93 protein-coding genes (2 of these 93 only partly in view) are annotated in these 115,343 nt (G+C 70.9%); 41 read left to right on the forward strand and 52 right to left on the reverse strand.

All coding sequences use genetic code 11. The features are described 5' to 3' along the window. The 6 genes from ACH34R_RS10675 to ACH34R_RS10700 all read left to right on the forward strand — a co-directional run. On the forward strand, window positions 1–4,217 hold the 3' portion of the coding sequence (locus ACH34R_RS10675) for an amino acid adenylation domain-containing protein (protein ID WP_397561184.1). The gene continues 67 nt to the left of window position 1, outside the view; 4,217 of the gene's 4,284 nt are visible here — the last part of the coding sequence; its start codon lies beyond the left edge, outside the window; its stop codon occupies window positions 4,215–4,217. 130 nt (window positions 4,218–4,347) lie between these two features. Continuing rightward, window positions 4,348–6,084: a non-ribosomal peptide synthetase gene (locus tag ACH34R_RS10680; protein WP_397561185.1), complete on the forward strand. Its 1,737-nt coding sequence runs from the start codon at window positions 4,348–4,350 to the stop codon at window positions 6,082–6,084. Further along, window positions 6,081–6,800, forward strand: a complete 720-nt coding sequence (locus ACH34R_RS10685) for a thioesterase II family protein (protein ID WP_397561186.1) — start codon at window positions 6,081–6,083, stop codon at window positions 6,798–6,800. The genes ACH34R_RS10680 and ACH34R_RS10685 overlap by 4 nt, the downstream gene beginning before the upstream one ends. After that, window positions 6,797–7,606: a class I SAM-dependent methyltransferase gene (locus tag ACH34R_RS10690; RefSeq protein WP_397561187.1), complete on the forward strand. Its 810-nt coding sequence runs from the start codon at window positions 6,797–6,799 to the stop codon at window positions 7,604–7,606. The genes ACH34R_RS10685 and ACH34R_RS10690 overlap by 4 nt, the downstream gene beginning before the upstream one ends. A 25-nt stretch (window positions 7,607–7,631) precedes the next feature. After that, on the forward strand, window positions 7,632–8,963 hold the full coding sequence (locus ACH34R_RS10695; protein ID WP_397561188.1) for a condensation domain-containing protein: 1,332 nt from the start codon (window positions 7,632–7,634) through the stop codon (window positions 8,961–8,963). A 33-nt stretch (window positions 8,964–8,996) separates the two neighbouring features. After that, window positions 8,997–9,917 (forward strand): TIGR03621 family F420-dependent LLM class oxidoreductase, encoded by a 921-nt coding sequence (locus ACH34R_RS10700; protein ID WP_397561189.1) that lies wholly within the window; start codon window positions 8,997–8,999, stop codon window positions 9,915–9,917. A gap of 15 nt (window positions 9,918–9,932) precedes the next feature. Here ACH34R_RS10700 and ACH34R_RS10705 read toward each other — a convergent pair whose 3' ends face one another. Genes ACH34R_RS10705 through ACH34R_RS10725 form a run of 5 tightly spaced genes read right to left on the reverse strand, consistent with a single transcriptional unit; the run spans window position 9,933 to window position 21,129 of the window. Continuing rightward, window positions 9,933–10,670 carry a hypothetical protein gene (locus ACH34R_RS10705; RefSeq protein WP_397561190.1) on the reverse strand — a complete coding sequence of 246 codons (738 nt, stop codon included), beginning with the start codon at window positions 10,668–10,670 and terminating at the stop codon, window positions 9,933–9,935. Between the two features lie 13 nt (window positions 10,671–10,683). Further along, entirely contained in the window at window positions 10,684–11,613 is a 930-nt protein-coding gene (locus tag ACH34R_RS10710; protein ID WP_397561191.1) for an aminotransferase class IV, read from the reverse strand. Continuing rightward, on the reverse strand, window positions 11,613–12,761 hold the full coding sequence (locus ACH34R_RS10715) for a MupA/Atu3671 family FMN-dependent luciferase-like monooxygenase (protein WP_397561192.1): 1,149 nt from the start codon (window positions 12,759–12,761) through the stop codon (window positions 11,613–11,615). Before ACH34R_RS10715 ends, ACH34R_RS10710 begins: the two co-directional genes overlap by 1 nt. Continuing rightward, window positions 12,758–16,012, reverse strand: coding sequence for a type I polyketide synthase (locus ACH34R_RS10720; protein ID WP_397561193.1), 3,255 nt, complete (start codon window positions 16,010–16,012; stop codon window positions 12,758–12,760). The genes ACH34R_RS10715 and ACH34R_RS10720 overlap by 4 nt, the downstream gene beginning before the upstream one ends. Continuing rightward, window positions 16,009–21,129, reverse strand: a complete 5,121-nt coding sequence (locus ACH34R_RS10725; protein ID WP_397561194.1) for an amino acid adenylation domain-containing protein — start codon at window positions 21,127–21,129, stop codon at window positions 16,009–16,011. The genes ACH34R_RS10720 and ACH34R_RS10725 overlap by 4 nt, the downstream gene beginning before the upstream one ends. Before the next feature lie 270 nt (window positions 21,130–21,399). Between ACH34R_RS10725 and ACH34R_RS10730 the strand changes: the two genes are divergently transcribed. The 4 genes from ACH34R_RS10730 (at window position 21,400) to ACH34R_RS10745 (ending at window position 26,020) form a co-directional block, all read left to right on the forward strand. Further along, a complete protein-coding gene (locus tag ACH34R_RS10730; protein WP_397561195.1) occupies window positions 21,400–22,365 on the forward strand; it encodes a phytanoyl-CoA dioxygenase family protein in 966 nt (321 codons plus the stop codon). Between the two features lie 115 nt (window positions 22,366–22,480). Next, complete coding sequence (locus ACH34R_RS10735) at window positions 22,481–23,734, forward strand: hypothetical protein (protein ID WP_397561196.1); 1,254 nt, start codon at window positions 22,481–22,483, stop codon at window positions 23,732–23,734. A gap of 3 nt (window positions 23,735–23,737) precedes the next feature. Next, complete coding sequence (locus ACH34R_RS10740) at window positions 23,738–24,961, forward strand: aminotransferase class V-fold PLP-dependent enzyme (protein ID WP_397561197.1); 1,224 nt, start codon at window positions 23,738–23,740, stop codon at window positions 24,959–24,961. A 39-nt stretch (window positions 24,962–25,000) separates the two neighbouring features. Further along, entirely contained in the window at window positions 25,001–26,020 is a 1,020-nt protein-coding gene (locus ACH34R_RS10745; protein ID WP_397561198.1) for a TauD/TfdA family dioxygenase, read from the forward strand. Between the two features lie 40 nt (window positions 26,021–26,060). Here ACH34R_RS10745 and ACH34R_RS10750 read toward each other — a convergent pair whose 3' ends face one another. From ACH34R_RS10750 to ACH34R_RS10765, 4 genes are all read right to left on the reverse strand, one after another. Further along, window positions 26,061–27,014: a PDR/VanB family oxidoreductase gene (locus ACH34R_RS10750; RefSeq protein WP_397561199.1), complete on the reverse strand. Its 954-nt coding sequence runs from the start codon at window positions 27,012–27,014 to the stop codon at window positions 26,061–26,063. Window positions 27,015–27,102: 88 nt separating this feature from the next. Beyond that, complete coding sequence (locus tag ACH34R_RS10755) at window positions 27,103–29,709, reverse strand: LuxR C-terminal-related transcriptional regulator (RefSeq protein ID WP_397561200.1); 2,607 nt, start codon at window positions 29,707–29,709, stop codon at window positions 27,103–27,105. 40 nt (window positions 29,710–29,749) lie between these two features. Beyond that, window positions 29,750–30,925 carry a cytochrome P450 gene (locus ACH34R_RS10760; RefSeq protein WP_397561201.1) on the reverse strand — a complete coding sequence of 392 codons (1,176 nt, stop codon included), beginning with the start codon at window positions 30,923–30,925 and terminating at the stop codon, window positions 29,750–29,752. 280 nt (window positions 30,926–31,205) lie between these two features. After that, window positions 31,206–32,084, reverse strand: a complete 879-nt coding sequence (locus ACH34R_RS10765; protein ID WP_397561202.1) for a MerR family transcriptional regulator — start codon at window positions 32,082–32,084, stop codon at window positions 31,206–31,208. A 130-nt stretch (window positions 32,085–32,214) separates the two neighbouring features. On the opposite strand from ACH34R_RS10765, the gene ACH34R_RS10770 reads away from it, so the two are divergent. The 6 genes from ACH34R_RS10770 (at window position 32,215) to ACH34R_RS10795 (ending at window position 38,341) form a co-directional block, all read left to right on the forward strand. Continuing rightward, window positions 32,215–33,696 carry a purine-cytosine permease family protein gene (locus ACH34R_RS10770; RefSeq protein ID WP_397561203.1) on the forward strand — a complete coding sequence of 494 codons (1,482 nt, stop codon included), beginning with the start codon at window positions 32,215–32,217 and terminating at the stop codon, window positions 33,694–33,696. A 121-nt stretch (window positions 33,697–33,817) separates the two neighbouring features. Then, window positions 33,818–34,609, forward strand: coding sequence for an alpha/beta fold hydrolase (locus ACH34R_RS10775; RefSeq protein ID WP_397561204.1), 792 nt, complete (start codon window positions 33,818–33,820; stop codon window positions 34,607–34,609). After that, a complete protein-coding gene (locus ACH34R_RS10780) occupies window positions 34,610–35,191 on the forward strand; it encodes a YybH family protein (protein ID WP_397561205.1) in 582 nt (193 codons plus the stop codon). Then, window positions 35,188–36,195: an LLM class flavin-dependent oxidoreductase gene (locus tag ACH34R_RS10785; protein WP_397561206.1), complete on the forward strand. Its 1,008-nt coding sequence runs from the start codon at window positions 35,188–35,190 to the stop codon at window positions 36,193–36,195. Before ACH34R_RS10780 ends, ACH34R_RS10785 begins: the two co-directional genes overlap by 4 nt. Next, window positions 36,192–37,160 (forward strand): DUF1028 domain-containing protein, encoded by a 969-nt coding sequence (locus tag ACH34R_RS10790; protein ID WP_397561207.1) that lies wholly within the window; start codon window positions 36,192–36,194, stop codon window positions 37,158–37,160. The genes ACH34R_RS10785 and ACH34R_RS10790 overlap by 4 nt, the downstream gene beginning before the upstream one ends. Beyond that, window positions 37,157–38,341: a M20 family metallopeptidase gene (locus ACH34R_RS10795; RefSeq protein WP_397561208.1), complete on the forward strand. Its 1,185-nt coding sequence runs from the start codon at window positions 37,157–37,159 to the stop codon at window positions 38,339–38,341. Before ACH34R_RS10790 ends, ACH34R_RS10795 begins: the two co-directional genes overlap by 4 nt. Before the next feature lie 80 nt (window positions 38,342–38,421). Here ACH34R_RS10795 and ACH34R_RS10800 read toward each other — a convergent pair whose 3' ends face one another. Next, window positions 38,422–39,744, reverse strand: coding sequence for a S41 family peptidase (locus ACH34R_RS10800; RefSeq protein ID WP_397561209.1), 1,323 nt, complete (start codon window positions 39,742–39,744; stop codon window positions 38,422–38,424). 88 nt (window positions 39,745–39,832) lie between these two features. On the opposite strand from ACH34R_RS10800, the gene ACH34R_RS10805 reads away from it, so the two are divergent. Beyond that, on the forward strand, window positions 39,833–40,486 hold the full coding sequence (locus ACH34R_RS10805; protein ID WP_397561210.1) for a response regulator transcription factor: 654 nt from the start codon (window positions 39,833–39,835) through the stop codon (window positions 40,484–40,486). Then, a complete protein-coding gene (locus ACH34R_RS10810) occupies window positions 40,483–41,559 on the forward strand; it encodes an ATP-binding protein (protein ID WP_397561211.1) in 1,077 nt (358 codons plus the stop codon). Before ACH34R_RS10805 ends, ACH34R_RS10810 begins: the two co-directional genes overlap by 4 nt. Before the next feature lie 200 nt (window positions 41,560–41,759). Here ACH34R_RS10810 and ACH34R_RS10815 read toward each other — a convergent pair whose 3' ends face one another. The 8 genes from ACH34R_RS10815 to ACH34R_RS10850 form a co-directional block, all read right to left on the reverse strand. Then, window positions 41,760–42,380 (reverse strand): DUF6518 family protein, encoded by a 621-nt coding sequence (locus ACH34R_RS10815; RefSeq protein WP_397561212.1) that lies wholly within the window; start codon window positions 42,378–42,380, stop codon window positions 41,760–41,762. Then, the gene (locus ACH34R_RS10820; RefSeq protein WP_397561213.1) at window positions 42,377–42,811 is read right to left on the reverse strand and encodes a hypothetical protein; all 435 of its coding nucleotides are present in this window, start codon (window positions 42,809–42,811) and stop codon (window positions 42,377–42,379) included. The genes ACH34R_RS10815 and ACH34R_RS10820 overlap by 4 nt, the downstream gene beginning before the upstream one ends. Before the next feature lie 74 nt (window positions 42,812–42,885). Beyond that, the gene (locus ACH34R_RS10825; RefSeq protein ID WP_397561214.1) at window positions 42,886–43,458 is read right to left on the reverse strand and encodes a DUF6461 domain-containing protein; all 573 of its coding nucleotides are present in this window, start codon (window positions 43,456–43,458) and stop codon (window positions 42,886–42,888) included. A gap of 157 nt (window positions 43,459–43,615) precedes the next feature. Beyond that, a complete protein-coding gene (locus ACH34R_RS10830; RefSeq protein WP_397561215.1) occupies window positions 43,616–44,524 on the reverse strand; it encodes an AraC family transcriptional regulator in 909 nt (302 codons plus the stop codon). A 71-nt stretch (window positions 44,525–44,595) separates the two neighbouring features. After that, window positions 44,596–45,522 carry a hypothetical protein gene (locus tag ACH34R_RS10835; RefSeq protein ID WP_397561216.1) on the reverse strand — a complete coding sequence of 309 codons (927 nt, stop codon included), beginning with the start codon at window positions 45,520–45,522 and terminating at the stop codon, window positions 44,596–44,598. Between the two features lie 19 nt (window positions 45,523–45,541). Beyond that, a complete protein-coding gene (locus tag ACH34R_RS10840; RefSeq protein ID WP_397561217.1) occupies window positions 45,542–45,883 on the reverse strand; it encodes a hypothetical protein in 342 nt (113 codons plus the stop codon). A gap of 26 nt (window positions 45,884–45,909) precedes the next feature. Then, a complete protein-coding gene (locus ACH34R_RS10845; protein WP_397561218.1) occupies window positions 45,910–47,103 on the reverse strand; it encodes an NAD(P)/FAD-dependent oxidoreductase in 1,194 nt (397 codons plus the stop codon). 6 nt (window positions 47,104–47,109) lie between these two features. Then, window positions 47,110–47,301: a ferredoxin gene (locus ACH34R_RS10850; RefSeq protein ID WP_397561219.1), complete on the reverse strand. Its 192-nt coding sequence runs from the start codon at window positions 47,299–47,301 to the stop codon at window positions 47,110–47,112. A 407-nt stretch (window positions 47,302–47,708) separates the two neighbouring features. On the opposite strand from ACH34R_RS10850, the gene ACH34R_RS10855 reads away from it, so the two are divergent. After that, on the forward strand, window positions 47,709–49,001 hold the full coding sequence (locus ACH34R_RS10855; protein ID WP_397561220.1) for an MFS transporter: 1,293 nt from the start codon (window positions 47,709–47,711) through the stop codon (window positions 48,999–49,001). A gap of 31 nt (window positions 49,002–49,032) precedes the next feature. Here ACH34R_RS10855 and ACH34R_RS10860 read toward each other — a convergent pair whose 3' ends face one another. The 3 genes from ACH34R_RS10860 to ACH34R_RS10870 form a co-directional block, all read right to left on the reverse strand. Continuing rightward, window positions 49,033–49,452, reverse strand: a complete 420-nt coding sequence (locus tag ACH34R_RS10860) for a helix-turn-helix transcriptional regulator (RefSeq protein WP_199537255.1) — start codon at window positions 49,450–49,452, stop codon at window positions 49,033–49,035. A gap of 88 nt (window positions 49,453–49,540) precedes the next feature. After that, a complete protein-coding gene (locus ACH34R_RS10865; RefSeq protein WP_397561221.1) occupies window positions 49,541–50,500 on the reverse strand; it encodes a serine hydrolase in 960 nt (319 codons plus the stop codon). A 90-nt stretch (window positions 50,501–50,590) separates the two neighbouring features. Continuing rightward, entirely contained in the window at window positions 50,591–51,571 is a 981-nt protein-coding gene (locus ACH34R_RS10870) for a threonine/serine dehydratase (RefSeq protein WP_397561222.1), read from the reverse strand. A gap of 20 nt (window positions 51,572–51,591) precedes the next feature. Between ACH34R_RS10870 and ACH34R_RS10875 the strand changes: the two genes are divergently transcribed. The 5 genes from ACH34R_RS10875 (at window position 51,592) to ACH34R_RS10895 (ending at window position 56,477) form a co-directional block, all read left to right on the forward strand. Beyond that, complete coding sequence (locus tag ACH34R_RS10875) at window positions 51,592–52,389, forward strand: ABC transporter ATP-binding protein (RefSeq protein ID WP_397561223.1); 798 nt, start codon at window positions 51,592–51,594, stop codon at window positions 52,387–52,389. A gap of 68 nt (window positions 52,390–52,457) precedes the next feature. Then, window positions 52,458–53,309 (forward strand): prolipoprotein diacylglyceryl transferase, encoded by an 852-nt coding sequence (gene lgt / locus ACH34R_RS10880; protein ID WP_397561224.1) that lies wholly within the window; start codon window positions 52,458–52,460, stop codon window positions 53,307–53,309. A 75-nt stretch (window positions 53,310–53,384) separates the two neighbouring features. Continuing rightward, window positions 53,385–54,593 carry an MFS transporter gene (locus ACH34R_RS10885; RefSeq protein WP_397561225.1) on the forward strand — a complete coding sequence of 403 codons (1,209 nt, stop codon included), beginning with the start codon at window positions 53,385–53,387 and terminating at the stop codon, window positions 54,591–54,593. 28 nt (window positions 54,594–54,621) lie between these two features. Continuing rightward, entirely contained in the window at window positions 54,622–55,248 is a 627-nt protein-coding gene (locus ACH34R_RS10890; RefSeq protein ID WP_397561226.1) for a TetR/AcrR family transcriptional regulator, read from the forward strand. A 68-nt stretch (window positions 55,249–55,316) separates the two neighbouring features. Beyond that, window positions 55,317–56,477: a cytochrome P450 gene (locus ACH34R_RS10895; RefSeq protein ID WP_397561227.1), complete on the forward strand. Its 1,161-nt coding sequence runs from the start codon at window positions 55,317–55,319 to the stop codon at window positions 56,475–56,477. Between the two features lie 12 nt (window positions 56,478–56,489). On the opposite strand, the gene ACH34R_RS10900 is transcribed toward ACH34R_RS10895, so the two are convergent. From ACH34R_RS10900 to ACH34R_RS10910, 3 genes are read right to left on the reverse strand one after another with little or no spacing between them, the layout of a single operon-like run. Continuing rightward, window positions 56,490–57,668, reverse strand: coding sequence for an MFS transporter (locus ACH34R_RS10900; RefSeq protein ID WP_397561228.1), 1,179 nt, complete (start codon window positions 57,666–57,668; stop codon window positions 56,490–56,492). Further along, window positions 57,668–58,066, reverse strand: a complete 399-nt coding sequence (locus ACH34R_RS10905) for a MerR family transcriptional regulator (RefSeq protein WP_397561229.1) — start codon at window positions 58,064–58,066, stop codon at window positions 57,668–57,670. Before ACH34R_RS10905 ends, ACH34R_RS10900 begins: the two co-directional genes overlap by 1 nt. 59 nt (window positions 58,067–58,125) lie before the next feature. Then, window positions 58,126–58,782 (reverse strand): class I SAM-dependent methyltransferase, encoded by a 657-nt coding sequence (locus tag ACH34R_RS10910; RefSeq protein WP_397561230.1) that lies wholly within the window; start codon window positions 58,780–58,782, stop codon window positions 58,126–58,128. 79 nt (window positions 58,783–58,861) lie between these two features. Here ACH34R_RS10910 and ACH34R_RS10915 point away from each other — a divergent pair, with 79 nt between their 5' ends. The 7 genes from ACH34R_RS10915 (at window position 58,862) to ACH34R_RS10945 (ending at window position 66,728) form a co-directional block, all read left to right on the forward strand. After that, a complete protein-coding gene (locus tag ACH34R_RS10915) occupies window positions 58,862–59,296 on the forward strand; it encodes an SAM-dependent methyltransferase (RefSeq protein WP_397561231.1) in 435 nt (144 codons plus the stop codon). Between the two features lie 91 nt (window positions 59,297–59,387). Then, window positions 59,388–60,119 carry a hypothetical protein gene (locus ACH34R_RS10920; RefSeq protein WP_397561232.1) on the forward strand — a complete coding sequence of 244 codons (732 nt, stop codon included), beginning with the start codon at window positions 59,388–59,390 and terminating at the stop codon, window positions 60,117–60,119. A gap of 415 nt (window positions 60,120–60,534) precedes the next feature. Then, window positions 60,535–61,722, forward strand: coding sequence for an MFS transporter (locus ACH34R_RS10925; protein WP_397561233.1), 1,188 nt, complete (start codon window positions 60,535–60,537; stop codon window positions 61,720–61,722). Next, window positions 61,706–62,068 carry a BlaI/MecI/CopY family transcriptional regulator gene (locus tag ACH34R_RS10930; protein ID WP_397561234.1) on the forward strand — a complete coding sequence of 121 codons (363 nt, stop codon included), beginning with the start codon at window positions 61,706–61,708 and terminating at the stop codon, window positions 62,066–62,068. The genes ACH34R_RS10925 and ACH34R_RS10930 overlap by 17 nt, the downstream gene beginning before the upstream one ends. Further along, complete coding sequence (locus ACH34R_RS10935; protein ID WP_397561235.1) at window positions 62,065–62,988, forward strand: M56 family metallopeptidase; 924 nt, start codon at window positions 62,065–62,067, stop codon at window positions 62,986–62,988. The genes ACH34R_RS10930 and ACH34R_RS10935 overlap by 4 nt, the downstream gene beginning before the upstream one ends. 468 nt (window positions 62,989–63,456) lie before the next feature. Beyond that, on the forward strand, window positions 63,457–65,709 hold the full coding sequence (locus tag ACH34R_RS10940) for a helix-turn-helix domain-containing protein (protein ID WP_397561236.1): 2,253 nt from the start codon (window positions 63,457–63,459) through the stop codon (window positions 65,707–65,709). Then, the gene (locus tag ACH34R_RS10945; protein ID WP_397561237.1) at window positions 65,706–66,728 is read left to right on the forward strand and encodes a hypothetical protein; all 1,023 of its coding nucleotides are present in this window, start codon (window positions 65,706–65,708) and stop codon (window positions 66,726–66,728) included. Before ACH34R_RS10940 ends, ACH34R_RS10945 begins: the two co-directional genes overlap by 4 nt. Here the strand turns inward: ACH34R_RS10945 and ACH34R_RS10950 are convergent. Further along, on the reverse strand, window positions 66,691–69,825 hold the full coding sequence (locus tag ACH34R_RS10950; RefSeq protein ID WP_397561238.1) for a DEAD/DEAH box helicase: 3,135 nt from the start codon (window positions 69,823–69,825) through the stop codon (window positions 66,691–66,693). The genes ACH34R_RS10945 and ACH34R_RS10950 overlap by 38 nt on opposite strands. Before the next feature lie 57 nt (window positions 69,826–69,882). Here ACH34R_RS10950 and ACH34R_RS10955 point away from each other — a divergent pair, with 57 nt between their 5' ends. The 4 genes from ACH34R_RS10955 to ACH34R_RS10970 are packed head-to-tail and all read left to right on the forward strand — an operon-like array spanning window position 69,883 to window position 78,588. Then, the gene (locus tag ACH34R_RS10955; protein WP_397561239.1) at window positions 69,883–71,577 is read left to right on the forward strand and encodes a PD-(D/E)XK nuclease family protein; all 1,695 of its coding nucleotides are present in this window, start codon (window positions 69,883–69,885) and stop codon (window positions 71,575–71,577) included. After that, window positions 71,574–72,776, forward strand: coding sequence for a hypothetical protein (locus ACH34R_RS10960; protein WP_397561240.1), 1,203 nt, complete (start codon window positions 71,574–71,576; stop codon window positions 72,774–72,776). The genes ACH34R_RS10955 and ACH34R_RS10960 overlap by 4 nt, the downstream gene beginning before the upstream one ends. Beyond that, entirely contained in the window at window positions 72,773–76,024 is a 3,252-nt protein-coding gene (locus ACH34R_RS10965) for a hypothetical protein (RefSeq protein WP_397561241.1), read from the forward strand. The genes ACH34R_RS10960 and ACH34R_RS10965 overlap by 4 nt, the downstream gene beginning before the upstream one ends. After that, window positions 76,018–78,588 (forward strand): RNaseH domain-containing protein, encoded by a 2,571-nt coding sequence (locus tag ACH34R_RS10970; protein ID WP_397561242.1) that lies wholly within the window; start codon window positions 76,018–76,020, stop codon window positions 78,586–78,588. The genes ACH34R_RS10965 and ACH34R_RS10970 overlap by 7 nt, the downstream gene beginning before the upstream one ends. A 27-nt stretch (window positions 78,589–78,615) precedes the next feature. Here ACH34R_RS10970 and ACH34R_RS10975 read toward each other — a convergent pair whose 3' ends face one another. From ACH34R_RS10975 to ACH34R_RS10990, 4 genes are all read right to left on the reverse strand, one after another. Continuing rightward, window positions 78,616–79,809, reverse strand: a complete 1,194-nt coding sequence (locus ACH34R_RS10975) for an SEFIR domain-containing protein (RefSeq protein ID WP_397561243.1) — start codon at window positions 79,807–79,809, stop codon at window positions 78,616–78,618. 292 nt (window positions 79,810–80,101) lie between these two features. Beyond that, window positions 80,102–80,518 (reverse strand): hypothetical protein, encoded by a 417-nt coding sequence (locus ACH34R_RS10980; protein WP_397561244.1) that lies wholly within the window; start codon window positions 80,516–80,518, stop codon window positions 80,102–80,104. 42 nt (window positions 80,519–80,560) lie between these two features. Further along, entirely contained in the window at window positions 80,561–80,701 is a 141-nt protein-coding gene (locus tag ACH34R_RS10985; RefSeq protein WP_397561245.1) for a hypothetical protein, read from the reverse strand. A 215-nt stretch (window positions 80,702–80,916) separates the two neighbouring features. After that, window positions 80,917–82,200 carry an esterase-like activity of phytase family protein gene (locus ACH34R_RS10990; protein ID WP_397561246.1) on the reverse strand — a complete coding sequence of 428 codons (1,284 nt, stop codon included), beginning with the start codon at window positions 82,198–82,200 and terminating at the stop codon, window positions 80,917–80,919. Between the two features lie 249 nt (window positions 82,201–82,449). Between ACH34R_RS10990 and ACH34R_RS10995 the strand changes: the two genes are divergently transcribed. Further along, a complete protein-coding gene (locus ACH34R_RS10995) occupies window positions 82,450–86,256 on the forward strand; it encodes a hypothetical protein (RefSeq protein ID WP_397561247.1) in 3,807 nt (1,268 codons plus the stop codon). Continuing rightward, on the forward strand, window positions 86,253–87,002 hold the full coding sequence (locus tag ACH34R_RS11000; protein ID WP_397561248.1) for a hypothetical protein: 750 nt from the start codon (window positions 86,253–86,255) through the stop codon (window positions 87,000–87,002). Before ACH34R_RS10995 ends, ACH34R_RS11000 begins: the two co-directional genes overlap by 4 nt. 351 nt (window positions 87,003–87,353) lie before the next feature. On the opposite strand, the gene ACH34R_RS11005 is transcribed toward ACH34R_RS11000, so the two are convergent. Further along, window positions 87,354–87,662 carry a hypothetical protein gene (locus tag ACH34R_RS11005; protein ID WP_397561249.1) on the reverse strand — a complete coding sequence of 103 codons (309 nt, stop codon included), beginning with the start codon at window positions 87,660–87,662 and terminating at the stop codon, window positions 87,354–87,356. A 6-nt stretch (window positions 87,663–87,668) separates the two neighbouring features. On the opposite strand from ACH34R_RS11005, the gene ACH34R_RS11010 reads away from it, so the two are divergent. Continuing rightward, entirely contained in the window at window positions 87,669–88,250 is a 582-nt protein-coding gene (locus ACH34R_RS11010; RefSeq protein WP_397561250.1) for a hypothetical protein, read from the forward strand. A gap of 3 nt (window positions 88,251–88,253) precedes the next feature. Here ACH34R_RS11010 and ACH34R_RS11015 read toward each other — a convergent pair whose 3' ends face one another. The 21 genes from ACH34R_RS11015 to ACH34R_RS11115 are packed head-to-tail and all read right to left on the reverse strand — an operon-like array spanning window position 88,254 to window position 112,311. After that, the gene (locus ACH34R_RS11015; RefSeq protein ID WP_397561251.1) at window positions 88,254–88,550 is read right to left on the reverse strand and encodes a hypothetical protein; all 297 of its coding nucleotides are present in this window, start codon (window positions 88,548–88,550) and stop codon (window positions 88,254–88,256) included. Window positions 88,551–88,556: 6 nt separating this feature from the next. Then, window positions 88,557–90,635: an ATP-binding protein gene (locus ACH34R_RS11020; RefSeq protein WP_397561252.1), complete on the reverse strand. Its 2,079-nt coding sequence runs from the start codon at window positions 90,633–90,635 to the stop codon at window positions 88,557–88,559. A gap of 1 nt (window position 90,636) precedes the next feature. Beyond that, window positions 90,637–92,361: a hypothetical protein gene (locus ACH34R_RS11025; RefSeq protein WP_397561253.1), complete on the reverse strand. Its 1,725-nt coding sequence runs from the start codon at window positions 92,359–92,361 to the stop codon at window positions 90,637–90,639. After that, complete coding sequence (locus tag ACH34R_RS11030; RefSeq protein WP_397561254.1) at window positions 92,358–92,897, reverse strand: hypothetical protein; 540 nt, start codon at window positions 92,895–92,897, stop codon at window positions 92,358–92,360. The genes ACH34R_RS11025 and ACH34R_RS11030 overlap by 4 nt, the downstream gene beginning before the upstream one ends. Then, window positions 92,894–94,027, reverse strand: a complete 1,134-nt coding sequence (locus tag ACH34R_RS11035; protein ID WP_397561255.1) for a hypothetical protein — start codon at window positions 94,025–94,027, stop codon at window positions 92,894–92,896. The genes ACH34R_RS11030 and ACH34R_RS11035 overlap by 4 nt, the downstream gene beginning before the upstream one ends. After that, window positions 94,024–95,985, reverse strand: a complete 1,962-nt coding sequence (locus tag ACH34R_RS11040; protein WP_397561256.1) for a hypothetical protein — start codon at window positions 95,983–95,985, stop codon at window positions 94,024–94,026. Before ACH34R_RS11040 ends, ACH34R_RS11035 begins: the two co-directional genes overlap by 4 nt. Next, on the reverse strand, window positions 95,982–97,238 hold the full coding sequence (locus tag ACH34R_RS11045; protein WP_397561257.1) for a hypothetical protein: 1,257 nt from the start codon (window positions 97,236–97,238) through the stop codon (window positions 95,982–95,984). The genes ACH34R_RS11040 and ACH34R_RS11045 overlap by 4 nt, the downstream gene beginning before the upstream one ends. Window positions 97,239–97,251: 13 nt before the next feature. Further along, window positions 97,252–99,177, reverse strand: a complete 1,926-nt coding sequence (locus tag ACH34R_RS11050; protein WP_397561258.1) for a phage tail protein — start codon at window positions 99,175–99,177, stop codon at window positions 97,252–97,254. After that, on the reverse strand, window positions 99,174–101,252 hold the full coding sequence (locus ACH34R_RS11055) for a putative baseplate assembly protein (RefSeq protein ID WP_397561259.1): 2,079 nt from the start codon (window positions 101,250–101,252) through the stop codon (window positions 99,174–99,176). The genes ACH34R_RS11050 and ACH34R_RS11055 overlap by 4 nt, the downstream gene beginning before the upstream one ends. Further along, window positions 101,249–103,147, reverse strand: a complete 1,899-nt coding sequence (locus tag ACH34R_RS11060; protein ID WP_397561260.1) for a baseplate J/gp47 family protein — start codon at window positions 103,145–103,147, stop codon at window positions 101,249–101,251. Before ACH34R_RS11060 ends, ACH34R_RS11055 begins: the two co-directional genes overlap by 4 nt. After that, the gene (locus ACH34R_RS11065; protein WP_397561261.1) at window positions 103,144–103,548 is read right to left on the reverse strand and encodes a GPW/gp25 family protein; all 405 of its coding nucleotides are present in this window, start codon (window positions 103,546–103,548) and stop codon (window positions 103,144–103,146) included. The genes ACH34R_RS11060 and ACH34R_RS11065 overlap by 4 nt, the downstream gene beginning before the upstream one ends. Beyond that, window positions 103,545–104,189, reverse strand: coding sequence for a phage baseplate assembly protein V (locus tag ACH34R_RS11070; protein ID WP_397561262.1), 645 nt, complete (start codon window positions 104,187–104,189; stop codon window positions 103,545–103,547). Before ACH34R_RS11070 ends, ACH34R_RS11065 begins: the two co-directional genes overlap by 4 nt. Then, a complete protein-coding gene (locus ACH34R_RS11075) occupies window positions 104,189–105,376 on the reverse strand; it encodes a phage late control D family protein (RefSeq protein WP_397561263.1) in 1,188 nt (395 codons plus the stop codon). Before ACH34R_RS11075 ends, ACH34R_RS11070 begins: the two co-directional genes overlap by 1 nt. A 13-nt stretch (window positions 105,377–105,389) precedes the next feature. Further along, complete coding sequence (locus tag ACH34R_RS11080) at window positions 105,390–106,058, reverse strand: LysM peptidoglycan-binding domain-containing protein (protein ID WP_397561264.1); 669 nt, start codon at window positions 106,056–106,058, stop codon at window positions 105,390–105,392. Then, window positions 106,055–106,243 (reverse strand): putative phage tail protein, encoded by a 189-nt coding sequence (locus ACH34R_RS11085; protein ID WP_397561265.1) that lies wholly within the window; start codon window positions 106,241–106,243, stop codon window positions 106,055–106,057. Before ACH34R_RS11085 ends, ACH34R_RS11080 begins: the two co-directional genes overlap by 4 nt. An 8-nt stretch (window positions 106,244–106,251) precedes the next feature. Further along, window positions 106,252–106,752: a phage tail protein gene (locus tag ACH34R_RS11090; RefSeq protein WP_397561266.1), complete on the reverse strand. Its 501-nt coding sequence runs from the start codon at window positions 106,750–106,752 to the stop codon at window positions 106,252–106,254. Continuing rightward, complete coding sequence (locus ACH34R_RS11095; protein WP_397561267.1) at window positions 106,749–108,233, reverse strand: phage tail sheath subtilisin-like domain-containing protein; 1,485 nt, start codon at window positions 108,231–108,233, stop codon at window positions 106,749–106,751. The genes ACH34R_RS11090 and ACH34R_RS11095 overlap by 4 nt, the downstream gene beginning before the upstream one ends. Before the next feature lie 10 nt (window positions 108,234–108,243). Next, entirely contained in the window at window positions 108,244–108,702 is a 459-nt protein-coding gene (locus ACH34R_RS11100; RefSeq protein WP_397561268.1) for a phage tail protein, read from the reverse strand. Between the two features lie 21 nt (window positions 108,703–108,723). Continuing rightward, complete coding sequence (locus tag ACH34R_RS11105; protein ID WP_397561269.1) at window positions 108,724–110,973, reverse strand: phage tail sheath C-terminal domain-containing protein; 2,250 nt, start codon at window positions 110,971–110,973, stop codon at window positions 108,724–108,726. 19 nt (window positions 110,974–110,992) lie between these two features. Further along, on the reverse strand, window positions 110,993–111,739 hold the full coding sequence (locus ACH34R_RS11110) for a hypothetical protein (RefSeq protein ID WP_397561270.1): 747 nt from the start codon (window positions 111,737–111,739) through the stop codon (window positions 110,993–110,995). After that, window positions 111,736–112,311 carry a DUF4255 domain-containing protein gene (locus ACH34R_RS11115; RefSeq protein WP_397561271.1) on the reverse strand — a complete coding sequence of 192 codons (576 nt, stop codon included), beginning with the start codon at window positions 112,309–112,311 and terminating at the stop codon, window positions 111,736–111,738. Before ACH34R_RS11115 ends, ACH34R_RS11110 begins: the two co-directional genes overlap by 4 nt. 189 nt (window positions 112,312–112,500) lie before the next feature. Between ACH34R_RS11115 and ACH34R_RS11120 the strand changes: the two genes are divergently transcribed. The 3 genes from ACH34R_RS11120 (at window position 112,501) to ACH34R_RS11130 (ending at window position 115,279) form a co-directional block, all read left to right on the forward strand. Next, a complete protein-coding gene (locus tag ACH34R_RS11120) occupies window positions 112,501–112,734 on the forward strand; it encodes a hypothetical protein (protein WP_397561272.1) in 234 nt (77 codons plus the stop codon). Window positions 112,735–112,856: 122 nt separating this feature from the next. Beyond that, entirely contained in the window at window positions 112,857–113,558 is a 702-nt protein-coding gene (locus ACH34R_RS11125; protein WP_397561273.1) for a BTAD domain-containing putative transcriptional regulator, read from the forward strand. A gap of 332 nt (window positions 113,559–113,890) precedes the next feature. Continuing rightward, window positions 113,891–115,279: an FAD-binding oxidoreductase gene (locus tag ACH34R_RS11130; RefSeq protein WP_397561274.1), complete on the forward strand. Its 1,389-nt coding sequence runs from the start codon at window positions 113,891–113,893 to the stop codon at window positions 115,277–115,279. Window position 115,280: 1 nt separating this feature from the next. Here the strand turns inward: ACH34R_RS11130 and ACH34R_RS11135 are convergent, their stop codons facing one another. Next, window positions 115,281–115,343 carry the end of a hypothetical protein gene (locus tag ACH34R_RS11135; RefSeq protein ID WP_397561275.1) on the reverse strand. Its footprint extends 135 nt past the window's final position, so the window shows 63 of its 198 coding nt (coding positions 136–198); its start codon lies off the right edge, out of view; it ends in the stop codon at window positions 115,281–115,283.

The following is a 115,343-nucleotide window of genomic DNA, read 5'->3' on the forward strand; positions in this document are numbered from 1 at the left end:
GGCAGGCGTCCATCGGGGGCGACGACGACTTCTTCGAGCTGGGCGGCACCTCCCTCATGGGCGTGCGGGTCGTCCGCAGGATGCAGAGCGAGTTGGGGCTGCCGGTCTCCCTGGCCGATCTGTTCGAGGTGACGACGATCAACGGCCTGCTCGGCCTGCTCGGGCTGCTCGGGCCGGACGCCGAGGGATCATGGAAGGCGGCGCACCGGGTGCTGCCCCCGTTGCGTCGGCGCGGCGGGACGTCCCCCGCGCCGCTGTCCTTCGCGCAGTCGCGGATGTGGTTCCTCAACCAGTACGAAGGACCGAACGCCGTCTACAACGTCCCGATAGCGCTGAGGATGCGCGGCCCGCTCGACCGTGCGGCGATGCTCGCGGCCGTCGGCGATGTCGTGGCGCGGCACGAGATTCTGCGGACGGTGTTCGAGGACGTCGGCGGGGTGCCCCGCCAGCGCGTCGTGCCGATGGCGGAGGTTCCCGCCCCTCGGGTGGAGGAGGTCGGCGAGGCCGGACTGCCCGGCGCGCTGGAAGCCGCCGCCCGGCACGAATTCGACCTGTCGGGCGAACTGCCAGTGCGGACGTGGTTGTTCTCTGTCGCGCCCGACGCGCATGTGCTGCTGCTGGTCGTGCATCACGTGGCGGTGGACGAGTGGTCGCTGGCACCGCTCCAGCGGGACCTGGCGCGAGCGTACGCGGCCCGCCTGGCCGGTGGCCCGCCCGACCTGCCGCCGTTGCCGGCCCAGTACGCCGACTACGTGCGGTGGCAGCAGGAGTGCCTTGACGAGGAACAGGAGGACGGACCGGCCGCCGGCCTGCTCGCCTTCTGGATCAAGGCCCTGGAGGGCCTGCCGGAACGGCTGGAGCTGCCGGCCGACCGGCCGCCCCCGGCCCGGCTGAGTCATCGGGGCGCCACCGTGCGGGCCCGGCTGGGCGCCGAATCCCACCGGCGATTGCTCGCGCTCGGGGGCGCGCACCGGTGCAGCCAGTTCATGATCCTCCAGGCCGGGCTGGCGGCCCTGCTGACCCGGCACGGCGCGGGCACCGACATCCCGATCGGCGCGCCGATCTCCGGCCGTCTCGATCCGGCGCTGGACGACCTCATCGGCTTCTTCCTCAACACGCTGGTCCTGCGTACCGACACCTCGGGCGATCCCTCGTTCGAGGACCTGCTCGATCGGGTCCGCACGCACGATCTGGCCGCGTTCGCCAACCAGGGCCTGCCGTTCGAGCGCCTGGTGCAGGCGCTCAACCCCGCGCGTAACCCGTCGAGGAACCCGTTGTTCCAAACGATGCTCGTCTTTCAGGACGAATCTCCGGCCCTGGAACTGGCCGGGCTGGAGACGACGGTCGAGCTGCTGGGCACCGGGCTGGCCAAGTTCGACCTGACCTTCTCCTGCGCGGCACTGTGGGACGAGCGGGGTTCGCCCGCCGGCATCGAGGTCTGCCTTGAGTACTCCAGCGAGCTGTTCGACGCGGAGACCGCGCAGGGGCTGGCCGACCGCTACGTCCGGCTGCTTGACGCCGTCTGCGCGCACCCCGGCCACCCGATCGGCGAACACGGCCTCCTCGGGGCGGAAGAGCGCGCCCTCCTGCTCGCCGGCACACCTCCCCTCGCCGCCCGCACGCCCTGGCCCTCCCTGCCGGACAGGTTCGAGCGGCAGGTCGCCCGCACCTCATCGGCGACGGCGCTCATCTGTGCAGACGGCACGCTCACGTATTACGAGCTGAACGTGCGGGCCAACCGCCTGGCTCGATATCTCATCTCCCGCGGAGTGGGACCGGAGCAAGTCGTCGCCGTGGCACTGCCTCGCTCCATCGGCATGATCGTGGCCGTCGTCGCGACGCTGAAGGCGGGCGCGGCCTATCTGCCACTGGACATCACCCTGCCGCCGGCGCGCCTGGAGTTCATGATCGAGGACGCAGCCCCCTCTCTGCTGCTCACCGCGACCGGGGCCCCCACGCTCGGCGAACACCTGGGCGGCAGGCGCGTCTTCCTGGACGATCCCGGGCCGGCCGGTTCGCTCGAAACCGGGCCCGGCCACGACATCACCGACGCCGAGCGCGGCCACCCGCTCTCACCCGATCACCCGGCGTACGTGATGTACACCTCCGGCTCGACCGGCCGGCCGAAGGGCGTGGTGCTCGGCGCGGGCGCGCTGACGAACCTGATCGATTGGGAGAAGGCCCTGCTGCCCGGCGGCCCCAGCACCGTGGTCGCGCAGTCGGCCCCGTTCGGCTTCGACATGTCCGCGCACGAGATCCTGTCCGCGCTGCTGTCCGGTGGCACGCTGGCGCAGTGCGCGGAGGAGACCCGCCATGACGCCGGCCGCCTGACCGCCTGGCTGGACGAGTACAGGGTGGGAGAGCTGCACGCGCCCAACCTCGTCCTGGAGGCGGTGTGCGCGACGGCGGTCGAGCGGGGGCTCGACCTGCCCGCGCTGAGGCACATCGTCCAGTCGGGAGAGGCGCTGGTGGTCACCGGGGCGGTACGCGACTTCGCCGCCGCTCGGCCGGACCGCCGCCTGTACAACCAGTACGGGCCGACCGAGACACACGTCGTCACCTGTCACGCGCTGCCCATCGACGCCACCGCCTGGCCGGAGCCCCCGCCCATCGGTGAGCCGATCGCCGGTCATCGGGTCTTCCTCCTCGACGAGGGGCTGCGCCTGGTGCCGCCCGGCGTGGTCGGCGAGTTGTACGTCGCGGGGGCCGGGCTGGCGCGCGGCTATCTGGGCAGGCCCGGCCTGACCGCTGAACGGTTCGTCGCCTGCCCCTTCGGCCCGCCGGGCGAGCGGATGTACCGGACCGGTGACCTGGCCCGCCGCCGGACGGACGGGAGCGTGGAGTTCCGTGGTCGCGCCGACGACCAGGTCAAGGTGCACGGGTTCCGGGTCGAGCCCGGCGAGATCGAGGCGGAACTGACCCGGAGCCCCGATATCGCCCGGGCCGCGGTGGTCGCGGACAAGGGCGCCGCGGGCACGCGCCTGGTCGCCTACGTCGTCCCCGCAGAGGAACGCGAGGTGAACGTGGCGGAGCTGCGGGGACGCCTGGCCGCCACGCTCCCGGCCCACATGATCCCCGTCGCGTTCGTCGTCGTGCCGAAGCTGCCCCTCACGCCCAACGGCAAGCTGGATCGACGTGCCCTGCCGGACTCCGGGACCGGAGCCGATGGCCGCCCGGCGCGGACACCGATCGAGGACATCCTCTGCGACGTGTTCGGTGAGGTTCTCGGCGGCACCAGGATCGGCGCCGAGGTCAGCTTCTTCGACGCCGGTGGCCACTCGCTGCTCGCCACCCGCCTGATGAGCCGGATTCGCACGGTGTTGGGGGCGGAAGCGGCGATCAGGGACCTGTTCGAGGCGCCCACGCCGGCCGCGCTGGCCCGCCGCCTCGGCGCCACCCGGTCCGGCGGCGACCTGGACGTCCTGCTGCCGCTACGCGCGGGCGGGCCGAGGACACCGCTGTTCTGCGTACACCCGGCGGCGGGCATCGGCTGGGTGTACTCGCGCCTGCTGCGGCACGTGCCCGCCGGGCACCCCGTGTACGCGCTCCAGTCACCCGGCCTGACCGGGCCCGGCCCGGCCACCGTCGAGGAACTGGCGGTCAGGTACGTCGCCGAGATCCGCGCCGCACGGCCCACCGGCCCCTACGCCCTCCTCGGCTGGTCCTTCGGCGGGGTCGTGGCCCACGAGATCGCGGTTCGCCTCCAGGCCGAGGGGGAGAGGGTCGCCCTGCTCGCGATGCTCGACTCCTACCCGGCCCGCCCCGGCCCCGGTGGCCCTCACTCCGGCGCACCCGGCGCGGAACCGGCCGGGGACCAGACGCCGGCCGCGCTGCTCCAGTCGCTCGGGGTCAGGCACGACGCGTCACCAGGCCGGCCGCTAGGGACGGACGATGTCGCCTGCGCCCTCCGCGCGTCGGACAGCGCGGTGGCCGGGCTCGGGGCGGAGCGTGTCCCGTCACTGGTCGCCGTCTTCTCCGGCGCCGCCGAACTGATGGCCCGCTTCACCCCCGGTGTCTTCCACGGTGACGTGCTGTTCTTCAGGGCCACGCTGGACAAGACGCCGGGCACGCCGTCCATCGGTGACTGGGGGCCCTATGTGGCCGGGCGGATCGAGTCACACGAGATGTCGTGTGCGCACGGCGAGATGATGGCGTCCGGACCCGTGACCCGGATCGGGATGATTCTGGCGGCGCGGCTCGGCGTAACCGGCATCTAACCACGCCCACCTATTGTCGGACGATACGTGCCGCCGCGCCGTTCACCCGGCGCGGCGAGTTCGAGAGGAGCACCGTGAGCGTTCGCCCTGTCCTCGGCCCAGGGCCGGAGAGCCACGATGGAGCGGCCCTGTGATCATCGACCTCGTCCGTGAGAGGGCCTGCCAGGCCCCTGAGAAGATCGCGGTGCTGTCCAGGGACGGCGGGCTGACGTACGGTGAGCTGTGGCGGCGAGCCGGCCGGACGGCACACCGGCTGGGCGGCCTCGGCTGTGCGCCGGGTGAGACGGTCGGCGTCCTGGCCCAGCCGTCCGCCGACGGAGTCGTCGGCCTGCTCGCGGTGCTCAGGGCCGGCGCGGCCTTCCTGGGGCTGTGCCCCTCCCTGCCCCCGGCCAGGGTCGAGACGCTGGTGAACGATTCAGGGGCCCGGTTCGTGCTGCACGCGCCGGCCGCCCCGGTAACCTCGGTGAGCGCGGCCAAAGTCGTCGGCATCGCGGCCGAGGACGTCGGCCCGGACGCGCCGGCCGCCCCACCCGCGCACCCCCGCGCACCCGCCATGGTCGTCTACACCTCCGGGTCGACCGGCACGCCGAAGGCCGTCATCGTCCCGCACCGGGCGCTCCTCAACCGGATCACGTGGGGCCGGCGCACGTACCCACTGGGCGTGGCCGACCTGGTCCTCCACCACACCAGGTACATCTACGACTTCTCGATCTGGGAGGTCCTGGCACCTCTGGCCGATGGGGCGACGCTCGTCGTGGAGTCCTTCCGCAACTATCCCGACTTCGGTGAGATCGCCTCGGCCATCCGCGACTTTCAGGTCACGACGGCGCATTTCGTGCCATCGGTGCTGGCCGGGCTGCTGCGCCACGCCGCCCCGCGCGACCTCGCCTCGCTCACCACCGTCTTCAGCGGCGGTGAGGCGCTGCCTCGGCGGCTGGCCGCCGAGTTCGCCAAGGTCTGCGACGCCACGTTGTACAACCAGTACGGCCCGGCCGAGACCTGCGTGGACTCCACGTTCCACCGCTATGACGGCACCACGGGTGAGGGGACGGTGCCCATCGGCGGTCCCATCGACCAGACCAGCCTGTATGTGCTGGACGCGCGGCTGCGGCACGTCCCTGAGGGCGAGACCGGAGAGCTGTACATCGGCGGGGCCGGGCTGGCATCGGCGTACGGCGGCCGGCCGGGGCTGACCGCCGAGCGGTTCGTGGCCGATCCGTTCCGCGGCGGCGGCGAACGGATGTACCGCACCGGCGATCTGGTCAGGGACCTGGGCGGTGGGACGCTCCAGTTCGCCGGGCGCGCCGACTGGCAGTTGAACGTGCGCGGGGTGCGCCTGGAGCCGGCGGAGATCGAGCTGGCACTGGAAGCCCACCCCGGTGTGTCCAAAGCCGTGGCCTCGGTCACCGGCGACGGCGAACCGCATCTGGTCGCCCTCGTCGTGCCGGAGCCCGGCGCCACGGTGTTCCGCGACGAGCTGCGGGACCTCGCCCGGGCCACGCTGCCGGCGGCTGCTGTGCCCGACCGCTTCTACGCCGGTGACACGTTCCCGCTGCTGCCCACCGGCAAGATCGACCGCCGGGCGGTGCGGGACCTTCTCGCCACCGCCCGCCCGCTGCCCGAAGGGGCCAGGCCGGCGAACGCCGCCGTGTCCGGGCAACTGCTGGCGATCTGGCGTGAGCTGCTGGGCATCGACGCCATCGGCCCGCACGACGACTTCTTCGAGCTGGGCGGGCACTCGCTGCTGGCGGCCGAGTTGATCATGACCGCCAATGAGCGCCTGGGTACCGACATCCCGCTGGCCGAGTTCTTCGAGATACCGACACTGGCCCAGATGACCGCACTGGCGGGCGGCGATCCGACGTGACCTCGGGACGCGGCGAGCCCCTTGAGGTGCTGGTGGCCTTTCCCGGCGCGGGCGGCAGCGCGGGTATGTTCGCCGGGCTGCGTGCGTGCCTGGCCGGTCACCTGCAACTGTTGATCCCGGACACGCCGGGACGCGGCAGGCGGACGCACGCCGCCCAGACCGATGTCCGCGAACTGGCCGCCGAGCTGTGCCCGGAACTGCGCGAGCGGATCTCCGGTCGTCCGTACGCGGTGTTCTCGGCCTGCATCGGCACGGTCACCGCCTTCGAGCTGGTGTGCGAGCAACGACGCCGGGGCCTTCCGATGCCCTCCAAGTTCCTGGTCTGCGGCCGGGCGGCACCGGACCTGGCGGGCGGCCTCGGCGCGTACGCCGACTGGTCCGACGACATGCTCGACATGTTCCTGCGGGAGTCGCTTCCGCCCGACTACGACTGGGACCGGATGCCGCCGGAACTGCTCGGGGTGCTTCGCCGCCGCATCAGAAAGGACATCGAGCTGGTCGCGTCCTATGAGTACCGCGAAGAGGAACAGCTGGACGTGGCGATCCATGCCTTCCACGGTGACGGCGACACCGAGACCACCCGGGACGACCTCGAATCCTGGCGCGGGCACGCCGCAGGCCGGTTTGATCTGCACGAGGTGCCCGGAGGGGCATACTTCTACTTGACGAATCCGGAGGCCCTGGCTCAGGCCCTGACCGGCCCGGACGGGCCGTGAACGACGGGCAGGCGGATCTGGGCGCCGAGATCGCGGCGGTCTTCGACCGCGCCGCGCCGCACTACGACCAGGCGCTGCCGCTCTTCCACGACCTCGCCGCGGAACTCGTCGCGTGGCACCCGCCGCGCCGGGGAGAGCGGGTGCTCGATCTGTGTACCGGCGGCGGGGCGTGCCTGTGCGCCCTGACCGCGACGTCCCACGCCGGTCGCCTGCTCGGCATCGACCTGTCCGGCGGAATGCTGGCGCGTGCCAGGAAGTCACTCCCCGGCGGCGTCCTCGTGCTCCAGGCCGACGCGCACCGGCTGCCCTTCGCCGATGGCTCTTTCGACTCCTACTACTGCGCGCTGTCCTGGCAGTTCCTCATGCGGCCCGAACTGGTACTGGCCGAGCTGCGCAGGACGGGACACAAAAGGGCTGGGCTGACGTTTTCGCTGCTGGGCAGAAGCCGCCACACCGGGCATTTCATGAACAAGGTCTTGCTGGACTTCCTCGGCCCGCGGCAACCCCGGTTCGCGTCGGCCTTGCAAGCGCTGTGGCGGCGGCCCGCCGAGGTGACGCTGGCCGCCGCCGGATGGCGGGTGCGGGCGCGCGGGGAGATTACCCGCAGGTACGACTTCGGCGGCGCCCGGCAGTGGCTGACCTGGCAGTTGTCGCAGGTCGGCCGGGGATTCTTCGACCTGGTCCCGGACGACAGGAAGGCCGGCTTCTACGCCCGCCTGCTTGAGGAGGCGGAACGGACATGCGTCACCGACGGACTGTGGCTGGAGCAGACGGTCACCCTGCTGCACGCCGAACCCGCCCGATGACGAGAAACGACGGGGGGATCGGCGGATGAACGCCCGAATCGACACGGCGGTCGCGGCCCCGCTCTCCTGCGGGCAGGAGCGCCTGTGGTTCTTGAGCAGGCTGGCACCGCGGAGCACCGCCTACCTGCTGGCGGCCAGGTTCCAGGTACTCGGGCCGCTCGATCCTGGCCTGCTTGGGGACGCGGTTTCTGAGGTGATGCTCAGACACCACGTGCTCGCGACGGCCTTCGCCACCCGGGCCGGCCGGCCGGTGCAGATCGTGACCGATCCCTGCGCCTCGCCTTTCCGGGTCGTCGATCTGAGCCACCTCGGCGAGCGGGAGCGCGAGCAGGAGTGGGAGCGGCTGTCGCGGGACGAGGCGACCCGTCCCTATGACCTGGCCACGGCGCCCCTCTTCAGGTTCACCGTCGCCCGGATGGAGGAGCGCAGGCACCGGCTGTGCGTGTCCATGCACCACATCGTTTCCGACAAGGCGTCCATCGACATCATGCTCCGCGAGATCGCGGAGATCTACCGTGCCCGTCTGCGCGGCGAACGGGCCAGGCTCGACCCGCCGCCCCTTCAGTACGCCGACTTCGCCCGTCGGCAGCGGGAATGGCTCGCCGGGTCCGAGTGCGTCGAGCAGATGGCGTACTGGCGGGACCGGCTCGCCGGCGCCCCGGCGCGGATGCCGCTGGGCGGTGCCCGGCCTCCGGCGGGAGACGGCCGCGGCCCGGCCACTGGGGAGCCCCTGGCGCTGGCGCGGGACACCCAGGCCGGGCTGCGGGAGTTCGCCGAGCGCGAGCGGGTCTCCACGTTCATGGTCCTTCTCTCCGCGTACGCCCTGGCCCTCGGCCGGTGCCACGACCTGTCCGACATCATCATCGCCTGCCCGGTGACGAACCGGCCCACCCTCGACACGCAGCGGCTGGTCGGCTTCTTCGTGAACACGCTCCCCATCAGGATCACGCTGCGTCCGGGCATGTCCTTCCGGCAGCTCACCGCCCAGGTCCGCGCCACGGTCTTCGGCGCGCTGGAGCACCAGGACCTTCCTTTCGACCGCATCGTGTCGGCGCTGCGCCCGGCCAGGCGGCCGGGCGAGCCGCCGTTCTTCCAGGCGGTACTGAACTTCGTCGCGCACGATGACGCCCGCCTGGGCCTGCCCGGTCTGGAGGTGGCCGAGCTGCCCGGTCACCGCATGGCAGCCCGTGCCGAACTGGCCCTCGACGTCGAGGAGAACCGTAGAGCCGGTTCCCTGACCGGGAACCTGCTCTACGACCCCGGAGTGCGGGAACCCGGCGCCATGGCGCGCCTGATGGCGTCGTTGCGCACGGTGCTGGAAACAGCGCTGACCTCCCCCGACCGGCCGGTCGGGTGATCCCGCCGACCGCATCCGCTGTGCTGGAGTGACATGACACCTCGTTACGAGTTCGCCGTGGTGAGCACGGGAACCGGAAGCCGCAAGGATTGGACCGATCTGGCCAGGAGGTGTGAGGACCTGGGCTACTCGGCGCTCTACGTCACCGACCACGTCAACCAGGAACTCGCGCCCATCCCCGCGCTCGCCGCCGCCGCCCAGGTCACCGCGGGGTTACGGCTCGGCACATACGTGCTGGCCGAGAGCCTGCGCAACCCCGTCGTCCTGCTGCGCGAGCTGGCCACGCTCGACGTCCTGAGCGACGGCAGGCTCGACATCGGGCTCGGCTGCGGATGGCTCGCCGACGACTACTCCCAGACGGGCATCACCATGGCTCCGGGCCGTGTCCGTCTCACCCGGCTCGCCGCCCTGATCTCTCTGATCAAGGCGGCCTGGGCGGGTGAGCCCCATGACCATGATGATGGCACCTGGACGGCCAGGGTGGCGGCCCATTCGGTGCCCGGCCTCCAGCGTCCGCACCCTCCGCTGCTCGTCGGTGGCGGAAGTCCGGGGACGCTGCGGCTGGCCGGCAGGAAGGCGGACGTGGTCAGTCTCGCCCCTCGCGCGTACCAGGGCGACATGGACGAGTCGGACGCCACGGCCGCTTCGATGGACGCCAAGGTCGCCCTCGTGCGCGAGGCCGCCACCGGCCGGGCCGAGCCGCCGCACCTCAACCTCCTGGTATGGGAGTGCTTCGTGCTGCCCCGGCCGGAGGAGATCCTCGCGGTCTATGCCCGGTCGCTCGGCTGCGCCCCGCGAGAGGTGGAGCAGATGCCCTCGCTGCTGATCGGGTCGGTGCCACGGCTGATCGAGCTGCTGGAGGAGCGCCGGACCAGGTGGGGCGCGGACCGTGTCACGATCCCGGCCGCCGCGCTGGAGTCGTTCGCACCGGTCGTCGCGGCCCTGCGGGCCTGACGACCGGCCGCGCTGTCACGCCGGTGAGACCCGGCCCCCCACCGCCACGTGGTCCACGACCGCGCGCAGCCCGGCCAGTTCCCGGACCGGGTCCGTCCCGGGGCCGAAGAGGCAGGAATTGACCAGCACCGAATCGAAGCCCAGTTCGGCGGCCTGTATCACATGCGCGGCCGATCCGATGCCGCCGTCGAGCATGACCGGTACCAGGCTGCCGGCCAGGATCTCGGCGATCAGGGACAACCGCCGGGGTTCGATGCCCAGCCCGCTGCCGATCCCCGACCCCATCAGACGGACCATCGCGCAGCCGGCCGCCAAACATGCCTGGTAGGTCTCCAGGTCCGGTGTGATCAGCGGCCAGACCTCCAGCCCGTCGCCGCGGAGCCGGCGAGCGGCGTCGAGCACGAGGTCGTTTCGGCTGCCGGTCAGGCCGGCGTCGAGTACCTCCAGCTTGATGACGCGGATGCCGGTCAGCGCGACCGCCCGCCGGGCGCGGTCCACGGCCTCCTCCGCCGTGGTGGGGTGGTTGATGTTGAGCACCGGGCGGTATTCCCCGGTTCCGTCGAGCGCCGCCCGCACGGAGCCGAACGTGGCGGTGGCATAGCCGACGGGCAGGTCGTCGCCACGGGTCAGGTCGCGGACGTTGTGGGTGTTGATCGCCAGGTAGCGGCAGCCGCCGGCCCTGAGCATGGCGACCGCCGTGGCCGTATCGACCCGGTGGTCGGGGGTGGCGCCGAAACAGTGGAACAGCTCCATGGCTTTGCTCGCTTCAGTTCGGGGGCGGGTTGTCAGCGGAAATCGGAGTGAGCCAGCCCTGACGCCCGGGACGCCGCCCCGTCACGGTGGCCCGGTACTCCTCCCACAGCAGGCGGAAGGTGGGGCGGTCGCCGGGGAAGGAGTGCTCGTCCAGCGCGGCCACGGGGACGAGTTCGCTCGCCGTGCCGGTCAGGAACACCTCCTGCGCGGCGTACAGGTCGCCGACCTCGACCGGCCCCTCGGACGTCTCGACGCCTAGGTCGCGGGCCAGCCTCAGGACGGTGTCGCGGGTGATGCCCGGCAGCAGGCTGTCGAGCGGCCACGGGGTGTGCAGCCGCCCGCCCAGGACGAGGAAGACGTTGGCGACGGTCGCCTCCGCCACCCGGCCCGAATGCGGGTCGAGCTGGAGGGCGTCGTGGAACCCCGCCTCCGTCGCCGCGGTGCGGGCCATGGCCGAGGCCACGTACGTCCCGGTCGCCTTCACGTGGCTGGGCAGTGAGCGCCGGGACGGACGGCACCAGGACGACACGGTGAGGCGTGCCCCCTCCTGGGCGAAGGGCGTCGCCGTGGGCGCCGGCCACACCTCCACGGCGGCGGTGAACTCGCGGGCGGCCAGGTTGATGTCCAGAAGGGGGTCGGGGGTGAACACCACGGGACGCAGGTAGCAGTCGGCCAGGCCGGATTCGCGGGCGGCACCGACGACGATCGCCTTCAGCGCCGCGTGGTCGTAGCGATGCGCGATGCCGAGCGTTCTCGCCGAACCGAGCAGCCGGGCCAGGTGGTCGTCCAGGCGGAAGATGGCGGGCCCGTGGGGCGTGGCGTAACAGCGGATGCCCTCGAACACCGCCGTGCCGTGCTGCATGCTGTTGCTTCCGAACGGGATGACCCGGTCCGCCGGCCGGCCGTCGATGTACGTCGCGATCGAGCGCGCGGGTGTCGGCATCAGGCCACACGCGCCCGCAGCTCGCCCAGCTCGCGCACACAGTCGAGGATGTGCTCGCGGGGGAGTCCGAAGTCGACCAGGCACGCCAGCTCGGTCACCCCGGCCGCGGTCAGCCGCTCGATCACCGGCCGGACGCCGTCCACGCTGCCGAACAGCCCCGACGACCGCATATAGCGCTGGACGCCATGGTCGATCAGCGCCTTCCTGTCGGAGTCCGTGACGTCCTCGGGCCGGACGCCGATGTCCTGGTTGGCGGCGAACCTCTCGAAGAGGTTGAGGTGGGCGCTCAGGTAGTTCCGCAGGGGCGGGCGGGCCCGCTCGATCGCGGTGTCCGCGTCGGCCGCGAGGTGCGTGTGCAGCATGCAGGTGATCTGACGGCCGTCTTCCCGATGGCCCGCCTCGCGTAGCGCCGCCCGGTAGATCGCCGCCTTCTCCGCCAGATCCTCCACCGACTGTTCCAGCAGGGCGGTCAGTACGTGCAGGTTCATCTCTCCCGCCGCCCGCCAGGTGGCGGGGTTCGACGAGCTGGTGAGCCAGATGGCGGGCAGCCGCTGTGGCTGCGGATACGTGCGCACCTCCACGACCCGGCCGCCTGGGCCCGGTCGTGACACCGTCTTGCCCTGCCACAGCCGGTGAAGGATCTCCAGGCGTTCCGCCAGCACCTGTTTGCGCCGCTCGTAGGAGTCGGGGTCGAGCACGAAGTCGTCGGCGTGCCAGCCGGAGGCCAGCGAGAGCCCGGTACGCCCGCCGCTGAGCGCGTCCAGCATCCCCCATTCCTCGGCCACGATCAGGGGGTCGCGCAGCGGCAGCACCACGCTGCCCGCGCGCAGCCGGATGCGGCGGGTCCTGGCCGCGATGGCCGCCAGCAGCACGGCCGGGCTCGGGTACGGGGCGCCGAACGGGTCGAAGTGCCGTTCAGGGACCCAGATCGCGTGCAGGCCGAGCTGGTCCGCCTGTTCCGCGCAGTCGAGCACCACCTCGTAGCGTTCCTCGACCCGGTCGTCCAGCGCGGCGGAGAAGAAGAAGAGGCTGACCTTCAGTCCATCGTGCTCATCGTCACCCGCCTGGCCGGGTCCGCGGCGTTCCAGCAGCCGCTCCAGCAGCCTGCGGCGCTCGCCGGTGAGCCCGGCGGAAGGCTGCCCGCTCATGACTCCGCACCACCTTCCAGCTCGGCGAGGCGGCTGAGGACCTCCTCGTCGGACATCGACTCCACTTCGGCGACCAAGGCGGCCATGTCGTCGTCACCCGTCACGTCGCCGTCCCCTGGCGCATCGGCATGGGCCTGTCGAGGGAGAGGACCGACCGGCGCGGCGGGAGGCCAGGCGGTGGCCGGCCATGCTGGCGCCGCCGGGGACGCCGGGGACGCGGCCCGTGGCGGAGGCGGCGCGGGGTGGGCGCCGTCCGGAGGGGTCGCGCCCAGGGACTCCAGGTACTGCGCCAGCAGTGCGATGCTCGGCGTCTCCAGCATGGCCTCCATGGTCAGGCTCTCTATGCCGTCCTTGCGCAGGTGCGTGGCGAGCTGCATGGCCAGGAGCGAGTGGCCGCCGAGCTCGAAGAAGTTGTCGTGCAGACCGATCTCGTCGACGCCGAGCAGCGCCCGCCACACGTGCCCGAGGTATCGCTCCATCGGAGTCCAGGAGGGATCGGCCGCCGCCTGCGCGGCCGGGGCGGCGGGCCGGGCGGCGGGAGCGGAAACGGGGGTGGGGACGGGCCGGGGGGCGGCGGCAGTGGCCGTCTCGTGCGGCGCGGGCTCCAGCCAGTGGCGGGTCCGCGCGAAGGGGTAGAGCGGCAGCGAGAGACGTCCGCGCCGCTCACCGGCGTACCAGGCGTTCCAGTCCACCTCGCCGCCCGCCAGCCAGTGCCCGGTCAGCACGTCGACCAGGTCGGGCCGTTCCTCGCCGCTCTCCTCGGCCAGCACGGACAGGCAGGTCGTGTCCGGGGCGGCGGCCTTCGCCAGGCGGCTCAGCGCATTCCCGGGGCCCGCCTCCAGGAAGATCGTGACTCCGTCGCGGATCAGGAGCTCCAGCCCGACGGCGAACTGCACGGGCCGCAGCATGTGCCCGGCCCAGTATCCGGGGTCGGCGGCCTGCTCGTGGGTCAGGTACGCGCCGGTCACGTTGGACACGACCAGGCTGTCCGGCGGGCACAGCGCAGTGCCGGACATCGCCTCACCGAACCGCGCGGCGGCCTGCTCCTGCATCGGAGAGTGGAAGGCGTGCGCCGTCTCCAGCCGCTTGCAGGCGACACCCTCCGCCCGCAGTTCGCGCTCCAGCTCCTCGACCGCCTTGATCGCGCCGGAGAGGGTGACCAGCTCGGTCCCGTTGACGGCGGCCACCGCCAGGTCCGCGGCCGACGCCCGTTTCGCCGCCTCGTCCGCGGGCAGGGTGACCGACACCATGGCGCCGGGGCCGCTCTCGCTCATCAGCCGACCGCGCAGCGTGATCGCCGCGACCGCGTCCGGCAGGGTGAGTACTCCGGCGAGCGTGGCCGCGACCAGTTCACCGACACTGTGGCCGAGCATGGCGTACGGTCGCACGCCGTACTGGACGAGTGTCCGCCCGAGCGCCCACTCCACCGCGAACAGCGCCGCCTGGGTGATCTCCGTGCGCGCCAGGATCTCCTGGGCCACCGTCTCCCTGCCCGGCCCAGGTTGGAGCACCTCTCCCAGGTCGAGCCCGGAGTCCTGGGCGAACAGGCCGGTGACGGTGTTCAGATGTTCACGGAAGACCGGGTCGCCCGTGGCCAGCCTCGCGCCCATGGCGAGCGTCTGCGCGCCCTGGCCGGGGAACAACAAGGCCACCCGCCCCGAGCGCGGCACGTGGGCGTCCCGCTGCCGGCGTCCGCCGCGTGCGGACACCGCGCTGGCGGCGTCCCGCAGATCGTGCGAGACCACGACACGGCGGAACGGGTGCTCGGGACGCCCGGTCGCCAGCGTCCAGGCGACGTCGGCCGGTTCCTCGCCCCGGTTCTCCTTGATCCACTGGGCCAGCCGCAGGCTCATCTCCTGCAGAGCCTCGGCGGAACGGGCCGAGAGCAGGATCGGGTGGCGGCGCCGCGGCGACGGCTCCGATCGCGGGCGTTCGGGCGGCGCCTCCAGTACCACGTGGGCGTTCGTCCCGCCCATGCCGAGGGAGTTGACGCAGCCCAGCGCGGGCTCGGCGGTGTCGAGCGGGACAGGCTGGACGGAGATGGTGAACGGTGTGCTCTCCAGTCGCAGCTTCGGGTTGGGGCGGGAGTAGTTGATCTGCGGGGGCAGGACGCCGTTCCGAAGTGCCAGCACCGCCTTTATCAGCCCCGCCACGGCCGCGGCCGGGTCGAGATGACCGATGTTCGGCTTGACCGAGGTGAGCCGGCAGTAGCCGGTGTCGCTCGTCCACTCGCGGAAGGCGGAGGTGAGCGCGGCGACCTCCAGCGGGTCGCCGAGCACCGTTCCGGTGCCGTGTGCCTCGACGAAGCTGATGTCGCGGGCCGAGACCCCCGCCCGGCGCAGTGCCTGCCGGATGGCCCGGGCCTGGCCGGTGGAACTCGGGGCGGTGAAGCTGGCCTTGTGCCGCCCGTCGTTGTTGATGGCCGTGCCCCGGATGAACCCGTAGATCTGGTCGCCGTCGCGCAGCGCGTCCGCTGCCCGCTTCAGTACCACCACCCCGGTGCCGCTGCCGACGACGGCGCCCGTGGCGTCCGCGTCGAAGGCACGCCCGTGGCCGTCGCTGGAGGAGGTCCCGCCTGGCGGGGCGAGGTAGCCTGCGGCGTGCGGCAGCCGCACCGACACGCCGCCCGCCAGCGCGATGGAGCACTCCCCGTCAAGCAGCGCCCGCACCGCCATGTGGGTGGCCACCAGCGAGGAGGAGCAGGCGGTCTGCACGGTCATGCTGGGACCACGCAGATCGAGCTGGTACGACACGCGCGTGGCCAGGAAGTCCTTGTCGTTGCCGACCATGGTGAGCTGGTCGCCGCCGGCGGCGAGAACTTCGCGGCTGTTCGGCATGACGTTGTACAGCAGGTACGTGTTCATCATGCAGCCCGCGTACACGCCGATCTCGCCGGGATGGCGGAAGCCGTCCACCCCGGCATCCTCCAAGGCGTGGTAGGCGCACTCCAGGAATATCCGGTGCTGCGGGTCCATGATCGCCGCCTCGCGCGCCGAGTACCCGAAGAAGGCCGCGTCGAAGCGGTCGACGTCGCTCAGGGCGCCGGACGCGTTCACGTACAGCGGGTCGTCCACCAGGTCGGGGGCGGCGCCGTTGGCGATCATCTCCTCCCGGGTGTGCCTGGCGATGCTCTCCACGCCCTCGCAGAGGTTGTCCCAGTACTCTTCCGTGTCGCGGGCGCCCGGCAACCGGGCCGCCATGCCGATGATGGCCACCGCGTCCGGATGCTCGGCAACAGGTGTCCTCGTCACTGATCCTCCTTGTCGGCCGTCGGCCGTCTCTGCCTGGATCGCTGGAGGGGGCCGCGCGTGGAGGCGTGCACGCCCATCAGGCGACGCGCCAGCTCCCGAGGGCGGGGGTAGTTGAACAGGTCATGGATGGGGAACTCACCGCCCATCACGTTCTCCAGGACCGCGTGCACGCGAGTGGCGGCCAGCGAGTGGGCCCCGGCGTCGAAAACGTTGACGTCGGCCGGCAGCTCCCCGACACCGATGGCATCGGCCCACACGCGGCAGACGGCGTCCTCGACCTCGGCCGGCGTGGCGTCATCGGGCAACCTGGGTGGGGCGAGGGTGTCCGCCGCGGCGGCGAGCGCGTCGTCGTCGAGTTTGCCGGTCGCCGTGACCGGGAGGTGGTCGAGCAGCACGTACTGCTCCGGCACCATGGACTCGGGCAGCAGGTTCCGCAGGTGATCCCTGATCGCCGCCGGGTCGGCGGCCGGGGCGGCGAGGAAGGCCACCAGCCGCGGCGGCCGGCCGATCGCCCGCACCGTGGCCGCCCGCACTCCCGGCGCCGAACGTACGGCGTGCTCCACTTCCTCCGGCTCGACGCGGAAGCCGCGGACCTTCACCTGCCTGTCGGCGCGTCCGACCACCACGAACGTTCCGCCGGGGTGGGCGAACCCCTGGTCGCCCGTGCGGTAGAGCCGGCCATCCGGCCGGTCGGGATCGGGTGTGAATCGTCCGGCGCCGGGCGAGTCCGCGCGAACGTAGCCGTCGGCGACGCCGGGGCCGCCGATCACGATCTCCCCGATCGCGCCCACCGGCGCCTGGTGACCATGCTTGTCCACGATGGTGATCGTGGCCGCGGCGGAGGCCCTGCCCACAGGGACGACGGATGGGCTCGGCCCGTCCGGGACCTCGTACATGAGACAGTTGACGGTCGCCTCGGTCGGGCCGTAGCCGTTGAAGATCCGGCAGCGCCGATCCAGGTGCGCGCGCAGCGCGTCCACCGTGGAGCCGGTCAGCACCTCCCCGCCCAGCAGGACCAGCCGTAGGCCGGGCAGCGCGACTCCCGCCGCGGCGAGTTGGCCGGCGTAGGTCGGGGTGCTGAACAGCACGCTGATCCGCTCTCGGCGCAGGAACTCGGCGTACGCCCGGGCACTGGCGCGGTCCTGGCGATCAGGTACGACGACGCATCCGCCGTACGGCAGGACCGTGAACAGCTCCTGGAGGCCGAAGTCGAAGCCCAGCGAGAGCGTCTGGGCGATCCTCGCCCACGGGCCGAGCCGCCAGGTCCGGCCGGACCAGGCGATCAGCGGCGCGAGCTGGTCATGCCTGATCGTCACGCCTTTGGGCCGCCCGGTCGAGCCGCTGGTGAAGACCGTGAACGCGGGGGCCCGCGGGTTCGGCGGCGGCGGCGCGGGCGGTGCGCCGGACAGCCTGTCCAGCTCCAGTACCACCGGGGCCGGGTCGCCATCGGACAGTCCCCTCGCCCGCTCCACCAGGTCGCTCGTGGTGAGCAGTACCTGGGGGCGGCAGTCGGCCACCATGCCGCGCAGCCGTGCGTCAGGGAACTCCACCGGGAGGGGCAGCGCGCCCACCCCGGCCGTCCACGCCGCGTAGAGCGCCACCACGAAGTCGGGTCCTGGCTCGACCAGCAGCGCCGCGTGCGCGGTCGCGGTCCCGCACCGTGTCACGAGGGCCGCGGCCACGCGATCCACCTGGGCCAGGAAGTCGCCGCGGGCCAGCGTGCGCGTCCCGGCCACCACAGCGGGCGCGCCGGGGTCGCACCGGACCACTTCGCGTACCCGGGCGAGGGCGGGCGGGTCGAGCGGCGGCTCATCGGCCGAACCGATCGCCTTGAGCAGCGTCCGGTCGGACTCCGGCAGTGCGAACAGACCGCTCACGAGTCCGTCCGGATCGGCGACCGCTCGTTCGACCATGGCCGAGTACGTGCCGAGGACCGCTTCGGCCGTCTCCCGCGTGAAAAGCGCGGCGGCATAGTCGAGGGTGAGCAGATGGCCGCCCTGCCGCGGCGTGACCATCAGGTCCAGGTCGTAGCGGCACGAGGGCGGAGGCACCGGCACGCCGCGCAGGGCGAGCCCGTCGAGGACGACCTCTCCTTCCAGCCCGGCGATGACGTCCAGGAACCCCGCCACGCTGGGAAGCGGGCTCTCGTGAACGGTGATGAGCGACTCGACCAGGGGCGAACGGCCGGGCTCACGTTCGGGGCGCACCGCCTCCACGGCGCGCGCCAGCGGATACATCCCGGCGTCGAGGCCGTCCAGGAGTTGCCGCCGCGTCTCCGCGACGAGCCCGGACAGCCTCTGGCCCGGCTCGATGCGCAGTGCCAGCGGCACGGTGTTGGTACACAGACCCGCCACGTCCGCGTACCGCCCGCTGGACCGCCCGGTCACCGGCACGCCGACGACGACCGGGTCAGGGGTGCCGTAGCGGTGCAGGCAGATCATCCAGACGGCGGTCAGCAGCGCCACCGAGTCCAGGCTCGCGAGTGCCGTGCCGACCTCGGCGGGAAGCGTGCGCCGGACGCGGCCGACATGGGTGCTCCGCCGCCTTCCAGGTGAGTGGTCGGTGCGGACCTGCAACGACCGGGCGCGCCGGGGAAGAAGCGCGCGGAGTCGTTCGTCGCGCTCCGCCGCCGCGGGAGAGGCGAGGTATTCGTGCTGGGCCCGCACATAGTCGTCGTACCGGACCACGCTGCGCGCAGGCGGCGCGCCGCCTGCGGCGAGGGCGCGGTAGGAGTCTGCCAGGGTCTCCAGGAGCAGGCAGAGCGACCACAGGTCGGTCACGATGTGGTGGACCACCAACTGGTACACGCGCCGCCTCGGGCCGCGCCAGACGTGTACGCGTACCAGCGGCCCCGTATCCAGGGCGAACGGCATCCCGGCGGCATCGGCCAGCCGCTCGCGCATCTGCTCCTCCCCGACCGGCGTCGGGCTCATCACCAGCGCCGCCTCCATCGCCCGTGCCGGCACCGGAATCCTGCGCGGGCCCTCGTCCGTCTGGACGATGCGCATGCTCAGCTCCGGCTGGCTCGCCACGGCCGCGCGCAGGGCCTCCTCCAGTGCCCGGTGATCGTGGCCGGGGGCGAGCTCCCAGGCGAAGGAGATGTTGTACTCGGCACTGGCGGGGTCGAGCAGGTGGAGGAACAGCAGCGACTCCTGCGCCTTTGACAGGGGGCCCCCGGTGGCGCCGGGCATGTCCGGGTCCGCGCCGGTCCCGGTGGCGGCCTGTGCCGGCGCGGCGGTCAGCGGGTGCGCCGTGCCGGTCACGACCCTTGCGACGTCCTGTGCGGTCGCGCGGTGGAGCAGGAACCGTACGGGCACGTCGGCCCCCGTCCCGCGGGCCAGCAGGCCGGCCAGCCGTACCGCGCCGAGCGAGTCCAATCCGTGCCCGGTCAGCGGTTCGTCCGGTTCGACGGGCCGGCCGAGTATCTCGGTCACCGCCGCCATCACCGTCCGTGCCACCTGCTCGGGCCGTGCCGCCTGCTCCACCGGCTCGTCCGGCCGGGCCGTCGGCGGGGGGCGGTGCGGCTCGTACTCCCCGGCGACGTAGCGTTCGCGGCAGGCGTGCCGGCGCAACTTGCCGCTCGTCGTCTTGGGGACCGAGCCGCGTGGCACACCGAGCACGTCCGCCAGCCGGAGCCCGGTCGTGCTCGCGACCTCCGCCGCCAGCCGCCTCTGGTCACCGCTCGTCAGGGCCCGCCCGGGACGTAACTCGCCGACGATGACCACCCCGTCGCCGCAGGGCTCGCCGAAGGCGGCCACGCAGCCCGGGCGGAACGCCGCGACCGTCCTGATGGCCGACCGCTCCAGCACGACCGGATCATGGTTGCGGCCCCGCGCCACGATGACGTCCTTGATCCGGCCGGTCACGTACAACTCACCGCCGGACAGGAAGCCGAGGTCCCCCGTTCGCAGCCAGCGCCGCTCACCGCCGTCCACCGCGGTGTCGAACACGTCGCCTCCGCCGAGGTCGTGCGCCGCGGCCCCCGTACCGCGCCAATAGCCGCGGGCCACACTGGGCCCGCTCACCCGGATCTCGCCGATCTCTCCCTCCTGGAGCCGCCGGCCCGCCGGGTCGGTGATCACGACCTCGCAGTCGCGGGGTTCACCGCAGGACACGGCGGCGACTCCGGTCGAGGACGTACCGGTGGCGAATCCCCGCCCTACCGTCACCGACGTCACCAGCAGCGTTGACTCCGCGAGCCCGTAGCACGGGACGAACGCCTCCGCGTGGAATCCGCGCGGGGCGAGCAGTTCGGTGAAGCGGCGCAGCGTGTGCGGGGAGACCCGCTCGGCGCCACTGTAGGCCGTACGCCAGTGGCGGAGATCGACGTCGGGCACCCCCTCCCGCTCCAGGTCACGGATGACCAGGTCGTAACCGAAGTTCGGGCCGCCGCTCGTGGTGACGCCCAGCCGGGAGATGGACTCGATCCAGGCCAGGGGACGGCGGACGAAGTCGAGTGGGGAGGCGAGGTAGGCGCGGCACCCGAGCGTCAGGGGATGCAGGATGTTCCCGATGAGGCCCATGTCATGGTACGCGGGCAGCCAGCTCAGCAGCGTGGTGCCGGTGTCGTGGCGGAATGCCGAGGTGATCGCGGCCAGGTTGGCGGCCAGGTTCCCGTGGGTGACCACCACCCCCTTGGGCGTGCCGGTTGATCCGGAGGTGTACTGCAGGAAGGCCGGCGCGTCCGGAGCCTCGGCCGTGACGGGCAGGTGGCGCTCGGCCGTGGTCTCCCAGAGGGCCGGGATGTCCAGCGCGGCCTCGGCGGCCCTCGCCGTCGCATCGTCAGGGACCCAGACCGACCTGGCGCCGCAGTCGGTGGCGATGCGCCGGACGAGGCCGGTGTTCTCCTCCGAATCGAGGAGCGGGTAGACCGGGACCGGGACGCATCCGGCGTACAGGCAGCCGAGGAACGCGGTCACGAAGCCGAGCCCCGGCGGCTGGAAGAGAATGATCCGGTCTCCGGGCGCGGCCCGCGCCGACAGCGCCGCCGCCACAGCCGCCGCCGCGTCGTCCAGTTCGGCATAGGTGGCCTGGCCGTCCGGCTCCGTGAGGTCGCGCAACCACACGAGGGCGGTCTGTCCGGGCCGGCGCAGCGCGTGGCCCCTGATCGCGCTCACCACATGGGCGTGGCCTGTTGACACCTGAGCGTGAACCCCCTCCCAGCCAGGGCGGAGCGCGATGAGCACGACATGGCGTCCGCGGGCCATCACACCGACCGATGAACGTGCAGCCTAGGTTCCGGCGGTTCTGGTCTGGTTACGCGTGGCATGTCCGGTCTCGCTCTCGTCCGGCGGCCGGGACGCGCGATCGCGTAACCACGCTCTAACCACGGCCTTCTAGCGTGCTCGGCAGTCGTGGTGGTGTCGGCCGCCTTCCGAGGAGGACGTGTGGAAATCTCGTCACTATCTCCGGGTGACCCATCGATCGCGCGGGCGCTGGAGCGGGACGGCGTCGTCTTCGTGCGCGACCTGCTGGACTCCGGCCTCGTCAAGGAGACCCGCGCCAGACTCGAACGGTTCGAGCGCGAGATCCTGCCCACGATCCCGCGCTCGCACTACGACTACCAGGCCGACGGCCGGACCCTGCACCAGTACCGGGACGTACACGCCTTCGACCCGTGGTTCGCCGAACTGGCCGATGGGCCGCCGATCATGGACTGTGTGCGCCGCGCGGTGCCGTGGGAGCCGGTGGTCTTCTATGCGGAGGTCTTCCCGAAGCCGCCCGGCGCGCACGGTGCGTTCCCGCACCAGGACCTCTACACCGCACCGGTCGATCCACCACATTTCCTGCACATGTGGATCCCGCTGGAGGACGTCGACGAGAGCAACGGTGGGATCACCTTCTACGTGGGCACGCACAAACTCGGCGTCGCCCCCCACGTGGAGACACCCGGTGGGCTGGCCCCGACCGTCGACCCGGCCGTGCTCGAACGGCTGGAGCCGTACCAGGTGCACGCCGCCTGTCCGGCCGGCTCGGCGGCGCTCTTCGTCGGTGAGATGATCCACCGCAGTGGCCCGAACCGCAGCGACCGCCCCCGGCCCGCCCTGGTGATCGCCTTCCGGGGGCGGGACACCCTCGCCAAGAGCGGCCCGGAGATCCTGGTCAGCGTCGTGCGCAAGGCGTTCTGTGACGAACTCGGCGTCCAGCTCCGGGCCGATGACGACTTCTACGCCCTCGGCGGAACGGACGAGGCGGCCGAGCGCATCGCCGGACGGCTGTCCGGCGATTACCGGACCCCGCTCGGCGCGACTGACCTCCGCACCCATCCGACGGCCTCGGCGCTGGCCGCCCTGCTGGCCGAGCGAGGGGCGGACCCTGCCGGGCAGCCGGTGCCGCGCGGCGGGAATGGATAGGGGTGCCGCGTTGGTGAACGGCCGGCAGGGTTTCGGATTTCGGCAGGGCACCTTTGCCGGTGCCGTCGGGGAGATCACCTTCGCCTACGCAAAGGTGCCCTTTTATCGGAGGTCTTTGGACCAGGCGGGCTTGCGGCCCTCCGACGCCGGAACCCCGGAGGGTTTCCGCCGGCTGCCCATCACCGAGAAGGCCGACTACCGCCGCAACTTCCCGCAGGGCGTCATCGCCATGGGCAAGACGCTCCGAGAACGTCTCACGCTCAAGAGTCAGAGCTCGGGGACCGGAGGAGAGCGTCTGACGACCATCACTCACACGTACGAGCTGGCCAAACGCATGTGGGTCACACTTGGGGCACACGAGCCGCTGCGCGAGGCGCTGAAGCGAATCCGAAGGCAACGGCCGCTTCGATACGCCGCGCCCAACTGCTCGGACGTCGAGTGCGCCACGCCCTTCAGCACGCCGAAGGACCGTACCCTGGCCGACGGGACACTGGTCCTCCCGGTGTCACACGACCTGCTGGCCACACCGGAACGCCTCATCGTCCAGGCGATCGAGGAGACGAAGGCGTTCAAGCCACACTGGTTCTACGCCGACGCCACCCATCTGGCCTTTCTCATCCGGAACATGAGGCGCCACGGAGTGCCGCCGCCCGACGTCTCGGCGATCGCGCTGACCTATACCCTCGCCACAGGCGTGGCGCGGCGGCAGATCCGCGAGTTCTTCGGCACGGCGGTACCCACGACGGAGATCCTTTCCATGTCCGAGCTGGGGTGGCTGGCTGTGCAGTGCCCAGCGGGCCAGATGCACATCAACAACGTCACGTTCTTCACCGAGTTCTTGGTGGACGGCCGGTTCGCCGAGCCAGGAGAATTCGGTGAACTCGTCGTGACCAGCGTCGGAGACCGGCTCCTTCCGCATATGCGGTACCGGACGGGAGACGTCTACCGCATCTCCGAGGGCGGTTGCGCGTGTGGCAGCGACCTGCCCCTGGCTCGCCACGAGGGGCGCTGCCAGAACATGATCGCCGTCCGCCGGGGTGGCCGCCGAGAGTGGGTCGGCCCCCGCGACATCGACGCCGCCGTCGGCGACGATCTCCCGATCGACGTCTACCAGCTCCACCAGTTCGCCGACGATTCCTGCCTGTTCCGCTACATCCCGAGCCGGGAAATGGACCGGCGTCCTGACGCCGCGCTGCGCGAGCGGCTGGCGGACGTCCTGGGTGACGGATCGAGGCCGGACGTCGAAGAGGTCGCCTACATCCCCTCGCAACGGTCGGGAAAGTTCACCTCCTGCACCTCCGAGATCGCCGAACGGCTCGGTTCGTCGGTGCTGTCGGAAATGGCGGCAGGCGTCAAGATGAGGGGATAGCGAATGTCCTCCACGCCCCTTGATCTACCGTCTCGCATCCGCGCCGACTTTCCCATTCTGGAGACCGACGTGGACGGCAACCGGCTGGTGTACCTCGACAGTGCCGCCACCAGCCTCACCCCCCGCCAGGTGCTCAAGGAGATGGAGCGCTATTACACCGAGGTCGGGGCCAATATCCACCGAGGCACGCACTACCTGTCGGAATGCGCCTCCGACGACTACGAGCGGGTACGCCTGAAGATCGCGCAGTTCACCGGTTTCCGTGGCAACGAGGTGGTCTTCGTCCCCAACACGACGATGGCGATGAACCTCCTGGCGCAGGGCCTGCCGTTGCGGGATGCGGCCACGGTGCTCGTGCCGTTCGACGCGCACCATTCGGCGCTGTTGCCTTGGCGGCGAAAGGCCCGGGTGCGCTGCATTCCTGTGGACCCCGGCGGGGTGGTGATGCTCGACCGGTACGCCGATCTCCTCAGGGATCGGCCCGACGTCGTCGTCCTGAACCACTGCTCGAACGTGTCGGGCGTCTACGCCCCGCTGGAACGCATGGCGCGGATGGCCAAGGAAGCGGGCGCGATCACCGTGGTGGACGCGGCCCAGTCCATCGGCCATCGCCGTGTCCACTGCCCGGACGTCGATTTCCTCACCTTCTCCGCCCACAAGATGCTGGGGCCCACCGGTGTGGGCGTACTGTGCGGCAGGAGCGAGTACCTGGAAACGGTCGAGCCTGCCGCCCTGGGCGGCGGAACGGTCGACTGGGTGGACATGAAACAGCATGTGACCAGGAAGCTCCCACACCGGCTGGAGGCGGGTACACCCGACATAGCCGGTGTCTACGGCCTCGGCGCCGCCGTGGACTACCTGCTCGCCATCGGCCACGACCGGCTGGAGGCGCACGATCGGGAGATGGGCGCGGCGCTGGCCTCCGCGCTGAGCCGGCAGGTCGGGCTGAGGATGCTCGGCCCGGAGCCGGAGACCGCCGACCGTGGGGGAATCCTGAGCTTCGCCATCGTGGGCGTGCACAGCATGAAGGAGATCGCGAAGATCCTCAGCGACGCCCACGGTGTGATGTGCCGCACCGGGCACATGTGCGCGCAGCCGTTCGTCGACGCGTTCACCGACGACGAGGTGCTTCGCGTGTCCACCTATCTCTACAACGGACAGGATGACCTCGCTGTCTTCTGCGCCGCTCTGGAAGAGACGCTGAAGGCGGTCGGGGCCGGCCGATGATCCGTTGGCGATGGCACACACGCAGGGAGGATCAGATCCATGTCCGCATCCGGCCGTGATCTCATGGTCAGCACATCGGCGGGGCGGCCTCCAACGGCCACCGCGACCGGCGTCCATGATCTCGACACGGCGCTCGCCTGGTTCGGCGAACGCATGCCCGACGTCCGCCGCACCCTCCTGAAGGAGGGATGCCTGCTTGTCCGCGGGCTGCCGATCAGGTCCGTTGCGGACTTCGCTCGTGTACGCGACCTGGTGGTGACGCGGCCGGCGTCGTACAAGGAGAAGGCGACTCCGCGGACCGCGTACGGCGAAGAGGTCTACTCCTCCACCGACTTCCCCGCGGCTCAGGAGATACGACCGCACAACGAGAACAGCTACACTCTGAAGTTCCCCGGAATACTGCTCTTCACCTGCATCGACGCTCCCGACGAGGGCGGCGCGACGACGGTGGTGGACGTTCGGAAGGTGCTGGCCGACCTGCCCGCCGAGGTGCGGGAGCGCTTCACGCGCACGGGGTGGCTGCTCGTCCGCAACTACCATGATCGCATCGGCCTTCCCTGGCCCACGTCCTTCGGCACCGACGATCCGGCCACGGTCGATCGTTACTGCGCCGAACAGAAGATCGCCACCGTCTGGAAGGAGGGAGGGAGACTGCGCACCGAGCAGTTACGGTCGGCCGTCATCGTTCATCCGGTCACGGAGGAGCAGGTCTGGTTCAACCATGTCGCCTTCTGGAATGAATGGTCCCTCCCGCCCAGGATGAGGGATTTCCTACGGAAGTCCTTCGGCCCGGATGGGTTGCCGTTCAACACGTTCTATGGCGACGGATCCCGCCTTGACCAGGATGAGGCCGAGGCCATTCGCCACGCGTACCAGGCGAACCTCATGCGGGAGGACTGGCGGCCGGGAGATGTGCTGCTCGTGGACAACATCCTGTGCGCCCATGGGCGGGAGCCCTACAAGGGGGAGCGCAAGGTGCTGGTCGCCATGGGCGACGCCGTCTCGCTGGGCGACTGCCGCCCGCCGATTCCACCGGCGGCCCACAGGCCGGTCGCCTGATAGGCCGCCGCCATCCCCTTCGGTTCGCGCGCTTTCCGTGTCAGAGGTCCAGGACCAGCCGTTCGGTCAGGCTGCGGGAGACGCAGACGAACATGCAGGTGTTCGCCGCCCGTTCGGCGTCGCTGAGGAGGGTGTCCCGGTGGTCCGGTACGCCCGCGAGGACGCCGGTCTCGCAGGTGCCGCAGATGCCCTCCCGGCAGCTCGACGGCACGGTCACGCCGGCCTCCTCCAGTGCCTCGATGATGGCCTGACCGGGCTCGACGCGGACGCTGCGGCCCTGCCGGTGCAGCACGACGTCGAAACCCGTCGCCTCGCCGCGGTCGGTGGCCGCCGCCTGGAAACGTTCCACGTGGAACGAACCGTCCGGCCGGCGCCGCGCCTCGCGTTCCGTGGCCGCCAGCAGCGGCTCCGGCCCGCAGCAGTAGATGGCCGCGCCGGGGTGCGACCGGTCCAGGAATCCGGGCAGGTCCAGCAGGCCGGTCTCGTCCTGCGGCGCGATGGTGACGCGGGCACCGTATCGGCCGAGTTCGGGCAGGAACGCCATGTTGGACCGGCGGCGGCCACCGTACAACAGCCGCCAGTCCGCGCCGCTCCCGGCCACGGCGGCGATCATCGGCAGGATCGGCGTGATGCCGATCCCGCCCGCGACGAAGTAGTAGGCGGTGGCCGGTACCAGGGCGAACCGGTTGCGCGGGCCGCCGGTCTGGACCCGGTCGCCCGCCGACAGCGACCGGTGGATCGATTCTGAGCCGCCGCGTCCGGCGGGCTGCCGCAGCACCGCGACCCGCCACCGGGACCGCTCGCCGGGGTCGCCGCAGAGCGAGTACTGCCGCAGGTGCCCGCCGGGGGTGCGCAGGTCGATGTGCGCGCCCGGGGTCCAGGCCGGCAGGTCCCGGCCGGCCGGGTCGGCCAGTTCCACGGCCATGACGTCGTCGGCGAGGGGGATCACGGCGGAGACCACGAGGGTCCTGATCGACAAGGCGGGGGGCGGCATCCGCGCTCCTCTCGGCTGGGGGGACCAGCCCAGTGTGCGGAGCGGTGAATCACCGGGTCATCGCCTGAAATGGGTGGTTCGGCCGGGTTCAGAGCAGCCCCATCGACTGGGCCGCCCGCACCGCCGTCCGCCGGTTGGGCGCGCCGAGTTTGCGGTAGATGCTCTTCAGGTGCGCCTTGACGGTGTTCACCGAGATGTACAGCTCGGCGGCGATCTCCGGGACGGTCAGCACACCGGGCAGCAGCCGCAGCACCTCGACCTCCCGGGCCGACAGCTCCGGCCTCGGGCCGGACCGGGCGGCGACCGGCTCGGCACCGGTCCGGGTGGCCGCGCGCACCGTTTCCAGATATTCGTCCAGGTCCGTGTCAGGCTCGCGGTGGGCCGCCAGCAGTGCCGCGACCGGCACCCGGATGAACGGCTGCACGAAACGCTCCCGGCGGCCCAGCCGTACCGCCTGCGCGAGCAGGGTGCCCGCCGTCGCCGACCGGCCCAGCCGGGCGCTGGCCAGCGCGGCCAGCAGGAACGCCTGGATGCGCTCCTCCAGGAAGCCGTCCGCCGCGCCGCTCAGCGCGGGCCGTAGCGTGTCCAGCGCACCGAGCGGGTCGCCCTGGGCGAGCCGTAGCTCGGCCTTGGCCAGCAGCAACGGCAGCGGCCACGGGTCCGGGGCCGCCACCTCGGCCAGCAGCCGGGCCGCCGCGTCCGGCTGCCCGCTGGCGCAGCGCAGCCGGATCAGCTCCGAGCCGATGAGGGTGGCGAAGGTGGCCGGGCTGCGGGCCCCGGCCGGGATGTCCCGCGCCTCCTGGAGCGCGGCCAGCGCCCCGCCGACGTCGCCCCGGGCGGCCTGGACCAGCGCCTGATCGCACCTGATGGTGGCCTGCTCGGCGGCGCCGCCGCGGCGGGCGGCGTCCTCGGCGCGGTCCAGGTACTGGTCCGCGGCGTCGAGATCGCCCCACAGGTAGTGGCTCCAGCCGAGGACGTGCCAGGCCATCGCCGCCTCCGCGGTGTGCGTCCAGCCGCGGCGCTCGGCGAGGTCGAGGCCGGTCCTGGCGATGTTCGCCGCCTCGGCCGGGCGGTTCTGCCCGCCGGCCACGGCGGCGAGCTGACTCAGGCAGCCCAGCATGATGTACTGCCGCCCGCTGCCGCGGGCCAGCGCCAGCGCCTCTTCGAGCCGCCGCCGGGCGGCGGGGCGGTTCTCCGCCCACAGTTCCGCCGCGCCCAGGTGCAGAAAGACCAGGGCCTGCAACTCGACCGGCGGGTCCGGCGCGGCGAGCAGCGCCGCGGCGGCGTCCCGGGCGGCCCGTACGTCCCCGGCGAGCCGGGCCCGGTGCAGCCGGACCAGCTCCAGCGGCACCGAGGGCCCTGACGTCTCGGCGGGCAGGCCGCGTACGGCGTTGGCCAGGTCGCCGGTGGCCAGGTGGAGCAGCGCGCGCACCGCCCGCCGGTCGGTGCCGCCCGGCCCGTCGTCGTCAGGGAAGCGGGCCACCATGCCGGCCAGCGCCGAATGGTCACCGCCTAGATAGAGCGGCAGCCAGAGCCGGTCGAACCAGTGGGCCGCCCGCGCCCAGTCCCCGGCGTCGGCGGCGTGCCAGAACGCGTCCCGGTGGTGCCCGTGCCGGCCTAGCCAGTCGCCGGCGGCCTGGTGCAACCGCCGCGCCTCGCCCGGATCGGACCGTTCCAGCCGCCCCCGGAGGAACCCGGCGAAGATCGGATGCAACCGGAACCACGCCCGGTCCGGGGTCACCGCGGTGATGAACAGGTTGCGCCGGTGCAGGTCGGCGAGCAGCCGCCCGGCGTCGTCCGCGCCGGTCAGGTGGGCGGCGAGCGCGGCGTCGACCGTCCGGCACACCGAGATCCGCCGCAGGAAGTCCTGTACCACGGGCGGCTGCCGGAGCAGCACCTCCGACAGCAGGTAGTCGGCGACGAACGGCGCGTCGGGGCCGAACCCGGCGACCTGCTCGTCAGGGTCCGGAGCCGCCCGCGCGGACAGCGCGGCCATCCGGAGCCCGGCCGCCCAGCCCTCGGCCCGCTCGTTCAGTGTGGAGATCCGGTCCGCGTCCAGGTCGAGCCCGGCCCCGGCGAGCAGTTCGCCCGCCTCCTCGGCGGTGAACGCCAGCGCCGCCGCGCCGATCTCCCGGAACCGCCCGGTGCCCCGGACCTCGGCCAGCGCCGCCTGCGGCCCGAAACGCCCGGCCAGTACCACCCGGAGCTGCGCCGGAGCATGCCGCAACAGGAACCCGAGCTGGTCGAGGACGTCCGGTGCGTGTAGTTCGTGAACGTCGTCCAGTACCAGCACCACCGGAACGGGCAGCGTGCTCAACGCGTTGACCAGCAGCGCGACGAAGACCCGCCCGTCGGCTCCGCGCCCCCTCGGGGCGGAGAGGGAGAACAGCGGCGGGCAGGTGTCCTCGTCCACCGCCGCCCGCAGCGCGGCGAGCAGGTAGTTCCAGAACGGCGCGGCGTCGTTCTCCTCCGGCCCCACCGACAGCCACCCGATCGGCCGGTCCGCCGCCCGCCGCTCCACCCACGAACCGAGCAGCACGGTCTTCCCCCAGCCCGCGGGCGCGACGACCGTGCACACCGAGCCGCCGACGGCGTCGTCCAGTTCGTGGAACAGGCGCGGCCGGGCGACCACCGGGCTGGGGTTCAGCGGCGGACCGATCTTGCTCAGCATCAGGAGCCGGGCGTCCGGCGACATGCCCGCGATGGTAGCCTCCAGCGGCGGTTTCCGCAGGTCCTCAGCGTGCGGTGACGCTCACGTACAGCTCCTTCGGCGCCCGCATGGTGAAGCCGCGCACCCGCACCGGCTTTTCCGCTACCGGGTCCAGCCGGGCATATCGGGCGGTCAGCTCGTCCAGGGTGATCCGGGCGACCTCGCGGCCGAAGTTGCGTCCGGCGCACACGTGCGCGCCGATGCCGAACGAGAGGTGCGCCGGGGCGTCGCGGTCGAGGTCGAACACGTCGGGGTGCTCGACGTGCTCCTCGTCCCGGTTCGCCGAGCCGACGCAGACCTCGATCAGGTCGCCCTCGGCGATCTCCCGGCCGCCGAGCACGAGGTCGCTGTCGGCCTGCCGATCGACGATGGGCAGCATCGCCTCCCAGCGCAGCGCCTCGTCCATCGCGCGCGGGATCAGCCCCGGGTCGGCCAGCACCCGCCGCATCTGCCCGGGCCGCCCGAGCAGGCCGTGGACGGTGGTCCCGGCCAGGTGGCCGGGCTCCTGCGCGCCCCCGGCGATCACCACCAGGATGGAGGAGTAGATGTGCGCCCGGGGGCGCGGGTCGCCCGGCGGCCGGCCGGCGTGCAGCATGTGCGCGAGCATCCCGCCGTCCGGCTCGTGTTCCAGCCGGTCCAGCAGCGGATCGACCGCCGCCCGCATCTCCCGTACCGCCTGGTCGGACTCGTCGAACGGGCCGGGGTGCATGGCGAGGTTGGCGATGCCGCCGGCCAGGCTCTGGAACCAGCGGCGCAGGGTGGGGCCGTCCACGTCCAGGCCGACCAGCCGGCCCACCGCGAGGCAGCTCACCAGCTCGAACGTCTCCATCAGCTCGACCTCGCCGGCCTTCGGCAGCGCGCGGACGGCGGTCGCGGCGATCGGCCGGATCAGGTCCTCGGCGTACGTCGGGACCGCTTTGGGCAGCAGCAGCGGATCGATGGCCGCGCGCAGATCGGTGTGCGCCGGGCCGTCCACCATCAGCACATTCGGCATGCCCAGGGTGCGCTCCATGCGCGGCAGGGCGGTCGCCACCCCGATCTGCCGCATCCGGCGGGTGGCGATGACGTCATCGCGCCGGGTGACGAACCAGCCGCCGACGGCCGGGACGAACGCCACCGGCGCCTCCCGCCGCAGCCGGGCCCAGATCGGGTACGGGTCCGCCTCCAGCTCGTCCAGCGTGATGTCATCGATCCAGGTCATCCGCGTCTCCTCCGTCGCAGGGACACCCTTGGCGGGAGCCTGCACGGCCGGAGCGGATGCGCGCATCGCCCGAAACGGGTGATTGCGCGCGGCGGTCAGCCGTCGTCCTCCGGAGGCGGTCTGCGCGATCCGCCTGGTGTCGCCGGCGGTCAGGCGTCGTCTTCCGATGGAGTCAGGCCGGACGCCGCCTGGACGATGCGCCTTGGCCCAGGATCGCGGTGAGAGCGGTTCGATCCACAGCGCCCGGGCGGGTTCGGTGCCGGGGTCGTGCCGCCGGCGGTCAGGCGTCGTCTCCCGGTGGGGTCAGGCCGGACGCGGCCTGCACGATCCGCCTGGTCATCGGGTTGGCCCAGGACTGCGGCGAGAGCAGCTCGATCCACAGCGCCCGCGCGGGCTCGGCGGCCGGGTTGTGCCACGAGTAGAGCGTGCGCGACGGCAGTGAGATGGCGTCACCCGCATCGACCTCGACCAGCCTCCCCCCGGTGTCGTGGTCGTTCTTACCGCCGCCGATCCGGAAGGCGATCCTTCCCGACATGACGAACGCGAAGGTCTCCCCGGGGCGGGCGTACGCGCCGCCGCTGGTCGCGTGCGGGGGGATGGTCAGCAGCGCCGGTTCGAGATCGCGTCCGGGCAGGACCAGCTCCTCCCACTGGACGTTGCCCTCCAGCACGATGGTGGCCCGTTCGTGGCCGCGCACCACGGTGGCGTCGGCGGCCCGGAACGCGGCCAGCCCGCTCATCGGTATCCCGAGGGCGTCGGCGACCTCGGCGATCAGCCGGGTGGAGGCCCGATCGACGCCACGCTCGATGGACGACAGGTGCGACGCGGAGAAGCCGGTCCGCTCGGCCAGCTCCTCCAGGGACAGGCCGCGGGCCAGCCGGGCCCGGCGCAGCCGGTGGCCGCTCGGCGGCGGCTCGGCGGGACCGTCGCCGGAGTCGGCGGCGGCCTCCAGGGTGGTGCGGATGGCCGCCGGATTCCAGCCGTGGCTCTGCCGCAGGTCGGCGATCCTGCGCGCGAGTTCGACGTGTTCGGGCCGGTAGCGGCGCTGGCCGCCGGCGGTCCTGTCGGGCACCAGTAACCGCTGTTTCTCCCACACCCGCAGCGTCTGGGGGCTGACGCCCACCTCGGCGGCCACGTCTCCGATGCTGCGCCCGGTCATGGTGCCGATCCTACGGAAGCCGGGCCCACTCTCTTCCTACTCTCGACAAACTTATAAGTGCATTGTAGCTTCGTGCTTCACGAGCCGGTGTGCGACAGCACACAGCGACACCGGCGGAAGGAGCCGGCGGATGAAACCGTCCGCACAGCAGACCCACACCCGACCTGGCCTGACCGGCAGGCAGCCGTTGCAGGTCGAGGCCCGGTCCATCGACTACATCCCCCTCACCGAGCGCCATGGCAAGGTCTGGCATCAGGGGCTGTTCTGGTTCACCGGCCAGTTCGTGCCGACCACGATGGTGGTCGGTTTCATCGGCCCCTCGATGGGGCTGTCCATCGGCTGGTCGGTGCTCGCGAGCGTGCTCGGCGTACTGATCGGCACCTGTTTCATGGCCTTCCACGCCAACCAGGGCCCCGCCATGGGGCTGCCGCAGATGATCCAGTCCCGGGCGCAGTTCGGGGTCCGCGGGGCGATCGTCCCGATGCTCGCGGTGGTCTTCGTCTACGTCGGCTTCAGCACGTTCGGCGTACTGCTCGGCACCCAGGCCATCCAGACCGTACTTCCCGGCCCGGGGTGGCTGTGGGGGCTGGCGATCGTCGGGCTGGCCACGGTACTGGCCACCGTGGGCTACGACCTGGTCCACCTGGTGCTGCGCTGGCTGCCCTACGTGGTGGTGCCGATCTTCGCGGTACTGACCGTGCTCGCGCTGGTCGGCCTGGAGCCCGCCGCCGCCACGGCGGCCCCGGCCGGGTTCACCGGCGCGGCGTTCCTCGCCCAGTTCACCGCCGCCATCGGATACCAGCTCAGCTACGCCGTCTACGTCTCCGACTACTCCCGCTACCTGCCCCGGACGACCCCGGCCCGCAAGGTCATCGGCTACACCTACGCCGGGGCGGCGCTGTCCGCGCTCTGGCTGATGCCGCTCGGGACGTTCATCGCCGGGTCGGTACCCGCGGCGGACGCGATGAGCAACCTCCGCGACATCGGCGACGGGCTCTTCCCCGGTTTCGGCGCCGCCGCCGTCCTGATACTGCTGGCGCCGACGTCGATCGCGCTGATGAGCGTCAGCCTGTACGGCTCGATGCTGTCCGGCATCAGCATCGTCCACTCCTTCCGCCCGATCCCGCTCAACCGGACGGCACGCGCGGCCGGAATCCTCGTCACCGCGATCCTCATCTACGTCGTCTCCCAGGGTCTGCCGGTCGAGTACCTCGGCAGCTACAACGACTTCATCACCCTGATGCTGCTGGTACTGGCCCCGTGGACGGCGGTCAACCTGGTCGACTACTACCTCGTCCGTCGCGGCCGGTACGCCATCGCCGAACTGTTCGACGTGAACGGCCTGTACGGCCGCTGGGGTTCGCGCGGGCTGGTGTCCTACGCGGCCGGCGTGGTCGCGCTGCTGCCGTTCGTCACCACCAACTTCTACGTCGGCCCGATGGTGGACGTGCTCGGCGGCGCGGACATCGCCTTCCTGGTCGGCCTGGCCGTCCCGGCCCTCGTCTACCGGGCGCTCACCCGCGACTTCGACCCGGCCACCGAACTCCCCGCCGTCACCGCCAGCCGCACCCTCCTCGACGGTCACCAGCCGCTCGGCGGTGACGCGGCATGACCACTCACCCGGCCATTGACAGGTGGCGGCCCGGTAGGGCCGTTCACCCGCCCGCCGCCGCCCGGTGGCCGACCGGTTGCCCGGATTCCCCTGGCCGGCCGGTGTCCGGTGGCGAGCCGATATGAGCACTCGCCTGGCCGCTCCTGACCGGATCGCGTTCCGGGGCGGGGCCGGTTCCGCCCTGGTACGCCGGGGCGTGCCGGACGCGCCCGCGCTGCTCTTCATCCACCCGGCCAATCTCCAGGCCGCCTGCTGGACCGCGGTGATCGGTCATCTCCCCGCCGGCTGGAACAGCGTCGCCATCGACCTGTCCGGGCACGGCGGGTCGGCCCGCGCCTCGGCGTACGGCGTGGCCGGCTGGGCCGCCGAATGCGCCGAACTCGCCGCCGCGCTCGGCCTCGGCAGGGTACACGTCGTCGGCGCGTCCGCCGGCGCGCCCGTGGCCGTGGAGCTGGCGCTCGCCCACCCCGGCCTCGTAGCCAGCCTCACCACCGTCGGCGGAGCCTTCGAGCCGCTGGCCGAATCGGAGATCGGCGGGCTGGCCGAGCAGATCCGGGCCGGGGGCGGCAGTTCGGCGCTGGGCGCGGTGATCGCGGCCGAGCCCGGCCTGGACGAGGCGGCCCGGCGGCAGGTGATGGACGACGTCAGCGTCAACGACGCGGCGCAGGCCATCGCCATCTGGCGGGCGGCCGGGCCCGCCGAAGGGCTGTCCAGCGCCCATCGGCTGTCCTGCCGCACGCTGGCCGTCGTCGGCGAACTCGACGCCGGGTGCCCGCCCGCCGGATCGGCCGCCTTCGCCGCCGCCTCCGGGGGCCGGCTCGCGGTCCTGCCCGGCCACGGCCACCTGCCGATGTACTCCGCCCCGGCCGAACTCGCCCACCTGATTCGAGAGCACCTTTCAGAAGGGAAGTAAATGTCCACCCAGGACCCCCGGCCGACCGACCGGACGGCCCCCGCCGCCGACATCGCCGAGATCACCCGCCTGCACCGCGAGTGGTGGGAGGCCAACGTCGGCTTCGACATCGACCGCATGGTGAAGGTCTTCCCGGAGCCCGGCGACGAGTACCTGATGTTCAACTTCAACGGCCACCCCTACTTCGGCATGAAGGAGAAGGTGGCGCTCTGGCGCTGGTACAAGGAGCGAATCGAGCAGACCGGCGGCCTGGTCACCCGCATCATGCGGCTGGAGGTGCGCGGCGACACCGCGTGGCTGGCCTGTGAGTTCAGCATCGAGGCCGAACAACTGGACGGCGGCGAGTGGACCGTCGACTCGGTGGACGCCACCCACGGCCGGGCCACCGAGATCTACCACCGCGACAACGGCCGGGGCCGCCCGGAATGGCGGATGTGGCACACCCAGATCACCGCCCTGCCCGACCTCGCCGAGGCGCGGCCCGGTTTCGACGACTCCACGGCGAGCCGGGGCCTGGGCTGGGTGCCCTGGGAGCCCTTCCCCGCCGCCGCTGACGCACCGGCCGTGGAAGGCACGGCATGACGGCCACGGCCCGCCGACCCCGGCTCGGCGTCGTGCTCGGCAGCTCGCAGTCCCCCGCGCAGGTCGTGGCCGCCGCCCAGGTGGCCGAGTCGGCCGGTTTCGACGAACTCTGGGTCGGCGAGGACTACTTCTTCACCGGCGCGATCGCGACCGCCGGAGCCCTGCTGGCCGCCACCGAGCTGCCGGTCGGCATCGGGATCGTACCGACCGCCTCCCGGCACCCGGCGCTGCTGGCCATGGAGGTCGCCACGCTGGCCGGGATCTACCCGGGCCGGCTGACCGCCGGAGTCGGGGTCGGGGTGCCGGACTGGCTGGACGCGATGCGGATCAGGCCGGCGGCGGCGCTCACCGCGGTCCGCGAAACCCTCACCGGCCTGCGCACCCTGCTCCGGGGCGAGTCCCTGACCATCGAGGGCAGGAGCTACGCGGCCGACGGCATCCGGCTGGAACACCCGCCGGCTCCGGTCCCGCCGCTGTACGCCGGGGTCGGCGGCCCCAAGGCGCTGCGGATGGCCGGCGGCACCGCCGACGGCACGGTGCTGTCGGTACTGGCCGGCACCGAGTACATCCGGTGGGCGGTCGCCCAGCTCCAGGCGGGCGGCGCCGGACCGGACCACCAGGTCGTCGCCTACGCGCTGTGCTCGGTCGGCCCGGACGCCGCCACCGCCCGCGACCGGCTGCGCGAGCTGTTCGGCCTGTACCTGCTGACCGGCCCGCGCAACCCGATGACCGAGGCGCACGGCATCGCCGACGAGGCCGCCGCCCTGGCCGAGCTGGACTTCGCCGACGCGGTGGCCAAGATCCCCGACGCCTGGCTGGACGAACTGGCCGTCGTCGGCACCCCCGCCGACTGCGCCCGCCGGTTGACCGAGCTGGCCGGCGCGGGAGCGGACTCGATCGCGCTCTGCCTGGTACCGGACGACGACGGCGGCCTGGCCCAGCTCCGGTCCATGGCCACGGACCTGCTCCCGCTACTCCGCGAACCCCAGGGCACGACGGCATGACCTTCTCCATCCTGAGTCACGACCCGCGCGACGGTTCCATCGGGCTGGCCTCCCAGTCGCACTTCTTCGGCGTCGGCAGCGTCGTCGGGACCGCCGAGGCGGGGGTCGGCGCCGTGGTGAGCCAGGCGTTCGCGAACACCGACTGGCCGCCCGCGGCCCTGGCCGCGCTGCGCGCGGGCCGGACGCCCCGGGACATCGTCGATGAGCTGGTCCAGGGCGATCCGTGGTCGGCGTACCGGCAGCTCGCCGTCATGGACGCCACCGGGCGGCACGCCACGTTCACCGGCGGCCGGTGCGTACCGCGGACGGGTACGGCCACCGGGCCGGGCGTCGTCGCCGTCGGGAACATGCTGGCCGGCTCCGAGGTGTGCGCCGCGATGGTGGCCGCGTACGACGCCTCGCCCGGCCCGGCCGAGCGGCGGCTGGCCGGCGCGCTCGCGGCCGGTGAGCGGGCGGGCGGCGACGCCCGCGGGTCCCAGTCGGCGTACCTGCGGGTGGTCGGCGGCGCGCGTACCGACCGGCCGTGGCGAGAGGTCCGCACCGACATCCGGGTTGACGACGCCCCGGACCCGATCGGCGAGCTGGCCCGGCTGCTGCCGATCCAGAACGGCTTCCGCAGCGTCGGCGCGGCGCTGTTCACCCCGGGCGTCGTCATCGGCGCCCCCGGCGACCTGGACCCCGGCACCGATCCGGCCGAGTTCGTGGACCGGCTGACCGACGCCGTACGGGCCCTCGGCGACAACCGCGAGGCGGCCCTGTGGCGCGCGGTCATCCTCCTCCGCTCCAGCGCCCCCGACCGCGGTCGCGACCGCGATTCCGGCCGCGACCGCGACCGCGAACGTGAACGCGGGCGGCGGGAGCTGGCCGAACTGCTCGCCGACCGTCCCTCGCTCGGCCCCTTCGTCCGGGCGCTGGCCGACGTCGGCATCCTGACCACCGCCGACGTCCCGGACGGTCCCGGATGACCGGGCACGTCTCGGCCGAACGGGTGACGGCGCTGACCGCCGAACTGGTCCGGGTGGACACCCAGAACCCGCCCGGCCGGGAGGCCGCCATCGTGCCGTCGGTGGTGGAGGCACTGGAGTCGTCCGGCTGTGAGACCCGGATCTTCCGAGCCCCGTCCGGGCGGCCGTCGGTGCTGGCCCGGTACGCCTGCGGCCGTCCCGGCGCGCCGACGTTGCTGTTCAACGGCCACCTCGACGTCGTGCCGGTGGCGGCGGCCGACTGGTCGGTGCCGCCCTTCGGCGGCATCGTCCGGGACGGGCGGGTCGTCGGGCGCGGCGCGGCCGACATGAAGGGCGGCATCGCCGCCGCCATCGAGGGGCTGCGGGCCTGCCAGGACGCCGGGCTGCCGCTGGCCGCCGATGTGGAGTTCCATCTGGTCGCCGACGAGGAGACCGGCGGCGCGCACGGTACCGAGGCCCTGCTGGCCGCCGGGCTGATCCACGCCGACGCCTGCATCGTCCCCGAGCCCACCGAATTACGCGTCGCCGTCGCCGAACGCGGCTCGTTCCAGGCCAGGATCGAGGTCACCGGCGAGGCCGGGCACGGCGGCGAGCCCGGCCGCTCCCGGTCGGCCATCGCCGACGCCGCCCGGCTGGTCCGCGCCCTGCACCTGGCCACCTTCCACGACGAGGACCATCCGCTGCTGGGCCGCCCCAGTTGCAACGTGTCGATGATCCAGGGCGGCCTGGCGGCGAACGTCGTCGCGCCGCACTGCGAGTTCGTCATCGACCGCCGCTCACTGCCCGGCGAGACGGCCGACGACGTACTCCGGTCGGTGCTGCGGAAGGCGCGCGAGACCTGCCCCGACGTGGACTTCACCGTGCGGCCGACGTTCTTCTGCGAGGCGTCGGAACTTCCGCTCCCGCACCCCTTCGCCGACCTCCTGCTCGACGCGGCCGGTCGCGACGCCGGCCCGGTGGGCCTCTCGCTCGGCACCGACGCCCGCTTCCTGCGCAACCGGCTCGGCATCCCCACCGTGGTCTACGGCCCCGGCTCGATGCGGCAGGCCCACGCCGTGGACGAGTGGGTGTCCGTGACCGACCTGACGGCCGCCGCCCGTACGTACGCCAAGGTCATCGCGTCCTTCGGCCGCCGGCCGGCCACGGTGTCACGCGAGGTCGCGCCTGCGCAGGGCGAGTAGCCCGGCGGCGATCGGCGAAGATGCGCTGCTGGGCCGTACCGGGGAGGAGCCCCAAGCTCGGGGTGTCCGGCCGAAAGGCGTCAGAGTAGCGACAGGGCCTTGGCCACGCCGGGGTCGCGGCCGGTGGCGAGGTCGAGGGCCGTCATCGGGGCGTGGTGGTCGACCGGTACGCCTATCGTGTCGATGATCTCGCGGGCGGGGCCGAGGTGCCGGACCTTGGGCAGGAGCAGGACACTGCCGTCGTCGAGGAGGTAGCCGCTGCTGGGGCCGGAGATGGCGCCGGCGGTGCGGGTGCCGATGAGGGTGCCGAGGTCGTTGTCCCTGACCGCCGCGCTGAAGTCCTCGCAGGCCGAGGCGCACGCGCGGTCGGTGAGGACGATCAGGCGCGAGCCGAGCAGCGGGACGCTGTCGTCGGTCCGGTTGGGCGTGCAGTCGCCCTTCAGGGGGCAGAAGTAGCTGGTGATCTTGCCGTGCGCGAACGCGCCGAGCAGCCGGGTCACCTCGCGGGGCGACCCGCCGCCGTTGCCGCGCAGGTCCAGGACCACCGCCTTCGGCTTGCTCCGCAACGCGGCGATGACCTTGTCGGCGGCGCCGTCGAAGAACCCGGGCAGCCGGACGTAGGTCGCGCCGCCGGGAAGCGGCTTCGACGTCACCGCCAGGGGCTGCCGGGTGAGCGGACCCTGCTTGATGCTGACGGTCCGGGTTCGTCCGCTCGTGGGGCGCTTGAGGGTGAGCCGTACCGTTTCGGTGGTGAGGGTGTCGAGGATGCTCTGGTTCACTTTGTCGCCGATGAACGTCGGCACGCCGTTGACCTTGACCAGGATGTCGCCCGGCCGTACGTCGGCCTTGGCGGCGGGGCTGCCGGGCAGCACCTGGGTGATGAACATCGGCGGCCGGGCCGCCGGGTCGAACCGATCGCCCTGCTGGGCCGACGCGCCCACGATGCCCGTCCCGACCGGCCCGTCCTCCGACGGCGGAGCCGGCCTGATCCAGCGGGCGTGGTTGTCGTGGAGCCCGGCGACCATACCGGTGATCGCGGCCCGCAGCGCGGCGGGGTCACCGGTGCCGAGGGCCTTCGCGAACGCCTTCCAGTCGGAGTCGCGGTTCCCGGTCAGGGCGGGCAGGTGCAGGTCGGCCCGGTCGGCGTCGTTCCGCATCAGGTGCTGGGTGTAGGCGGCGAGGGCGCTCTTCAGTAGCCCCGTGGAGTCCATGGCCGGGCCGCTGTAGTAGTTGTCCAGTACGCAGAAGTACGCCTGCCGGAGCGTGTTCACCGACGTCGGCGGCGCCGGATTCGGCGGCGGAGCCGTCGCGGGGAGGCAACCAGAAGCCGGCGCGGGCGTGGCCGCGGGCGCGGACATGGCGCAGGCCGTCACCACAACGGCGGCGCAGATGGCTTTGATCATGGCCGTAAGCATGGCCGGGGGCGGGTTTCCCGGCCGTGAACGCGCTGGTTAACGCGGCTGTAACCGCGATTGGTGTATGCACGTCAGCATGCGGGTTCTGGTGGCCGAAGACGAACGTGACCTCGCCGATCTCGTGGCGGTGGGGTTGCGTCGCCACGCCATGGCCGTTGACGTGGTGTACGACGGACTCGCCGCGGTCGAACGGCTGGCGGTACACGACTACGACGTCCTCGTACTGGATCGCGACCTGCCCGAGATGCACGGCGACCTCGTCTGCCGTGAGCTGGTCGCGCGCGCCGGCCGTACCCGGATCCTGATGATGACGGCGGCGGCGTCGGTTCCGGAGCGGGTGGCGGGCCTCGGCATGGGCGCCGACGACTACCTGCCCAAGCCGTTCGACTACGCCGAGCTGGTCGCCCGGGTACGGGCCCTGGGACGGCGCAGCCGGCCGCAGGTACCGCCGGTGCTGGCCCGGCACGGCATCGTGCTCGACACCCACCGGCTACAGGCCGCGCGGGACGGGCGGCACCTGCACCTGTCGCTCAAGGAGTTCGCGGTCCTTGAGGTGCTGATGCGGGCGGACGGCGCGGTGGTGAGCGCCGAACGGCTGCTCGAAGAGGCGTGGGACGAGCACGCCGACCCCTTCACCACGGTGGTGCGGGTCGTGGTCAGCCGCCTGCGCGCCAAACTGGGCGACCCGCCGTGCATCCACACCATTCCCGGCGCGGGCTACCTGCTGTGACGACGATCCGGGTACGGCTCACGCTGATCTACTCCGGGCTGTTCCTGCTGAGTTCGGTCGTACTGCTGGTCACGGTCAACCTGCTGCTGCGCCGGACGCTGGACACGCGGATCGCGCGGCTGCCCCCTGGCGCGCTGGCACCGCCCGCGCCAGGGCTGCCCGGCGAGCGGCCGTCCCGCCCGCCGCTGCCCGAGCTGGTGAACGACGTGATCGGCTACCAGTGGGAGGTGACGTGGTTGACGGTCGCGGCCCTGACGCTGGTCTCGCTGGTCGTGGGCCGGCTGGTCGCCGGGCGTATGCTCCGGCCCGTCCACCGGATCACCGCCACCGCGCAGCGGCTGTCCCTGTCCACCCTGCACGAACGGATCGCGCTGTCCGGGCCGCAGGACGAGCTGAAGGAACTGGCCGACACCTTCGACGCGATGCTCGACCGGCTCGAACGGTCCGTCGCGGGGCAGCGCCGGTTCATCGCGAACGCATCCCACGAACTGCGCACCCCGCTGGCCGTCCAGCGGGCGGCGATCGAGATCGGGCTGCCGGACGACATCGGCGAGATCCGCCGTACGCTCCTGCTCCACAACCGCCGCGCGGAGAACCTCATCGACGCCTTGCTGGTCCTGGCCCAGGCGGAACACGGCCTGGACAAGCGGAGCCCGGTGGCCTTGGACGAGGTGGTACGGCTCGTGCTGGCGGAGAAGGCCGCGGGCGGGATCACCATGACGGCACGGGCGGAGCCGTTCGTCGTCGATGGCGACCCCGTCCTGCTCAACCGGCTCGTCACCAACCTCATCGACAACGCGATTCGCTACAACCATCCCGGCGGAACCGTCGAGGTGACGCTCTCCCACGGAGCCCTGACGGTCCGCAACACCGGCCCCCAGGTCCCCCGGGAACGCTTCGGCGATCTCTTCGAGCCCTTCCGGCGTCTCCAGACCACCCGCGAACAAGGCGCCGGCCTCGGACTGTCGATAGTCGCCTCCATCGCCAAGGCCCACGGCGCCACCGTGGACGCAAGCCCCAACCCGGGAGGCGGCCTGGAACTCGTCGTGGCCTTCACGCAGACCCGTACCTAGATGTCGAGTCGTTCGACGTGGTTCGACGTGGTTCGACGTGATTCGTGCCGTCGTCCAATGGTTCACCGGTCTTGAGGATCGCATTTCGCGTTGTGCCAGACGAGGGTGAATTGCTCGTAGAAATAGTCGAACCACTCACCGTCTCGGGCGGCCCCGAAGGACGTTCCGCCGGGGGCTCGGCAGAGAACGGATGAACGGGGTCACATGGCGATGAGATAGCCGACGACTCCGAGCAGCGCGATCGGTACGACCAGCGCAAGGCTTTCCAGCCGATGGCATCGCGTACGGCCGAGCGCGAGGGGCACCAGCAACGCGACCACCGCCAGGATCGCCGCCGTGGACCATCCGAACGCCCCCGACAGTACGTTCCTCAGCGCCTCGGCGATGAAGACCCCGCCCAGCGCGGCGAGCCCGATGTTCGCCTGCCACCTGAGGCCGCTTCGGTACCAGGCCCCGGCGATGCCGAAGACGACACCCGCCACGACACCGAAGCCCATCCAGATGAAGGCCACCGGGTTGTAGAGCGTGGCACTGTCATCGCCGAGGAAGATGACGGCCGTGGCGTAGTAACCCTCCACGGCGAGAACGAGCAGGAGCGCCCCGGCCAAGGACACGCGCACCAGACCCCGGACGCCCCACGCGCCCGCGGCGAAGGCGGCGACCGCCCACACGGCCGGCGAGTTCGCGAGATTGGCCCATGGATAGGGCAGCGTCATCTGCGCCAGCAGGTCGACAGGACCGAGAAGAACCCCTCCGGCGATGGCCCCGGCCATCAACACCCACGTCGCGGGCGGGGCCGTACTCCACGATGAAGGTCTCATCGCGGCCCGCCGTCGTCCGCGGGCATGGGCCGCGGCCAGGTGATAGCGGAGAACACCACCGAGCACGCCAGAAATCCAGCACACATCGCCGCGAACCCGGACCAGAACGAACTGAGCGACGTACCAAGGTCGATCCCGAGCAGTAACGCCGTGATGAGCCCCGCCCCCAGCCCCGCCACCAGGCCGGGAACGAAACGGGGCGGCTTGTGCGCCACGGCCCCGGTGAGCGGCAGCACCAACGGGAACAACGCCACGGCCCACCCCACCCTGGGCTCCCCGAACAACGCCAGCCGTGCGGCGGACACAACCGCCGACACACCGACCGCCACCACTGTCCAGATCACGAGCTTGAGCGGGTGATATCGCTGATTGTGCTCGGATGCATAGGCGTCCGGACCGAACGTCCAGAACGAAAGAAGCTCTCCGATCATGTCGCCTATATGCGACTTATCACCTTCAGGCGTTCTCTCCGGGTTCACCGCATCCCTCCTCCCGCTGGCCGACGCTAGGACTTGGTCGGCACTGGGACGACCCCCCACATCAATGTAGAGCCCTTCAGCAGTTGCTCTGTCGGCATGATCCCGGTCAGGTGCTCGACGAGCAGGAAGGCCGGCCCGTCGTGGGGCAGGGCGAGCGGTGGGTAGAGGCGGTCGATCTGCGCCATCGTGGCCGCGAGTTCGGCCGGGGGCTCCATCATGTATCCCTCGTCGGCTGCGAAGCAGAATTTGATCTCGCCGTCGTCGCACCAGTAGAAGTAGTCGACGCCCTTGACGCCGAGGGCGGCCTGGGAGACCAGGCGGGTGCCCTTGGAGAGTCTCCTGACCACGTTTTCGTCGGTGCCGAGCCAGTCGGGGTCGAAGACGAACGTCCAGTCGCCGAGGGAGGTGACGCCGAGCCGCTCTCCAGGGCCCGGGTAACGGTCCGGGTCGCCGGGGAAGGGGCCGGGCTTGAAGTCCTCCCAGTGGCCGCCGAGGCGGGCGACCACCTCCTGCGGCGTGGCGCGGATGTACATGAAGCAGTAGTACTCCCAGGCGTACTCGCCGCAGAGCCAGGAGACGTCGGGGCGCTGGATGGCCATGCGAGTCATGGTGCCGGAGCCCACCGACAATTCGATGGTCACCGTCGCAGGCGATCGACTTGACCGGAGACCATCGCTTCTCATGATGGACCGATGCGCCTTCGCCGACGGTCACGCTCGCACGGACGGCCCTGGACGTCGGGCTTGTCCGCGTCGTCTACGGCCGGACGGCCGCGGTGCCGTGGGTGCGATGGCGGCGGAGGGCGTCGAGGTCGGTGACCGGGACGGTTTCCAGTTCGACCCGGAAGTTCGCCCGGTATTCGCGGGGGGACATCTTCTTGAGTTCGCGGAAACGCCGGTTGAAATTGGAGAGGTTGCCGAAACCGGAATCCGCGGCGATCGTGGACACCGAGCGGTCGGTGTCCCGCAGCAACTGGCATGCCCGGTTGACGCGCACGAGGTTCACATAGTGCGAGACGGTGAAACCGGTACTTCGGGCGAACAGCCGGCTGGCGGCGCTGGCGTTCATGTGCGCCGCCGCCGCGATGTCCTCCAGCGACAGCCGGGCGGTGTAACCGGAATGGATCGCCTTCATCATGGCCTGGATCCGCACCGCCGTACTTTGATGGAGGACCGACGGGCTGCGTCCCGTCGCGAGCAGGATGTAGGGCGTCCGGCTCAGCATGACGAGGGCGCGAAGCAACTCGACCGTTCGTTCCGGGGGCGTGAGCCGCCCCAGGTCTTCGAGCGGGGGGAGCGCGCCGGGAAAGCGGATGCCGCGCCGGGCGTCGTCGAGCATCCGCCGCACGTTCCCGAACACGGGCGAGTCGAAGAACTCCGCGCCGAGAAAATCCCGGGCGAAGTGAATGACGATCGCCTCGATCGGCTCGCTCTCCGGCATCGTCACATACGTGTGCGGCAGATCGGGGCCGAACAGCGCGAGGTCTCCCGGCCGGTACTCCTCCACGGAATTACCGGCGAGCCGGGTGCCGGTCCCGTGCAGGATGTACGTCAGCTCGTACTCAGGATGGAAATGCCAGTACGCCTCCAGCCGAGGCGCCCGGAACCGCGTGTAGCGCCAGTTCACCGGGAACTCCGGTTCGAGATGTTCGTAAAGGACGCGCATCGGCCGTGGCCCTCCTCTCGCGCAGCCGGTCCCGTGCTCACCACTCAGCGTAGCCGCCGGAACGATTTCCCCTACCGTGGCGTCAGGCGTACCTCGCGGCCCCCGATGACGTACTCGGTGAGATAGATGGAGCCGTCCGGCCCGACCACCACCCCGTGCGGGCTGTTGAGCGTTCCCTCCGCCAGGTGCGGCCGGCTCAGCGTGCCATCGCGCCGATCATTCGGCCAGCCCTCGCGCTTTTCGGCGGCGGGGAACGGGACGATGTGCCGCAGCGCGTCCTTCTCCAGATCCACCGCCGTCAGCGCCCCGTCGAGGTCGGTGACGATGAGTTCGCGCCCTCGTACGGCGAGGCAGCTCGGAGCCCGCAACCGGACGTCGGTGAAACTCCCGCGATATTCGCCGTCCAGGCCGAAGGTCATCAGCCGGCGGTTGCCCCGGTCGGCCACGACCAGTTCCGGGCCGCGATCCGATTCGGCGATCACCAGGCCGTGCGGGCAGGCGAACGGCTTTCCCGATTCCGCGCCGTCGATGGTCCTTTCATGACCGCGCTCGCCGTAAATGTGGACGAGGCTCGCGCCGTAACCGTCCGCGACGAAAACGGCGGGGCCGGTGACCGCGATGGACGTGGGCCGCCAGGAATCGCCCGTGTACGCCGGATGCGCCGGCGCGCGCAACGCGGTGAATTCGCGCGTCGCAAGGTCGAAGCGGCCCGCACTCCCCTCCCGGGCCTCGTAATCGTAATCCGGCGGCCGGGCCTTGAAGCCGGGGTCCGCGAGCCAGAGCGCGCCGCCCCCGCTCGGGTCATAGGTGATCCCGTGGATCTCCAGTAGCGGCACCTCGACCTGCGCGATGCTGCCGTCGAGCGCCCGCCGGACCAGAATCGCCCCGCCGCCGGGGTGGGCCCAGTACAGATTTCCCTCGCGGTCCAGCGCGATGCCGGAATGCGACCATTCCGCGCTCCCGGGCACCCCGGGCGGAAGCGTGTCCCAGTGAATCATCGCGTCAGAGTGCTCATTCTCAGTCAACGGACACCGCTCCGGTCTGGTAGGTGGGCAGAACGCCCGCGAATTCCGCCGCCATCGAGATCAGCGCTGGATCGGACCCTGATTCCGCCATCTGGGCCGGTTGGGTCGGCAACAGGACCGTTCCACCGGCGCTGATGTGCGCCACCGCGTCACGGCCCGCGCCCATTGGCAGGCCCGCGATTCCCACGCTCTCGTGCCGGGTCACGAACCGACCGGCGTTTCCGCCGGCCCCCTTCGGCCGCGGCGTACCGTCGAAGGGCATCGTGGCGGCATCGGGGTACGGGCAGGTCGCGGTGTCGCGTATCGTGCAGAGCGAGTCCGTCACGATCGCCACCTTCCTTTCTTCCAAGAATCGGCGATTCAAAGCCGGCTGAGTTCCGCGGCCGGACGGCCGACATGCGCGCGGGCGGCACGAAAATCGCGCGGCATGTTCCATCCGGCGATTCCGGTGACGATTCCGTCCCGCTGGACGGCGGCGACGAACCGCCCCGATTCCGCGTCGCCCGCGATCGTGTCGAGCGAGGTACCCTCACCGTCACCGTGCCCGTAGACCTGAATCCTGGTCCCGAACAGTTCCGACCAGAAGAACGGCACCGGCGGCGCGGCGGGCGTCGTGCCGGTGGCGATGGTCCCGGCCACGAGCTGCGCCTGTTCGGCCGCGTTGAGCTGGTGTTCGACCCGGACGGGGACCCCCGTACGCGGATCGGTCCAGGCCGCGACGTCGCCCGCGGCGAAGACGCCCGGCGCGGCACGGCCCGCGAAGTCGCAGACCACCCCGTCGGAGACATCGAGCCCGCTCGACGCGAGCCACCCGGTGTTGGGCACGCATCCGATGGCCGCGACCACGAGACCCGTCTCGATCACGTCGCCACCGGACAGCACCACCGCCGTCACCCGATCACCGCCGCGCAGCCCGGCGACCTCCTCGCCGAGCCGCAGATCGACGCCGTTCGCACGGTGCAACCGCGCGATGAGCGGCGACAGCAGGCCGCCCGCCAGACCGAGGCGCAGGTGCCGGGAGCGTCCGACGAGGGTCACCGCGACGCCGAGTTCGCGCAGCGCGGCGGCGATCTCCGACCCCAGGACGCCCGCCCCGGCCACGACGGCGTGCCGGGCCGTGGCGAGGTCGTCCCGCAGGGCCGTGGCGTCGGCGCGCGTACGCAGCAGGTGGACCCCGCCGAGGCCCGCCCCGTACGCCGGGCGCCGAGCCGACGTCCCCGTGGTCACCACGAGAGTGCCGTAACGCAGCTCGTCGCCGGACGCCGTGGTCACCACCCGCCCGGAAGGATCGAGCGACACCGCCGCCGTACCCCGCAGCAGCCGGACCCCGAGCCGGTCCAGGTCCGCCTCGGTGCACAACGCGGACTCCTCGATGTCCCACTTGCCGGTCAGGATCTGCTTGGACAGCGGCGGCCGGTCGTACGGCAGCGCGTCCTCATCGCCGATCATGGTGATCGTCCCGGGGAAGCCCTCGTCGCGCAGCGTCCTGGCCGTGGTCAGCCCCGCCACCGACGCGCCCGCGATGAGCACGTCCGATCGCGTACCGGACTCCATGCCGCGCTACTCCGCGAGCTTGATGGCGTGCGACGGGCACAACGCGGCGGCCCGCCGCACGGCCGCCTCGTCAGCGGGGCCGATCACGCTCTTCAGCATGATCACGATGCCGTCGTCATCCTGGTCGAACACATCGTCGGCGACCAGGGCGCACTGACCCGCGCCCACGCAGGCCGGCTTGTTGACGGTGACTTCCATATCGAACCTCTCTCCAAGCGCCCACGACGCCGGCGCGAAGCACCCGCGGAATGTTGATGCGGTACCTCACCGGCCTGCCGCCGACCCGGCCCCGGCCCGTACGGCACAGGCCCCACCGATCGGCCGGCAGCCTCCTGTCCAGCACGGATGAGCATCGTGTGCGATGTCATCGCGTCCACGATCGCCGAGCCGCGCGACAGCGGCCACGCCGGTTTTGACCAGTTCCGGTACTTTCATGACTTTTGCTGGCTTCCGTTGGCCGCAGGATCGATGCTCACGTACTGTGAGCGCGCCGGTGCCGATCTCGGGGAAGCGATCAACGGCTCATGCGCGAACACCACCTCTGAACGGCGGCCGTCATCGGCCCGCCCGTCCCAGAGCCGTGCCATGAGAACAGAGGAACCCGCATGACCGCTTTGCCCACCCCCGTCCCCACCCCCCGAACCGAGCCCGCCACCGACGCTCCGCGTCGCGGGCGCGTCCCGGCCCTTCTCGCCGCGATGTTCCTGGTGAACGTCTTCGGGTACGCCGCCAACAACGCCGCCATCGCCGTGCTCCTGCCCTCGCAGGTGAGGTCCGCCGCCGGTGACGGCGCCGTCGCCGCCCTGGCCCTCGTCAACGGCGTGAGCGCGATCGCCTCGTTCGGCATACCGCCGCTGGTGGGACTGATGTCGGACCGCACCCGGACGCGCTGGGGGCGTCGATCACCCTGGATCCTCGCCGGCGGTGTCCTGACCGCCGCCGCGCTGGTGCTCACCGGAGCGGTCTCCACCGTGACCGGCCTGGTGATCGGCTGGTTCCTGGTCCAGGCCACGATCAACATCGGCCTCAACATCATCCTGGCCACGATTCCGGAAGGCATTCCGGCGAAGCGCCACGGCCTGGCCAGCACCGTGCAGGGGGTCGGCATTCCCGTGGGCGGCATCATCGGCGTCCAACTGGGCGCGGCCCTGGTCGACTCCGTCATGGTCGCGTACGCGCTGCTCGGCGGCCTCTTCCTGATCGCGTCCGTCATCTCCGCGGTGCTCATCCGGGAACGCTCCAACACGGCGCAGGACGCTCCGGACCTTGCGCGCGAGCCCATGGGGCGGCAGTTCCTGGCGATGTTCAGCAGCCTTCGCGACCGGGACTACCGGTGGGTGTTCATCTCCCGGGCGGTCATCTATCTGGGCTACAACACCGTTTTCGGCTTCAGCCTGTACATCCTGCAAGATCACATCGTGCTGCCGGCCGGGCTCGCGCCCGCCTCCGCGGTGGCGACCGCCCAGACGACCAGCATCGTGTTCCTCACCATCGGCACCCTGATCTCCGGGCCGCTGGTGGACCGCCTGGGGCGGCACCGGGGGTTCGTGCTGATCTCGTCCCTGCTCCTGACGTTCTCGATCGTCCTGCCGCTGCTCTCGCCGAGCTGGACCATGTTCCTCGTCCAGGCCGGACTGAGCGGATTCGCCCTCGGCGCGTTCCTCGGCGTCGACCTCTCCCTCGCCACCATCGTGCTGCCCAAGACCGGCGACGCCGGTCGTGACCTGGGCGTCTTCCACATCGCCCTGAACGCGCCCCAGGTCGTCGCACCGTTCGTCGCCGCACTGGCGGTACAGCACCTCGGCGGGTACCACGCACTCTTCATCGTGGGCGGCGTCTTCGCGTTCCTCGGATCACTCACCGTACTCCGCGTCAGACCTCAGCAGGTGACCACATGACCGCCCGCGCCCGTGCCTCCGCTTCGCCGCCTCAGCCGGGAAGATCGTGAGGTTGCGGCGGCCTGCCTGAGTCCTCTGTCACGTCGATCGCGGCGGCGGCGAGGGCCAGCACGGGGAAGATCGCATGCGCCGGGACCCGATAGACCCCGCGCTCCGGCTGCTCGACCAGCCCGGCCGAGGTCAGCGTCTTGAGATGGTGGTAGAGCTGGCCAGGCGAGGCCAGGGCCAGCTCGGTCTGCAGGTCGGCGACCGGTTTGGGCCCGGCGACCAGTAACTGCAGGATCTGGAAGCGGGCCGGGTGCCCGGCGGCGGCCAGTACGGCGGCCAGCGGCCCGGCCGGCTGCCGCAGCAACCACCCGGGGCTGCGCTTCACCTCCCACAGCCACTCATAGCCGCCGAGCTTGGCCTGACCACCGTAGGTGATCAGACCCGTGTCATCGCCGGCGGCCACCGGCTTGGGCGCGTTGAGCGCGGCCTCAAGGGCGGCGACCCGCGCCTCAAGGCTCTCCAGCCGGTCGTCGGCACTGCTCAGTGCTGCCTCACTTCAATGCTGCACGAACCTTCGCGAAGAACGCCGAATCGGTCGCCATCCGCACGATGAACTGCTGATGAGCATAGCTTCGCAGCCCCGACAGCCAAGTCGACGTGGGCAGGCGCCGCAGCACCAGTACCGTCTCGCGCGGCTTCTCTCCAGGCTGGACGGTGTACATCGCCTCGCTGATGATGCCGGGCAGCGCACCCCCCTTCGCGCCGAGGCGCAGCGTGTCGGGGTCGGCACCGGGCTGACGCATCGGCCACTCCAGGTGCTTTCGCGCGATCTTGTCCTTCCTGAGGTCGGAGAGCACCGCGCGCAGTACGCCGGGCTTGATACGGGTCACCTTCTCGGCCCAGGCGGCCTGCTCGGCGATGCCGGGGAGCTTGAGCTGGATCTGCTTACCGGCCTTGACGTAGTTCTTCAGGCAGACGTCGGCGGGCAGCTTGCAGCCGCCGAACCCGCGGAGCATCTCGCCGTTGATGGTGCCGACCGGGGTCCGCGCGAACTTGCTCACCGCGGCGGGGCCGAGGCGGTCGCGCAGCAGGTCGGCGGCGGCGTTGTCGCTCTCCTCGATCATCGCGGAGACGATCTGGTCGAGCGTCGCGTTCGCGCCCGGCTTGAGCCGCTTGAGCGCTTCCTCGTGCGCGCCGCCGTCGGTACCGGGCAGGTGATAGGCGTTCCATCGGGCCACGGGCACGCGCTCGCCCGGCTTGATCTTCCCCTTGCGCACGGCGTCGGCGTAGGCGGCCAGGTGGGTGATCTTGAGGGCGGACGCGACGGACGTGAGCTGGTCGGCGTTGTGCCTGATGCCCTTCGTCACCAGCGCGACGTCATTGGGATGGGCGCGGATGTAGGCGAGTACGGACTCGACGTTCTTGAGGTCGGCGGGGGCGGGGGCGGCGACGCCACCGGTCACCGGGGCCGCCACGGCGGCGGCCAGGAACATGCTGAGGATCGTCTGCATGACTCGATTGAACCATAAAATCGAAATTCCGGAATAATGGAGCTTGAAGGTCGTGCAGGCGTGAGGCCGTGTGCCGGGCCCCGGTGGAGGTCAGGTTCTGTCGATCGGAGACGCGCCCACCCAGCGCAGGTAGGCGTCCATGTCGACGTTGCCGCCGCACACGATGGTGGCCACATGCCTGCCGGCGAAGCGGGGGCGGTCTTCGAGGACGGCCGCGAGGCCGAGCGCCGCCGAGGGTTCGACGACGAGGCCGGCATGGTCGAAAAGCATGCGCATGCCGGCGATGATCGACGACTCCCGGACCAGGACGGCGTCGTCGGCCACCAGCAGGAGGTCGTCCAGGACGGCGGGGATGGGACGCCGGCCGGCGACGCCGTCGGCGATGGTGTCGGTCGAGTCGGTGGTGACCACGTGCCGGCGGCGCCAGGAGTACGTCATCGCCGGTGCGCCCAGCGGCTGTACGCAGATCACCTCGACTCCCGGCGCCAGGGCTTTCAGCACATGGCCCACGCCGGTGGCCATGGCCCCGCCGCCGAGCGCGATCAGCACGGTGTCGAACGACGGCGCGGCGTCGGCCAGCTCCAGACCGATGGTCGCCGCGCCCTCGCAGGTCTCGATGTCCAGGCTGTCCTCGACCAGCCGTACGCCGTCGTGCCGGGCGATGGCCGCCGCCCGCTCGCGCGCCGTGTCGAAGTCGCCGTCCACCAGCTCCAGCCTGGCGTCCAGGGCGCGGATGCGATCGAGCTTGGCCGCCGGCGCGAAGCGGGACGCCACGACGGTGACGTCGAGCCCCCGGCCGCGACCGGACCAGGCGAGGGCCTGGCCGAGGTTGCCCGCGCTGGCGCAGACCACGGCCCGCCGGCCGGCATCGGCGAGCAGGCTCGCGACCAGCTCGGTGCCGCGGCCCTTGAAGCTGCGTACCGGGTTCGCCGTTTCGAGCTTGATGCTCACCGCGCACCCGAGGCCGGGCTCCAGCGCCTCGCAGCGGTACAGCGGGGTGTCCAGGAAGACCGGGTCGATCACCCGGCGGGCCGCCCGGATCCGGGCGGTGTCCAGGCGCGTCTCCGGCATGGCACAGCACCCTAGCCGTCGTGCGCGAAGCCCCGCGACGGTACCTCGGTACTCCCGCCGAGGGTCCGGAGTACCGCGCGGAGATCATCCGGGATGCGGACGATTCGGGCGGGCGGCGGCGGAAGGCTGTCAGCAGTGGCCCGGCTCGCTGTGGAGGCGCCGCGCTCAGGGACGTCGGCCACGGCTTCGCCCGCGGGTCGTTCACCGCGGTGATGGGGCAGTCGGGGTCGGGCAAGACCACGCTGCTCCAGTGCGCGGCCGGGCTCACCAGGCCCACCTCGGGCACGGTCAGCGTGGGCGGCGTCGATCTGACCGCGCTGACCGAGGCCGAGCTGGCCACCATGCGCAGGCGGCGGGTGGGTTTCGTCTTCCAGGCGTTCAACCTACTTCCGGCGCTGACCGCGAAGGAGAACATCGAGCTGCCGGTACGGCTGGCGGGCGGCCGGGCGGACCAGGGGTGGGTACGCGAGCTGGTGACCCGTACGCGGATCGCCGAGCACGTACACCGCCGCCCCAACGAACTGTCCGGCGGCCAGCAACAACGGGCCGCCATCTGCCGCGCGCTGGTGGCCCGGCCGGAGGTCGTGTTCGCCGACGAGCCGACCGGAAACCTGGACACCCGGTCGGGGGAGGAGATCCTGGCGATGCTCAGAAGCGTAGTCGACACCTTGGAACAGACCGTCGTCATGGTCACGCACGACCCTGCCGCCGCCGCGTACGCCGACCGGGTGCTGTTCCTCAGAGACGGCGAGGTGATGGACGTCATGGAGGCCCCGACGCCGGAGAAGGTCGCGGCGGGACTCCGCGGCCGTTCCTGACGCTTTCATGGCGTGGCGGTACGCGAACGGGGTCCCCTCTTCAGGGAAATTGAAATAGATTGCCTGCCATGTCGCTTGCCGTGATCCCCCCGCCGCCCGCAGAGGTATGGCACCTCGGGTGGATTCCCATCCGCGGCTACACCCTTTGCATCATGCTCGGCATCGTCGTCGCGGTCGCCTTCGCGGAGTACCGCTGGCGGGCCCGCGGCGGAACACCGGGGACCATGGTCGACCTGGCGGTCTGGGGAGTGCCGTTCGGAATCGTGGGCGGGCGGCTGTACCACGTCATCACCGACTGGCAGTTGTATTTCGGGCCCGATGCCCCAAACCGGCCCATCGACGCCATCCTGATCTGGAGCGAATCCGGACCGGGCTGGCGCGGCCTGGGCATCTGGGGCGCCGTCGCGCTGGGCGCGGTGGGCGTGTGGATCGCCTGCCGGCGCCGCGGCATCACGGTGAGCGAGGTCGCCGACACCGTCGCGCCCGCCGTCGCACTCGGCCAGGCCATCGCCCGGTGGTGCAACTATTTCAACCAGGAACTGTTCGGCGGCCCCACCGACCTGCCATGGGGCCTGGAGATCGAGGCGGGCCGCCCCGGCACCGTACCTGGCGTCACCACCTATCACCCCACGTTCCTGTACGAATCGCTGTGGAACCTGGCGCTGACGCTGGTCCTGGTCTGGGCCGGTCGTCGTTTCATGTTGCATCACGGCCGCCTCTTCGCCCTGTACGTGGCGGGCTACACCTTGGGCCGCTTCTGGATCGAGGGCATGCGGGTCGATCCAGCCAACGAGATCTTCGGAATGCGGCTCAACCAGTGGACCTCGATCGCCCTCTTCCTCGGCGCGATCGGCTACGTCTACCTGACCCGGCGCAAGACCCCCGCCGAACCCCGGGACGCCGAACAGGTCGCCGCCTAGCCATTCGGCCATTTGACCATTTGACCATTTGACCCTTGCTTGATCAACGGCTCGGGCGAATGTTAAAAGAAGTCAATGAATCCTGCTGCTCGCTGGCTTATCGGTGGGGCTGCGATACATCGGCTCGCGGAGACCTCGTATGACCTGGTAATGCCGCTGGTCGTCTTATCTTTGACCGGCTCGCCGGTCTTGATGGGTCTCATGTTCGCGGTCGGTTTCGTCGCCGAGTTCATTGTCGCCGTCATCGGCGGAAGTATCGTCGACCTGGTCAGCCGGAAACGGCTGCTGCTCCTGATCACCGGGGCCGAGGTCCTGGTCATGGCGGCCTGCGGGGCGCTGGCCCTGACCGGCTCGCTCGGCACCGTGGCGCTGATCGCCGCCGCCGCGCTGATCGACTTCCTGGTCCGCCTGTACCTGGTCGCCGACACCGCCGCGCTGCCCAGGGTGGTGGACCGGCAGACGCTTCCCCGCGCGAACGGCCTCATGCAGGTCTTCGTCTCCATCGCCCAGGCCGTCGGCCCGATGCTGGCGGGCTGGGTCGTCGGGCTGAGCGACGTCGGCGGCGCGCTGCTCGTCACGTCCGGGGTCTTCCTGCTGCTTTTCGTGTCGCTGAGCCAGATCCCGTCGTGGGGCATCGCGGACCCGGCTCACGACTCCGCTACCCAAAACGATGTGCTGCGGCACATGTGGGAAGGTGTTCGCTTCACCTTCGGCAACCCGCTGTATCGGCAGATCGCCATCTGGCGCGGCTTCTTCGACTTCTTCATCGGCGCCGCCTTCCTCATGTTCATTTTCTACATGCGGGAGGAACTCGATTTCAGTGGCATGGAGATCGGCATCGCCACCACCATGGGAGCCGTCGGCGCGATCGGCGGCGGTCTGGTCTTCGCGAAGGTCCAGGCGCGATTCCCGTCCCATACGCTGATCACCCTGTTGTGCGCCGGAATGGGCGTGGCGTTCGGAGTCATGGCCGCGGCCGGTCAGACCTGGTCGGTCGGCCTGCTGATGATGTCGTTGATGTTCCTGCTCTCCTTGCTCGGTCGCCTGCTCACACTCTTGTTCCAGGACACCGTTCCGGCGAACCTCCTCGGCCGCGTCACCGCCACCTCGCAGTTGCTGACCACCGGTTTCGGCCCGCTCAGCGTGCTGTCCGCGGCGTGGCTGAGCGACGTCGCATCGGCCCGCCACGTCTTCGTCATCGTGGCGGTGGCCGTGCTGGCACTGGCGGTGCTGTCCCGCTTCGGCGTGATGAGCCGGGCGGACTGGCGTATTCGCTTGCCGTAAGGCTGACCATTTGGTTAATGTGCTGACCATGCGGTCAGACAACAGCGACGACCTCACCGCGCGGGCCCGGATCAGGAACGCGGCGTTGGAGCTGTTCGGCGCCGAGGGGGTCGGCCGGGTCAGCGTGCGGGCGGTCGCCGCGCGGGCCGGGGTGTCCCATGCGCTGGTGCTGCACCATTTCGGCAGCAAGGAGGGCCTGCGCAAGGAGTGCGACGGGTACGTGATCTCGCTGGTGCGCGGCGGCCCCGGCCTGGATGCGCTGGGCGACGCGCCCGGGCTGGGGGCGCTGCTGGAAGCGGGCACCGCCGTACGCCGCTACCTGGCCCGGGCCTTCCTGGACGGCACGCCGGAGGCCGCCGGGTTGTTCGACGAGATCGTCGAGGCCGCCGGCCGCTGGCTGGACCAGGGCGTACGCGAGGGATGGGCGCAGCCCAGCGAGGATCCGCGGGCGCGGGCGGCCATCTACGTGACGTGGCTGCTGGCGCCGCTGACCTTGGGCGAACACCTGTCCAGGGCGCTGGGCGTGCCCGACCTGCACGGCACCGACGCCACCCTGCAGTACTCCAGGGCCGCCATCGAGATCTTCACCCGGGGCGTGTTCGCCGACGACCGCGTCCTGACCGCATGGGACGCGGTCCGAAAAGAGCGGCAGTAGCGCTGAAGCCGTCGCGGACCGCCCTTTCCCCTTTCGAGTCCCCTTTCGAGTTCCCTTCTGGAGCCGACATGAGCACTCTCGCCGGTCTGCTGACCGCCCCCGACCGTGACGCGTACCTGACCGGCCTGGCCAAGGACGGCCCGGTCAGCCGCGGCATCTACCTCGACGGCACCCCCATCTGGCTGGTCACCGGTTACCCGGAAAGCGTCACCGTGCTGACCGACCCCCGTTTCAGCAGCGACATCACCAAACAACGCAAGATCGACCTCGCCGCGATGGCCGGCCTGCCCGAGGACGTCGCGCCGTACCTGCTGCACACCCTCGGCGTGTACGACCCGCCCGACCACACCCGCCTGCGCCGCCTGGTCTCCCGCGAGTTCACCGCCCGCCGGGTGGAACGGCTGCGCCCGCGCATCCAGCAGATCGCCGACGCGCTGCTGTCCGTCGTGCCCGAGGAGTTCGACCTGATCGAACGGTACGCCTACCCGCTGCCCATCGAGGTCATCTGCGAACTGCTCGGCGTACCCGCCGATGACCGCGACACCTGGCGCACCTGGACCGCCGCCCTCGGCGCGCCCGACCTGGGCCGGATCGCCGAGGGGGCCAGGGGGCTGGTCGGCTACATGCGCGACCTGATCGCCGCCAAGCGGCGCGCGCCCGGCGACGACCTGCTGTCCGGGCTGATCAAGGTACGCGAGAACGACGGCGACCGGCTCGGCGACGAGGAGCTGATCTCGCTCTCCATCAGCATCTTGATCGCCGGGCACGAGACCACCGTGGGCCTGATCAGCCAGAGCGTCCGGCTGATCCTGACCCGCTCTCTTGGGCTCGGCGACGTCGAGGCGGCGGTGGAGGAGTTCCTGCGGTACGGCGGGCCCGCCGAGATCGCCGTCATGCGGTACACCCTTGCGCCGGTGGAACTCGGCGGCGTCGCGATCCCGGCGGGGGAGGCGGTGCAGGTCGTGTACGCGGCGGCCAACCGCGACCCGCGCCGCTTCGACCGGCCCGGACTCCTCGACCCGCACCGCACGGACAACGCCCACCTCGGCTTCGGCCACGGCATCCACTACTGCCTGGGCGCGGCGCTGGCCCGCGCCGAGGCGCAGATCGCGCTCACCAGCCTGTTCGACCGGTTCCCTGGGCTCGCGCTGGCCGGGGAGGCCGGCTGGCAGCCGGGCATCAAACGGGCGCTCACCGGCCTGCCGGTGCGTACCTCCCCGCCCGCCTGACGACCCGGGCCGTCACCGGCCGGCGCGCGGCAGGATCGGCATGGCGGCCAGTACCAGCAGCCCGCCCGCCAGCGGGATGCCCGCCGCGCCCACCGTGGCCAGCAGCACGCCGCCCAGCACCCCGCCGAGCGAAGCCCCGATGAACATCGCGCAGGTGGCCAGCGCCATCGCCGGTCCGGCGGCCCCCGGCGCCAGCGTGAACATCATCGACTGCAACGGCGGATTGACCGCCCACCCGGCCAGAGCCAGCAGGATCGCCGCCGCGCCGAGGACGGCGATGGGCATGTCACCGGCCCAGGTCACCGCCGCGGTCGCGACGAGGAAAACCGCATATCCGGCGAAGGCCAGCACAAGCGTGCGGTGCGGGCCGATCCGGTCGGACCCGCGCCCGCCGAGCCAGGCCGCGAACGTACCCGCGATGCCGTGGATCGTGAAAAGCACCGACATCGCCTGGTAGTCGACACCACCGGCGGTACGGAAGATCGGGAACATGTAGGTGAGCAGCATCAGCCCGCCCGTACCGCTGATGATCATGGCGATGACCACGCGGAGCACCGGAGTCCGGGTGAGCGGCGCGACCTGGGCGCGCAGCCCCTCCCACGGCGGGGCCGCGAGCTTCGGCACCGCGAAGATCCCCACCAGCGCGATCAGCGCGAGCGCGGCGACGAACAGCATCGTGGCCCGCCAGCCGTACCCGCCGCCGATCCACGTCCCGATCGGCACGCCGAGCACGAGCGCGGCGGTGATGCCCGTGGTGACCAGGCTCAGGTAGCGCCCGCGTTGGCCCTCCGGCGCGATCGTCGCGGCGGCGGCCATCGCCGCGGGCGTACTGGCCGCGGCGGCGAGCCCGCCGACGACCCGCAGCACGATCAAGATCCCGTACGTGGGGGCGAAGGCCGCGAGCACGTTCGCCACGGCGAAGACCGCCAGCCCGGCGAACAGCACCGGCCGGCGCGGCAGCCGCGCCGTGGCCACCGCCAGCAGCAGCGAGCCGAGCCCGTAGGCGATGGCGTACGCCGTGACGAGCTGCCCGGCCAGTGGCTCGCCGACCCGCAGGTCAGCGGCGATGTCCGGGAGCACCCCGGCGATCACCATGTCCCCGGTGGCCCCCGCGAACGTGGCCAGGGCCAGCGGCAGGGCACGACCGATCGACGCGGCACCGGTCCCGGCCCGCGTTGCGGAAACGACCATCAGCCCGCCCTGACCCGGCCGAGCCCGCGCTCGATCTCCTCGGCATGCGCGGCCAGCCGCCCACGCAACCGGTTCAGCCGCCCGATCCGCTCATCCAGGCTCTCCAGCCGCGCCCGCACGGTGTCCAACGCCGCCGCACAGTACGCCTCCCGCCCCAACGGCCGATCCAGGCACCCCAGCTCCTTGGCCTCCCGGATGTCCTCCACGGTGAGCGCCAGGTCCATCAGATCCTTGATGTTCACCGCGTGAACCGCGGCGATCTCGTCGTACTCCCGGTAGCCGTTCTCATCACGGACCGGCGACAACAGCCCCCGCTGCTCGTAGTAACGCAACGAACGAGCACTGACCCCGGTACGCCGGGCGAGTTCGCCGATCCTCATCTCCGATTCCATGGGCATGCGACGGAAGCTACGCCCTTGACACTAGCGTCAAGGTCAAGCCCGCCGGCCGACCTGCATCAGAGGTGTGCGATCAGCGCATAGCGTTCGTCGGTTACCGGGCCGCCCCATAGGTCGGGATCATCGCTGATCGGGTGAATGCGGGCATCGCTGACGAGCGGTCGTACGGCGGAAGCCAGGTCGGCGGCGGTGACGCCGCCGACCCAAGGGAGTGACCGGGCGCCGGTCACATAGGGTGATTCGGCCTGGCCGGGGCCGCCCCACCGCCCCTCGATCAGCACCAGGCGGCCGTTCGGGCGAAGCCGGGCGACCCACTCGCGTAGCGCCGCGTGTGGGTCGGGCAGGGTCCACAGCAGATGCCGGGACAGCAGCATGTCGAACCGTTGCCCGCCGGTGGGCGGGAGGGCGGCGTCGCCGACCAGGAAACGCCCGGGAAGCCCGGCGGCAGTGAGCTTGGCCCGTGCCCGCTCGACCATCCGAGGCGCCAGGTCCACGCCGGTCACCCGATGCCCGGACGCGGCCGGCAACAGCGACAACGAGCCTGTCCCGCACCCCAGGTCCAGGATGTCGGCCGGATCGGAAGGCGCCCACGCTCGGAGCAGGTGGTCCCAGGCGGCGCGCGTGTGATCGGCGCGCAGGCCGTGGTCGGGCTCGTCGTCAAATGTGCGGGCGGCGGCATCCCAGTAGCCGGTGATCGCGGACGTCAGTTCGGTCATGGCGACGATTCTGCCCGTCGCCACCGACAGTTCCGCGACCCCGACCAGGGGGATCCGGGCTTCGCCTACTCTTCTGTGGATGTCGCCACCTCTTTCGCCGCGTCTCGCGGCCGTCGTGAACGCGCTCCCCCTCCGGCCGGACTCACGGGTGCTCGAAATCGGATGCGGGCCGGGGGCGGCCGCGCGGGCGGTGGCGGAGCGGCTCACCAGCGGCCACATCCTGGCCATCGACAGGTCCGCCGCCGCCATCGCGCAGGCCGAGGCAGGTGCGGCTGAGGAGATCGCGGCCGGGCGGATGAGCGTCCGCCAGGTCGCGGGCGAGGACTTCGCCCTCCAGGCACAGGAGGAACCGTACGACCTGGTCTTCGCCGTCCGCGTCGGCGCACTCGACGGGCGGCACCCCGAGACCGGCCAGCGCATGCTGCGGCGCATCGCCGCGGCGACCACGCCCAACGCCCGCCTCTTCATCGACGGCGGCGACCCACTTCGCGAACTGGTCATCCCGCGCCCTTGAGCGTTATGACCGTCTGGCCACCGGGACGATCGGCGTTATCAGGTGAATATTCAGATGTGCGGGCGGGACTTACCCCTCTACAGTTATTCGCGTGACGAAGCTCAATCAGATCCTCGCGGTGGAGAAGGGCGTGAAGTCCGAAGTCCAGCGTAAGGTGACCGATGCTTATCAGCAGATTCAGAAGGCCCCGCTGCTTTCTGGTATCTCGCGCACCTACCAGCCGATCGACGATGAGGGTGAGCAGTTGCCGCCCGAGGCGACGCGCGTTCAGGTGCAGGCGGAGGCCGTGCTGAAGGGCGTTGGGGACGTGCTCACGCGTCTGTTCGACGTGACCGCGACAAAGGACTGGGCGAACTGCGCCGCCAAGGCCGACGTGATGGTGGACGGTTCGGTACTGCTGGCGGATGTGCCCGTCACTTATCTGCTCTTCCTGGAAAAGCAGCTCACCGATGTGCACACGTTCATTTCCAAGCTGCCGACTTTGGACCCGGCCGAGACCTGGGCACAGGACGAGCACACCGAGGCATGGCGTACCGAGCCGGTCAAGACGACCCGCACCAAGAAGGTGCCGCGCAACCACGTGCTGGCCGCGGCGACCGACAAGCACCCGGCGCAGGTGCAGGTGTACAACGAGGACATCGTCGTCGGCTACTGGACCAAGGTCGCGTTCTCCGGGGCGCTGCCGCAGCGCCGCGTCAACGAACTGCTGGCCCGGGTGCAGAAGCTCCAGGAGGCCGTCAAATATGCGCGCGAGGAGGCCAATGGCACTGAGGTCGTCGATCAGAAGATCGGCGAGAAGGTGTTCGCCTACTTGCTCGCATGACCCGACAGACTCCCTCGCCTGCGGGCGAGGGTGCGCGAGGAGCGCAAGCTGAGGTTGAAGCCTGAGCCTGATTCAGGGCCGTACGGCCCGATCAAATTCAGATTCTCGCTCCAGATTCAGCATCGACCGTCGGTTGCCGGATCGACCGAAGGCGGACGGAGATTGTTGAGATGCCGGTTCGAATCCGGCCCGGGCCTCCACTCGCGGCCCGGTGGCTCAACGGCAGAGCGCACATCGACCAGGACTGATCCGCCTTCTTAAACGCCGCCGGCACCACCTGTGACGGCAACCTCCAGGTCCCCCGGGCATGGGTAGCCCGGGGGGCCGCTCCATTTCTCCATGGCACCCTTCCTGCGGGACCATCTACTACACGCCGTAGTATGACGCGCTGTAGTAGAGCTGGGAAGGGGATGTGATGCGGCGTTCGGCGCGGCTCGTCATCTTGGGCACGGTCTTTGTGGATCTGCTGGGCTTCACGCTGGTGCTGCCGTCGCTACCGTTCCACGCCGCGGAGCTGGGCGCGACCGGGCTGTGGTTCGGCGCGCTGGTCAGCGCCTACGCCGTCGCGCAGTTCGTGGCGGCCCCGCTGCTGGGCAGGCTGTCCGACCGGTACGGCAGGCGGTCTGTGCTCCTGCTGGCCCTCGCCGGATCGGCGGTGTCCATGGCGCTGACCGGACTTGCGGGCTCGCTGGGCGCGCTGCTGGTCTGCCGGGTGCTGGCCGGGGCGAGCGGCGGGAGCATCTCGGTGGCGCAGGCGTACCTGGCCGACACCACGCCCGCCGACCGCCGTACCCAGGCCATGGCCCAGATGGGGGCCGCCATCGGGATGGCGTTCATGCTCGGTCCGGCGATCGGCGGGGTGCTCGCGCCGCTGGGGTTCGCCGCGTGCGCGTACGTCGCGGCGGGCCTGGCGGCGGTCAACCTCGTCGCCGCGCTCGTCTGGCTGCCCGAACCGCCCCGGGGTCCGGCGCAGGACGACCCATCGACCACCGATCAGGAAAAGTCCGGACGCCTCCCGGTCGCGCTGCTGGCCGCGACCGGCTTCCTGGCCATGACCGCCTTCGTCGGCATGGAGACCACCCTCGCCTTCCTGGGCCGGGACCGCTACGGCTGGGACGCCACCGCCATCGGCCTGGCGCTCGCCGCGGCCGGGCTGGCGCTGGTGGCGGTGCAGGCCGGGCCGGTGTTCCTGCTGGCGCGCCGCTGGGGCGACGCGCGCGTCGCGGCGGCCGGTGCGGTGATCATGGCTGGCTGCATGGTGGCGGTCGCGGCGTCGGCCACCTGGTGGCAGTGCCTGGCCGCGGTCTGCCTGCTGGCCGCGGGGCACGGCCTGCTGACCCCGACGGTCTCCAGCCTGCTGGCCGTCGCGGGGCCGCCCGGGCGGCGCGGCGTGCGGCTGGGCCTCGGGCAGTCCGCGGACGCCGCCGCGCGCATCGCCGGACCGGCCGCCGCTGGACTACTGTTCGATGCCGGGGCCGCGTTGCCGTACCTGGCCGGAGCCGCATTCGCGGTGCTCGCGGCGGCGACCGTGCTGTCCGTACCGGCCCGCGAGCCCGTACCGAAGCCCGCGGCGCGGAAGGAGGGGTGTGAACAGCCTGGGTGAGCTGGAGCGCTCGATCATGGAGGTGCTGTGGGGCACCGACGCCTGGCTGACCGTACGCGAGGTCGTCAACCGGCTCAGCGACCGCGACAACGCCTATACCACGGTCATGACCGTCCTGAACCGGCTCGTCCGCAAGGACTTCGTCCGCCGCGAACGCGACGAGGACGGCCGCACCTGGCGCTACCGCCCCGCGGCCGGCCGCGAGACCTACATCGCCGAACTCATGCTGGCGGCCCTTAGCGAAACCGGCGACCGCCTCGCCGCCCTCGGCCACTTCGCCCGCTCCGTCACCCCGGAAGAGGCCGAAGCCCTCCGCCGAGCCCTCCCGGAGGGCGGGACGTCGTGATCTACGCCGTCCACCACCTCCTCACCCTGCCGGCCGCGCTGGCCGCCATGCTGGTCATGTCGCGGTCCCGGCGGGCCTGGCGGGCACCGCGGACCTCCCTGGTGATCTGGCAGGCGATCGGCGCGTCCCTCGTGCTGTCAGGCATCGGTACCGCCGTCGCGCTCGGCCTGGCGCCCTACCGGCTGGGCGTCGTTCCCGCGCTGGTGGCCTTCGCGGGTGACGCCGCCCGCGGCGACCTGCCCGCCGCGCTCACGCCCGTACACCTCCTGCTCACCGCCTGCGGCCTGGCCGTCGCCGGGTGGCTCGCCCTCGCCCTGCTGCGCAGCGCCCGCGCCGTGGCCGCGCTGCGGCGCAGGCAGCGTACGCTGCTCGCGCTGATCGCCCGCCCGCACCCCGACCAGCGGGACGCCCTGGTGGTCGAGCATCCCGCGGTGACCGCGTACTGCCTGCCGGGCCGCCGGTCCGCGATCGTGGTCAGTACCGGCAGCCTCGACCTGCTCACCGGCCTGGAGTTCCAGGCCGTACTCGCCCACGAGCGCGCCCACGCCCGCGAACGCCACGACCTGGTGTTGCTGCCCTTCGCCGCGCTGCACCGGGCCCTTCCCGCCAGCCGCCGCGTCCGGGACATGCTGGACGCGGTCGCACTCCTGGTCGAGATGCGCGCCGACGACCGCGCCGCCCGTGACAGCGACCGGCTGACCTTGGCCACCGCCCTACGCCGCTTCCACACCTGCGAACACCTCCCCGCCCCACCTGGCACCCTCGCCGCCACCGGCCACAACACCAGGCGAGACCTCGACGCCCGCATCGCCCGCCTCACCACCCCACCCCGCACCTCCCGCCCGGCGCGCGTACTACTCCTGCTCATCGCCCTGACGGTGACGAGCACCCCGCTCAGCCTGTTCCTGCTCCCAATGTGATCGTCGCCGATCCGTATGCCGCGAGAGAGGGCCATTCGGCAAAGCAAGTGTGTGCACGATTTGTATAACCGTGGTTAGAGTTCGGCTGATATGGGTGCCGCTTAGGGGGCCTGCTCCTGTGGTGCGTTCGCCACTGCTCATTATCCGATCGCGGAAACCTCGCTGCTAGGCAGCCGTTTCCAGTTTCCGTGGAAACCTTCAACAGGAAACCTCTTTACGGAACCACCTCTGCTCGGCGAATGTATTCCTCAACGGGCGGCAGTCAGGCCCGATCACGTAAGCCGTTCTCGATCTCGGCGTACCGATGCCGAAGGAGGTGCAAGCCGGTGCACACCCATGCCGTCAACGCTTTGATCTTGTCGATCGCGACCGCCCCGGCCGGCTGACACGGCTATGTTCCAGCCGGTTGCAGAGTCATCTGAACTGATACCTGGCGACAAGGGCGATGAAGGGGGCCATCATGGACTCATGGCGAAACCGTCATTGGTGTTCGGTAGCGAACTCCGGCGCAGGCGCGAGGCGGCCGGTATATCTCAGGGGAAATACGGGCAAATCATCGGGTGTAGCAAGAGCTGGGTCAGCAAAGTCGAGGCTGGCAAGGTGGCGGTCACGCCCGAATTCGCCCAAAAGTGCGATGATGCGCTGGAAGCGGATGGCGCCTTGATGAAGCTGGTTCCGCAGGGCAAGATCAAACGATCACGGCGCCTCTCGAGCGGCAGGCTGGCCGGCCTTCCGCCCTCGCCTCAGCACTTCACGGGACGTTGCGGAGAGCTGGCGAGGCTCGCGGCGTTCATGGAGAGTGAGCATGGCGCGAATGTCTGTTTGCTGACCGGGATGGCAGGGGCCGGGAAGACCGCTCTCGCCCTCCACGCCGCCCATGAGATAGGCCGATCCTTCCCTGATGGCGTCGCGTTCTTCGACTTCGGCGCCCATACGCCCGGAGGGACCAAGCTGACCGACCACAGCGTGCTCGGAGACCTACTGACCTTGCTCAACGTATCGGGAGAGGAGATGCCATCAGGTCGAGCCGGCCGCGCCAACCTTTACCAGAGCAGGCTGCGCGGCAGGCGTATGTTGCTCGTTCTCGACAATGTCGAGAGCTCTGACCAGATCAGGTCTCTGCTCCCGGCCGAGCTGAGCTGCCGGGTCCTGGTGACCAGCAGAAACCGGCTGAGCAGCTTGGACCAGGCCGAGCACCTACCCGTTGACACGTTGCACATGGAGGAGGCCATCGCGCTCTTCCGATCGGTCGGCGGGGAGCGTGCCGAAGGCGCCGAGGTCGGCCTGCTCTCACGGCTCGTAGAGTATTGCGGTCGGCTGCCACTGGCGATATGTATCGCTGCGGCACGGTTCCGTGGCAACCCGAAATGGGCCCTGGAGGATTTCGAGGCGGCCTTCGCTGAAGAAGAGGTTTCCCCGATGGAAGCCATCGATGACGGAGAGCGGAGCGTCCAAACGGCCTTCGCCATGTCCTGCGACTCGCTCAGCGAAGACCAACGGCGGTTACTCGGTCTGCTGGCTCTGCACCCCGCACATGGGATCCAGATCCGTAGTGTGGCCGCCCTCATGGGTGTGGATCAGGCCCGTGCCCGGACCTTGATCGACAGGCTTGGCAACGCACACCTTGTGGCCTATGAGACCGCCGACCGCGTCACCATGCACGACCTACTGCGGGAGTTCGCGCGGGACAGCGTGCTGACCCAGATAGCGGGGAAGGATCAAGACGCCGCCATGCTCCGCCTCCTCGACCACAACATTCTCCTGGCGGAGTCGTGCGGAAGGTTCATCGAACCGCACCGCCATCGGGCATCCGAAATCTCTCCCGGCGCCGCGACTTCGTCGGTGGGAATCGCGGATCGCTCCTCGGCCATCAAGTGGTTCCAAGCGGAGTGGCCGGCACTGGTCGCATTGTGCCGGATGGCCGCCGCTCGCGATCTCCACAAGAGATGCTGGCGGCTGGCGTTCGCGCTGCGCGACTACTTCTTCCTCACCAAGCAGTGGGAGCCGTGGATCGACACCCACCGGGCCGCAGTGGCGTCCGCTCGTGCGGCTGGAGCCCACAGCATGCTGGCAGTCGCCCTCAACAGCCTAGGAATCGCCCATACCGACCAAGGTGACCTCGCCTCCGCAGTAGAGCACTACCAAGAGGCACTACAGTTGTTCGGCGGACTTCAGGATGAACACGGGCAGACCAACGCCCGCTCCAACCTGGCATGGGCGGCTCTTTATCTCGGCGAGTACGACAAGGCACTTCACGAATTGCGTACAGTACTCGCCGCCTACCGGAGATTGGGCAATTCCCGCAACGCGGCGATCACCCTTCGCGCCATAGCACTGGTCGAGACCGAACTCGCCTCCTATTCCGAGGCGCTGGAGCATGCGCTCACGGCCCGCAAGGAGTTCTGTGAACTCGGCCTGCCGCTTGACGTCGTCATGTCGATCAATTGTGCCGCCTGGGTGCACTTCAACGCCGGAGACCTCCAAGCGGCGGCCGCTCTCTACCAGGATGCCTTCGAGTCGGCCGAGCGGTGCGGCAGCAGGTACGAGGCGGCCCGGGCGATGACGGGCTTGGCCAATGTCTCCGCTGCCTCGGGGCGCCCCCGAGAGGCGGCAGAGCAGTGGGCCCGAGCCGACGCGCTCCACCAGCCATTGGAGCCCACGGTGATCGGTGAGTCCAGGCTCAGGTCCTGGATGCAGCCGGATCGAGTAATCACGAGATGACGATGAAGATAAGTACCGCTGACGTGATCAGCGAGCTGAAGCGTGTGCGCAAAGGTTTCGGTCTGGAAGATGCCAGGGCGGCAGCACGTATCGGACCCGCGCTCCGATTGCTCGCCGGGGCGACCGGTGATGACGGGCCCGCGGTGCAGCGTAGAAAGGTCAAGGCCTTCTTGCAGCATACAACCAAGGCGCTGCCGCGGCACATGGCCGGCGTGGTCGTCCCGGCACTCGCGTTGGACGGTGCCGATAACCTGAAGTTCGAGTCCCGGTTACACCGGATGGCCCTTCAGCAGGGTTGCGACGCACGCACCGCCCGACGCCACGTGGACGATGCGCTTACCTGGCTGGCGGAACAGGCGCTGTCCGCACCGCAGCCGCCCGACTTTCGCACCGCTCAGGATCTTCCTTGGTATGTTGGGCGACTGAAGACCCTTGTTCTCCTGAAATCCCCGGCCGTTGAGGTGATTGAAGAGCGGCACATCATCAGTAACCAAGACGACCTCAGAGAAATCACCCTTTCATATTCTCTCGGCCAAGCCCGGAACGGCGTGGCGCCAGCCGCGTCGAGCCCCCTCCAGATCGATGTTCTGGGCGGGGGAGTCCCGCTGATCTGTGAGCAGTTGTCAGCTACCAGGACCGGCGTGCGGATACGGCTGCCAAGGCCGCTGCAGCGACGGCAAGGCCACATGGTGACGGTGCGAGTGATCACGGAAGTGATGGCCCCGTTCTACGTGTGCACACCAAGATACGCCTGCCGGCGCTTCGACTTGACTGTTGGATTCGACCGGGCGCACATACCGAGCCGGGTCTGGGTGATCGACAATGAGTTGCCGCTGGAGGCAGGCGATCCTTCATGCCGCCGTGGCCGAGTAAGACCAAACGACGCTGGGGAGATCGTGAGCTCCTTCGAGGAGCTTGAGGCGAATCGATCCTATGGCTTGGGGTGGGCTTGGGAGGCTCCAGACGTCGAGGGCCTCTCACTCAGTCCACTGGGGGTGGAACCAGGTCGCTCAACGTGACCTGCTCTCGCGTCCTCTCGGTCAACGCCAGCTCTGCGGCTTCCAAGACCACGGCCATCAACTCACTGTCATCGCCCACACAGGTTCGCACCACCCCCGGATCGGCATCGACGATCCGGTCCGCTGTGTCGAGGCCTTCACGTGCAAGATTGAGATACACGGATCGCCTCAGCGGGACCTCCACCCACTTCGCAATGGGAACGAGCCCCTCGGCGATGCCCAGCTCCAGTTGCGCGGGCAGCAGGTCCGGTAGGGCGCCGAGATCGGCCGCGGGGTTCACGCATTGCCCGATCTCGATCACCGCGCGCATGATGTCGCCGGTACGCCGGGCTGCTTGCCGTACGGGCCCCACATCTGCGTAGCCTGCATGCGTTCGCACAGCGATCGCGCGCTCGATCCCGGCGAGATCGATGCCTCTACTCCACATCAAGCAGGCAATACTTCGCCGAGCCCGTGCCACATGCGAGTCATATTCATCGGAATTGACCCACATCTCCCGCAGAACGGGCTCGGCGACCTTCTGGCGAGACAGCTCTTTGGCCAGCTTGTTCAGATCGCCCAGGCGGTTGTTCAACCTGGTGGGGAACCGCGCGTCGTCCAGCTCCCTGGTGAACTGGGCTGCGCAGATCAAGGTCATCCGGTTCATGCCATCAGGAGGTACCTCTGCCAGCACCTTCGCCAAGGTATCGGCCGACTCGAAGCGCAGGCCGCTGCGCGCGGCCACCTTCCCGAGATTCGTCAGCACGAAGCCCGACTCTGTGGCGCACAATAGCTGCGTTTGACACAGCTCCTTCAGTGCGGATTCCACCTTCTCCGGAGCAAGAGGGTGCGACACGTCACCGTCCTTTGCCCGGTAGGAAGCGAATGACCACTGCAGAAAGCGTTGGACGTCCACGCCCAGAGACCTGCTGAGTCCGACCTTGGCGATCCCGGCCACCGACAGGATCGTGCTCCGGAGATCATCGACTCCTTCGAGCAGGGCCGAACACAGTGCCTCCGGCCGGGCCTTGATGTAGGCCTGCCATTTCTGGGCCGCGTCGACCTCGCCTCTTGCGACAATGAAGGAGCGACCCTGAGGGGTCAGACCGGTTCGCGCGGCGCGACCGGCCATGTTCTTGTACTCGAACACAGAGTAGGGACGTCCCCCCTTGCCGGGGTGCTCCAGCTCGCAGATGACCACGGAGTCCGCAGGAAGGTTGACGCCCTGCGCCAGGGTCGTCGTGGCCACGAGTACTCGTATTTCTCCATTGTTGCTTCTGAAGGAGTTCTCCAGAACGCGACGTTCTTCGTCACTCAGATCCGACACGTGGAAGGCGACGCCACCGCGCAGGCACTCGCGGAGCCGCTCAGTGGCGCGGCCATCGTCGCCACCCACTAACGCATCCAGCGTGGACTTGGCCGGAGGGAGCCCGAGGCGTCCGGCCAGATGCTGCGCGAAGGACCACGCCAGATGGCGTTGGGAGCGAAAGACGAGGACTCGTTCGTTCGCGGTGACCAGCTCGCTGACCAGGCGTTCGGCCAGGTCTGAATCGTCCGATTCCTGAAGGTTGGGCAGAGCCTCCTGTTCTTCATCGCCATCACGAAGGAAGCGGTACTCGCCACCCGGTCGCACCACGCCCTCAAGGAGCGGCGTGGGTCGCTCATGCGACTCCAGAAGTCCCGCACCCAGCCACTTCGCCAGCTCCGCACACCCGCCGATCGCCGATGAAAGGCCGATGACCTGCGGAGCACGCCCAGCGGGCCGCAGGAGCCTGATCTGTGTGAGCAACATCTCCAGGTGTGGCCCCCGACCAGGCAGCGTGAGGCAATGGATCTCGTCCACGACCAGAACCCCGATGCGGGACAGCAGATCAGGGCGCATGGTCAAAAGACCTATGAACTTCTCGTACGTGCAGACCGCCAGATCGAATTCGCCGGACAGCAGCTTCGAAACCTGGTCGCGTAGCTCCCCGGTGGCGCGGACCGTTGTGATTCCGGCCGGATGATATTCTTTGACGAATCGGTCGTACTGCTCGTTCACCAGTGCCCGGTTCGGCAATAGGAAGACGGCCTTCTTCCCTTGAGTGACCGTGAAGACTGCGGCGATCTCGCCGATCAACGTCTTTCCCGCCGAGGTGGGAGCGGTGACCACCACGTTCTTCCCGGAAAGAAGAGCTTCACGGTTGATGGCATCGACCTGGAGCGGAGTGAGCCTTTGAATCCGCTTTCCCCAGATGTCGAGAACCTTTGCAGGAAAGCCGTGCTGCTCAAGACTGGACAGGGCCCGTGTGGCCGGGAGCAGCTTCGTATCCTGCGCGACCTCCAGGTACCTTTTCCCCTTTTGGAATACATCGATGAAGACCGAGCCGAGGTTTGCCTGCAGGACGGGATTCTGCACCCTTCCGGCGAGCGGTCTCGGATGGGAGGCGACATTCATCATCACGTGTTCGGCCAGCTTGAGTAGCGAGACTCTTCCTCCGACAAGGACGTCGCCCGTCCCGAGCAGCCCTTCAATGATGTAGTGGGTGAGCAGCCCATGGTTGAGGCCGTTGCCCTCATACGCCTTCTCCCCCTCGCCTGAGGCCGCCAGCACGAGTCGGCCGCGGCCGACGATCTTGCTCAGGGCGTGGTCGATGGAGTCGGGCCCGACCCGCCCGACATGGCCGGCCCGGCTGCCGTATTCAGAGTCCGGCCGTCGCAGGCCATGGACGAGATGACCCCCGACGAAGCAACAGTCGAGCACCACGATCAGCAGCCGCGCAGAGATCTTGTCCACTTCGGCGACGAAGGCGTCCAGAGGAATCGCCGTTTGGGATATCTTGTCCGGATTTGCGTCAAATGTAGCCAGCTCGCCCGTAGGGGTGCCATGCCCGGAAAAGGTTATTGCCACAACATCGTCGCCGGTGCTCACGGCCGCGATGTGTCGTATTTCTTTCAGGATTCTGTCTTTGGTGGCCTGACGGTTCAGGACTAGATTGGGCTCGCCGCCGAGGTTGTCCTGGAACAGAGCGTGCAGCACCGTCGCGTCCCTGGCCGCGAATCTCAGAGATTCGAGCCTTCCCGACATCTCGTACTGATCCAGGCCGACGAAGAGGCCGTGAAACGTCTCCTCGGCCACTGATTCACCTTCCCGTCGTCCCTACGGCAACAGCAACGGAAAGTATCACAGCAGACGATGATCGAAATGACCCCACCAGGTAGCGAGCCCACATCACGCACCTTCGAAAGGAGAAATGACTGGCAGACGGGCTGGCAAATGCCCCCAGGCGTCTCCGGTGACGCCAGTCTCCTGCGCTTCCGTCCTTCGAGCATCAAGGGGCCGGAGAGTGGGTGCCCCCAGCGCCTGGCGTTGAAGGTGCGGCCCGGACTTCTCTGGCCGGCACAGCCCGACCGGCCTGCCCAGCGCATGGAGACCTACGGCATGGGACCGTTCTACAGGGTGCTCGACTCCATCGAGTTCGATGGCATGAGCCCCGAGGCTGCTGTGGCGCGGTGGCAGGAGCGTAGTAAGCGTCCGTTTCACCCGGCTTTGATCCGGTGGACGGAGCATGCCGTTCAGCATTTCCGCAGCGCCATGGCCCGCTACCGGTCCGGCCGTACCCCGCTGAAACCCGTGTCGCGCGACTGGATCAGAGAACGACCTCCAACGGAGAACGGCACCGTTGCGGGTGAGGAACTGGCGACCGGACGCCGTTACGAAGGCCACGGCATTCGGGAGCTGTGGATCCCGCGGCCGGACACGGTGGAGGATCGCGAGCGGCACGAAGGCGAGATCGCGGTCGCCGCCGCCGTGCTGGCGGAGGGACGGCCGCTTCTGAACCGGCTCTGGAGGGGGACGCGGGCCATCCTCGGCCGCTACGAGCGACCGGACCGCGTGCGCATCATCGAGGTCGGCTGCGTGGACGGTTCGCTCAACGTCCTGTTCGACGACACGCCCGAGGCCGCCATCGTCAAGTACCGGCGAGACGCAGAGGAGTCCTTACGAGACGCCGCCGTCGGCAACGATCACCGGCCTGGGTACGACTGCGTCACCTGTCCCCTTCTTGCCACCTGCCCGGCGGTGCCGTCCCACCCGGGACTGCTCGGCATCCACGACGACTCCAAACCGCTGCGTTCGTGGTCGCTCACCACCGTGCGCGAGCACCGCACATGCGGTCCGATCCCCCACTTCCGCGAACTCCGCCTGCCAAGCGATGGCGGGGCGAAGGAGAGTGAGGCGACCCTCCGCGGGCGCGCCGTACACGATTGGATAGAGAAAAGGCACCGCCGTTCGCCGCTGCAGCCGTGCCGCGGAGATGATGTCCCCGACCCGCAGGCCGATCAGGGCCAGGTCATGCTCCCGAACGACGGTTTCCAGACGCGGCTGGGTATCCAGATGATCGGGGACCACTCCCTCGTCTGCCCGCTGCGAGGCGCCGACGAACACGCCAGGGCACTTCCCGAGCATGTGGTCGTGGTATATGACCCGGCCGCCAATACCGTGGTCATCGCCAAGATCGATCTGCTTTATCGCGTCAAGGGCGAGTGGCGGTTCCGCGAGACCAAGACGTCCCGATACCTGAATGAGGGCGATCTACTCAAGCGCTACCCCCAGATCTCGCTGGCCGTGCTGCTCTCGGCCGAGGGGCTGCTGCCCGGCGGGCCTGGCGGCTGTCGGGTGGAGCTTGAACGGCTGACCGCCAATGGCCCTGTGCTGACCGAATTCGACGTGCACGATCCGGATCTCGTCGCGGATGCGCGCGAGGTCGTACGATCGCATGTCCATGACTGGCACGGCGACGAAACACTGGCCACCAAGCCGGGCACGGCCTGCGCCGAATGCGGGTTCACCCGCTGGTGCTCCGATGCCGTGCCGGGAGCGGCGTCATGACCGCCTGGGTCGCGCCCCCGGCGGACCGTCTCGCCGAACGGCGACGCCGAGTCATCACCGCCGCGCTGCGCGCAGCCTACGCGTGGACGGTCAGGCACGAACATTCGTCCGCCATGTTCGAGATAGCCAGAATGACCGGTGTCGTCATGGAGGCGCACGGACCAGGACGAGGGCCGAATACACCACTTGACCTGGCGAACTCCCTCCACGGCCCATTGGGCGAGCTACTGCCCCGCACCGAGGTCGCCCAGGACGATGACAGCGACGATGCCGCGATCTCCGAGGTCGTCCTGCTGTCGCGGGAAGGCGGTGAGGACCGGCTCTCCGATGATGCTCAGGACCTGGTTTGCGAATACGTCGTGCCGCTCGACGTCCTCACCGACTCGGGTCAGTGGCTCCCATCATGGACGCGCATGCGCTCCGACCAGATCAGGCACGAGGCATTCACCACGATGATCGAAGCGAGGAATCAGACGACCTATGTGGCCTCCCGCCGCTTCCTCGTCGAGCATCCCGCCGGCTCCGTCGAGGAGATCCAGCACCTCGTAAGCGACTCAGGGATACGCCTTCCGAAAGGAGGATACGGAGCCGTCCCCGACGGCCAGTCGCACCGTGGCAGGGACGGTAAGACCTGGTGGTGGCCCTGCCCTGATTGCCGCTGGCCGATGTCGGTGTCGCGAGGGCGGGTTCGGTGCGGGTATCAGCCGCATTCCGCCATCTACGACGTCATCGAAGGAACTGCGCGTGCACGTCCGCGCCTGACCAGGGTCGATGAGGGGCCGAGGGCTCCGCTGCCCGCCGCTCGGCCGGCCGAAAGAGCGGTATGCCTGAGCGCCGGCGTGTGGCGCTTCATCGTCGTTCCCGGAGCGAGCGAACTGAGGCTGTGCACCAAGCTGCAACAGCTCGGCGCCGACGTCGAACTGTGGCCTGACTTCGATTCCTATGACCTCGATGTCGGGGTCGGCGGCGAGAGGTTCGCGATCGACCTCAAGGAGTACCGGTCGCCGTACCGGCTGATCGCCGACCTCATCGCGAAGCAGCCGAACGCCCAGCTGCTGCTGCCGAGAACTCATGAACACCAGCTCGCGACGATCAGAACAAGAATGCCCTCGCTCGCCATCACCACTGAGACACGGTTCCTGGCCCAGGTCCGGCGAATCCAGAAATCGTACGCGCGAACAAAAGCAGGGATTTCATGAACACCAGAGCGCCTGAGCCCGAAGTGACCTCCAGAATCCTCGGCGCCGCGATAGGACTGGCCGCGCGCTTCTTCCCCGTCGATGTCGGCAGCGGGTTCAGCAGAACCACCACCCGGGATGACGCCCTCTTCGTTCTCGACGGGCACATCGCGGACTGGTCCGGCTGGCAGGACCTCCTCGAGGACGATGCCAGACGATTCGCGAAGCTCCTCCGTCGCCGGGCGAACCAACTGGCGAACGCCGAGACGGCCGGCGAGTTGCTGGATCGGCTGCTGCAAAGCGGGGACATTCCCGGCTGCACGGCGGACGAGCACTACAAGGAGGAGAAGAACGGCAGGATTCAGATCGACCCGGGTATGCCCCTTACGGCCTTCATCGACCGCGTCCTGCGCGAGCTGGACGACCTGTACGCACAGAGCAGGCGTGCCCTTCCCGTCGCCAGGGCCGGAGTTCACACCACATCCACGCGTGTTCCCGGTCCTGGCGGGTCCGACCAGACGTTCGTTGACTTCCGAGTGGAGCTCCAACCGCACCACCAGCAACGGAACCACACACTGCCCCGGGTGGAGGACGCTCCTCCATTGCCCGATCTCCGCGTTCCATTCTCCGCTTTGGAGGAGATCGCCGCCGCGATCGATCGCCGCGAGAACACCGCGTTTCGACAGAAGTGCGTCCAGAGGTTCGCGAAGCGCATCCGGACAGGCGACGACGAGTCCACTGACGAACTGATGCTCACGGCGGGCACGCTCAACGAACTACTGGCCTATACCGGTTTCGGGAAGTCCGTGGTCCTCGTGGAGAGCTTCGCCTGCTGGGCGGCGCAGCGTGGTGTGAGCGTGGCGTTCGTCCTGCCGACCAATGCCGATGTCGCGCGGGCCACCCATCAGATCGAAGAGGCGCTGAAGATCTTTCGCATCGCCGACCTGGTGAGGCTGGTCCCGCTGGTGTCACCCCGTGCGATGATCAAAGTGGCGGAGACGGCCACACGCATCTCCCCTTCCCTGTACGACCCCGACTGGGTGTGGGAGCGTTTCGGATACGGCTGTGCGCTCGCCGCGACGGCCACCAACGAAAGCGGTATCGACGGCTGGCAGCCCGGCCGCGAACCCTGTGCGAAGCTGCGCCGCCGGCGGCCTCGCGGCCGGAGGGACGAAACGGTGGCCTGCCCATGGCGGACCACCTGCGGCCGGTACCGGGCCGTACGGGACGCATGTTCGGCGGACATCATCGTGACCTCCCACGCGAACCTGATGCGTGGTGTACTCCAGGCGCCTGTGGACGACGGGTGTGGCGCCAACGACCGGCTCACCGTCGAGGAACTGATCCTGCGGCGCTGCCAGGTCATCGTCATCGACGAGGTGGACCGCTTCCAGCAGGCCGCGATCGAGCAGTCGGGGCGTGACCTTGTACTGGACCACGCCGGGCGCACGAACACACCTTTACGTAACTTCGACGCCGACTTCGGCGCGGCGTTCGGGCGGCTCCACGGCGATGTCGATGCCAACGTACGCGACGCCTATTTCCAGCTCCGTTATCTCTCGGAAACCTATGTCAGCCATCTCGCCTACGAGCGAATCGGTGCCGTGTCCCCTGCCAAGCAGCGGCGGCCACACGGCCCACGCCGCGGGTGGATCGTTCCGCGGCGCTGGGACAACTGGCTGGCGGCCAAGTTGTTCGACGTCCAGCCGGACGCCGTCTCTCCACCGCAGATGGCCATGTTCCGCTCGTTGTTCCTCGACGAGGCCCCGGTACTGCCCGGAGAGCCTCAGCCCTTCGAGAAGGCGCGCACAAGCCTTGCCTCCGTGGTCACTTCTGGCTCCGGTGGCACGGCGATCAGCGCCGCACGCGCAGCACTCGGCGAGCTCGCCGCCTCGGTGCCCGAGGGCGAGCGCGCAAAGGTGGTGAACCGGATCCTGCGCCGCGCCATTCTCGAACGCGTCCGGGTATACCTGCACCGGCTGATGGCGAACAATGCGCAGCTCGTCGACATCGGTGTCGAGTCCGCGCAGAAGATCGCGGACGCCCTCGGAACCTACGGCCGATGGCAGCTCACTCCGACCGGGCCGCTGGGGCGGCTCGTATTCGCGTTCACCGAGTACTACGACGACACCGGTGGCGAACCTGTCAGGTTGAACACCGCGGCCTTCGGCGGAGATCCCCACACCTACGTCGTGGATCTCGGTGACACCACCGCGCTGGCCCATGCCGAAACGAGGCGGATCGTTCTCGGACTGTCGGCGACCGCGTACTTTCCCGGCGCACCGCATCACCATGTGCACGTCACGCCGAAGTGGTGGGTCCCTGACCGAAGTCCCACGGCCGTGCGGATCGAACCTGCCCCGATCACCGACGCGCTGGAAAATCTCGCACGGATCTCCGGCCTGGACGGGAATGCCCGCGTTCAAGCGACCAGATGGCTCGCCACACGGCTCTGGAGCACCTATCTGGAAGCCGAGCTGAAACGTCTCAAGGAAGACGAGCCCGACCGGGCGCGGGTCTTGCTCGCAACCACCTCATACGAAGGCGCCATGCATGTCGCGGAGGGGTTGGCGGACGCGGGCGTCGATTCGCATCGGATCTGCCTGGCCGTTCCGCCGAGCGGCTCCGAGGCTGACGGGGGCATCGTGAACAAAGGGCGCTGGCGGGAAATCCCGGCCGATCGTCTGGAGGGATTCCCCAAAGAGGAGAGCGCGGACATCCTCATCGCGCCGCTCGCCCGAGTGCAACGCGGCGTGAACATCATCGGAAAGGATGACAAGTCAGCCCTGGGTTCGATCTGGCTGATCGTGCGGCCGATCCCACTGATCGACGAGCCTCAAGAACTTCTTGCGCATATCCAGGCGAAAGCGCTCAGCGAAAGGCGCGGACCGTCCATCGACCCGCGCCTGCTGCTCACCGAACGCAGGAAGATCGCCGGCGCTTACCTGGAAGAGATCATTCATCGGCCGCCCTACTTCAATGCCCAGCCCCGGGAGGTCAAACTCGGCGTGGTCGCCGAGATCATGAACGGCGCGATCCAGCTCATCGGCCGCGCTCGTCGCGGCGAGACGAAAGCCGTCCTCCATCTGGTGGACGGCGCGATGCTCGACAACACCAAGGGAACCGACCTGGCCACCTTGATCGACCAACTGCGCACGAGGTGGGAAACGAGTGGAGAGCTCCCGGCCATGAGGAGCTACTACGACACGACACTGACCGCCTTCTTCGAGTACGCGAAGCAGAACAAGAACGGAGCCGCTGAATGCTGATCACGCTCGCCTACCGCGTCCCGCGTGAGCACCTCGATGCGGTTCTCGGAACCGTGACCGCCTACCCCCTCACTGAGGAGTTCGCGTCGGCGTGGGACTCGCTTCCGGGCGCAGGGGACGGCCGGCGACCGCGGTACTCCGCGCTGGCCACCGGGCTCGTGGCCGCCACAGGCAACCCGGTGCGCTTGTTCGGGGAGAACAACCTCGCCGAGCACGAACGGGCGGCGGGGAGCCGGCTGCTGCTTCTGACCAGTGACAATGCCCTTGATTTCAGGCTTCGGACGGCCGTACGGGCCTGGGAGCGGCATATCCGAGGTGGAGAAGGCCCAGCGTTGCTGGCGGACGCGTTGCCGGAGCCAGAAGCGGCACGCCCGTTCAGTGACTTTATCGAGTTCCGAGGCGGCCGAGTCCCGGTGGCGCCGAACTGGGTCTACCGGACGGCCGCATGGAAGGTCATGCGGCGAGTGGCCGCAGAACCGCTCTCGATCGGTGCCCGCGAACTACGGCTGCGCATCGATACGGATGGCTCCCTGCTGATCTGGGACGATCTCCTCCACCACACCAAGAAGCACCGAACCGCCCATGGGATGGCCAAGGTGACGGTCCAGCTCACCACCCGTGCGGGCATCGAAGATCCGATCCTGTGCTTCGACGCACAACTGTCCCAGATCCCGCTCCGATGGTACGGCCGTGGGACAAGGCACACCTGGATCGCTCGCGGCGAGGGCGACACGCCGATCGTGCGGCTTCCCGTCCGGCACCTCCGGGATGTGGAGAGCGGGGAATATGTCACACAACTCGACCAGGCGATCGCGAGAATACTCGAAGCCTGTCAGCTCGACCCACTGCAACTGCCCGCCACGCTCCCAGATCCACCCGGGCACGCGCGTCCCCAGTTGGCCTCCAACCGTTTCCATGTACTGGGCAACGGTCTGGGCCCGAGGTTCATGCTGTATCTGCACAAGCACATCCAACGTACGTTGCCGATGCTGGAACCGCTCACCTATGCGGTCGACAAGGCCGTCCGGCTGCCCAAACACGTGAGCAAGTACCCGATCGGCGGAATCCCCGCGGACGGTGTCGGCCCGAGCGGATACAAACGGGTGACCATCGCCTGCCTCTACAGCACTGCCGACGCTAGACAACGCATGCTGAACGAATTCAAGGAGCTTACCGGCGGCCGGCACATCCGCCCCGAACCCGGCGGTCCGGCCGTCATGCTCAACGAGCGGCTTGGGGTCGTCGCTCGTTGGTGCCCCGGCCTGCTCGCCCACGACACTGTGAATCGGTCGGCATACCTCGATGACCTTGCCACGATGGCGGCCGAGCCGGATCATCTCGTCGCCGTATGGGCAGAGACGGAGTTCCACCCCGACGCGCAGCGTCCCGAACTCGATGCGAAGCCGCACATCCGCAGGCTGCTCGGGCACATGGGCATTCCTGCACAATTCATGGCCACCGATCCTCAGCTCCTTCCCGAAGGGGCCGTACCCCGAAATCCCGAGGAACGGAAACACGCGGCTCGTGCCGCGCTGAGGGATCTTCTTCGGGCGGCGGGGGTCCTCGACAGCCGCGTGCTGGATGCCCTGATCACCCCGAAGCTGCCGAACGCGCTGGAGCGCGACACGCTCCTTGTCGGTATCCACGCACGACGGCAGCAGACGGGGACGGGCGATCCGGTGCTGGTCCTGGGCATGGTGGCGCTCCATCTGGTCCCCTCCGACCTCGGGAGCTGCCGGATACTGGTCTGGAGCGATCGTCAGAAGCGCTGGGTCCGAGCCGCGGAGGGGACCACCGACTTCTACGCGAGCGCGATCGGTTCGGCGCGCCTCGGCCGTACCGAAGAGAAAGCGGCCCGGACACGCGTGACGATCGAGGCGAGGCTGTGCGCCCTCGCCACCGGCGAACTCGCGGGCACACCTATGGTGATCTTCACTGACGGCAGGGCGACCCGGAGCATCTGGCCCGGTCTGCAGAATGCCAGGCTGGGCGAAGGGGTCCTGCCTGGTGATTCGCTGCGCGAACGAGGTGACGATGTGGCGGTCGTGCGGCTGAACACGGTGATCACGGAGATCGGCCGACCGGTCACCCGTGTGGAGAAGAGCAACAATCCCAAGGACAAGGACCAACCGGCCGCCCCCGGCCGGAAGATCTATCGGCTGCTGGACACCACACTTCCCACCTGGCTGTTCCCTGGTACCTCGGTTCAGACCCGGGCCAAGGGAGGCGATCGCGGTGCGCGGCACACCAGATGGTCACTCCAGGCCAACAAGGCGGGGCGGCAGGAGCTGGGGAAGCCCTGGCATTCGTACACCGCCAAGGAGATCGTGGTCATCGAACCTGGTTCCTGGCGGCCCGAGGCACTGGCCACCCTTACGGCACGGCTGTGCGAGCAGGCCATCTCCTGGGACGATCGAACCACCCTGCCCGTCCCGCTGCACCTCGGCACCTCCATGGACTTGGACCACCCGGATTACCGGGCCTATGGAAAGGACGAGGCGGACGGCATGTTCGAGGCCGAGATCCAGCACACGAACGAAGAGGAGGGTGAGGGCGGGCCCTGAACACACGCCCTCATACCTCTGGAAAACTCATCGGATCGGGGGCCGGTTCCCCGATCCGCCCCTCCCCATCGCGCGGAGCAGGTCCTTGATCCCCTCTTCGGTCAGCTCATCGACGATGTAGTGATCTGCGCAGTTCGGCTGAAGAAAGGTAGGGACGTTCTCCAGCTTCTCCCCGGGAAGGACGACGGGGAGCAGCCTCGGGGTCCAGTACTCCTTGTCTACGTGCCACTTGTCACGAATGATGAGCAACTCACTTTGTATTCCGGGATGGATTTGGCTTGGCAGCCGCCCGTCCCCCGCGGCCTTGCACATCGGCGAAGGGAGGATCGTGATGAAGTCCGCCTCATCGATCTCATTGATCGCCCATACGCCCCAATCCATGCGGGGACCCTCTGCCAGCTTGTCCATATGCACATCGACTCCCATCTGCACGAGGAGCGCGCAGAAGTCGACGGCCAGGCGGATATGGGGGTCGTCGTCATGGGCATAGCAGATGAAGACGCGCGGTCCGGAGCCGCGTCCCTTCTCCTTGCTTTCCTTGGCGATCGTAGGCTCGATGGAGAGGCGGCCGTGCATCCTGTCGCGCAACTTCAGAGGAAAGCGCACCGGCTCATGAGCCGGCTGCAATGGCACCATGTCGTCGGCGCGTAGCGAATACCTCGCGGAGAACTCGACGGCGACCTCTGGGCAGTCCTTGGGGACGAGTGTCACGATCCAGACGGCACCAGAGCCGGGGCGAATGGGCACGCCCCCTTTAGCCTGGCGCCTCCAGCGTGCCTGCTTGCCGCCGATTCCGAACACGTCCACGAGGTCTGTCGTGGCGGGGATGTGGACATGCGCCGATCCGGCGCCCATATCCGGGATGAAGTGCAGGCGGTCGTTGAGGGTGTACGTTTCCTCGCCGGCCGCCGCGTGTGTTGCGCGAGGCAGAGCGTCTACGATGATCGCGGTGGCACCGTCGGTCGTCAGCGCGATACCGATCTCGAACCACTTCATCGTGATCGAGGCGTCGAGGTCCAGCTCGTAGTTCACCTTCACGAGGTAGCAGTCCCTGCCCCCCGAGACTTCGGGCGAGACATTGACGGGGTGAATCTCCCACCCGTGGAGGGACAAAGAGCCGATGGTAACGCCATCTGGCGTTGAGTCGATCCACCGCCCCCCTTCTTCGAGCAGCTTCAGGTCAATCCGTGCATTGCGTACGAGATCGTTCCAACGGGTCATTGACGGCCTTTCGTTGTCTGTTTCATGGACCGATCACATTAGAGGCTTCGAAGCCGGGAGGGGGGCGCAACATCGAATTTTCCGGTTTATGTCAGGTTTTTGGCCGGGTGGACACCATGGCGCAAACCACCTCAACCCAACCTTCAGATCGGTGCCGCGTGCTCATAACCGGTGTTGCCCGTGCAGCGATGCGGCGGCTGCGGTCGGCGTTACTCGCGGTCGGTCCGGCCCTTCAGGAATCGCTTGAGGGCGCCGGGGCCTCGTATGCGAGGAAGCTCGCGCGCATCACGCCCTAGTAGACAGGGCGGGGGAGGGAGCCGAAGCCCTGGGCGATGTAGCCGCGTACCACCTCGCCGTGCCAGGGGCGATGGATGCGTTGCAGGCCGCGGGTGGCCTGTTTGATCATCTCGGCGGCCTCGGGGTCGTCGCGGATCGCGACGCGGGCGATGCCGAGTTGCATGAGGGAGGACAGGGGCTCCGGGTGGTGTTCGCGGAGGGCGATGAGCTGGCCGTGGTAGGCGCGGGAGGCGTACTCCTTGGGCTCAAAGTCCTGGAGGTTCATGGCCGCGCCGCTCAGGCCGTACTGGATGCGCAGCCGGATGGGGTGGCGGTCGCCCAGGGCCGCCCGGGCGTCCTGTTCGGCGGACTCCAGGATGGCGCGGCCCGTCCGGCCGTTCTGCCAGCCCGCCACGTTGATGCCGTAGGACACGCGGGCGCTCAGCGCGAGCGGGTTGGCGTCCGGCCCGGGCAGTTACTCCGCCACGGCCGCGCCCACCGCCGGGAGCAGGCCGGACGCGGCTTCGGGCGGCAGCGCGCGAACCACCCGGGGGATGGACAACACGCCGTCGCCCGCCGCCGACACGACGCACATGCGGATGAGCGGCTCCAGCACGGGCAGCAGCCGGTCCCATGCCTCCCGCTCGGTCCAGCCGTGACCCGCATCGGATGGTCATGGACCTTCACCCCGCGCAGGGCCTGCTCCAGCTCCCGGGCGATCTCCCGGTCGTCCCCTGCGTAACTGAGGAAAACGTCGTACTCGTCCGGCTCCATGACCGCCTGCTTTCCCGGTGGCGATGCGGAGTTCTGCCCACTGTTAGGAAAGGGAGATCAGCCGACCGGGCGGGGCAGGCGGATGGTGAGGATGCGGCTGGGCACGCCGGAGCTCACCAGCCGGCCGTCCGCGCCGAACTCGCCGACGCCGAAGTCGTTGTCGTTGGCCACGACGAGGGTCCGCCGGTCGAGCAGGGTGACGCCCTCGACCTTGCCGGGCAGCGTGGGGGCGACCTTGGACAGGTCGGCGACCAGCGACTTGGCCGGGAACCGTACGCCCTGCGGCGTGGCCTGGGCCTCCAGCGACGGCGTGGTGGCCGGGTCGTCGTAGCGCCCGCCGAGCAGGTTCGTGGCCTTGGCCAGGTCGATCTGGTAGATCCTGGCCACGTTGTCGGTTCGCTCGTCCACCAGCAGCTTGCGACCGCTCACGTGCGCCAGGCCGGAGATCTTCATCTCGTCCTGGTCGCCGTCCGCCTTGGGGTCGAAGGTGGTGACGTCCTCGAACCGGTAGGCGTACTCGCCGGTCACCCGCTCCGTGCGGATGTCATATGTGAGGATTCGCCCGTTCCGTGATGACTCGGCGGTCTTCTTGTCCGGGTTCGCCAGCGGGCTCTGCACGGCGAGGTAGAGGGTGCCGCCACTGATCGCCAGGCCCTCGAAGCCGCGGTTCTGCTGCCGGGAGGCGAGGATCGCGGGCAGGGTCTCCTTGACCGGGTAGTCGGCGCCGGTGAGCTTGAGGCCCTCGGGCACGTACCGGGCCAGTACCTTGCCCCGCTCCGAGACGTGCAGCAGCGACGGCGCGTACTCGTCCACCAGCCAGAAGTCCCCGCGCGGGCCGCGCACGATGTCCTCGGTGTCCACCCCGCTCGGGTTGTACGGCAGCGCGGTCCGCCCGTCCCAGGTGTAGGGCTCCTCATCGTGGCCCGCCTGGTTGCTCAGCCCGGTGATCGGCTTGCCGGAGTCGCCGACCAGCGGCAGGTACTTCTTGATCTCGACGCCGAACCGGGTCGCCACCTGGACGATCGCCGGCGCGAACTCGGGGATCGGGAACGTGCGCCGCTTGTCGCCGTCCACCTTGACCTGTCCGTTCGGCCCGCGGTCGGTGACCATCCAGTAGTCGCCGCGCCGCCCGGCCGGGAACAGGCCGCTGCCGATCCCGCCCAGCTCCACCCCACGGTCGTCGGTGATGGACCCTTGCAGCTCGGCCAGGGGGACCGGCGGGATGCGCACGTCCTTGGTGACGACGGGCTGTCGCTCGGGGCCGTGCTCGGCCGCGGCGGGGGTCGGTACGGCGAGTGTCACGGCGGCGAGCGCCAGGCCCGCGAGGATGGGACGGAACATGGCATGGCCTTTCATCGGCATGGCGTTCATTGATATTCCGCGCCTGTTGACGTCAACCAACCACATGATGACGCGGCGATGAAGGCCCGTTGTCGGGCGTGCCGAGAGCGGTGACGCGGGTGCGACGGGTGGGTGGCACGTCCGCGACGGGCCGGGTGCGATTGTTCGGTTCGGTCCTCGTTCGGGGGTGAACGCCGGATGCCTGCTCCCGTGAAGCTTCCCCGACCGCCCGCGCCGGCCGTGTCTCCGGTGCCGGATCCGCGCCGACCTGGCCCGTCGGCCGTGGTCCAGGCGCGGCGGGCGATGGGCAACGCGGCGATGGCGGCGGCGCTGGGCGGTCCGTCACGCGGTACCGAGCCGATGCCGTGGGCGGGGGAGTCGCTGCTGGCGGGCCAGAACCTGGTGGGCAACCAGGCCGTGGCCGGCCGCGCGAGCGCGCCCGCGCCCGCGCCCGCGTCGCCGAAGCCGAAGCCGAAGCCGAAGCCGAAGCCGAGCCCGAAGCCGCCGCCGGTACGTCCGGCCGGCGCGAAGAAGGCCGCCGCGCCGCCCGAGCAGAAGGACACCTCGACCGCGGAACGGCCGGACAAGAAGGCGACGCGGGAGCGGGCCGGCCGGCGGTCGCCGGGGGCCGATCCGAAGTTCCAGGCGCTGAAGAAGGACGTCGGCGCGAAGAAGCGGAAGATCGGTACCAGCCACCCGCCCGCGACCGCCGAAGCCGGTGCGGCGCAGGCCGCCGCGGTGCCGCCCCGCGATGATCGGGAGGCGCGGGGTAAGGCCGCGCATGCCGAGGAGATGGACGCGGCGCGGCCGAAGGAGTTCGACAAGCAGGCGTTCATCGCGGCGGTGAAGAAAGCCGTGGCCGATCGCGCGCCGAAGAACCTGGACGAGGCGGACAAGTTCGGCGAGTCCGGCAAGGCCGACCAGATCACGACCGAGGTGCAGGGCAAGGTCGGCGAGGGCAAGGACGCCTCCGCGCGCGAGATCGCCGAGACCACCGCCCAGGCCCCGGCACCCGCGCCGGACACCAAACAGGTCATCCCGATGACGGCGGACCAGCCCCCGGGCCGGCCGTCCGCCCCGGACCCGGGTCAGGCCACCCCGGACCGGCTGCCCGCCTCGGCCACGGACATGTCGGCGGGCCCTGCCCAGGTGGATCGGCAGATGGCGCAGGCGAAGGTCACCGAGCGGCAGTTGTCGTTCAAGAACTCCCGCGAGCCTTCCTTCGACAAAGCGGTGCGGGACAAGAAGTCGATGGAGACGCACTCGGCCGCCGCGCCGAAGCACCTGCGTGCCGGGGAGTCCCGGGAACTGGCCGAGGTGAAGAACACCGCCGCCGCCCGAGGGGCGACGGCGATGGCGGGCATGCACGCCACCCGTGTCACCACCGGCCGGCAGGTCGGCACCGGCAAGCAGGGCGCCAAGGGCCGGGATGAGGACAAACGGCGGCAGGTCACCGAGATCTTGCAGAAGGTGTTCGACGCGACCAAGGGCGATGTGGAGAAGATCCTCACCGGCCTGGACCGGAAGGTCGATGCGGAGTTCGCCGCCAGGGAGAAACGGGCCCGTGAGCGGTTCACCGCCGACCACGAGGAGGGCATGCGGCGGTACAAGGACGCGCGGTACGGCGGGCTGACCGGCAAGGCGCGGTGGGTGCGGGATCTGTTCGCGGGGCTGCCGGAGGAGGCGAACCGGATCTATGAGCGGGCCAAGGACACCTATCTGGCGGCGATGGACCAGATCATCACCGACATCGCGGGCATCGTGGAGCGGGAGCTCAAGCGTGCCAAGGACCGGATCGCCGCCGGCCGCAGGGACCTTCAGGTGGCGGTGGACGGGCTCCCGGCCGACCTGAAGGCGATCGGCCGCGAGGCCGCCACCGAGTTCGCGGGCCGGTTCGACGAGTTGAAGGACACGGTCAACGACAAGGGCACCGAACTCATCGACACCCTGGCCGCCAAGTACTCCGACGCGGTCAAGGCGGTCGATGAGGAGATCGCGGCGGAGAAGGAGAAGAACAAGGGGCTGGTGGCCAAGGCGGCCGAGGCGATCGGCGGCGTGATCAAGACGATCGTCGAGCTGGGCCGGATGCTGCTGGGCGTGCTGCGCAAGGCCGCCTCCGCCGTCGGCCTGATCCTCAAAGACCCGATCGGGTTCCTCAGAAACCTGGTCACCGGGGTGGGCGGGGGCTTGCGGTTGTTCGCCCGCAACGCGGGCCGGCATCTGCAACAGGGGGTGCTGACCTGGCTGCTGGGCAGCGGGGCGGCGGCGGGGGTGCAACTGCCGCGTACGTTCGACGTGCTGGGCATCGTGACGATGATCGGCGGCATGCTGGGGATCTCGTGGCCGAACATCCGCGCCCGGCTGGCCCGTAAAGTCCCCGAGCAGGCCATCGTCGCCGCCGAGACCTCCGTCCCGCTGGTGGCGCAGGTCAGACGGCGTGGCGTGGCCGGGATGTGGGACGACCTGAAGACCCAGGTCGGCGACCTGAAGAAGCAACTGATCGGCGATCTCGTCGCCTACCTGCTCCCGACGATCATCATCGCCGGGATCACCTGGATCGTGTCGCTGTTCAATCCGGCGTCGGCGTTCATCCGCGCCTGCAAGATGATCATCGACATCATCCGGTTCATCGTGACCAACGCCCGGCAGATCATCGAGTTCGTCAACGCCGTACTCGACGCGGTGATCGCCATCGCCCGCGGCGGCACCGGCGGCGTCCCCGCCCTGGTCGAACGCGCACTGGCCCGCTCGATCCCGGTCCTGATCGGCGCACTGGCCGCCCTCCTCGGCATCGGCGGCATCCCGGGCAAGGTCCGCCAGATCTTCCAGAAGCTCGCCCGCCCGGTGAACCGCGCCATCGACCGCGTCATCGACAAGATCGCCGGCCTGATCAAGAAGCTCTGGGCGAAGATCAAGCCCAAACCCCGGAAACCCAAACCCCGGAAACCGAGGCGCCCCGACGTCCGTGGGCGCAGGCCGACGCGGCCCCGGCGTCCTGACCGGCGGCAGGAGCCGTCGCGGCGGCCGAAGAAGGACCCGCGCACGCCCGAGGCCAAGCGGCGGGAGCAGGACCTGCAACACGTTCTGGACGCCGCGCTGCGCGACGCGCACGCCCTGGTATGTACCGGTATGCCGGTCGACGAGATCAGACGCCGCCTCCCGGCGGTCCGGCGACGGCACCGGTTGACCGCGCTCTCCCTCGTCGTGGAACGGCTCCAGGGGGACCACCACGTCGTCCATTTCGTCGCGACCATCAACCCGTCCAAGACGAGCCGGCCGGAGAACGCCGAGTTGACCCACAAGCAGGCAGAGGCCGACTACGGGATTCTGGTCGAGAACAGTGAGAAGTTCCAGGCTTTCGCCGACGCGAATCAACTGATCATCGATGTGCGGCCCACCAATCCCGACTCGGTGCGCCACCTCAAGCGCGGCGCCTGGTACAAACCCGTGGACATCAAGGCCAAGACGATCAACTCCGCCGACACGCTGCTGAGCGTGGAGCCGGAGAAGAAGGGCAAGGTCGGCTTCTTCGTCAATCCGGTGCCCCGGCCGAAGCGCAAGAACCTCGAAAAGAAGGACATCGAGGCAGGCCGGAGACGGTACCGTATGCGAGTCGAAGAACGCACTACATATGGGCAGAAAATGCGGAAACTTGCCCGCAAGCCCCTGGGGCCCGGCAGGTTCGTCGTTATCGGCTATGTCGTGCACGGCTATGACAAGAACAAGAATCCTCATCCCATCGCCGGGGACCATGACCTGTACGACATCCGCCGCCCGGACGGCAGCGAGATTCCGCGGGACGAGTATGAGCTTCTGATCGTGGACATGCAGCAAGGAAAGTTCGGCGTGATGCACGGCGCGGTCGTCCAGTGGAACCCGAAAGACCCGGAAGAGAAGCAGATGCGCGACAAGCTCGTGAGACAACACCAGCGTGGTGGCGAGGAGGGCCTGGTGCGCTTCGCGCCAGGTCAGCCGGTCCGGTTCGTCGTGGCGGAGACACCGCCGTGGACGGACGACAAGCCGTGGGTCCCGCCCGCGGGCAGGCCGAAACGATGACGGCCGACGAACCCCTCGCCGAGCGGGCATGGCTGATCGCCGAGAGTAACCGGCTGTCCGAGCAGGAGTCGCCGGACCTGAATCGAGTCCAGGAGGTCAATCGCCGCTACCGCGCGCTGCTGCCCGAGGTGACCGTCGCGCGGTGCCCCGACAGCGGCCAGGTGGTGCGCTGGCCGATCGACGTCTACGGCCTCGACGGCTGTTTCTGGAACTACGTGAGTTCCGTCCGCCGCCCGCCACAGCCCCTGCCGCGCGGCTTTCTCGCCATGGCCGGGGCGATGCGGCTGGCCGAGCCGGTGGAGCATCCGCCGTTCGCCGTGGTCCCCGGCCCGGACGTGCCGTTCGTGGTGACCCGGATCCTCAACAGCCCGCGTGTCCGGGCGGTGATCGCCGAGGTGCCGGTGGGCGCGCACACCGGCTGGACGATCAGCTACTTCGGGCCCAGACCCGAGGACATCGAGCTGGTGAACCTCTGGGGGGCCAACACCTACGCGGTGTACCGGGACGGGGTCAACCGCGGCTGGAGCTGGGTCGTGCCCAACACGGCCGATTACGACTTCGAGCTGACCGAATGGCTGCGATCCGGCAAGCTGCTGTGGCTGGCGCCCGGCGACGAGTCCGCCACGCTGCGGGAGGGCCCGGACGGGTGCCCCTTCGCGGGCCTGCCCGGCCGCCGCCGGATCAGCCTCATCAGGAACGGCATGATCCAGCACCTGGGGGCCTTCGCCGGCAACGGAGCCGGCTGAAACGCCTCCCGACGAACGCCGGTCAGCGGCCCGACGCGTTCTCCTGCGTAAGGCCATCGGTCGGGTGTATCCGGAAATTCTGGACCCGACCGAGCAGAGCATGCTGATCAAGGTGGGAACGGGACATCTCGCGGCGATCCGGCTCCCCTTTCCAGAACATCCGATACCTGGCCCTGCTCAGGGCCGTACAGGGCGGGATGTGGGGCATCGGCACACCCGGAGGGGGGCACGTCCGCGAACACCTCAAAGAGTGGAATGAGGTCGTCGCGGTCGTCTGCTGGCCCAGGGGGAGCCTTTCCACGAGCGCGCTGCCCAGGGATCCGGCCCGACGTACGCGGCCTTCACACAGCCTCAGCCGGTCATCGGCGCCTTCAAACTCATGTCGGCATTCAGGCAGACCACAAAGTCGACGCCCGTAGGGCGGACGGTCTGTGGAAGGCTCTGTGGCTGAAGGTATTCTCCGTGCGCAGCCAAAAGGTCCAAGAGCGACTGGGGAGGCTCGACGGAAATGTTCGCGACCTGCTCGAAGAAATGGGCGGTGCCCCTTCCATCGCGGACATCGTTGAGGCGGCTCGGCGGGTGGCCGGAGAAATGATCACAGCTGTGATGGCCGAGCGGCCGGTCAAGTGGTTGCGGATGCGGGCGTCGCGTGTGGACCATGACTCGATGGTGCGGCTGGCGGAAGCGCTGTATGCCCAGGGGCTCAGTCCGGCGGAGGTCCTGCGCCAGTGTTACGGAGTCGATTTCCCCACGGAGTTCTTCCTGATCGTCCGTGAGGGGCTGAGGTATTCGCGTCCGCTGGCGGCGTTCACCAAGCTGCCGTGGAGCCTGGGCGTGCCGCCTGGGGAGGAGCCCCCGTACTCGCTCGCCCTCCTGACGGAAGGCGCGGTGCGGCGGATCTTCGTCCGGGATCCGGACCTGGTGCCGCTCGTGCGGCTCACTGATCTGGTGAACACGCCGGAGCGCCCGATGATCTGTTACCGGCTCACCGAGCTCCAGGCGGGGAGCACCGCCGTGTTCCGTGTCAAGGTCACGGCCGCGTCGCATGACGAGATCGTCCGCTGCGGCGAGTCCCTGCTCGCGGTCCTGCGGGCGACCTACGCCGAGCGGCTGCGGCACATGGAGTGGGTCGTGGACCAGCCGTCGAACCGGGGGTTCGGGGCGATGGATCAGCAGATGGTGGACGACGCGCGGGCCTTGCTGGAACGGGTCGAGGGATTGCGGCGCGGGGTTGAAGAGCGCCGGTGAGGGTCAGCGGCCCGAGGGGCTTTCCTTCTTTGGGACGGCTATGGGGATCGCGCGCATGGCCGCGCCTGCGATGGCGGCGTTGCCCACCTGGTCCTGGGCGGCGGCGAGGGTGGAGGCCATGTGGGAGGGGACGGTTTTGGACTGGGAGTCCATGGCGGTCTTGGCGGCCTGGGCGTTGCCGACGACGGCGGGGACCAGGACGAGGTCGGTCTTGCCCTTGTCCGCGGCGGCGGCCGTGCGAAGTTCCTTCGCGGTGACCGGTACGGCGGGCTGGTGTTGCGGCGGCGGGAGTTCAGGCATCGGTGGTCACCCCGGGGTCCCATTGTCGGCCAGTAATCCAGCATACGGGCCCAGCTCGGACGGGCGGAACAGCCGCGCCTCGCGCTGGAACTGCCGGGAAATGCCTTTCACCACATGGCGCATGCCGATGGCCCGGCTTTCGTCATCGGCCGCCGCCAGGGCCGCCGCGCGGGCGGCGGCGGTGATGCCCGCGCCCGTCATGTCCAGGCGGCACAGCGCGGCCAGATCGACGTCTTCGGCCAGCGGGGCCTTCGCCGGGAACGCCTGCCGCCACATGGTCCGCCGTTCCGGCACACCCGGCCTCGGGAAATGCACCACGAACTGGAAGCGCCGGGTGAACGCCGGATCGATGTTCTCCTTCAGGTTGCTGGTCAGGATGATCAGCCCGTCGCTCGCCTCCAGGCGTTGCAGCAGGTAGCCGACCTCCAGGTTGGCGTAGCGGTCGGTGCCCTGTTTGACCTCGCCGCGTTTGCCGAACAGCGCGTCGGCCTCGTCGAACAGCAGTACCGCATGGCTGTCCTCGGCCTGCTGGAAGATGATTTCCAGGTTCTTCTCCGTCTCCCCGACCCATTTGGAGACCAACTGCGCCAGATTCACCTTCAGCAGTTCCAGCCCCAGCATGCCCGTTATCACTTCGGCGGACATCGTCTTTCCCGTCCCCGGTTCGCCGGTGAAAAGCGCCTTTATCCCGCCGGTCGAGCGGCCCGCGAAGCCCCAGGACTCGGCGATCTTCGGCCAGGCTCGGAACGCCGAGGCGATCTCCGCTATCTGGTGCAGTTGCGGTTCGGGCAGGACCAGGTCGCCGATGTCCCTGTCCGGCACGATCGACTGCACGGCGCCGCTGGTACGGCCGCGCGTCACCGTGGCGATGGCCGGTTCAACGTGCTCGGCCGGCAGTGTGGGACGGCCGTTGCCGGCCAGGCGGGCGCCGACGTCGGCGACGGCGGCCACGGCGCGCAGTTCACCGCCGGTCAGGCGGTAGCGGGCGGCGAGGTCCTCCAGCACCGGCCATTCCATGGCCGGGAACGCGGCCGACCACATCGCCACCCGCTCCGGGAAGCCCGGGACCGGGATCGTCAGCTCCGCGTAGGAACGGGCGGCCAGCAGCGCCGCCGGACGCCAGGGGGTCGTGCCGGTCAGGCACACCGGGACGCCCGATCTCAGCAGCGCCGCGTCGGCCCTGGCCGCAAGGTCGTCGGTCGGGAGCCACAGCACCGCGTCCAGCGCGGCGGCCATGCGCAGATCGGCCGCGAGGTCCGTGGTGGTACGCCGCAACGGCCGGCCCGCCGCCTCCGCCAGCGCCTGCGCCACGTCGAGCTGGACGTCCGGGCGGCACCCCCACAGACCCACCAGATCGATGTCACCAGCGGCCAGGGCCCGGCCGAGCCTCGGCAGGCGTTCGTCCGACAGGTACGGGGACACGACCTCCGGCTCCGGCCGCGCCACCTCGCCCGGGTCGTGGCCGATCAGCCCGACGTCCCCGCCCCAGCCCATCAGGAAGTCGAAGACCCCGCCCGCCAGCGTCAGTTCCTGGGCCTGCTCCGCCGGGGCCTCGCCGTACGCGCGCACCAGGCCGAACCTGCGCAGCCGACCGGCCGGACCCACCGCCCTGCGCAGCGCCAGGCGGGCGGACGGCGTGGGCCCGCACACCGTCACCAGCAGTTCCACGCAGGGGGTGCGGCGGTTCAGGTTGTCCACAATGTAGGCGTAGATGCGCTCATAACCCGGGTCCAGCTCGGGAGCCGCCACCAGCAGCAGGGCGTCCTGCTCGGGGCGGGTCAGGCCGAAGCGGGCGGCCAGCGCGTCCAGCGGCAGGGTCACGCCTTCGGCCGCGGCCAGGCGGCGGAGTTCCCGCTCCTGGTCCTGGTCGCCATCAGGATCGGGCGGTGGTTCGGCCATGGCCTCGGCGAAGGAGTCCACCTGGTCGAGCAGTACGCCGACCTGCTCGTCGGTCACGCAGAACGGGGTCAGGTCCGGGCGGGTGAGCCGCGCCGCCGCCTCGGCCTGGCGGGCGACGGCCCGCCGAAGGGCCCCGTGCAGGTCCGCCAGGCGGACGCGGAGGTGCTCGACCGCGAACCCGCTCATGTCAGCCGCCCGAGAAGGTCAGGGTCCGGCCGCCCAGCCAGACCACGTCGGGCACGTCCGCCAGGGCCCCGCCGCGCCACAGGTCCGCGTGGCGGCGGCCGAGCGGGATCTTCACGCTGACGGTGTCGCGGGAGTACCGGACCGTCGCCGACAGGTCGGCGAACCTCGTCAGGGCCAGCACCGGATCGGGCGTCTCCCGCTCCCGCCACAGCATCCACGCGAGCATGCCGAGGGCCAGCGACGCGGCCAGCCCCACGCTGCGCTCCAGCGCGCGGTCCAGCGCGCGGCCCGAAGCGAGTGGGGCGGTGCGGCGCGGCTCGAACAGGGCCCGTACCAGATCCGCCGTACGCCCGGCCAGCACGGGGAACTCGGCCGCCAGGCGCGGACCCACGCCGCCGGTCGTCCACAGCGGGGTCCGCCACGGCAGGCGGGACAGGGGGTCGGCGCGGACCGGGCGTGCATCGGTGACGATCCGGACCCCCGCCGCCGCCAGTTCGCGCAGGCACGCCGGGGGCAGCGGGCCGTCGCAGACCAGTACCGGCGGCCGGCCGCACGCCTGCCAGTGCGGGACCAGGCCCGCCGCCTCCGCGGCCCACGCGACCGGGAAGGTGCCCTGCGCGTCCACCAGCAGCAGCCCGCCGTCCACGCCCGCCACCACCAGCGGGTCGGCGGGGTCGTGGCCCCGGCACAGCGACAGCGCGAGCACGCCGTCCAGCAGCGGCAGCGCGGGGGACACCCGGCGGGCGAAGCCGGTCAGGTCCGGCGCCGCCGCGAGGCCGGCGAACGCGGCGGCGGCCACATCGGCCTCGCCGGGACGCCACCGGCCCTGCTCGGGGGCGTTCAGGACCTTGCCGGCCAGCGCCGCCGCGAACAGCGGCGCTTCGTCCAGCAGGTCGATGCCGGCCAGGGCGGGGCCGATCGCGTCCAGGTAGCCGGTGCGCGACAGCGGGCCGGTCAGCAGGAACGGGAGCACCGAGCACACCGTGGTCTCCGCCGTACGCCATGGCCCGGCGACCGAAGTCCTGGGGGGCGGTGGCACGGGCCGGGGCGGGGGGCTCGTCACCTCGATGGTGTCGTCGTGCGTCGCGGGCGGCCTGCGGGCCAGTTCGGCGGCCAGCGCGTCGATCAGCTCGTCCACGCCGGGAGGAGCGGCGGCGGCGGGGGAGGAGGCGGCGGCGCGAAGGGCCCGCAGGTACATGAGCAGGGTCTCGCCGGGCAGCAGCGCCAGCACCGCCGCCAGCTCGCCGCGCTCGGCCAGCTCGCCGAACAGGGCGGCGGGCGTGGCCGGTGCGTCCTCGGCCGCGATGCCGCCGACCGCGGAGGGCATGTCGTCCTCGGTGAACGGTACGGCGGGCGGGCCGGCGGTCCCCGGCGCGGTGCCGGACAGCGGCCGGGATACCGGCCGGGGTACCGCGCCGGTCCCCGGCACGGGCTCGATGGCGGCACCGGGCTCGATGGTCAGGCCGGCCGCCGTCAGGCCGTTCCCGGCCCCGCCGGAGGGCCGGGCGGACAGCCGTACGATCAGCCGTACCGGCTCGGTGATCTCCATGTCGGGGCCGTCGCCGGTCAGGTACTCCCCGAAGTGCCCGGCCAGCAGGTCCGGCAGCGTCTCCAGCGCCCGCTGCACCAGCGCCTGCGGATCGGGCCCCCAGCTCCACCCCCCACGCCGGACCACCCGCACCACACAACGGTGAACGGTGATGTCCCCGGCGGCGGGTGTGGTCATGACTTGGTGACCGGTCGGAGGGAGCCGGTCCAGCCGGTGATCAGGGTGAGGACGCCGTGGGTGCCGGTGGGGACGGTCACCGGGAGGGTGACGGTGTCGCGGCCGGATGGGATTCGCCCGGCCAGGACGTGGACGTCCGCGCCCTCGGCGACCAGGGCCAGGACGGGGGTGTCCTGGCTCGCGTCGGTGACCGGGACCGTGATGACGAGGCCGTCCGCGGTGAACCTCGGCTCCTCGTCCCAGACCGCCAGCCGTACCAGCGCTGGCCTCGGCCGCTGACCGGGGACCTGCCTGACGCCGTACGCCAGCGGTTCGGCGAACACCCGCGGCTCGTCGTCCGCCTCGTGGACCGCGAGGTCCCTGGCGGGCAGCGCGAGGGTCGCGACCTCCCCCGCGCCGACCGGCACGCGCAGCGGCAGCGCCGCGCCCACCAGCGGCTCCGCACCCGCGTCCACGTCCGCCGGCACGGCCCCGATCGCCGCGACCGCGCCCAGCACATGACCGGTGTCCGGCACGTACACCACGCGAAGGCTCATCCTGCCCCACCCCCATTCGTCGTCGGGACGGTCGCCAGTACGAGGAAGTCGACCGCGCCGGGGCGTTCGACGATCTCCCCCGGGCTGCCGATCGGGTCGTAGCCGCGCAGCCGGCAGCGCACCCGCCGGTCGGCGTCCACGCCCGTCTCCGCCGGGACGATGAACCCGGCGTCGGACGGCGGGATGCGCGGTGTCACGTACACGTGCAGCGCCACCCGGCCGTCGGCGACCTCCTCCGGCGTCACCCCGGACGGCAGCGGCAGCAGCATGCCGTCCGTGGCCGTGCCGGACGCCGCCAGTACGCTGCCCGCCGAGATCCGCCCGGAAAGGCTCCCCGCGATGGTGAGGTTCCCGTTGCCCGCCACGGTCATCAGCGGGCTGACCGAGCCGTCGCCCTGGTACAGCCCGAAGACCAGGCTCGGCGGGTCCTCGCCGGACAACACCAGCGCCGGTTCGCCCTCCCGCGCGGTGGGCCGGGACCGCAGCGACAGGGTGCCCGACCGCGCGGCCACCGTGTCCGCCCGCACGCCCGCGTAGCGGGGCCGCACCCCACGCGCGTCCGCCCGCGCGTCCGTGAAGTGCCCGTCGGTCCACTGGACGAAGCCCAGCAGCACGAGCCACCGCGCCGGCGGATCGGCCGGCACCGCCCCGACCGCGGGGGGACGCTGGTCGGCGACCAGCCGTTCGTCCCCCAGCCGCCCGAAGAGGATCTGGTAGGTCTCCTCCACGCGGGTCGTACCGGCGCCGCTCGCGCACGACGCCGGTCCGGTGGCGGCCTGCGGCCGGTCCACCGCGGACAGGAACACCGGATACGGCTCGGTGGTCCGTTCCGCGCCGTTGACCTCCGCGAAGCCGGCCTCCGACAGCACGACCGGCGAATCGACCACGATCTCCCGGCCCGTCCCGTCGATGGCCAGCCCCGGTGACACGATCACCTCGACGTACCGGGCGTCGGTCGCCGGGTCGGTACGGCTCTCGGTCACCAGCTCCAGGCCCTCGGCGATGCCCCAGTCGTGCAGGTGACGGGCGTGCCGCGCGGCGACCGCGCGGGCGTGCCCGACCGTCGCCGCCAGGTCGGCGGCGGCGAGCACCTGCCCTTCGTGAAAAGCGGGACGCAGCGGACCGGTCACGACGACTCACCCGACCGCGGCTTGCGCGTGGACGACGACCGGGTACGCCGCGGCTGAGTACCGCCCTCGGAGGACTCCAGGTCGGCGAGCCGGTCGCCGAGCCGTTCCGGCAGTTCCTCGCGCACCTGCGTGACCTGCTCCCTGGCCGCGTCCAACTGCGCCCGCAGCGCCGTCAGGCTCGCGGTCAGGTCGCTGACCTGCGCCCGCAGCGTGCCCAGCTCCTGGAGTCCGTCGGTGACCTCGCTCGGCACCGTGTAGACCCGCTCGTGCAGTGGCTGCGGCACGGTCTCGCCGGGCGCGGGGGTGACCAGCAGGTCCCACATGTCGTCCAGCGGGCCGCCGCGCGGCCAGTCGCCGAGCAGCCCGGCCACGTACGGCCGGCGCACCGGGCCCTCCGCCGGTACGCTGGGCCGGCGCGGCACCGGCACCGGCACGCAGCACACCTGCTGGGCCAGGTGGCGGAGCTGGTAGAGCTTCGGCAGCCACTCGCCGTACGCCGACCCGCCCGGCAGCACCTGCTCGCGCGTCGCCGCGCACACCCGGGTCACGTCACAGCCGTCCAGCTCCAGGTGGGCGAGCAGGACGTCGGTGTCCGAGCAGTTCGTGCACGGCGGGTTCAGCGTCGAGCAGGCCGCGTCGGCGACGAACCGCCGCACGTACACCGTCAGCCGCCCGGCCGCGTCCGCGATGTGGTCCAGTTCGGCGATCGTCAGCCGTTGCGACGGGTCCGGCTCCGGCGTGGGCAGCGGGTGCGGGATCGGCGTCTTGCGCACGTCGTCGCGCAGCGCGCAGTCCGCGAGCCCGGGGGTCCGGTCCAGTCGGTTCAGCAGCCACTCCCGCAGCCGCACGATGTCGGCGCGGAACTCCGCCTGCAACACGTTGCTCACCGGGACGCCCTGCGCGAGCAGCCGCACCTCCAGCGGCGCCTCCGGGTCGGGGGTCACCACGCGGGCGGCGGCCTCGGCGACCACGGCGACGGCCGCCGCGCGGTGCGCCCGGTCCGGCCACACCTGCTCGGGATCGGTCGCGGCCAGCCGCTCGCACGCCGTACCGAGCGCGCCACGGGCCGCCTGGACGTCGCCCAGGTCGTGTTCGCCGCGCAGCCGTTCCTGCCCGGCCGCGTCGTAGGTGTCGTACCGGGCCAGGGCACTGGCCAGCGCCCGGACGTGCTCGGTCATCTCCCTGGCGACCTGCGGCGAGGTCACCGGCCCCTCGCCGCTCTCGCCCAGCCAGGCCAGGCTGCGGGCGTATCGGGCGGCGTCGTCGGCGGTGAACTCGATCGGCCGGGCCCCGGCCGCCCCGGCGGCGAACAGCGCGTCCACGTACAGCCCGAACCGCTGCCCGAGGACGCGCACCGGCTCGTACCGGTCCCGGTCGCCCACAGCCGCCAGCAGCCGCGTGACCGGGTTGTACCGGTGGTCTTCCGATTCATCGCACTTCACGACGAACCGGAACCCCTCCTGGATCCGGGACGGCACGCACCCCGGCGCCGGGCACGGCTCCTCGGTCGCGTACGGCGCCACCGGATCGACCGGCGTCTCCTCGTACCGCACGTAGAGGCCGTAGCGCCGCTGGTCGTCGTCGCACGCGTCGCTGCAGTCCACGCCGAGCGACGACACCCGAAGCTCCCGCACCAGCGCCCGGACGTCCACCTTCTCAGTGCAGGACAGCACGATGTCGTTGCCCCGGCAGTCCAGGGCGTGCCCGGGGCGCACGACGACCGTCCCGCCGCCGCACGGGTCGCAGCTCACCTCAAGGCCGCACACCACGCCCGGCCCGGCCAGTGTCCGGTTGCGCAGCCGGGACTTGCCGGTCACGTACTCGACCAGCTGGGACAGGTCGTCCTCGGTGAGCAGTTGCCCCGCGAAGAACCGCGGCCGGACGAACGCGGCCGGCCCGCCGGGCAGGCCGCCACAGCCGCCGCAGCCGCCACCGCAGCCGCAGTCCGCCTTGCTCATCGGTGCTCCTCGGAGACGAAGAACCAGCTTTCGAAGACGTCCCCGCCCGCGCCGCTCCCGGACGTCCACGGCCCGATCCCGGACGGCGGTGACGCGCACCCGGGCGCGCCGGTTTCCACGTCGGCCTCGTCGTCGTCGGCGGTGGGGCCCGGCCAGGCGTCCTGGGTGCCGGGGCGGGCGCGCAGGAACGGCACCCTGCCGCCCACGTTGGTGCCGTCCACCGGGCGGCAGCAGCCGTCCAGGATGAACGCCGTGCGGACCGTGACCAGCACCCGGTCCCCGTCCTGCAACGTCTCGCGGGTGGTCTGCCGGTACCGGAACCGCCGGGTGAACTCCCCGCCGTCCGGTTCCTCGAAGGTCCCGCCCATGTACCAGGTGTCCGCGCTGCGGCCCGCGCCGCCCTCGATCACCTGGACCTCCACGACGCCGGGCTTGAGCGTGTCCACCCGCACGTCGTCGGAGAACCGCACGACCAGCCCGCCGGACTGCTTCTGCGTGCCGAGCAGTTCCTTGGCCTCGTTGACGGTGTAGGTGTGGCCGTGCCGCCAGTTCACGCCGGTGATCACCGTCGGCACCCGCCTGCCGAACGGCCGGCGGACGTTCATGTGGATCTGCCGCGCGCGCACCGGCCGGTGCCAGTTCACGTCGTCGATCCTGGCCAGCCACAGGACCTTGTGGTCACAGCGGGCGCAGCAGGTCTCGCAGCGTTCGTCCTTGGGCGGCTCGCAGGTGGTGACCCGCACCACGTAGCTCTCCTCGGTGTAGCCGAACTCGCAGTCGGAGGTGTCGGCGCAACTGGAGTTGAAGACGGTCCTGGTCGGTTCGACGGCCCGCTCGGCGTACTCGACGCCGATCCACACCGGCCTGCCGCCCGAGCGCTCCTTCTCCGGCAGCGCCTCCCACAGGTCCACCGCGCAGCTCCCGGGCACGACCACCTCGTGACCGTCGCAGTCCACGCCCAGCCCGGACGTCAGGCGCACCTTCGCCCGGCGCGGCCCGCCCTCCACCTCCGCACCCTCGGCGGGGGCGTCGTGCGCCGGGACCGGCTCCACGAACAGCCCGCACACCACGCCGTAGCCGAGCAGGCAGCGCATCCGCAGCTTCAGCTTCTCGCGCAGATACTCCTGCTCGCGCTGGAAGTCGCGGGCGGTGAGCATCTGGCCGTGGAAGTACCGCAGCCGGCGGAACGGGGACGCCTCGAAGTCCCCGTGCTCCGGGGGCTGATCGGCGGGCCGTGTCGATATCTCGGTCATCTCATCCGTCCTCTCAGGACACTCGCGTGTGGACCCCGACCGCGGACACAACGCCGACCCCCACCCCGTGGCGGGCGCCTCGCGGCCCTGGCCTCAGTACTCCGTCGTGGTTCAGCCGCACGGCCCCGAGCACCGGTGGCGGCAGGGGGGCGAACGCGGTGTCCACCCCGACCGCCGAGCGCGCGCCGACCACGAACCCCGTTCCTCCGGTGCGGACCGTCCCGCTGGTGTGCGCGGGCGCCTGCCGCCGTACCAGCCGCCGCAGCGCGTCCTCGTCGGCGGTGCCTCCGGGCAGCAGGACGCGGAACCGGTGGGCGTGCTCGGCGAGCGGGTCGGCGTCGGGGTCGCCGAACGCCCGCAGCGGGGCGGCCCCCAGCCCCGATCCGCCCAGCCGGAACCGGCTCGCCGAGCGGCCGAACAGCCGCACCGAACCGAGCCCCCGCGCCCCCACGGGCCCGGCGATGGCCCGCACCTGGGCCCAGTGGCGGTCATCGGCCAGTTCGTCGATGACCGGCGTGACGCCGAAGACGATGCGGATCGCCTCCGACAGCGCCCACGGCGTGCCGCGCCGCCGGTACAGCCCGGGGGCGCGGGCGATCAGCTCGCGCCGGGTGGCCGCGTCCCAGCCCGCCTCGAACGACAGGCCGAGCAGCCCGGCCAGCCACGGCAGCGCCGCGTCCGGGACCCCCGCCGGGTCGAGCAGCGCCGGGTACCGCTCGATGACCTGGTCGATCTCGTCCAGCGTGGCGTCGAACAGCGACAGGAACCGCTCGGTGAAGTCGTCGGCGGCCGGGTCCTGCCGGAACGCGGCGGGCAGCAGGTCCGCGCTGGTCGCGCGGGGGAAGTCCAGCCGGACGCGGCGCAGCGCAGGGGTGGTCAGGGTGTCGCCGGACAGGCGTACCCGGACCGTGAGGTACCGGCCGGGCGGCTGGTCGATCAGGAGGTCGGTGACGCCGGGCGGGGCGGACTGCCAGTCGGTGTCCGCGTACCGGCCGTCCTCGGACACGACCACCGCCACCGACACCGCCGTGCCGGGCGGCACGTCGGCGGACACCCGCACCCGGTGCCAGCGGCAGCGCGAGATCCCGCTGTCGATCAGTTCGGTGGTGAACTCGCCCTCGGGCACGTACGGGCCGGGGCCGGGCGGCGGTTGCGGGCGCGGCTCGCCGTTCCAGTCGTAGCAGGAGGTGACCTCGCCGTCGGGGCCCTGCTCGCGCAGGCAGAACCCGTCCTCGCCGGCCGCGACGAGCGTGCTCGGCGGCAGCGCCGCCGCCAGTTCCGCCAGGGTGGTCTCGGTGAACCGGCCGTCCGGCCCGCCCCGGTGGATCCTGAGCCTGCCCCGGTGCTCGGTGAGCAGCCAGATCGTCCGGCCGGGGCCGGTGCGCAGCCCGATGATCCGGCCACGGACACCGGTCTCGACGTCGCCGCACGGCCGTCCGTCCGGCCCGTACCACGACAGCCCGGTACGCCCCTCCCGGGCCACCAGCACCCGTCCGTGCGCCGCGAGCGCGACGAGTTCGGCACCGGGCGCGTCGATCACCGAGACGAGCTGGTCGCCCTCGTTGCGCCACACCAGGACCCGGCCGCGGTCCGCCACCGCCAACCGGTGCCCACGGACCGCGACCGCGACCGGCTCGCGCAGCAGCCCGGGATCGCAGCGCCACAGCGGACGCCACCCCCCGGGGCAGGCGTCCCGGCGCAGCAGCCGGTCACCGGTCAGCAGGTACCACGAGCCCGCCCGGCACCCGGGCGCGAGCCGGGGATCGGGGAACCACGGCAGCAACTGCTGCCTGGTCGGCCCCTCCGGCGACGGCCCGGCCAGGGCCAGGCGGACGCCCGCCGGGTCGGCGAACCCGACCAGGTTCGCCGCCTCGGCCTCGTCCCAGCCGACCACGTCGTCGAGCAGCCGGAACGTCGCGGCGGCGGGCGCGCACGTCATGATTCCTCCACCGGGATCAGCAGCGGGCGTTCCGGCCACACCAGGTCGTTGGCCGGGATCGCGTGGTCCGTGCAGGGCGGCAGCCGCAGGCCGTCCACGGTGAGCGCGAGCCCGGACACCGCGAGCACGCCATCGACGGCCAGCAGGCGGCGGACCAGCGGCGTGTGCCGTACCGGGCCGCCGAACGGCCAGCCGCCGCCGTCCTCTCCGCCGCGCAGCGGGTCGAGGTACCCGGTGACCGCGTCGGCGGCCCTGGCCAGTACGGCGGCCCGGTCCTGGTCGCGGTCGAGCACGACCCGCGCCTCCACGGCCACCCGGCGGTACGCGACCGGGCCGGTGACCACGGTGACCCCCGCGGGCGCGGCCTCCCGCGCCAGAAACGCCGCCACCGCCCGCAACGTCCCCGCATCCACCACCGGCGGCTCATCCGCAGGCGAAGGGGCCGGTACCGGCGGGTCGTTCGCGGACGTGGGGCGGGGGACGACGAGGACGCCGACCACGCCGGGGATGGGCTTGCCGGGGAAATCCGGGTGCAGGCCGGGTACGCCGTGGGCGCGGGCCACCGACGCGCCCGGCGCGCGGGCGGCCAGCAGGCCGTAGTCGGCCGGGGCCACGGCGCGGCCCCGGGAGCGCAGTTCGCCCACCCCGCGCCGGATCGCGCCGGCGTCCGGCTCGGCGTCGGCCCCGCCGGTGGCCGGGAACGGGTTGTTCACGCCGGTGACGAACGGCAGCGCGGTGACCACGCCGTTGACCGCCCCGGCGGGCACCGCGCCCGCACTGCCCCCGCCCACGCGGTACCGCACCGCCCGCACGTTGCGAAAGCCCGGCGGCACCGCCGCGCCGTTGACGCCGTCGCCGAAGGTGACCTCGCCGGTGGCGTGGTCCACCGCGAACACCCGGTTGTCCGGCCCGTACGCGGCCAGGCTCGAAACCTCCCGCCAGCGCGCCACGGAGGCCGCCGTGGCCCCGAACAGGTCGCCGCCCGGGTCGTCGTCCACCTCGATCACCACGCTGCCCGCCAGGATCGGCGTCTGGCTGAGCCGCATCCGGCGGCGGGTCGTCTCCCGCGCGTCCTGGATCGGCTCCAGCGGCTCATCGAGGATCGTGCGGGCCGCCGTGGCCGCGACCATGTTCAGCCGCAGCCCGGTGACCAGCGGCGGCGCGGCGGTGAAGACGCCGTGCGCGACCTGGAGCCGCAGCCAGCGCAGCACCGGCCCTGGCCGGGCGGACGGCGGCGCGCCCGCCGCCCAGCCGCGCGGCACCCGCAACTCGACCGTTCCCGAGGCGCGCAGCCCGCCGGTCTCGTCCCGTACCACCTCGGCGGGGCGGATCCGGCCGCCGTCCAGCACATCCCAGCGCAGCAGCGGGCGCGGCGCGGCGGGCGGCGGGGTGAGCCCGCCCGCGGCGGCGGGCGCGGGCGGCGCGGCGGCCAGCACGAACCCGAGGGACAGCGAAGGGAACGGGTTCGCGGCCCCGGCGAGGCCGATCCACAGCGCGTCGCCGGGCTGGGGGTCCGCGCCGAACGGCGGGAACGGGCGGCCGGGGCCGTTCGGTCCCAGCGGGATCGGTTCCAGCGCGCCCGCCCGCTGCACGGCGAGCGCGCCGATGGTGGCGGGCGTGGCGTACAGGTCCCGGTCGGTCTCGTAGATGATCTGCCCGCCGGTCCCGGACGCGGCGGCCTGGAACCCGGCGGGGACCAGGACCGACGCGCCGTCCGGCGGCGTCACGGTGAACTCCAGCAGCGCGCTCGCCACGGTGGCGGGCCGCCGCCGCACCCCGGCGGTCCCGAGGTGTTCGGCCAGGATCTTCTCCGGCAGCCGGTTCACCCGGGCGAGCACGGGTTCGGCCTGGGTGCCGAACAGCCGCACCAGCGCGACCCCGGCGTCCTGCCGGTCGGGGTCGGTCCAGTCCGGGGTGTAGCCGGGGATGCGGTCGCGTACGGCGGCGCGGACCGCCTCGCGCGTCGCCTCCACGAGTTCCGGCTGAACGCCGGACGGCCCCGGACCAGGGACGATGCGCCCCTCCTTGCGCTCCTCCTCGGCCGAGTCGCGCGCCCACCACACGTCTCCGGTCATGTCAGGCCCTCCCTCGGGTCGGCGGCGGGCACGATCAGCGTGCGGATCTCCCGCGCCACGGGAAGTTCGCCGGGCCGCAGGGCCTGGTCGCCGCAGGCGTCGGCGGGTTCCGCGCCGTCCAGGCCGATCGCCACGCCCGCCACGTCGGCGAGGTCGCCGAGCGCCCGCTGCGCGGCCCGCAGCAGCGCGGACGGCCGCAGCGCCGCGCCGAACGGCCAGCCCGTCCCGTCGTCACCGCCCGCCAGCGGGTCCAGGTACCGGCGCAGCGCCTCGGCGGCCAGCGCCGACACCCGCGCCCGGCCGGCCGGACGCCCGGACAGATCGACGCGCAGCCGTACGTCCCGGTACGCCGGCGCGCGCACGAACACCTCGGCGGTCAGCAGCCGCGCGCCCGCCAGCCGGTCGGCGACCTCGCACAGCATGCCCGGATCGGGCCGGGGCGCGAGCACGCCACCGGGCACGGCGGGCACGACATGGACGGTCACCGCGCCGGGCACTCGCGCGCACGGGAAGCCCGGGTGCTCGCCGACCGACGCGTACGCCCGCCCGACCGCCACCCCCGGAGTCGTCACGGCCAGCGTGACGTGGTCCTCGGCGGTGACGGCCCGGGTCACCTCGCCCAGCGTGCCCGCCGCGCGCTCCCGCGCCTGCGCCACGGTCTCCGGGTCCGCGCCGCCCTCGGCCTGGACCAGGTTCGCGCCGCGCACCGCCACGGAATCGGCGACCGGCAGCCAGTTCCCGGTGAGCCCGCCGTTCCCGGCCCGCCCGCCGCCCACGGCGTACTCCACCCGCACGTCCTCGGAGGGACGCGGGACGCGTCCGGTGAGCCCGTCGCCGAACACCAGCGCGCCGTCCGCCCGGTCGAGCGTGAAGACCCGGTCCCTGGAGCCGCCGAACGCGAAGTCCGTCACCGGATTCCACTGCTCACCGGCCAGGTGGAGGGTGGCGTCGAGCAGCAGGCCGGCCGCCTCCGGCAGGGTCAGCCGCTGGCCGGGCAGCTTCAGCCAGTGGCCGATCTGGCCGGACAGCTCGGCCCCGGTCGCCGTACGCCGTTCCAGGTGCCGGGCGGCCGAGACGTTGACCGCGAGCCGCAGCAGCCGGGGCGGCGCGGCGTACGTCGCCGCCCGCGTGGACACCAGCACGCCGCAGTCGTCGGTGGACCAGCCGTCCGGCGGCAGCAGCCGGACCACCCCGGACCGCCGCAGCCCCCCGGTGCCGTCCTCTACCTGCGCGAACGATCCGGAGATGTCGGTCCCCGGCCGGAACCACGACCAGGTCAGCTCGGCGGGCGGGCGCACGTCCGGGACCGCGCGCGGCGACCAGGACGGCGGCACCGGCGCGTCCAGCTCCACCAGCAGCGACAGCGGGCCGGGCGCGGAGTGCCCGCCGGTGAGCGGCAGCGTGAACCGCGCCGAGGCCGCCGAACCGTCGCCTGCCAGCAGCGCGACCCCGCGCCGGGCGAGCAGGTCGGCGGTGCGGTCCCGGTCGGTCCGCACCGTCACGTCGCCGAGCAGCGGGAACACCGCCACGTCGCCGTCGAGGGTGAACCTGATCCGTCCCGCGGGATCGCGGGACATCACGGTCCCCGGCGGGACGTACGCCGGGCCCGGCCCGTCGGCGGTCAGGTGCAGCACGGTCGCCGCCGGCCGCGCGGGACGCGGCGGTTCCAGGCCGAGCAACCGCAGGATCGCCACGACGAGTTCGTCGGGCGCCTGGTCCAGCCAGTAGAGCCGCTGTTCCAGCAGGTAGGCGAACAGTTCCAGGAGCGTGACGCCCGGGTCGGCGGGCGCGTGCAGGGTCCATGTGCCGCCGGACTCGGCCGGGATGCGGCGGCGGATCGCCGCCATCATGTCGGCCCAGGTCAGGTCGTCCAGCCTGGGCGCGGGCAGGGTCATGGCGTGCCCCCGATCAGCCCCAGGTAGAACGGGAACACCAGGTTGGCCTTGGTGTTGGTGCGCCTGATTCGGTACTCGATCGAAACCGTGACCCGCGACTCGTCGGCGGGGTCGGCCTCGGCGCGCACGGCTTCCAGTTCGACCCTCGGCTCGTAGGCCCGCACCGCGTCGGCGATCGAGCGCTCCAGGTCACGGAGGTTCTGCACGCTGCCCGGCGCGAACACCGACTCCTGGGCCCGGGTGCCGAACTCCGGCCGCATCACCCGCTCGCCGGTGCCGGTCAGCAGCAGCGCGCGCAGGCAGTGCTCGATGCTCTGCTCACCGGTGGCGTACCCGAGCCGCCCGGCCTCGTCGGGCAGGATCGGGAACCGCCAGCCGGTACCGAGGAACGGCTTGCTCATTCGACCTTCACCTTCGCCGACAGGACGCCGCCCGGCAGGGGCGGTACCGGCGGGCTCGTCGGGGAGCCGGCCGTGGCGGACGTGTGGGTGTGGGCGTCGAACGCGGCCTTGAGCGCGTCGCCGAGCACCGCGCGTTGGGCGGCCCCGCCGCCGAGGTCGATGGCGTCCGCCTCGACGGTGACCTTGCGCGCCTTCAGCCTGATCTCGCCGGTGGCGGTCACGGTCACGTCGCCGCCGTCGGCGGTGGTGATCCGGATCAGCTTGGCGGCGTCGTCGAACAGAACCTCGTGGCCGGCCTTGGTCCGGATGATCTTCTGGTCCCGCCCGCCGGTGGGCGCGGCCGGCGGCTTGTCCACGCCGTTGTAGAGCCCGCCGAGCACGATCGGGAAGCGCATGTCCCCGTGGACGAACGCGACCAGCACCTCATCGCCCTTCTCCGGGACGAACAGTGAGCCGTAGCCGCCGCCCGCGTACAACTGGCTCACCCGGCACCACTCGGTGACCGTCGAGCCGCCGTCGAACCACGGGAACGTCACCTTGATCCGGCCCTCGTCGTCGCCCTGGTTCTCCACGACGATCGCCTCCACGACGCCGTAGAAGCGGCGGTCGGTACTGCGCGCCCGGGGCGCGGTCCGTGGCATCACACGCCTCCCTGGTGGATCCGGCGGCCGGTGAACGTGGTGAAGAAGCCGCTCGCGCCCAGCGTGTGCTCGACGCGCTTGACGAAGTAGGTGCCGGAGAACCGCCGGCCGAGGCCGAATATCTCCACGTTGTCGCCGGGTCGCAGCTCCGGCAGCCCGGCCACCCGCCCGGTCGCGGTGATGAACTCATACGATCGTTCGCGCAGCAGCGCGATGGCCAGCTCCCGGGCCTCCTGCTGACTGGTGACCGGCGCGTCCACCAGCACCTCCTGGCGGCCCCCGGCCGCGCTGTCGGCGGCCTGCGGGCCGCTCTCCCCGTCGGCGGTGTTCTGCCCGGCGGGCAGGTTCTCGGCGGTCGCGGTGAACGCCAGCTCCTGCTTGGTACGGGGGTCCCAGCCGCGCACGGTGAGCTTGCTGACCTGCTGTGACACGGTGAGGGTGGGGGTGAAGTCGAGCAGGTTGGGCACCAGGCCCTCGGGCAGCGCGGTGGGGCCGGTGGTGAGTCCCGGCTGGTAGGTCAGCCGGAACAGGCGGATGGGGCGGCCGTCCCTGCCGTCGGTGGGCCTGATGAAGTACAGGGTCTCCTCGCCGGTGTCCGGGTCGGGCAGGATGAAGCAGTCGAAGTCCAGCCGCTTCGCCCGTTCCATCAGGAAGGCCGCGTCGTCCTGGTTCTTCTGCACCACCAGGTCGTGGACCGGCCCCTCCTGGGTCGTGACGACCCGCAGCCTGTTGCGGCGGGCGATCCGCTCGGCGATCTGCCAGTCGGCCATCCGGGTGAAGGTCTTGTCGTCTTCTTTGGCCGGTTTGCGGTCCTTGAGGCGCAGCATCCCGTCCACTCCGCTGACCGAGACGGTCGGTGACGCGCCGTCGGGGAACTTGGGGGCCAGGGTGCTGATCGTCCCGGTCGCGACGGTCAGCAGCTTGTCGGCGTACCCGAGCCGTACCGACACCCGCGACCCGAGCCGGAACCGCCGCGAGTCGCTGTGCTTGAACTTCAGGCCGACGTCGTCCCAGTTGTTCAGCTCCAGATCGAAGCCGGACATCTCATCGATATCGCGGTGGACCTTGATGTCCAGGATGTCGTTCTTGGTGGTCGGGTCGGCCTCGACGCCCTCGATGAACACCTCGAACTCCGGGGCGTACCGGTCGGGGTCGGCGATCTGCGGTTCCGTGGCGGGCAGTGTCATCGTCTCGCCCCTCTCACGGCAGCCGGGGCACGGTCAGCACCCGTCCCGGCCGCAGGTCGCGTGGATCGGTGATGCCGTTGGCGCGGGCCAGCTCCCGCCACGCGTCCGGCCTGCGGTACACCGCCGCCGAGATCCCGGCCAGCGTGTCGCCGCGGCGTACCACGTAGCTCTTCTCCACCGTCGGCGAGGACCTTGGCGGGTCGTTGGCCTGCTGGGCGGCCGGGCGGAACTCCTTGAGCGTGATGTCGAGCTGCGCCCGCAGCGGTACACCGTCCTTGCCGAACAGCACGTAGTTGACGTCCAGCTTCTCCAGCACGCCGGTGAACACGGCCTCGTCCCAGACGAACCGCACGACCGGCGGCGCGTGCTCCCTGCTGTCGGGCCGCATCAGGTTCCGGACGGCGTCCACGTAGGCGGTCCGGACGTTCTCCAGCGTGTCGGAGGTGTCCACCAGGGCCTGCACGGACAGCGTCTCGCTGCCGCCCCGGACGTACTGGATCGGCGGCGTCTCCAGCCCCGGGATGGTGATCTCGGCGAAGGTGTTGGTCTTGCTCAGCTTGTAGTCGGTCGGATTGAACCGCAGCGGGATGCGCCGCCGCCGCTCGTCGGCGATCACCGGCCGGATGATCTCCAGGCGGGCCAGCGCGCCCTGGCCCGCGAAGGACACGGGGGTGACGCTCACCGGTGGCCCTCCATGTCACCGAGCCGCCGCTCGCTGTCGGAGTGCTTCTGGCGGGCGCACTCCTGCTCGTACAGCCGCGCCCACGCCTGGATGTGCTTGTTGAACAGCCTGGTGAACACGGCCCCGTCGTCGCCGTCCACCTGCAACCGCACCTCAAGATTGTGGATGATCAGGTTCTTGGGCACTGTCTCTCCTACAGGACGTTGGTCAGGCCCTCGTGGGCGATCTCCAGGGACTCGATGGCCACCGCGTTCTGCTCCGCGTGCAGGTCAGGGCCGCTCCACTTGGCCGCGAGCCCGCTGTGGAAGGCCCACGCCATCGCGGGCCGGCCGAACGCGTCGAGCACGATCACCGCGCCGTCGCGGCGCGCGCCCAGCGAGTCGGCCAGGCCGGTCCGGTACCACGACCACAGCACGCGGTCACGGACCACGCCGCGCTTCAGCGTGATCCGGTTCCACGAGTGCCGCAGCGGGAGCTGGCGCACCGAGTCGTTGCGCCCGCCCTCGGCGTAGTTGACCACTTCCAACTGCGCGCCCAGCCCGGTGACCTCCTGGAACGCGCCCGCCGCGACCAGCGGCAGGAGCAGCGCCTGGGCGGGCGGCAGGTAGGCGTCGCCCGGGTCGAGGGTGACGATGAACCGGTACTTGGGCAGTGGCTCGGCGGGGTCGAGCAGCCGGTCGGCGGGCGTGGTCATGACTCGATCACCTCCAGGCCGCGGTCCTGGCCGAGCACCAGGCGCAGCCGGACGAACTCCATCGGCACTGCGGGCGCGACCTCGACCTCGCACACCAGCAGCCCGGGGTCCTGTTCGGGCGGGTTGTTGGTGTCGTCGCACACCACCCGGAACGCCTGCTCCGGCCGGGCCCCGGCGAGCGCGCCCGTCCGGAACGTCTCCAGCAGCACCGAGGTGATCGCGCGGACCAGGGTGAGCCGCAGTTCCGGCGTGTTCACATCGAACACCAGCGGCCCGGCGACCCGCCGGATCGACCGGACCAGCAGGTGGACCAGGCGGCGATGCGCGACGTGGCGGCGGCGGGGGCCGGCGGCGAGCGTACGCCCGCCCCAGACCACCAGGCCGCGGCCCCGTACGCACCGCACCAGGTCCACGTTCTCCTCGAACAGGCGGACCTGCTGCGGCTCGGGATACTCGACGTCCAGGTCCACCGCGTCCAGCAGCGTCGCGTTGGCCGGGGTGTGGTGCGCGCCGCGCTCGCCGTCCAGCCGGGCGACCAGCCCGGCGACGTGCCCGCCTGCCGGGACCGTCCGCAGCCCTGTTCTCAGGGGGTCGGGAACGCGCAGCGGCGGGTGGTACACCGCGGCGGCGGCGAGCAGGGCATCGTCACCGAGGTCGCGCAGCGACCGCACCCAGGCCAGCACGTCGTCCGCTGCTGATCGGGAAGGCGGCACGTCCAGCAGGACCAGCCGGTCCAGCAGCGGCGCGCACGTCGTGAGCAGGGCGAGCACGAGTTCGGCGTGGTCGTCGCCGTGCAGGTCGGCGCCCAGGTCCGGCAGCGTGACCAGGGCCGGTTCCGGGAGTTCGGCCTGCGCCGACACCGCCGAGGCGTACTGCCTTCGGGCCGGCGCGACGTCCGTGCCGCCGGTGAGCGTCAGGTCCCACGACCGCGAGATCGCGCCGTCCGGCGGGATGGGGCCGCCGGGCTCCGGGGGGTCCGGCGGGACCAGCCGGATCAGCCGGGACGCGGCCAGCCGCTCGCCCAGCTCCTCCGGCGCGAGGCCGGCGAACGTCTCCGGCGGCTCGCCGGGCACGAGCACCCGCACGGTGACCGCGGGCGGCCCCGCGACGCTGCTGGCCCGGTGCCGGATCGCCACCCGGCCGCCGTTGGCCCAGCTCCCCGGGCTGGTCGCGGCGATCCGGTACCCCTTGTCCCACTCCGCGTCCGCCGTACCGGCCGGTCCGGAGACCCGCAGCACCCACGCGGTGCGCCCGCCGTTCTCGAAGAACCCGCGCAGCGCGTACGGCATGGCCGCCGAGCCGTCCGGCGGCCCGAACACGGCGGTGACGTCGTTTCGGCTCTCCACCCGCACGGGGGTGCCGACCGGCCCGCGCCGGGCGCGGCCGATGAACGCCGCCACGTCCGTGCGCAGCGGCTCGATGCCCGAGCCGCCGGGCACGACGGTGAGGGAGACGCCGGGAAGCGCCGCGCTGGTGGTCATCTCGGCCGGCTCACGCGTCGATCAGCAGGCTCTCGACCGCCAGCACGAGCGTCTCCATGGCGATCTCGTTCTTGGTGGCGTTGAACGACGGGCCGGTGTACTTCGTCGGCCAGGCCCGGTCGAAGTTCCAGCGCATGACCTCCTGGCGGTTCTCGTCCAGCATCACGATCGAGCCGGACGTGCGGCGCACCCGGCCGTTCAGCGCCTCGTTGATCCAGTTCCAGAACCCGACGTGGCCGGTGACGCCCCGCTTGAACGTCAGCGCGCTCGGGAACTTCTTCAGCCCCACGAGCTTGCGCACGGTGATGTCGTCGCTGCCGGTGCGGTACTCGATCACCGGCAGCTCCACGTCCAGCCCGCTGGCCTCGGTGAAGGCCCCGCTCACCGCGACGCCGTCATCGCTGACGTTGGTCACGATGACCAGGAAGTTATATGCGGCATACGGGTCTTCCCGCGTCACAGGTGGCATGTCCGCCGCCTCTCAATCGGTTCAGGCGAGCTGGGGCTCGCGGGTCGTCTGCTGGATCCGGAAGATCACGAACTCCGCCGGGAAGACGGGCGCGACGCCGATCACGCAGATGAGCCGGCCGTTCGCGATGTCGTCGTCGGTCATCGTGGAGCGGTCGCAGGTGACGAAGAACGCCTCGTTCGCGGTCGCCCCGGCGAGCGCGCCGCTGCGCCACACGGTGGTCAGGAAGTTGGTGATCGTCTGCCGGACCAGCGCCCACAGCGACTCGTCGTTCGGCTCGAACACGACCCACTGGGTGCCCTCGTCGATCGACTCCTCCAGGAACAGGAAGAGCCGCCGCACGTTGACGTACTTCCACGAGGTGTCGGAGGACAGTGTCCGCGCCCCCCACACCCGGTGGCCGAGCCCGGGGAAGAAGCGCAGCGCGTTGATCCCCTTGGGGTTGAGGATGTCCTGCTGGCGCTTGGTGATGTCCTGCGCGATGCCGTCGGTGAGCCGGATGCCGCGGATGACCACGTTCGCCGGGGCCTTGTGGACGCCGCGCTCGTTGTCCACGCGGGCGTAGATGCCGGCCAGGTGCCCGGACGGCGGCACCTCCACGAAGCGGTTCACCGAGGGGTCGTTCACGACCAGCCACGGGTAGTACAGCGCGGCGTATCTGGTGTCGAACGGCTCGCGGAACGCCTGGATGCGTTCCATGTCCAGGCCGTCCTGCGGGTCGAGGACGGCGAACCGGTCCTTGAGCTGTTCGCAGTGGGTGACCAGCGCCGACTCGACGGTGCCTGACCACACGCCGGGAACCGCGCAGATCGCCACCTCGTCGATGTCCTCCAGCGCCACGATCCCGGTGCGCCTGCCGCTGCCGCCGTCGGTGCCGACGAAGTCGCCGACGCTCAGCGTGCCATGGCCGTCGGACCCGCCGTCCAGCGGCAGCGCGGTGCCGCGCGCCGGGGTGGGGAACCGGGTGAGGTCGTCGAGCGCGCCCCGGACGGTGACCCGGACGAGCTGGGAACGGCCGGCCAGGGTGGCCGTCACGCTCGACGGGCCCTCGCCGCTGAGCCGCAGGTTGCCGAAGCTCTCGGTCACCGAGCCGCCGCCGGGGTCGTCGAAGGCGACCTCCACCCGGCCCTCGATCAGGTACAGGCGGTCGCTCTCGAAGACGTCGGCGGGGGTCTCGGCGCCGAAGGTGACCTCGTCGCCGGAGATCGACCGGACGTACAGGGTGGTCAGCCGGCCGCCGGTGTCGAGCTGGGCGACCGCGCCGGGGTAGAGCCGGTTCACCCCGGTGATCCGCAGCCGTGCGGTCGGGCCCGCCGGGTTGGCCCGGCGCACCCGGCGTACCGGCTCTCCGGTGGACCAGGCGGGGTGCTCGGCGTCGCCGAGGGTCAGCGTCACCGGGCCGCCGCCCGGCCGGTCCACCGCCGTCACCTCGAACCGGGCGTTGTCGATCACGATCCAGAACGGTGTGGCGAGGCCGTCGGGGACGGCGTTCACCTGCACGGCCGGGCTGCCGGCGTCGGCGGGCGCGGCCAGTTGGGTGACGAACAGCTCGCCCTCGTCCGGGTCGGGCAGCACCTGGAGGGTCGCGCCCACCATCGGCGCGAACCGGACCCGCACGCCCCGGCCCCAGGTGCCGGGGCTGGCCGCGGCGAACTCCAGCGTGGCGTCCGCGGTACGCGACCCGACCTGCACGTAGTCGCCGCGCGAGACCTTCACCTCGGCGGCCAGCGGGGCGCTGAGCCGGACCCGGCCGGTGGCCGCGTCGTAGCCGGTGATGGTCGCGGCGCTGATCTCGACGTCGTCGCCGCCGCGTACCACGCTGACGGCGTCGTCGCCGCGGAACCCGATCAGGTGGGCCAGCTCCAGCGTGGTCCCCCCGGCGGGCGCGTCGCGGATGATCTGGCTGACCAGCCCGCGCCCGAGGGTGCCGGTGGCCGGCCGGGCGTCCGCGCTCACGACCCGCTTGACGTATAGGCGCTGCCCGCCGTTGTCGAAGAATCCCTTGACGGCCAGCGGGAACAGCCACCACCGCCCGCCTTCGGCGGGGTCGCGGGCCCAGGCGTCGCGTACGGTCGGGTCCGGTTCGGGCAGGAAGCCGCCGAACGTGGTCTGGAACTCCAGGAAGTTGGTGACCAGCTTGGGCTTGCCGGTCGTCGGGCCGCGCTGGGTGACCCCGACCATGCCCGCCGTACTGGTGCTCACCCCCGCGATCGGCCGCGGTCCCGCGTCTACCTCCTCGATGTAGACGCCGGGGCTCAGATACTCGGGCATGGCTCTGGCTCCTTCGCTCTCACTGCTCGCGCTGACGGTCCGGTCCGGCGACCTCGATCACGTGCCGGCGGTCGCGTCCGGCCGGCAGCCGGACGTCCAGCGACCCGGTGCGGCCCGGCCGCACCGTGGCCTGGAGGTGGAACACCTGCTCGGCGGGCGGCCCCGGCACCCGCTCGCCCTCCCACCGCAGGGCGAGGCGGAACGCGCCGCGCGGGTCGGTCAGGGTGCGCTCGTGCCAGGCGGCCAGGTCCGGCGTCGTCGTGCCGCGCGCCTCGACCAGCGCGTTCGCCACCGGAGCCCGGGTGCCCGCGTCGAGCACCACGCCGTACACCGTGCGGACGCCGGGCCCGTACGGGAACGCGACGCTCGGCAGCAGCCGGACCAGCCGGGGCTCGCTGAGCACCGTGGGGGGCCGGGTGTCGTCGTAGGGATGCGCGACGAACTCGACCCCGGCGAGCGCCGCGTCGAACGGCTCGCCGTCGGCCGGGTACAGCGCCTGGTACCCGACGGCCTCGAACCGCACCCGGTAGCGCTCCGGCCGGGCGTCCGCCCCGGCTCGCCTGCCCAGCTCCGGGTAGGCGATGGCGGCGCTCGGGGTGCGGATCGCCTGCGTGTCCTGCGGTTCCCAGACGTCGCGGCCCGGGTCGTACCGGTCCAGCCTGGTCGCCACGCCGACCGTCTGGACCCGCCGGGCGAAGTCGTCGAACGGCACGAACCACGCCGGGCTGTAGAGCACCGACGTCTCGACGGGATAGAAGCGGGTCATGGTAGCGGCGTCCCGTTGATCGTGCGGCTGCGCACCAGGTGCAGGTCCGCGACGTCCAGGGAGTCCAGGTTGACGACCCGCACCTCGTAGTTGAGGGACAGCCGGTACGGCTTCTGGATCGCGTACCAGATCCACGACTTCTGATCGAGCGTCAGCGGGGTCAGTGTGAACTGTAACGCGTCCGCCGTCGCCGCCAGGCTGCCGGTCAGCTCCTCGCCCACCCAGATCGCGTCGTCGTAGAAGACCTGGAGCGCGCGGCCGATCATCTGGTGCTGGGTCTCCTGGTTGCCGCCCCACGGCGTGATCAGGTACCGCAGCAGCAGCGCCATCGGCGGCTTGCGCGAGGTGGGCGCGGCCGGTGGCAGCGCGCGGACGTGCGGCCGGTTGCGCGACGTCGGGTCCTCGGCGATCTCGTACAGGAACACGGTGAGCTTCGCCTGGTCGACCTGCACCGGTTCGGACAGGTCGTTCAGCTCCGCCGTCACCGGGCCCGGCCGTACGTCCGCCAGGGCTCGCCGTAAGCGGTCCACGATGATCGTCGAAACGTCGGCGACCACCCCGAAGTCACCCATGCGCGTCCCCCTTGGCACGCCGGTTCAGGTGGCGTCGGCGTGTGTCCGAACAATGACAGGGGCCGCGTGGCGGTTCCGCCATCCGGCCGTCGCCGTGGCGTGACAGCGGCGTTTCGCGCGGAGGCCGTTGACGGGTTGGCACATGCGGCGGCGACGCGGCAGTGACAGGGGGGCGCGCATGCTGATTTCGTGGAGCCACCCTTTGCGCAGTCATCCGAGGAACGCGCCGGCAGCATGGTCCTGCGCGCGTGGCTGGAGGGCGGGCGGCCGGACTGCCTGCGGGTGCGCATCCTCTCCTCGATCGGGCCCGACCAGTCGCCCCCGCTCGCGGCGACCTCGCCCGAGGAGGTCCACGCCGCTGTGCAGAACTGGCTGGAACGGCTGCGGACCGGCCCCGATGACGTTCCGGTGACGCCTGGTTGACGGCACGGCGTCGGCGATTACCGTAACGTGCAACGCCGGGTTCGCGAAGTTCTCTATGGGGGCGAATCGATCGGTGCGGACGAAGCCTTGGGGGGCCGATGCGCACTGAAATATCGCAGGCCATGACCTTGCGACTGCTCAAGGGTTTCGTGTTGCTGGTGGGAGATCACCGGGTGGCGCTGTCGTCGAGCGCGCAGCGGCTGCTCGCCTTTCTCGCCTTACAGGACCGGCCGCGTACGCGCACGTACGTGGCCGGGACGCTCTGGCCGGAGGCGACGGCCTCGCGCGCCAACGCCAACCTGCGCTCGTCGCTGTGGCGCGCGCTGCGTACCGGGCACCGGGTCATCGAGGCGACCGCGCACGAGATGGCGCTGGCCACCAACATCAACGTGGACATCCACGACGCGGTGACGCGCGCCCACCGGCTGCTCGACAAGTCCAGCCGGTGCGATGACATCCTGGACCGGCGGACCCGCGACGACCTGTCCGCCGACCTGCTGCCCGAATGGTCGGACAACGAGTGGGTGCTGATCGAGCAGGAGCAGTACCACCAGCTCCGGCTGTACGCCCTGGAGGCCATGGCCCGCCGGCTCACCGCGGCCGGCCGCCACGGTGAGGCGGTCGCCGCCGCCCTGTCCGCGGTCCGCGCCGAACCCCTGCGCGAGAGCGCCCACCGCGTCCTCATCGACGCCCACCTCGCCGCGGGCAACCGCGCGGCGGCACAACGCCAGTACGAGCAGTGCCGCCGCATCCTCCTGGACGAACTCGGCCTGGAACCCTCCGACACCCTCCGGCACCTGGTACCGCACCCCACCACCCGCTGAACGGCTCCGGTGCGAATAGTCAGAAATCGGACAGTTAACGGACTGTCGAATGGCGGGCGAGTCCCTAGAAGATACGCATGACAGACAATTCGCCCAGCAGCCATGAGGAAATCTTGGACGCCTCCCTCCGCTGTCATGCCGCGTTGATCACGCTTGCTCCCCGCGACCTGTGACTTGAACCCGGCCTGAAGGCCGGCCGACACCCGCGCCCGGCGTGCTCCGGGCGATCTCAACGCACCCCCGCGCCGTCAGGGCCCCCATTACCTGTGGCCGCTTCCCGGCGAATGCCCGCATACCCCTCAGACGAACGACCCCCGAGGAGTGGTACGACCATGCAGAGCACGCCCGACGCGAAGACCGTCATGGACGCCATCGCCGCGCTCCGGGCCCGGATTCCCGGGGAACGGGTGCTGGTCGACGGGCCGGAGTACGCGACCGTGACGGCGTTGTGGAACGGGGCGGTCCGGTGGCGGCCCGCCGTGGTGGTCCGGTGTGCCGAGGTCACCGATGTGCAGGCGGGGGTCCGGGTGGCCCGCGAGCACGGACTGCCGCTGTCGGTGCGCGGGGCCGGGCACGACTGGGCCGGGCGGGCCCTCGCCGGCGGAGGGCTGACGCTGGATCTGACCGGCCTGCGCCAGGTCCGGATCGACGCGGAAGGGCGCCGCGCCCACATCGGCGGCGGCGCCACGGCGAACGACCTTCTCGGCGCGGCCGAGCCGTCCGGGCTGGTCGCCGCGTCCGGCACGATCGGCTCGGTCGGCATGGTCGGCCTGACCCTCGGCGGCGGCTACGGCCCGCTGGCCGGGCGGGCGGGCCTGGCCGCCGACAACCTGCTGGGCGCGGAGGTCGTACTGGCCGATGGCTCGCTGGTGCGGGTGGACGCCGAGAGCGAGCCGGACCTGCTGTGGGCGCTGCGCGGCGGTGGCGGCAACTTCGGCGTGGTGACCTCGGCCACGATCCGGCTGCACGAGGTGCCGTCCGTGGTGGCGGGCATGATCATCTATCCGTGGGCGCAGGCCGGGCAGGTGCTGGGCCTGCTCCGCGAACTCCTGCCGTCCACCCCGGACGAACTCACCGTGCAGACCGCCGTGGGCGCCGGGCCCGACGGCGCCCCCATGGTGATGTTGCTCCCCACCTGGAGCGGAGATCCGGCGCTCGCCGCGGCCGAGCGAGGGCCGTTGCGCGCGCTGACCCGGCTGGGCGACCCGCTGATGGCGCAGCTCGAAGCGGTGTCCCTGGCGGACCTCCTGGCCCAGCGGGACCAGATGTTCCCCGCCGGGCGGCACGTCGTCATCCGCACCCGCTCGGTACCCGGGCTGACCGCCCCGATCGCGGGCGTGATCACCGAGTACGGCGGCGCGCTGACCTCGCCGCTGTCCGCGTTCGGGCTGCACCACTTCCACGGCGCGGCGACCCGGGTGCCGGTCTCGGACACGGCCTTCCCGATCCGGGAGCCGCACCTGATGGCCGAAATCATCGCCGTCTGGCCCGCCGAGGACACCGACGGCGAGCGGCACCGGACGTGGGCCCGGTCCACCTCGGACGCCCTCGCCCCGCACGCCCTGCCCGGCGGTTACGTCAACCTGCTCGGCCCGGACGAGGAGGACCAGATCGCGCACGCCTACGGCGCCAACACCACCCGCCTGCTGGCCATCAAGTCCGCCGTCGATCCGGACGGCCTCTTCTCGGCGACCCCGCTGCCCGGCAGGATCGCGTTCTAGGTCAGCCGCCGCCGGAGCGTCCGCGCAGCGCGAAGAACGCCGCCACCAGACCGGCGACCACCAC

It is taken from the genome of Spongiactinospora sp. 9N601, from assembly GCF_044326295.1.
In the GTDB taxonomy this organism is placed as follows: domain Bacteria; phylum Actinomycetota; class Actinomycetes; order Streptosporangiales; family Streptosporangiaceae; genus Spongiactinospora; species Spongiactinospora gelatinilytica.

Excerpts from the sequence above, each read along its gene's own strand:
- ACH34R_RS10695 (WP_397561188.1), top strand. The coding sequence starts at position 7,632 with ATGAACGCCCGAATCGACACGGCGGTCGCGGCCCCGCTCTCCTGCGGG.
- ACH34R_RS10700 (WP_397561189.1), top strand. The coding sequence starts at position 8,997 with ATGACACCTCGTTACGAGTTCGCCGTGGTGAGCACGGGAACCGGAAGC.
- ACH34R_RS10705 (WP_397561190.1), bottom strand. The coding sequence starts at position 10,670 with ATGGAGCTGTTCCACTGTTTCGGCGCCACCCCCGACCACCGGGTCGAT.
- ACH34R_RS10710 (WP_397561191.1), bottom strand. The coding sequence starts at position 11,613 with ATGCCGACACCCGCGCGCTCGATCGCGACGTACATCGACGGCCGGCCG.
- ACH34R_RS10715 (WP_397561192.1), bottom strand. The coding sequence starts at position 12,761 with ATGAGCGGGCAGCCTTCCGCCGGGCTCACCGGCGAGCGCCGCAGGCTG.
- ACH34R_RS10740 (WP_397561197.1), top strand. The coding sequence starts at position 23,738 with ATGTCCTCCACGCCCCTTGATCTACCGTCTCGCATCCGCGCCGACTTT.
- ACH34R_RS10745 (WP_397561198.1), top strand. The coding sequence starts at position 25,001 with ATGTCCGCATCCGGCCGTGATCTCATGGTCAGCACATCGGCGGGGCGG.
- ACH34R_RS10750 (WP_397561199.1), bottom strand. The coding sequence starts at position 27,014 with ATGCCGCCCCCCGCCTTGTCGATCAGGACCCTCGTGGTCTCCGCCGTG.
- ACH34R_RS10755 (WP_397561200.1), bottom strand. The coding sequence starts at position 29,709 with ATGTCGCCGGACGCCCGGCTCCTGATGCTGAGCAAGATCGGTCCGCCG.
- ACH34R_RS10760 (WP_397561201.1), bottom strand. The coding sequence starts at position 30,925 with ATGACCTGGATCGATGACATCACGCTGGACGAGCTGGAGGCGGACCCG.
- ACH34R_RS10765 (WP_397561202.1), bottom strand. The coding sequence starts at position 32,084 with ATGACCGGGCGCAGCATCGGAGACGTGGCCGCCGAGGTGGGCGTCAGC.
- ACH34R_RS10770 (WP_397561203.1), top strand. The coding sequence starts at position 32,215 with ATGAAACCGTCCGCACAGCAGACCCACACCCGACCTGGCCTGACCGGC.
- ACH34R_RS10775 (WP_397561204.1), top strand. The coding sequence starts at position 33,818 with ATGAGCACTCGCCTGGCCGCTCCTGACCGGATCGCGTTCCGGGGCGGG.
- ACH34R_RS10780 (WP_397561205.1), top strand. The coding sequence starts at position 34,610 with ATGTCCACCCAGGACCCCCGGCCGACCGACCGGACGGCCCCCGCCGCC.
- ACH34R_RS10785 (WP_397561206.1), top strand. The coding sequence starts at position 35,188 with ATGACGGCCACGGCCCGCCGACCCCGGCTCGGCGTCGTGCTCGGCAGC.
- ACH34R_RS10790 (WP_397561207.1), top strand. The coding sequence starts at position 36,192 with ATGACCTTCTCCATCCTGAGTCACGACCCGCGCGACGGTTCCATCGGG.
- ACH34R_RS10795 (WP_397561208.1), top strand. The coding sequence starts at position 37,157 with ATGACCGGGCACGTCTCGGCCGAACGGGTGACGGCGCTGACCGCCGAA.
- ACH34R_RS10800 (WP_397561209.1), bottom strand. The coding sequence starts at position 39,744 with ATGATCAAAGCCATCTGCGCCGCCGTTGTGGTGACGGCCTGCGCCATG.
- ACH34R_RS10805 (WP_397561210.1), top strand. The coding sequence starts at position 39,833 with ATGCGGGTTCTGGTGGCCGAAGACGAACGTGACCTCGCCGATCTCGTG.
- ACH34R_RS10815 (WP_397561212.1), bottom strand. The coding sequence starts at position 42,380 with ATGAGACCTTCATCGTGGAGTACGGCCCCGCCCGCGACGTGGGTGTTG.
- ACH34R_RS10820 (WP_397561213.1), bottom strand. The coding sequence starts at position 42,811 with ATGATCGGAGAGCTTCTTTCGTTCTGGACGTTCGGTCCGGACGCCTAT.
- ACH34R_RS10825 (WP_397561214.1), bottom strand. The coding sequence starts at position 43,458 with ATGGCCATCCAGCGCCCCGACGTCTCCTGGCTCTGCGGCGAGTACGCC.
- ACH34R_RS10830 (WP_397561215.1), bottom strand. The coding sequence starts at position 44,524 with ATGCGCGTCCTTTACGAACATCTCGAACCGGAGTTCCCGGTGAACTGG.
- ACH34R_RS10835 (WP_397561216.1), bottom strand. The coding sequence starts at position 45,522 with ATGATTCACTGGGACACGCTTCCGCCCGGGGTGCCCGGGAGCGCGGAA.
- ACH34R_RS10845 (WP_397561218.1), bottom strand. The coding sequence starts at position 47,103 with ATGGAGTCCGGTACGCGATCGGACGTGCTCATCGCGGGCGCGTCGGTG.
- ACH34R_RS10850 (WP_397561219.1), bottom strand. The coding sequence starts at position 47,301 with ATGGAAGTCACCGTCAACAAGCCGGCCTGCGTGGGCGCGGGTCAGTGC.
- ACH34R_RS10855 (WP_397561220.1), top strand. The coding sequence starts at position 47,709 with ATGACCGCTTTGCCCACCCCCGTCCCCACCCCCCGAACCGAGCCCGCC.
- ACH34R_RS10865 (WP_397561221.1), bottom strand. The coding sequence starts at position 50,500 with ATGCAGACGATCCTCAGCATGTTCCTGGCCGCCGCCGTGGCGGCCCCG.
- ACH34R_RS10870 (WP_397561222.1), bottom strand. The coding sequence starts at position 51,571 with ATGCCGGAGACGCGCCTGGACACCGCCCGGATCCGGGCGGCCCGCCGG.
- lgt (WP_397561224.1), top strand. The coding sequence starts at position 52,458 with ATGTCGCTTGCCGTGATCCCCCCGCCGCCCGCAGAGGTATGGCACCTC.
- ACH34R_RS10885 (WP_397561225.1), top strand. The coding sequence starts at position 53,385 with ATGAATCCTGCTGCTCGCTGGCTTATCGGTGGGGCTGCGATACATCGG.
- ACH34R_RS10890 (WP_397561226.1), top strand. The coding sequence starts at position 54,622 with ATGCGGTCAGACAACAGCGACGACCTCACCGCGCGGGCCCGGATCAGG.
- ACH34R_RS10895 (WP_397561227.1), top strand. The coding sequence starts at position 55,317 with ATGAGCACTCTCGCCGGTCTGCTGACCGCCCCCGACCGTGACGCGTAC.
- ACH34R_RS10900 (WP_397561228.1), bottom strand. The coding sequence starts at position 57,668 with ATGGTCGTTTCCGCAACGCGGGCCGGGACCGGTGCCGCGTCGATCGGT.
- ACH34R_RS10905 (WP_397561229.1), bottom strand. The coding sequence starts at position 58,066 with ATGCCCATGGAATCGGAGATGAGGATCGGCGAACTCGCCCGGCGTACC.
- ACH34R_RS10910 (WP_397561230.1), bottom strand. The coding sequence starts at position 58,782 with ATGACCGAACTGACGTCCGCGATCACCGGCTACTGGGATGCCGCCGCC.
- ACH34R_RS10915 (WP_397561231.1), top strand. The coding sequence starts at position 58,862 with ATGTCGCCACCTCTTTCGCCGCGTCTCGCGGCCGTCGTGAACGCGCTC.
- ACH34R_RS10925 (WP_397561233.1), top strand. The coding sequence starts at position 60,535 with ATGCGGCGTTCGGCGCGGCTCGTCATCTTGGGCACGGTCTTTGTGGAT.
- ACH34R_RS10940 (WP_397561236.1), top strand. The coding sequence starts at position 63,457 with ATGGCGAAACCGTCATTGGTGTTCGGTAGCGAACTCCGGCGCAGGCGC.
- ACH34R_RS10945 (WP_397561237.1), top strand. The coding sequence starts at position 65,706 with ATGACGATGAAGATAAGTACCGCTGACGTGATCAGCGAGCTGAAGCGT.
- ACH34R_RS10955 (WP_397561239.1), top strand. The coding sequence starts at position 69,883 with ATGATCGAAATGACCCCACCAGGTAGCGAGCCCACATCACGCACCTTC.
- ACH34R_RS10960 (WP_397561240.1), top strand. The coding sequence starts at position 71,574 with ATGACCGCCTGGGTCGCGCCCCCGGCGGACCGTCTCGCCGAACGGCGA.
- ACH34R_RS10965 (WP_397561241.1), top strand. The coding sequence starts at position 72,773 with ATGAACACCAGAGCGCCTGAGCCCGAAGTGACCTCCAGAATCCTCGGC.
- ACH34R_RS10970 (WP_397561242.1), top strand. The coding sequence starts at position 76,018 with ATGCTGATCACGCTCGCCTACCGCGTCCCGCGTGAGCACCTCGATGCG.
- ACH34R_RS10975 (WP_397561243.1), bottom strand. The coding sequence starts at position 79,809 with ATGACCCGTTGGAACGATCTCGTACGCAATGCACGGATTGACCTGAAG.
- ACH34R_RS10990 (WP_397561246.1), bottom strand. The coding sequence starts at position 82,200 with ATGTTCCGTCCCATCCTCGCGGGCCTGGCGCTCGCCGCCGTGACACTC.
- ACH34R_RS11000 (WP_397561248.1), top strand. The coding sequence starts at position 86,253 with ATGACGGCCGACGAACCCCTCGCCGAGCGGGCATGGCTGATCGCCGAG.
- ACH34R_RS11005 (WP_397561249.1), bottom strand. The coding sequence starts at position 87,662 with ATGGTCCACACGCGACGCCCGCATCCGCAACCACTTGACCGGCCGCTC.
- ACH34R_RS11010 (WP_397561250.1), top strand. The coding sequence starts at position 87,669 with ATGGTGCGGCTGGCGGAAGCGCTGTATGCCCAGGGGCTCAGTCCGGCG.
- ACH34R_RS11015 (WP_397561251.1), bottom strand. The coding sequence starts at position 88,550 with ATGCCTGAACTCCCGCCGCCGCAACACCAGCCCGCCGTACCGGTCACC.
- ACH34R_RS11020 (WP_397561252.1), bottom strand. The coding sequence starts at position 90,635 with ATGAGCGGGTTCGCGGTCGAGCACCTCCGCGTCCGCCTGGCGGACCTG.
- ACH34R_RS11025 (WP_397561253.1), bottom strand. The coding sequence starts at position 92,361 with ATGACCACACCCGCCGCCGGGGACATCACCGTTCACCGTTGTGTGGTG.
- ACH34R_RS11030 (WP_397561254.1), bottom strand. The coding sequence starts at position 92,897 with ATGAGCCTTCGCGTGGTGTACGTGCCGGACACCGGTCATGTGCTGGGC.
- ACH34R_RS11040 (WP_397561256.1), bottom strand. The coding sequence starts at position 95,985 with ATGAGCAAGGCGGACTGCGGCTGCGGTGGCGGCTGCGGCGGCTGTGGC.
- ACH34R_RS11045 (WP_397561257.1), bottom strand. The coding sequence starts at position 97,238 with ATGACCGAGATATCGACACGGCCCGCCGATCAGCCCCCGGAGCACGGG.
- ACH34R_RS11050 (WP_397561258.1), bottom strand. The coding sequence starts at position 99,177 with ATGACGTGCGCGCCCGCCGCCGCGACGTTCCGGCTGCTCGACGACGTG.
- ACH34R_RS11055 (WP_397561259.1), bottom strand. The coding sequence starts at position 101,252 with ATGACCGGAGACGTGTGGTGGGCGCGCGACTCGGCCGAGGAGGAGCGC.
- ACH34R_RS11060 (WP_397561260.1), bottom strand. The coding sequence starts at position 103,147 with ATGACCCTGCCCGCGCCCAGGCTGGACGACCTGACCTGGGCCGACATG.
- ACH34R_RS11065 (WP_397561261.1), bottom strand. The coding sequence starts at position 103,548 with ATGAGCAAGCCGTTCCTCGGTACCGGCTGGCGGTTCCCGATCCTGCCC.
- ACH34R_RS11070 (WP_397561262.1), bottom strand. The coding sequence starts at position 104,189 with ATGCCACGGACCGCGCCCCGGGCGCGCAGTACCGACCGCCGCTTCTAC.
- ACH34R_RS11075 (WP_397561263.1), bottom strand. The coding sequence starts at position 105,376 with ATGACACTGCCCGCCACGGAACCGCAGATCGCCGACCCCGACCGGTAC.
- ACH34R_RS11090 (WP_397561266.1), bottom strand. The coding sequence starts at position 106,752 with ATGACCACGCCCGCCGACCGGCTGCTCGACCCCGCCGAGCCACTGCCC.
- ACH34R_RS11095 (WP_397561267.1), bottom strand. The coding sequence starts at position 108,233 with ATGACCACCAGCGCGGCGCTTCCCGGCGTCTCCCTCACCGTCGTGCCC.
- ACH34R_RS11100 (WP_397561268.1), bottom strand. The coding sequence starts at position 108,702 with ATGCCACCTGTGACGCGGGAAGACCCGTATGCCGCATATAACTTCCTG.
- ACH34R_RS11105 (WP_397561269.1), bottom strand. The coding sequence starts at position 110,973 with ATGCCCGAGTATCTGAGCCCCGGCGTCTACATCGAGGAGGTAGACGCG.
- ACH34R_RS11110 (WP_397561270.1), bottom strand. The coding sequence starts at position 111,739 with ATGACCCGCTTCTATCCCGTCGAGACGTCGGTGCTCTACAGCCCGGCG.
- ACH34R_RS11115 (WP_397561271.1), bottom strand. The coding sequence starts at position 112,311 with ATGGGTGACTTCGGGGTGGTCGCCGACGTTTCGACGATCATCGTGGAC.
- ACH34R_RS11125 (WP_397561273.1), top strand. The coding sequence starts at position 112,857 with ATGACCTTGCGACTGCTCAAGGGTTTCGTGTTGCTGGTGGGAGATCAC.
- ACH34R_RS11130 (WP_397561274.1), top strand. The coding sequence starts at position 113,891 with ATGCAGAGCACGCCCGACGCGAAGACCGTCATGGACGCCATCGCCGCG.